This window comes from Microbacterium sp. zg-Y818, from assembly GCF_030246905.1.
Lineage (GTDB): Bacteria > Actinomycetota > Actinomycetes > Actinomycetales > Microbacteriaceae > Microbacterium.
Genome location: NZ_CP126741.1, coordinates 3,008,248 through 3,119,666, shown reverse-complemented (window position 1 = coordinate 3,119,666; position 111,419 = coordinate 3,008,248). Strand labels below are relative to the sequence as shown.

Genomic DNA, 111,419 nt, shown 5'->3' with positions numbered 1-111,419 from the left:
TGGGCCGCGACATCCTGTCGGGTCTGATCGGGGGTGCGCGCATCACCCTCATCATCGGGTTCGTGGTGCTCATCTTCGGCGTCGTGCTGGGCGTCGGGATCGGCGTGATCAGCGGGTACGTCGGGGGTCGGTTCGACGCGTTCATGATGCGGATCACCGATATCTGGCTGGCGTTCCCATTCCTGATCCTGGCGATCGCCCTGGTCGCAGCCCTCGGCGGAGGGCTCGACAAGCTGATCATCGCGCTGGTGCTGGTGGCCTGGGTGGTTTTCGCCCGCCCCATCCGCGGCGAAGCGATGTCGCTGCGCGAACGGGAGTACATCCTCTCGGCGCGGGCCCTCGGCGTCTCGCCCACCAAGATCATCGTCAAGCACCTGCTGCCGAACCTGCTGCCGTCGATCCTGGTCCTTTCCTCGCTGGAGCTGGGCGCGATCATCCTCATGGAGGCGTCGCTGTCGTTCCTCGGACTGGGTGTGACCGGCGGTGAGGCGACGTGGGGCGGCATGCTGTCCGACGGCCGCGCCTACATCGGCTCGTCCTGGTGGCTGGCGACCATCCCCGGCATCGCGATCTTCGCGCTGGTGATGTCCGTCAACGTCATCGGCGAGTGGTTCCGCGACGTGTTCGACCCGCGCAACAGCTCGCGTGCACAGGTCTCGCAGGAGATCGCCCTGCCGTGAGGCGTGCGCGCCCCGGCGTCGACGAATTTCGAAGTTCTTTCATCAAAGGAGTGGGAATGACCGATCTGTCAGCATCCGACGTACGACCGATGTACGTGGGTGGCGAATGGACCCATGGGCGCGGCGGAAACCCGCCGATGGCGACGTTTGACCCGACGACCGGGCGCGAGATCGCGCGAGTGACCGCGGCAACGGCAGGCGACGTCGACGACGCCGTCCGCGCCGCGCAGCGAGGGGCCGCCCAGTGGCGGGCGCTGTCCTGGACGGCGCGGGCCGGCGTGCTCCGCGAGATGGCGAAGCGGATTCGCGACGACGTGGAGCGGCTCTGCCTGATCGACGTCGAGAACGCCGGCATCCCGATCTCCGCCGCACGTCGGGACGTCCTGCGTGCGGCCGACGAGATCGAGTACTTCGCGGGCATCGCCGGCGAGGTGAAGGGCATCACGATCCCCGCTCCGGCCGGGGGTCTGGCCTACACCCTGCGGGAGCCGTATGGCGTGGTCGGGCGGATCATCCCCTTCAACCACCCCTTCAACTTCGCGGCGGCCAAGGTCGCCGCACCCCTGGCCGCCGGCAACGCCGTGATCCTCAAGGCGCCCGACCAGGCACCGCTCGGGCCGCTCGCCCTGGCGGAGCTCGTGGGCGATCTGTTCCCCGCCGGCGTGCTCAACGTGCTCACCGGAACCGGCATCGAGGTCGGCCACGCCATCTCGTCGCACCCGAAGATCCCTCGCATCGGGTTCATCGGCAGCGTCCCCGCCGGCCAGGCGGTCATGCGCGCGGGTGCCGAGCACATCAAGCACGTGACGCTGGAGCTCGGCGGCAAGAATCCCATGATCATCTGCGAGGACATGGACCCGAAGCTCGCCGCCCGCGAAGCGATCAACGGCATGAACATGCGCAAGACCATGGGGCAGTCGTGCCAGTCGAACTCGCGCGTGTTCGTGCACGAGAGCATCGCCGAGGAGTTCGTCGCGGAGCTCGAGCAGATCGTCCGCGGCATCGAGATCGGCGACCCGCGGGAGGAGGGGACCGAGATGGGCCCCGTCGCCTTCGAGGCCCACTTCGACCGGGTGCTCACGCACATCGAGCAGGCCAAGGAGGATGGCGCGCGCCTGATCTTCGGCGGCGGCCGCCCGGAGGGTCGGGACGAGGGCTACTTCATCGCGCCGACCGTCTTCGACGGTGTCACGCCGGAGATGCGCCTGTTCCACAACGAGGTCTTCGGCCCGGTCATGGCGGTGTGCCGCTGGAGCGACGAGGACGAGATGATCGAGCAGATCAACGCCACGGAATTCGGCCTCACCGCGCGCATCTGGACGAACGACCTGGGGCGGGCGAACCGCATCGTGTCGAAGGTGGATGCCGGCTTCGTCTGGATCAACGAGTCGGGACGCAAGGACCGCGGCATCCCCGTCGGCGGTTTCAAGCTCAGCGGCCTGGGCAAGGAGTCGTGCCTCGAGGAGATCATCAGCTACACCCGCGAGAAGTCGGTCACGACGACGTTCGCGGCCCACGCATGACCGGCGGGCGGGGCGTTGACGGGATGCGTCTGAGGAGGAACCGATGAAGGGTCTGGTGTTCACCGGCGGCGAAGCGGTGGAGGTCCGGGACTTCCCGGATCCCCAGGCTGGTGCCGGCGAGGCCGTCGTCCGAGTGCGGGCGTCCGGCGTCTGCGGCAGCGATCTGCCGCGGTACCGGGACGAAGCCGGCAGCAAGGGGATCATCCCCGGCCACGAACCGGCCGGCGAGGTCGTCGAGCTCGGACCCGGGGTCCCCCCGGGGCTGCGCGTGGGTGACCGGGTGATGGTCCACCACTACGCGGGGTGCGGATTCTGCGAGGTCTGCGCGATGGGATTCGAGCAGGCATGCCCGAACGACCGGGTGACGTACGGCACCGGCGCCCACGGCGGACACGCCGAGTTCATCTCGGTGCCCGCGAGGACGCTCGTGCACCTTCCCGAGGAGCTCTCCTTCGAGGCGGGCGCGGCGATCGCCTGCGGCACCGGCACGGCGTGGAACGGCCTGAAGAAGATGGACATCTCGGGGAGGGACACCGTCGCCGTCTTCGGCCAGGGGCCGGTCGGCGTCAGCGGCGTCGTCAGCGCGAAGGCGATGGGCGCGCGCGTGATCGCGGTCGACATCTCTGACGAGCGGCTCGACTTCGCCCGCGAACTCGGTGCCGACGTGACGATCAACCCGTTGCAGACCGACGTCGTCGCCGCGGTCGCGGAGGTCACCGGCGGTAGGGGCGCAACGGCATCCCTCGAGACATCGGGAGCGGAGGTCGCGCGCCAGCAGGCGCTCGAGGTGCTCTCCTACTTCGGGAAGTGCAGCTACATCGGCAACGGTGCGCCGAGCCGCATCGACATCCGCGGTGAGGTGATCCGCAAGGTGCTCACGATCTACGGCTCGTGGACCTTCACGAAGGCGGAGCAGATCGACATCGCGCGGTTCATGGTCGACAACCGCGTGGACCTCGACGCGCTCATCAGCACGCGCTATCCCCTGAGCGAGGGCGAGCGGGCCTACCGCGAGTTCGCGGGCGGAGCCATCGGCAAGCCGATGATCGTGTTCGACGCGTGAGCCCCCTCGCGTTCCCCCTGCTCTGACGCCCGCCCCGAGAAAGGCACATTCATGGTCATCACGTCGGTCAACCCGGCAACGGAAGAGGCCATCGCCACCTTCGAGCTGCACACGGCCGACCAGGTCGATCAGAAGCTCACTGCGGCGGTCAGCGCGCAGCGCGTGTGGCGTCGCACTCCGGTCGAGGAGCGCACCGCACTTCTCACCCGCATCGCCGAGGTGCTGCGAGAGGGCGCGGAAGAGTACGCGCAGATCATCACGCGTGAGATGGGCAAGCCCATCACCGAAGCCCGCGCCGAGATCGAGAAGTGCGCCGTCACGCTGGACTACTACGCCGAGCAGGCTCCGGCGTTCCTCGCCGATGAGCCCATCGCGTCCAACGCGAGCGAAAGCGGGGTGGTGTTCGATCCGCTCGGTGTCGTGCTCGCGATCATGCCGTGGAACTACCCGTTCTGGCAGTTCTTCCGCTTCGCCGCCCCTGCCCTGGCGGCCGGTAACGCTCCGTTCCTCAAGCACGCCAACAACGTGCCCGAGTCGGCGCTCGCCGTCGAGGAGATCGTGCGCAAGGCCGGCGCGCCCGAAGGGCTCTGCACCACGGTGCTGATCGAGTCGCACCGCGTCGCCGGACTCATCGAGGACGACCGCATCGCCGCGGTGACGCTCACCGGCTCCACGCAGGTGGGCAGGATCGTCGCATCCCAGGCGGGCAAGGCCCTCAAGAAGCAGGTGCTCGAGCTGGGTGGATCCGACCCCTTCATCGTGCTCGCCGGGGCAGACATCGCGCAGGCCGCCAGGGTGGCCGTCAAGGCGCGTTTCACGAACGTGGGGCAGAGCTGCGTCAACGCGAAGCGGTTCATCGTGGAGGAGTCGGTGGCCGACGAGTTCGTCGCCGCCTTCGTGAAGCATGCATCCGCGCTGAAGGTCGGCGATCCGAGTGAGGGCGACACCCACATCGGCCCCCTGGCGCGCGGCGACCTGCGTGATGAGCTCCATGACCAGGTGCTCCGCACTCTCGAGCACGGACGCGCCGTTCTCAAGCTCGGCGGCGCGCCCCTGGAAGGCCCGGGCTACTTCTATCCGCCGACGATCATCGACCACGTCGAGCCGGGGGACACTGCGTTCGAGGAGGAGACGTTCGGTCCCGTCGCCGCCATCATCCGCGCGCGCGACGTCGAGCACGCCGTCGAGCTGGCGAACGACACGGAGTTCGGTCTCGGAGCCGCGTTGTGGACGCAGGACCTGGACCTCGCGCGCACCCTGACGCGTCGCATCGACGCGGGTGCCGTGTTCGTGAACGGCATGGTCGTCTCGGACGCCCGTCTGCCCTTCGGCGGCATCAAGGCGTCGGGGTACGGCCGTGAGCTCGGCGACTACGGTCTGCGCGAGTTCGTCAACATCAAGACGGTGTGGATCGGGCCCGCGTCGGATGCCGCTCCGGTTGCCGCAGAGAAGATCGGCGAGTGAGTCTGTGACCGCTCCCTCCGTCGCGACGTGCCCGACCCCGTCCCTGACCAGCGATCTCGCCCGCTCGTGGCTTCTCGTCTCGGCGCGTGACGTCGAGCGGTTCACCCCCGCGGCCGAGGGCGATGCGGACGAAGTGATCCTCGATATCGAGGATGCCGTTGACCCCTCCTTCAAGGATGCCGCTCGGCGCGACGTCGTGGCCTGGCTGTCGGCCAACAGCGCCTGGGTGCGCATCAACTGTCGCGAGAGCCCGCACTGGGACGACGACGTCGCGGAGTTGCGTGGCTCCCCGGGGCTCCGCGGCGTCGTCCTCGCGAAGGTCGAATCGGCGGCCGCCGCCACGGAGACCTTCGTGGCGCTCGGGAGGACGGTTCCCGTCGTCGCGCTCATCGAGTCCGCGCTGGGGATCGAAGAGGCGGTCGCCATCGCGCGTGCGGAGGGCGTCATGCGTCTGGCGTTCGGCAGCGGCGACTATCGGCGCGACACCGGCGCGAGCGCGGATGATCTGGCGATGGCATACCCTCGGTCGCGGCTTGTCGTGGCATCCCGCATCGGAGGGCTCCCCGGTCCCATCGACGGTCCCACCGTCACTCCCGGGCTTTCGCTGCTGCGGGAGCAGTCGGCGGTCGGGGTGTCCCACGGCATGACGGGCAAGCTCTGCCTCTTCCCTGAGCAGGCGAGTGTCGTGAACGAATCGTTCAGCCCGTCCCGGTCCGACGTGGCCTGGGCGCGGGGGTTCCTCGCCGACTTCGACGAGCGGGGTGGTGTCGTCCGCGATGGCAGCGATCTGCCCCGACTCGGCAGGGCCAGACGGATCGAAGAACTCGCCCTCGCGTTCAACCTCAGCGTCGACTGACGCCGGCTGGGGAATCGCGCGCGGTTCCGCTGCTTCCCCGGAATCACGACGACGAAGTCGCGACGGGCAAGCCAGTATGGGGGGATGGACCTCAGCGCCGAGAACATATCGCCGACCCGGCACCCCGGCGGCCCCGGGACGCGTGCGGAGGAATGCTCCAGTGCTGCCTGACCCGCGCGATCGCCGCGTCACCGGCCGCGTCCGTCTGATCGACGCGTCGGGACGCCCTCTCGCCGGTGCCACCGCCGCGGTCGAGCAGACCGCCCACGCGTTCGGGTTCGGCAACATCGGATTCGACTTCGTGGAATGGATCGGCGGGGCACCCGAGTCACCCAACGGACGGGAGATCGAGTTCTTCGGCGGCGCCCTGCAGCCGGACCCCGAGCGCCTGGCGGCCGACTTTCTGGAGCTCTTCAACACCGTGACGCTGCCGTTCTACTGGCGCGGGTATGAGCCCCAGCGCGGCCGCACCGACGGTGCGCGCCTGCGGCGGACCGCGGAGTGGTTCGGTGAGCGTGGCGTCACGGTCAAGGGGCATCCGCTGGTGTGGCACACCCTCACCCCGCCGTGGCTGCTGGCCCTCGACGACGATGAGGCCGAGGCGGCTCTCCGCTCACGCATCCGCGACATCGTGACCGGATTCGCCGGCGTCATCAACCTGTGGGATGCCATCAACGAGGCGGTCATCCTCCCGGTCTTCACCGCCGAGGCCAATGCCGTGACACGACTTGCGCAGCGCAAGGGCCGGCTGGGCATGATCGCGCTGGCGTTCGAAGAGGCGCGCGCGGCCAATCCCGCCGCGCGGCTCGTCCTCAATGACTTCGACCTGTCGGAGAGCTACGAGCGGCTCATCGCGGAGTGCCTGGACGCCGGCATCGAGATCGACGCCCTCGGACTGCAGACCCACATGCACCAGGGGTACCGCGGCGAGGAGCAGGTGTGGGAGGTCATGGAGCGGTTCGCCCGGTTCGGGCTGCCGCTGCAGCTGACCGAGACGACGCTTCTCTCCGGCGACCTCATGCCGCCCCACATCGAGGACCTCAACGATTACGTCGTCGACGAGTGGCCCTCGACGCCGGAGGGCGAGGCGCGGCAAGCTGACGAGATCGTGCGCCACTACCGCACGGTCTTCGCCCATCCCGCCGTCGAGTCGCTCACGTACTGGGGCATCACCGACCACGGCTCGTGGCTCGGCGCCCCGGTGGGGCTGCTGCGCGCGGACGGTTCGCGAAAGCCCGCGTTCGATGCCTTGCGCGGGCTGATCCGCGGCGAGTGGTGGCTGGCCGCGACGCCGGTCACCGCCGACGCCGACGGTGTCGTCGAGGTGATGGGGTATCCCGGAACCTACCGCGTGGACGTCGGGCAGGATGCCGTCGAGGTCGCCCTGACGGAGGATGCCGGCACGGTCGATGTCGTTGCTGAACGAGCACGTCGTCGAGGTACAACGACCGGAAGGTAGTGGTGACGCGGGGATGGCCCCTCGTCAACCTGCCCGGTCAGTCCGCGTACTCCTCGTCGATGATCTGGTTCGCGTCCCCCGGCACGCACGCCGACGTGCCCCCAATGGCGTACTTGCCGGGCCCGTTGAGAAGCTCGCCCCCTGAAGGGAGCCTCCGGTGGCGAAGACAACGGGGTCGTGTTCGGTGTTCACCCGGACGGACATGCCGAGCGTCTCCCAGTGCGCGGCCACCTTCTCGGCATCCGCCAGAGAGTCCACGTCACCAGGCAGCGCGGAGTACCCATAGCTCCACTTCACCCCGTTACCACCATCGCAACTCTGCACCCCGGGGTCTCCGTCGTCGTCCCACCCGTCGGTGCCGAGCACATCCGCGGTGTCGTGGATGATGCTCGTCAGCGCCTCGCGCGCCTCGTCTGGTGTCACGTCGGCGTCCTGGGTTGCGCATCCGGTGAGTGCGACCACGACCGCGGCTAGGGTCACGGCAACTGGGGTCGGGCGATGACGGTCAGTACGCACCGCGCATCCGTTCAATCAGTGCCCGCGGAACGGGGTCGGTCCGGCGGCGAGCGATCCGGCCGTGAGGGTCAGTCCGTTTCCACGGTCGCGGCCATGGCCATGTTCGCGACCTCTGCTGCCCTGTCGGGGCTGAGGAGTGTGCCGCTGGCGACGACCCAGTGTCCGCTGTGGAACGCGTGTGCGTAGCCCATCCCGATTCCGTAGGTGACATCTCGGGAGTACACCATCGCCTTCGTGCCGTCGCTGCTGACGTAACCGTCATCCCGGTCGAGGTAGGCGTCGGAGGCTGCGAGGGCGTCGGTCAGGGGCGCCTGCACTTCCGGTGCGGTGGCCATCACGTGCACGGAGAACGTGCCGTCGCTTTGGTAGATGCCCCATCGGCACCCGGTCAGGAAAAGGGAGGCGTCGTACGCTTCCTGCGCGGCGGGGCCGATGATCCAGTACGGTTCCACCTCGCCTTCGGTGTCCGGGCCGTCGATTTCGGCGTGGAGGTTGGTGGCCCATGCCGGGTCGAGGAGGTCCTCGCATTCGGGGGCGGCGGCGGACTCCGGCCACGCCGGGGCGCTGGGGGCCGGTTCCGGCGCCGGGGTGGGTGCCGGCTCCTGGGGCTGTTCGGCGGCGGGAGGCGGCGGTGTCGCCGGATCCTCCTCGGGGGCCGCAGCTGCGCACCCAGTGAGGGTGAGGGCGGCCAGGGCGACGGTCGCGGTGAGGCTACGGCGGTTCACATGGCCAGCGTATAGGCGGGGGTGGGACATGCCTGCTCCTTCGGGTGGCCCGGTCGTGGAGCGCTCCCTCTCTTCCGTGCGCGGTGTGGCTGACCTTCATCACTCGAAGTCGATGACGCTGGGGTCCCACATCACGATGGGGACCGTGGCGCGGCCGTTGCGGGCAGCGTTCATGAGGCTTCCCGGCTGATTCCGCCGACGATCTCCGTCGCGGCCGCAAGTCGGATCGTCGGTCCTGTTGCCTCGAGGCTCCGGCGGATACCGCTGGATAGTCCGGACTGGGTCTGGAAGTGACAGTGAGGCGCGCCGCCGCGGGACGGCAGGTGGCACCAGTCCGCGCGGGGGCCGCGCATGTGGGTGGTGAAGCGGTAAATGCCGCACCGGGGAGTGCCCGAAGATAGGAGCAATCATGAAAACGACGCTGAAGTCCACGACCCTGGCAGTCCTGGCCGCCACCCTCATCTTGCTTGCCGGCTGCGCCCCCGAAGCGACCGCCGAGGCAGCCCCCGCCGCGAATGCCGAGGTCGTCGAGGTGACCGAACCCGCGCTCCCGACGGTGGAGGAGATCGCAGCGCTGGACAACGGCGCGCCCCTCACCGAAGAGCAGGCCGCCACCCTCAAGGCCGACCGCAAGGCCGGCATGAAGGCGTACGAGCTGCCGACCGGTGAGCTGGTGCTGGTGAAGAAGTCCGAGCCGCTGCCCGAGCCCGTCCAGCAGGCCGAGAACAACAAGCTGGCCGCCATCGAGGTTCCGACTGGCTCGTCTTGGGAGGACCAATCGAACACCCTCGACAAGCTGGTGTCGGCCGGTTCCTCTGCCAGCATGTCCACCGGCAAGCCCACATGCGTCATCATGCAGGTGCACTACGCAGTCCGTGGCGCTGGTGGTGGAGTCGCGCTGCAGTGGGCCGCCGACGGTTGCCCGAACAACGACGCAGCCGGCGAGCTGATGCCAGTGAGCACCGACAAGGCCTGGGTGATCTCCGTGGCCCAGGAGCGGATCAACCGTGTGGAGAACCCTGCGGAGTGGGCGCTCATCGTCGAGCCGTGACACCTCACGCCCGCACCCGTAGGCGCACCGTCAGCCCAGCGCTCTCGCGCCCACGAAACCAGGAGCAATCATGAACATCAAGCTGAAGACCACAACCCTGGCCGCGATGACCGCTGCCGTCATCCTGCTGGCCGGCTGCGCCCCCGAGGCGACCGCCGAGGCTGCGCCCGAGGCGACCCCCGATGTCGTCGAGGTGACCGAACCCGCGCTCCCGACGGTGGAGGAGATCGCAGCGCTGGACAACGGCGCCCCCCTTACGGAGGAGCACCGTGCGGCGCTGAAGGCTGAGCGCGCACCCGGGATGAAGGCGTACGAGCTCCCGACCGGTGAGCTGGTGCTGGTGAAGAAGTCCGAGCCGCTGCCCGAGCCCGTCCAGCAGGCCGAGAGCAACAAGCTCGCCGCCATCGAGGTGCCGCAGACGGACGCCCTTTCCGCCCAGGGTGAGACCATCGACAAGCTGGTCTCGGCTTCGTCTTCGGCCAGCATGTCCACGGGTAAGCCCGCGTGCACCGTCATGCAGGTCTACTACGACAACTGGGCCGGCGCCAGCACACTCCAGTGGGTCGCGGCGGGGTGCCCGAACAATGACGCCGCACGGGAGTCGCTGCCTGCGGGCACCGACAAGGCGTGGGTCGTCGCCCAGGCTCAGGAGCGGATCAACCGCACGACGAACGCCGCGGACTGGGCTCTGATTATCGAGCCGTGACACCGAGCGAAGGTCACGATGTGGTGGGCCCCCAGGGGCTCGAACCCTGAACCCGCGGATTAAAAGTCTCGCTGCTCTGCCATTGAGCTAGAGGCCCGAACGTCGGACGAAGCTGAGCTTCGACCTTCGAGCAGATGACGGGGTTCGAACCCGCGGCCTTCACCTTGGCAAGGTGACGCGCTACCAGCTGCGCTACATCTGCGTACGCCGTTACGGTCGGCGTGACCGTCGTGCCGCCACGAGGAATCGAACCTCGGCATCCCGATTACGAAACGGGCGGTCTGCCACTGACCTATGGCGGCGTGGCTGGGCAACTATGCCAAGGGCTGGTAGGCAGAGCGCAGTCGAGAGCATCGCCGCAAAAGCATTGAACCTACGGAAACCATCGGTCCGAACTAGGTCTGGAAAGTCCGGGATAGCTCTGGAAGTGACATTGGAGGGGCTGACGGGAATCGAACCCGCGCTATCTGCTTGGGAAGCAGAAGTTCTGCCATTGAACTACAGCCCCGTGCATCGCCGAGGCGACGCGGGGTCAGCTTAGCAAAGGCAACTGCGTGCTCGCGCCGATAGGCTGGGCGCGTGCTGCTGAGCGACCGCGATATCCGACTCGAGATCGACGAAGGCCGTATCGGCCTCGACCCCTGGATGCCGGAGATGGTGCAGCCTTCCAGCGTCGACGTGCGGCTGGACCGCTACTTCCGCCTGTTCGACAACCACAAGTACCCGTTCATCGACCCGGCCGAGGATCAGCCCGAGCTGACGCGCCTCATCGAGGTTGATCCGAACGAGCCTTTCATCCTGCATCCGGGCGAATTCGCCCTCGGCGCCACCTTCGAGCAGGTGACCCTGCCCGATGACGTCGCCGCCCGCCTCGAGGGGAAGTCCTCCCTGGGCCGCCTCGGCCTTCTGACCCACTCCACCGCGGGGTTCATCGACCCAGGGTTCACCGGTCACGTGACCCTGGAGCTGTCCAACGTCGCGACCCTCCCGATCAAGCTGTGGCCGGGCATGAAGATCGGCCAGCTCTGCTTCTTCCGGCTGTCTTCGGCGGCGGAGAACCCCTACGGTTCGGGACCCTACGGCAACCGGTACCAGGGCCAGCGGGGCCCGACGGCGTCGCGATCGTCCCTCAACTTCCACCGCACCGACGTCGGCGCACGCGACCTCGGGTCGATCGGGGCCTGACGGCCCCGGGCGCGCCCGCCACGCGCTCCTTGCCACATCAGGCGCCGGCCCCGCAACCGCGCAGGTGCGAACGATCAGCGCCCGGCCGGCCGTCGCGCTGCTGATGCAGTCGTCCCCGTCAGCGCTGAGCTGCCTCACCCTGCGCGAGGCGGCGCCTTCACCGGCAGCAGCAGCACGAAGCCGAGCAGCAGCACGACGGCGATCCCGAGGATGCCGAAGGCCGTCATGCCGGTGAGGGTGATCAGGGTCGCCCACAGCAGCGACGTCATCCAACCCGCAGCGCGGCCCGTGGTGGCGTACAGGCCGAAGATCTCACCCTCGCGTCCGGCGGGGGTCAGGCGAGCGAGGAACGACCGGGATGCCGACTGCGCCGGGCCGACGCAGGCGCACAGTGCCAGCCCTCCGATCCAGAAGACGATCGTTCCGGCATCCACCAGCGCGAAGACCGCCGCCGCCATGAGCACCATCGCGCCCAACGACCAGAGGATGACCGTCTTGGGTCCGAAGAGGTCGTCGAAGCGCCCGACGATGAGGGTCGAGACGCCGGCGACGACGTTTGCCGCGATGCCGAAGATCACGAGGTCGAGGAACTCGAAACCGAAGACGCTGCCTGCGATGATGGCGCCGAACGTGAAGACCCCGCTGAGACCGTCGCGGAAGACCGCGCTGGACAGCAGGAACCAGAAGGTCGGCCGCGACTGCGGCGAGCGGTACAGGCCCATGACGTCGCGCACGAGCAGGCCGTAACCGCGCAGCAGGCCGACGCGTCGCTCGGGTCGTCCGGCCGACGGCTCGGGCACGCTCAGGAAGATCGGGATCGAGAAGGCGAGGGTCCACAGGGCGCAGCCCACCGCGATGATGCGGAAGGGCAGTCCACCGTCCTCGCTCAGGCCGAACCAGTCCGACATGTAGAAGACGACGACGAGGATCAGGGCCACGATGCCGCCGAGGTAGCCGAAGCCCCAGCCGAGACCCGAGATGCGCCCGATGGTTCGCGGCGTCGCGATGCCGATGAGCATGGCGTTGTAGTTGACGCCGGCGATCTCGCTGAACACGGTGCCGGCGGAGATGAGCGCCACGCCCAGCCAGAACAGCGCGGGGGCCGGCTCCACGAACCACAGCAGCGCCATGCTCATGACGAGACCGCCGGTGCCGATTCCGAGCCACAGCTTCTGGCGTCCGGCCGCATCGGCCTGCTGGCCCAGCACCGGGGCGAGCGCCAGGATCAGCAGCCCCGCGATCGTGGTGCCCCAGCCGAGCCCCGCGGCCAGGCCCGCCTCGGCGACCTCTTTCACCCGGTCGTCGTCGGGGAGCGCGGCGATGTCGGCGGGCAGGAACGCGTCGGTCGTGAGGTACAGCGCTGTGAAGATGAAGGTGAGGATCACCGTGTTGAACGGCTGCGCCGCCCAGTCCCACAGCGCCCACGCCAGCAGGGTCTTGCGGGGGGCGGGGGTGTCGCGTCGCAGGCCCAGGCCCATCACGGGCAGTGCGTCGGTGTCGGCGGTGACGGGCACGTCGGGAGTCGCGCCGGGGGATGAACTCATGCGCGCAGATTATCGCGACTGCGTACCCGCCTGACGCGAGGGCGCGCGGCGGAACTCCGTCGCGGTCAGTGTTCGGATGCCGCCTCGGCGCGCTCCCTGCGTCGCTCGAGGCCCGCGAGGATGCTGGTGCGGAGGGCGTAGAGGAACAGCCCGCCCGCGGCGACGGAGATCACGATGTCGCGGTTGGCCCCGTTGATGAGGTTGTTGACCCATCCCAGCAGCGGCACGCTGTACCAGAGGGTGCCGCGGATCTGCACCTCTCGCACCGGCTCGGGATCGGGCGTGTTGTTGTTGTCGCCCTGGGTGACGAAGGTGAGTTCGCCATCGGTGTAGGTCTTGGAGATCACCCGGTGAGTGACCACAGCTGCCTCGCCGGAGCGGATCTGGTAGGTGATGACGTCGCCGACGGCGATCTCGTCGGTCGGCGTCGCGCGGGTGACGATGAGGGTGCCGGGCGGCAGCCCGGGCTCCATCGACTGGGTCAGCACGGTCATGGCGGTGCCACCGACGAGGGCCGGCAGCATGATGACGGCAACGGCGAGAGCGGCGGTGATGGTGAGCAGCGACGCGCTGAGGGCGACGGCCAGGTAATGCAGCAAGCTGTGCTCGTGGTGACCTGCGGCGCGGAGGGCGCGACGCGAGGTGAGCCCGGGGAGCGGGATGGAGTGTGTGATTGCGGTCATGAGCATTCCGTTGCAGAGATGATGCCGAGGGGGCCGGAGGTGCGCGTCACCGAGACGGCTGCGGTCAGGGGGGCGGTCGTGCCGTATGCGGCCTCTTTGGCGCGGATGGCGAACGAGTAGACGCCGTTGGCGTCGAGGTCCTTGCCTTCGACCAGGACCGACGCGGTACCGGCCGAGCTCTTGACCGTCGCGACCGTGGTGCCGGATGCGGTGTCGACGACCTCGTAGGTGACGTCGGCGCGAGCGGGGCGGTTGGCGGGCGCGGCCCACGAGAGCCGGACGAAGTCGAAGACGACCTTGACGTTGGTGCAGGTCACCGCGCCGGCCGCGGCCAGCTGGTAGACGCTCTGCGTGACCGCCGTGGTCGTGGCGGTGGCGGTCCAGCTCGTCCCGACCGCGCCGATCACCCGGAACGCGGCCGTGATGCTCTGCCCCTGCAGCGCGGCGTTGGTGCTGCCGTCGATGCGGGTCGCGACGCACACGACGACCTGAGCGCCCGGCGCGAGCGTGCGCGCGGTGGCGGGCAGCGCCGGCGCCGGGTCTGCCAGCGTGGTCTTGATGGCGCTGGCGGGAACGGTGGTCGAGCAGGTTCCCGTCCACAGGTTCAGGGCGGTCTTCTGGGCGAGCGCGCTGCTGCCGGTGACGTCGCTGGCGAGGGTGTAGGACAGCGGGGTGCCGCCCGTGTTGGCGATGGTGAGCTGGCCGGAAACGGCGCCCGACGAAGAGCCGGTGTACTGGTAGCTCGTGGCGAGGCTGCCGGTCTGGGCGATCGTCGTGGCGGGTGCGGCCGAGGCGGCGGTGGCCGTCAGCGCGGCGTCGGCGCTCCAGCCGGCCACGGCTGCACCGGAGCCGCCGAGCACCGCGAGGGTCACGAGGGCGGTGATCGGGCCGAGAAGGCGGCGGCGGGTCACGGGTGCACCTGCGTTCCGCGGATCGTGAGGCTGAGGGCGGATGCCGCGATGCCGGCCGCGCTGGCCGGGGCGGTCAGCGGCAGGCCCAGGCCCACGCAGAGGGTGGTGCTCGCCCCGGGGGCGAGAGTGACCTGCAGGTCGGATGCGACGCCCGAACCGACCGATATGGTCGCCTTCGGGGTGACCCGCCCTGCCGTGCAGTCCGCTGCCGAGGCGGTCGTGCCGACCGTGACCACCAGTGCGGCGGTGAGGCCGTTCGAGGTGGCGGCCGCCACGTTGCCGAGGGCGAGGGCGAGCGGGGTGGTGCCGATGTTGCGTACGACGCTGGAGCTGTAGGCGGTGCGGCCGGGGTACATGCCGGTGGCGGAGAGTTTCAGGTCTGCGGCGGAGAGTTCTGCCGACCCTGCCTGCAGGGTGGCGGCTGCTGCTGCCGGGGCCGCGGCGGTCCAGGCGGCGTAGGTGCCGCCCCCGGCCGTTACGCCGAGCACGATCGCGCCTGCGGTTCCGAGTGTCGCCAGCAGCATCTTCGCCGGCGCACAGCGGCGGCGCCGCTGGGCCAGGCGAAGTGAGCGGCGGGTCATCTCGGCTCCTCGGGGTCGGTGGTGGATTACGCGGACAGCGGGTCCGCCCCCGTGATGGGGGGGCGGACCCGATGGATCACGCGGCGGCGGTGTGCTGCGTGAGGGTGACGCTCAGGTCGTTGAGGTTCACGGCACCGGTCTTGGCGTCGTTGTTGGAGCCCTCGGTGCCGTAGGGGAAGGTGATCGTGACGGTGACGGTGACGTCCTGTTCGATCCCTGCAGCACCCGGGGCGACGGTGAAGCCGTCGGCGCTCTGGGTGATGCCAGCGCCTTCCGCGGTGAGCACCGCGTTGGCCTCGAGGTAGCCGACCAGCGCCTGGTCGACCGCGTTGGCGGGATTGGCGGGCGTGATGGACGCCTCGCTCAGCGCGAGCGTGGCGCTCAGGCTGTCACCCTCGGCGACGATCGACATCGTCTTGGTGAAGGTGAGCACATCGCCCGGAACCACCCGGTAGGCGGCGATGTTGATGTCGTCGCCGTTGGCCGCCCAGGTGCCTTCGGTGCCGGGGTCGGTGACGACGAGGTTTCCCGCCGTGATCTCGGCACCCGCGATATCGGCCGACGCGTTCCACGAGGCGAAAGTGCCGCCGCCGCCCAGGAGCAGGAGGACACCGGCTGCGGTGGCGATGGAGGCCTTGGTGATCTTGTTCATGATGTGTTCCTTCTCGCGGCTTGTGGCCGCTCTTTTCCTGCGGATGGGATGGATTCGGGGCCCAGGTTCCGAAGCGAGTGATCCGGTCGGGGCACTGCCCAGTTTTCGCCGCGGACCGCAAGAAGGGCCCCGGTTCGATGCCGCGCTCCCGCAAGATCCCAGCAGCGTCGCCTGAGCGCGACCGGCGGCGACGCCGAACCACAAGACATCCACAAGAAATGGTCCAAAACGCCCCGCCCGCCCCAGATTCGTGCGCCTACGTGGCATCCGTCGTCCGCGCGCTAGCAGCCAAACTTGACACCTCACGGCTCAAGTTCAATTGACATCGATCGGGGCGCCGCGTACCCTTGAGTCATCGCGGCTCAAGGTTGGGGCCGCCCCAGACTTTTCAGTTCCACACGAAGGAGAAACACATGGCACGTGCAGTCGGAATCGACCTCGGCACGACCAACTCGGTCGTCAGCGTCCTCGAGGGCGGCGAGCCCAAGGTCATCGCGAACGCGGAGGGCTTCCGCACGACCCCGTCGGTCGTGGCCTTCACCAAAGACGGTGAGGTGCTCGTCGGTGAGACCGCCAAGCGCCAGGCCGTCACCAACGTCGACCGCACCATCACCTCGGTCAAGCGCCACATGGGCACCGACTGGAAGACGCAGTCGATCGACGGCAAGGCCTACACGCCCCAGGAGATCTCCGCGCGCATTCTGCAGAAGCTCAAGCGCGACGCCGAGCAGTACCTGGGCGACGCGGTGACGGATGCCGTCATCACGGTTCCGGCGTACTTCAACGACGCCGAGCGTCAGGCCACCAAGGAGGCCGGCGAGATCGCGGGCCTCAACGTCCTGCGCATCATCAACGAGCCCACCGCCGCCGCGCTGGCGTACGGCCTCGACCGTGGCAAGGAGGACGAGCTCATCCTCGTCTTCGACCTCGGTGGCGGCACCTTCGACGTCTCGCTGCTCGAAGTGGGCAAGGACGACGACTTCTCGACCATCCAGGTGCGCTCCACCGCCGGCGACAACCGCCTCGGTGGTGACGACTGGGACCAGCGCCTCGTCGAGTACCTGATGAAGCAGTTCAAGGACACCACCGGTGTCGACGTCTCGGGCGACAAGATCGCTCTGCAGCGTCTGAAGGAAGCAGCCGAGCAGGCCAAGAAGGAGCTCTCCAGCTCCACCTCGACCTCGATCAACCTGCCCTACCTGTCGCTGACGGAGTCGGGTCCGGTGTCGCTGTCCGAGACGATCACCCGCGCGAAGTTCGAGGACCTCACCAAGGACCTGCTCGACCGCACCAAGAAGCCGTTCGAGGATGTCATCCGCGAAGCCGGCATCAAGGTGAGCGACATCGACCACGTCGTGCTCGTGGGTGGCTCCACCCGCATGCCCGCCGTTTCGGAGCTCGTCAAGCAGGAGGCCGGCAAGGAGGCCAACAAGGGCGTCAACCCTGACGAGGTCGTCGCCGTCGGCGCTGCCCTGCAGGCCGGTGTCCTCAAGGGTGAGCGCAAGGACGTGCTGCTCATCGACGTGACCCCCCTGAGCCTCGGCATCGAGACCAAGGGCGGCATCATGACCAAGCTCATCGAGCGCAACACGGCCATTCCGACCAAGCGCAGCGAGACCTTCACCACGGCAGACGACAACCAGCCGTCGGTCGCGATCCAGGTCTTCCAGGGCGAGCGCGAGTTCACCCGCGACAACAAGCCGCTGGGCACCTTCGAGCTCACTGGCATCGCCCCCGCACCGCGTGGCATCCCGCAGGTCGAGGTCACCTTCGACATCGACGCCAACGGCATCGTGCACGTGTCCGCCAAGGACAAGGGCACCGGCAAGGAGCAGTCGATGACCATCACGGGCGGCTCGTCGCTGGCCAAGGAGGACATCGACCGCATGGTGCGCGAGGCCGAGGAGCACGCCGCCGAGGACAAGAAGCGCCGCGAGTCCGCCGAGACCCGCAACCAGGCCGAGACCCTCGCGTACTCCGTCGACAAGCTCATCAAGGACAACGACGACAAGCTGCCCGCCGAGGTCAAGTCCGACGTGCAGGCCGACGTCGACGCGCTGAAGACGGCTCTCGCCGGTGACGACGACGACGCGGTCAAGACGGCGTTCGACAAGCTCAGCCAGTCGCAGGGCAAGCTGGGCGAGGCGATCTACGCCTCGAGCCAGGCTCAGGGTCAGAACCCCGACCCGGCGGCGACCGACCCGGGCAACGGCGAGGTGCCGAACCCCGAGGAGGACGTCATCGATGCCGAGGTCGTGGACGACGAGGACGAGAAGAAGTAGAGAATCAAGACATGACGGACAAGGACTTCGAAGAGCCCATCGACGAGGTCCCCGGTGACGAGGGGTCGGAGGCGCGAGCCTCCGACCCCGACTCGCACGGGGCAGAGGCTGCGGCATCCGCGGCCGACGGCGAGGGCGAAGCGGAACTGACCATCGATGACATCCTCGCCGCGGTGCAGTCGGACGAGGCTGCCGGGGCCGATGCGGATGCGGCTTCGGCGAAGGGTGACGAGCCTGACCTGCTCGTGGACCTCAAGCGGGTGCAGGCGGAGTACGCCAACTACCGCCGCCGCACCGAGTCGCAGCGCGAACTCGAGATCGAGCGCGCGCGCGGTTCGGTTGCACGCAGCCTGCTGCCCGTGCTCGACGACCTCGACCGGGCTGAGAAGCACGGTGATCTGGTCGAGGGCGCGCCGCTGTCCGCCATCGCCGACAAGCTGCGCGGCATCGTGGCGAAGCTGGGAGTGGAGCGCTACGGCGCCGCCGGCGAGGCGTTCGACCCGCAGCAGCACGAGGCGATCTTCCAGGCCCCGACCCCCGGCACCGAAACCCCGACGATCCTCGAGGTCGTCGAGGTGGGGTACCGGCTGGGAACCACCGAGCTGCGCCCGGCGAAGGTCGTCGTCGCCGTTTCGGCCGAGTAAGGCGGCACCTCGATGGCGAGTCAAGACTGGTTCGACAAGGACTTCTACTCCGTCCTCGGGGTGAGTAAGGACGTCACCGACGCCGAACTGAAGAAGACGTACCGCAAGCTGGCGCGCAAGTACCACCCGGATTCCAACCAGGGCGATGCTGCGGCCGAGGCGAAGTTCAAGGAGATCAGCGAGGCGTACGCCGTGCTGAGCGACTCAGAGCAGCGGGCCGAATACGACCAGATCCGCGCTATGGGCTCTGGCGCCCGTTTCACAGCGGGCGGCCAGGGTGCCGGCGGGTTCGAGGACGTCTTCAGCATGTTCGGTCAGGGCCGCGGCGGCGGTGCGCGCTTCCAGTCCGCCGACGACTTCGACGACATCTTCTCGATGTTCAACCAGCAGCCGGGCGGTCGCTTCGGGTCCGGGCGGTTCGGTCAGACCTCGGGCGGATTCCGCGGTTTCGGCGGGCCGACCAAGGGCGGCGACGTCACCGCACGCACGACGATCGACTTCCTCACCGCCACCAAGGGCGAGACCATCACGCTGCAGGGCGAAGACGGCAAGCCGTTCAAGGTGAAGATCCCCGCGGGGGTCAAGGACGGGCAGAAGATCCGGCTGCGCGGACGCGGGCGCCCGTCGCCCGACGGCGGCGAGAACGGCGACATCGTCGTGTCGGTGACCGTGCGGCCTCACCCGGTGTTCACGCGCGACGGGCTCAACCTGCGGGTGACGGTGCCGGTGACCTTCACCGAGGCCGTACTCGGGGCGACCATCGAGGTGCCGACGCTCGGGGGAGACCCGGTGAAGCTCCGCGTGGCGCCCGGCACCCCCTCCGGACGCGTGCTGCGCGTCAAGGGACGTGGCGTCGCGACGACCAAGGGAACCGGCGACCTGCTGGCCGAGGTGCAGATCGCGGTGCCGTCGCACCTCGAGGGAGAAGCGCGGGAAGCGCTCGAGCGATTCCACGAGCTCGAGCCGAAGGACAACCCCCGGGCGGACCTCATGCAGAAGGCGCGCGGCTAGGTCTGCCGTGTGTGCTGTCGTGAGTGTAGGAGATGTGGGCGGCGCAGGACGGATGCGTGGCATCCACTCCTCCCCTCGCGCCATCTCCTACGCTGGCGGCAGGAGGGGGTGAGGGCATGAACGACGAGATCGACGAGGACATGCCCATCTTCGCCATTGCGGTCGCGGCGGAGCTGTCTGGCATGCACCCGCAGACCCTGCGTCAGTACGACCGCATCGGCCTCGTGGTGCCTGCGCGCACCCAGGGCGGGTCGCGCCGCTACTCGACGCGCGATGTCGAGCAGCTGCGGGAGGTCGCCCGCCTGTCGGCCGAGGGCATGAGCCTGCCCGCCATCTCACGCATCGTCGAGCTTGAGAACCAGGTGCGCGAGCTGCGGCGCCAGGTGCGCGACCTCGAGCACCGTGTGCGCGCCGAGATCGAGAACCGTCCCGGCGCGCGCGTCTTCGCCGCCGGCCCCAGCGGGGGCGTCATCACGCTGCGCCACGGCAAGAGGGTGCGGCGCGCCACCGACCTCGTGCTGTGGCGGCCGCGGCATCCGGACTCGGACTGACGCGGCCGCGCGCGGCTCGTTGCCGGGCCGTCGCGTCCGCAACTCCTCGAAGAACCGCCCCGCACGGGTTGTGCGGGGCGGTTCTGCCGTCTGCTCGACGGATCTCGAGGAGTTGCGGCGCGCGCGTCGCGCCGCCGACCTACGCGACGGTCGCCGCGGTGGCGTCCCCGATTTCGCCGACCAGCACCTCGAGGACGTCCTCGAGGTACAGCAGGCCCACCGTGCGGCCGTCGGCATCCAGGCTGCGCGCCACGTGCGCGCCGCGCCGGCGGAGCGTTGCCATGGCGTCCTCGAGCTCGGTCGCCCGGTGCACCGTCGCGAGGCGACGCAGCCGCTTCTCCGGGATGGGGCTGCGGAACTGGTCCGCAGCGTCGAGGTCCATCACGTCCTTCATGTGCACGTAGGCCACCGGCTCGCCGTCGGCGCCCGCGATGACGTACCGCGAGAAGCCGTGTTCGGCGACGGCGCGCTGCACGTCGGCCGGCGTCGCACCGGCCGGCAGCAGCACCAGCTCGCCCAGGGGGACGTCTACGTCGGCCACGGTCTTCTCGGTGAACTCGAACGCACCGGCGAGGGTGCCCGAGGCATCCACGAGGGTGCCTTCGCGGCGCGACTGCTCCACGATGTTGGCGACCTCGTCGAGCGTGTAGGTGCTCGTGGCCTCGTTCTTCGGCTGCACGCGGAACAGGCGCAGGATGCCGTTGGCGACGGCGTTCAGCGTCCAGATGACCGGCTTGAACACCTTCGCCACGGCGACCAGCGCGGGGGCGAGGATGAGCGCAGCGCGGTCGGGCACCGAGAACGCGATGTTCTTCGGCACCATCTCACCGAACACGACGTGCAGGAACGTCACGAGCGCCAAGGCGATGGCGAACGCCACCACGCTGATGAGCTCGGGCGTGAGGCCGGTGAGTCCCAGCGGGATCTCCAGCAGGTGGTGGATCGCCGGCTCCGACACGTTCAGGATCAGCAGCGAGCAGACGGTGATGCCCAGCTGGCTCGTCGCCAGCATGAGCGTCGCGTGCTCCATGGCCCACAGTGTGGTCTTCGCCGCCTTGCTGCCCCGCTCCGCCCGGGGCTCGATCTGCGAGCGGCGGGCGGAGATGACGGCGAACTCGGCGCCGACGAAGAAGGCGTTTGCGATCAGCAGGACGAACAGCCAGACGATGCCCCAGACGTCCTCACTCATGGCGGGCTCCCTTCAGGACGCTCTCGCGGGCTCTGTCGTGGTCGGTCATGAGGCTGAGATCGGTTTCCGGGTCGTCGGGCATGTAGCGCAGGCGCACGATGCGGTGTCCGTCGATGCGTTCGACGCGCAGCGTGCCGGCGGCGATGCGCACCTCGTCGCCCAGTTCGGGCAGGCGCTCGAGGACGTCGGTGACGTAGCCGCCGGCCGTCTCGTAGTCGCCCTCTTCGGGGATCTCGACGCCGGTGCGGTCGAGCACCTCGTCGGGGCGCCAGCTGGCGTCGAACGTGACCGAGCGCCCGGAACGCAGGATGCCGGTGCGGGTGCGGTCGTGCTCGTCCTCGAGTTCGCCGACGATCTCTTCGACGAGGTCCTCGAGGGTGACGATGCCGGCGGTGCCGCCGTATTCGTCACCGACGACGGCGATCTGCAGGCCCTCGGTGCGCAGCACCGTGAGCAGGTGGTCGGCTCCCATGCCCTCGGGCACGGTGCGCACGTCGCTCATGAGGGCGTCAGCCCGGGTCTGTGCGCGGTCCTCCAGCGGAACGGCGAACGCGTGCTTGACGTGCACGACGCCGACGACGCGGTCGGGGGTGCCGTCGATGACCGGGAATCGGGAGAACCCGGTGCTCCGGGACTGGGCGATGACGGTGTCTGCCGTGTCGGAGATGTCGACGGTGGCCATCCGCACGCGAGGGGTCATCACCTCGGAGGCGTCGTGCGAAGCGAAGCGAAGCGTGCGCCGCAGCAGCTGCGCGTCGGAGCTGTCCAGCAGCCCGGCCATCGCGGAGTGCCGGATGAGGTAGGACAGCTCGTCGGCGCTGCGGGCGCCCGAGAGCTCCTCCTTGGGCTCGATGCCGACCGAGCGGATGACGGCGTTGGCGGTGTTGTTGAACAGCAGGATGAGCGGCTTGAACACTGCGGTGAACGCGCGCTGGAAGGGGGTGACGAGCTTGGCGGTTGCCAGCGGCACGGCCAGGGCGAAGTTCTTCGGCACGAGCTCGCCGATGATCATCGAGAAGAGCGTCGCGATCAAAATGCCGGTGACGGCGCCGATCGGGCCGATCGCCCCCTCGGGAAGGCCGAGGTCGAGCAGCGGCCCGCGCAGCAGGCTGCTGATCGCCGGCTCGAAGGTGTAGCCCGTCAGCAGCGTCGTCAGCGTGATGCCGAGCTGTGCGCTGGAGAGGTGGGTCGACGTGATCCTCAGTGCGGAGATGGTGCCGTCCAGGCCCCGCTCGCCGCGGGCGCGTCGCGCCTCGAGCTCGTGACGGTCCAGGTTCACCAGCGCGAACTCGCTGGCGACGAACAGGCCGGTTCCCACGGTGAGGACCAAGCCGATGCCGAGCATGATCCACTCGTTCACTCTTTACACCCCCTGACCGTTGAACGTGCCGCGTTGGCGGCTAGGCAGTCAAAGGGCGCGGGACTATGAGAGGGAGGGTCATCCATGATGGATCAAGGCTAGACAGCCGCCCGCCCCGCAAGCTGAGAAACCGCCCCCGAGTGAGTATTCGCGCTCGCGAGTGAGTATTCGTGACGGCCCGGCGTCGACCGGTTAGCGGGACATACCGCGCAGTCGGTATGCTGTCGAGCACGCACTGCCGCGCGCGAACGAACGAGGAGGTTCGGATGCAGATCACCGGAGCTGTGCTCGAGGTCTCGGGGGCGACCGCGCCGTTCGCGGCATCCCGTCCCTTCACCGTCGGCCCCCTCGAGCTCGATCAGCCGGGCCCCGGCGAGTTGCTCGTGCGCATCGAAGCCGCCGGGGTGTGCCACTCCGACCTCAGCGTCGTCGATGGCAACCGCCTGCGCCCCACACCGATGCTGCTCGGCCACGAGGCCGCGGGCATCGTTGAGCAGGTGGGTCCGGGGGTGGGCGACCTTCGCCCCGGCGTCCGCGTGGTCATGACATTCCTGCCCCGCTGCGGCGCGTGTGCGGGGTGCGCGACCGACGGCCGCCTGCCGTGCGAGCCGGGAACCGCGGCCAACACCGCCGGCACCCTCGTCGGCGGTGGCACGCGACTGCGTCGCCGGAGCGAGGACGGGTCGGATGCCGGCGCGCCCGTGTTCCACCACCTCGGCGTAAGCGGTTTCGCCACCCACGCCGTCGTCAGCCGCACCTCCGTCGTGCCGGTGCCCCCCGACGTGCCGGCCGAGATCGCCGCGCTCCTCGGCTGCGCCGTGCTCACGGGCGGCGGCGCCGTGCTGAACGCCGCGCGTCCGGCATCCGGTTCTGCGATCGCGATCGTGGGCCTCGGCGGGGTCGGCATGGCCGCGCTGCTGGTCGCCGTCGCGCTCGGGCTCGAGGTGGTCGGCGTCGACGCCGTGCCGGCCAAGCTCGACCTCGCGCGAGAGTTCGGCGCCACGGAGGCGCTCTCGCCGGCGGATGCCGTGGCGCGCGGCATCCGCACCCCGACCGCGATCGAGGCAGCCGGGTCGGCCCGCGCGTTCGAGACGGCGCTGGCGCTGACGGCGCCGGGTGGGACGACGGTGACCGTGGGGCTCCCCGGGCCCGATGCGCGGGCCGAGGTGTCGCCGCTGCAGCTGACCGCCGAGGCGCGCACCGTGATCGGCAGCTACCTCGGGTCCGCCGTGCCCGCTCGCGACATCCCGCGCTACGTCGAGATGTGGCGCGCGGGACGGCTGCCGCTGGAGCGTCTGGTGACCTCCCGCATCCGGCTCGACGACATCGACGCCGCGATGGACCGTCTCGCCGCCGGCGGCGAGCTGCGCCAGCTCATCGTCTTCTGACTCCAATCCCGACGAAAGGAACCCGTATGACCTCCTCTTCTCCCTCCCGCACCGCGATCGTCACCGGAGGCGCGCGCGGCATCGGCGCCGCGACCGCCCGCCGCCTCGCCGCCGATGGTCACGCCGTCGCCGTGCTCGATCTCGACGCGGCCTCGTGCGCCGACACCGTCGCCGCGATCGAAGCCGACGGGGGTCGCGCGCTCGCCGTCGGGGCGAACGTCGCGGATGCCGAGGCCGTGGCATCCGCCGTCGACACGGTCGTCGCCGAGCTCGGGGCGCCGACGATTCTCGTGAACAACGCGGGGATCATCCGCGACAACATGCTGTTCAAGATGAGCGAGGACGACTGGGATGCCGTCATCACCGTGCACCTGCGCGGCGCCTTCGTCATGACGAAGGCCGTGCAGGCGCACATGGTCGAGGCCGGGTGGGGGCGCATCGTGAACCTGTCGTCGACGTCGGCGCTGGGTAACCGTGGACAGGCGAACTACGCCGCGGCGAAGGCCGGGATGCAGGGGTTCACCAAGACGCTGGCGATCGAACTGGGGCGGTACGGGGTGACGGCGAACGCCGTGGCGCCGGGGTTCATCCAGACCGACATGACCCGAGCGACCGCCGAGCGGATGGGGGTCTCGTTCGAGGACTTCGTTGCGGCGATGGCGAAGGAGATCCCGGTGGGGCGCGGCGGGACACCCGAGGACGTCGCGACGGCGGTGGCGTTCTTCGCCGGCGAGGATGCCGGATTCATCTCGGGCCAGGTGCTGTACGTGGCGGGCGGGCCGCGCGCATGATCGCGGCGGAGTCGCCGGTGGCGCTGGCCGGGCTCGTGGGGGCGACGGCCACGGGGGAGTGGTTCGAGATCACGCAGGAGCGGATCGCGGCGTTCGCCGAGGCGACGGAGGATCGACAGTGGATTCACCTGGATGCCGAGCGTGCGGCATCCGGGCCCTTCGGGGGGACGATCGCGCACGGGTACCTGACGCTGTCGCTGCTGCCGCGGCTGACCGAGGGGCTGCTGCAGGTGGGCGGGGTCGCGATGGCGGTGAACTACGGCCTCGACAAGGTGCGGTTCCTGCAGCCAGTGCTCGCGGGGTCGCGCGTGCGGGCGGTGACCGAGCTCGCGTCGGCGGACGAGACGCCGCAGGGGGTGCGGGTGGGGATGCGCACGACCGTCGAGATCGACGGGGGACGCAAGCCCGCGCTGATCGCCGAGACGCTGGCGCTGCTGGTCCCCGAGCCCGCCGGAGTGCCCGCTCGCGAGTGAGTATTCAGGCTCCCGAGTGAGTATTCGCGCCGCCGAGTGAGTACTCGTCGCGAATACTCACTCGGCGCGACGAATACTCACTCGGCAGCGAGCGCTCAGTCGCGGGACAGCACCAGGGCCATGCCCTGGCCGCCGCCGACGCACATCGTCTCGAGGCCGTACCGCCCGCCCGTCGCGGCGAGCCCGTTGATCAGCGTCGACGTGATCCGGGCGCCGGTCATCCCGAACGGGTGTCCCACCGCGATCGCGCCGCCGTGCACGTTCAGTCGGCCGTCGTCGATGCCGAGCTCCCGCGCCGACGGGATCACCTGCGCCGCGAACGCCTCGTTGATCTCCACGAGGTCCATGTCGTCGATTCCGAGCCCGGCGCGCGCCAGCGCCTGCCGCGACGCCTCGACGGGACCCAGCCCCATCACTTCCGGTGACAGCCCGCTCACGCCGGTCGACACGATCCGCGCCAGCGGCTGCAGCCCGAGTTCGTCCACCACCCGGCCGGACACGATCACGACGGCCGCCGCCCCGTCGTTGAGCGGGCAGCAGTTGCCCGCCGTCACCGTGCCGTCCGGCCGGAACACCGGGTCGAGCCCGGCGAGCCCGGCCTCGGTGACCCCGGCCCGCGGGCCGTCGTCCGCAGTCACCACGCTGCCGTCCGCGAGCGTCACCGGCGTGATGTCGCGCTCCCAGAAGCCCGAGGCGATCGCCGCCTCGGCACGCTGCTGCGACCGTGCGGCATACGCGTCCTGCTGCTCGCGGGTCACCCCGTGCAGCTGCGCGACGTTCTCGGCGGTCTGGCCCATCGCGATGTAGGCGTCCGGCAGCGCGCCGTCCGCACGCGGGTCGACCCAGGCCGATGCCCCCGCCTCGCCGCGCGCGGCCGTGCGCGCCGCGGCATCCGCGAAGGCGGGGTTCACCGCCTCCGGCAGGTCGGCGAATCCGTGCGCATACTGCGACACCGACTCGACGCCCGCCGACACGAACACGTCGCCCTCGCCGGCGCGGATCGCGTGGAACGCCATCCGGGTCGTCTGCAGCGACGACGAGCAGTACCTGTTCACGGTCGTCCCCGGCACGCCGTCGAGCCCGAGCAGCACCGCGACGATCCGCGCGATGTTCATGCCCTGGCGTCCCGCGGGCTGCCCCGTGCCGATCATCAGGTCGTCGATGCGCGCCGGGTCCAGCCCGGGGACGCCATCCAGCGCCGCCTGCACCATCTGCGCGACGAGGTCGTCGGGGCGCACGTCGGCGAGCGACCCCTTGCGCGCGCGGCCGATGGGCGAGCGTGCCGTGGCGACGATGTATGCCTCGTTCATGAGGTGAACGCCTGGATGCCGGTGATCTCGCGCCCCACGATGAGCGTGTTCATGTCGTGTGTCCCTTCGAAGGTGTAGATCGCCTCGGCGTCGCAGAAGGCCCGCGCCGCGCCGTAGTCCAGCGTGATGCCGTTGCCGCCCATCACCTCTCGGCAGAGGGCGACGGTCTCGCGCATGCGGGCGGTGACGAAGGCCTTCGCCATCGCCGCCTGGGCGTCGGTCTGCGTACCCTCGTCCTGCAGCTGCGACACCCGGGTGCACATCGCCAGGCACGCGGTGATGTTCGACAGCGCCGTGGCGAGCTTGTGCTGCACCAACTGGAACGACGCGATCGGCTTGCCGAACTGCTCCCGGGTAGCGGTGTAGCGCACGGCCGCCTCGTAGGCGCCGATGCCGTTGCCGAGCCCCTGCCAGGCGACCTCGGCGCGCGTCAGCCGCAGCACGATCGCGACCTCGGTGAACGACTCGATCCGCTGCAGTCGCAGGGAATCGGGAACGACGACGCCCGTCAGCGTGATGTCGGCGTTCTCAACGGCCCGCAGCGACTGCTTGCGCTCGATCTTGGTCGCCGAGTACCCGGGCGTGGAGGTGGGGACGATGAACCCCTTCATCTCCCCGTCGTCGGTGTCACGCGCCCAGACGACGGTGATGTCGGAGAATCCGGCGCTGCCGATCCAGCGCTTGGCGCCGTCGATCACCCACTCGTCGGTGCCGTCGGCCGCCGTCCGCCGGGTGGCGGTCGTGCGCAGTCCCCGCGCCGTGTCGGATCCCGACAGCGGCTCGGTCAGCGCGAACGCCCCGACGAGCTCCCCTCGGGCCATGGGCGGCAGCCACTGCGCCCGCTGCTCGTCGGATCCGCCGACCCAGATCGCGTTCATCGCCAGGCCGCTGTGCACGCCGAGGAACGTGGCCGTCGAGGCATCCACCCGGGAGATCTCCAGGGCGACCCAGCCCCGGTAGAGGGCGCTGTTGTCGTACTGGGCGACCTCGGGGATGCCGGCTCCGAGCATGCCCAGCTCGGCGAACCGGGGGAAGAGGTGACGAGGGCTCTCCGCGCGTTCCCAGAACTCGTCCGCCCGCGGGGCGACCTCGTCACGCAGGAACGCCCGGATGCGGCCGAGCTGCGCGCGCTCGGCGTCGGTGAGCGCGCTCTGCAGGTCGTAGAAGTCGGCGTCGAGGCGCGCGGCAGGCGGCGCGTGCGTCTCGTCGGCGGGTGGGGTGAGGGTGAGCGGCATCGCTTCTCCGATCGTCGGTGATCCGGTGTGACGCCCATCATGCAACATTTCTCAGGATGTTGCATCCATCCGGCGCGGCGGTAGAGTTCCGGCATGTCCACGCCTGCGCCGGTCGCGCCGCCCATCGCGACCGTGGGGGTGGATGCCGCCCCCTCCTGGCTCTCGGCGCGGCTGGCATCCCACTCCGACGCGCGGCGGGCTTTCGACCTCGCCCGCGAGCAGTTCATCGCCGGGCACCGCATCGACATGGGCGCGCTCGCCGCGGCACTGGGGGTGGATCGCACGTCGCTCTTCCGCTGGGTGGGCAACCGCGACGCCCTGCTGAGCGAGGTGCTGTGGTCGCTCGCCGTCCCGACGCTGGTGCAGGCCGACCACGCGACGGCGGACCGCGTCGGCGCCGACCGCCTCGCCGAGCTGCTCACCCACTTCGTCGCCGACCTGAACCGCGCGCCCTATTTCCGCGAGTTCCTGCGGCGTGAGCCCGCCCGCGCGCTGCGCCTGCTCACGACGGTCGAGAGCGAGATCCAGCGTCGGTACGTCGCGACGACGGAGTGGCTGATCCGCGCCGAGCTGGGAGCGGAGCCGCTCGGCGGGGCCATCGACGTGCACAGCCTCGCGTACCTGCTCGTGCGCGTGTCCGAATCGTTCACCTACGCCGACCTGATCGCCGGCGACGAGCCGAGCGCGTCGCGCGCCCGCGCGGCGTTCCGCGTGCTGCTGCGCGCGGACTGACCCCTGGAGGACCGATGCCGCACTACGGCGTGCGCCGACCGTTCATGACCCGCTGGCGCGACAACGACCAGTACGGGCATCTGAACAACGTCGTCTACTACGAGGCGATGGATACCGCGGTCAACGCCTGGATGATCGCCGAGGGAGGCCTCGACCCGGCATCCTCTCCCGCGATCGCCCTCGTCGTTTCGTCGTCGTGCGACTACCGTGCCTCGGCGTCGTTCCCCGAGCCCCTCGAGGTGGGGATCGGCGTGGATCGGCTGGGGGCCACGAGCATCACGTGGGCGCTCGGGATCCTGCGCCCCGGTGAGGACGAGCCCATCGCCGTCGGGCGTTTCGTTCACGTGTTCGTGGATGCCGCGAGTCGCCGGCCCGTTCCCGTGCCGGATGCCGTGCGCGCTGCGGTGGCGGCGCAGCTGCTCGGCTGAGGTTCCGGCGGGACGCCGGTTCGAGCGCTGCGGGCTGTGGCGCCCGATACGCGCCCCGAGCCGGTGGATGGCGGGGTTCGGTGCCCGGTACGCGCCCCGAACCGGTGGATTGCGGGGTTGGGTGCCCGGTACGCGCCCCGAACCGGTGGATGGCGGGGTTCGGCGCCCGATACGCGCCCCGAACCGGTGGATGGCGGGGTTCGGCGCCCGATACGCGCCCCGAACCGGTGGATGGCGGGGTTCGGTGCCCGATACGCGCCCCGAATCGGTGGGTTGGGGGTTCGGTGCCCGATTCGCGCCCCGAATCGGTGGGTTGGGGGTTCGGTGCCCGATTCGCGCCCCGAATCGGTGGGTTGGGGGTTCGGTGCCCGATTCGCGCCCCGAACCGGTGGATTGCGGGGTTCGGCGCCCCGACCCGGTGGATCGGGGGGTGTGGTGCCCGATACGCGCCCCGAACCGGGGTCTGACGGGGTTGGGTGCCCGATACGCGCCCCGAATCGGTGGATTGCGGGGTTGGGCGCCCGCTTCGCGCCCCGAACCGGCCGGGTTGGACACAAACCGACCAGGCGGTATGCTGAACGGGCGACGCGACGCGGCGCGGAGAGGGGTCGACGATGACCGACGTGCCGGGGCTCGACGTGCAGGCGCTCACCGAATGGTTCGCCGGTGCGCACCCCGACCTCGCAGACGGTGACCTCACCGCCACCGTCATCGCCGGCGGCCGCAGCAACCTCACCTACGCGATCGACGGCGCGCGCCGCCCGCTCGTGCTGCGGCGCCCGCCGCTGGGCCACGTGCTCGCCAGTGCCCACGACATGCGGCGCGAGCACCGGGTCATCTCGGCGCTGGCATCCACACCGGTGCCCGTGCCGGTCGCCGTGGACGTCGTCGACGACACCGGCGGGGCGATCACCGGCACCACCTTCTTCGTCATGGAGCGGGCACCCGGGCGGGTGCTGTCCACACCCGGGCACAACGCCGGGTACGACCCCGCGGGGCTGGCGCGCCTGAGCACCGACCTCGTGCGGACCCTCGCGGATCTGCACGGCGTGGATCCGGCATCCGTGGGGCTGGCGGACTTCGGCCGCGCCGACGGATACCTCTCGCGCCAGATGTCGACGTGGAAGCGCCAGCTCGACGCCTCGCGCTCCCGCGAGACCCCCACCCTCGACGCGCTGCAGGAGCGCCTGGGCGAGGGGATGCCGCAGAGCCGGCGCTCCGGCATCGTGCACGGCGACTACCGCCTCGACAACGCGCTCGTCGACGGCGCGCAGCCGCGCCTGTCAGCCGTGCTCGACTGGGAGATGGCGACCCTCGGCGACCCGCTCGTGGATCTCGGCATCTTCGCGCTGTACTGGGACATCGCCGCCCTTCCCGCCGCGTTCGGGGGCGCGATCCCGAGCGCCGTCGATCCAGCCGCCGGCTACCCCCGCTTCGACGAGCTCGCCGAAGTGTACGCCCGGCAAGCCGGAACGGATTTGCCCGACCTCGGCTGGTACCGCGCCTTCGCGGCGTACAAGCTCGCGGTGATCCTCGAGGGGATCCATTACCGCTTCGTCGCCGGCGACACCGTCGGCGACGGATTCGACGGGATGGGCGCGCTGGTGGAACCCCTCGCCCGCCAAGGACTGGAGGCGCTCTGATGGACTTCGCCCACGATGACACCACCCGGCAGCTCGCCGAACGGGCGCGCGCCTTCGTCGACGAGCACGTGGTGCCCGCCGAGCCGGTGCTGCAGGAGCAGCTGGATGCCACGCCCGACCAGTGGGGCTTCCGGCCGATCGTGACGGAGTTGCGGGAGCGCGCCCGCGCGGCGGGGCTGTGGAACCTGTTCCTGCCGGGCGAGCACGGGGCGGGGCTGACGAACCTGCAGTACGCGCCGATCGCAGAGATCACCGGGTGGAGCCCGCGGCTCGCACCGGTCGCGTTCAACTGCGCCGCCCCCGACACCGGCAACATGGAGGTGCTGCACGACTTCGGCACCCCCGCCCAGCAGGAGCGGTGGCTCGAGCCGCTGCTCGATGCCCGCATCCGCTCGGCGTTCTGCATGACCGAGCCCGACGTGGCCTCGAGCGACGCGACGAACATCGGCACGCGCATCCGTCGCGACGGGGACTCCTGCGTCGTATCGGGCCGCAAGTGGTGGTCGACGGGGGCGATGAACCCGGATGCCGCGATCTTCATCGTGATGGGCAAGACCGATCCCGACGCCGAGCGGCATCGTCAGCAGTCGATGATCCTCGTGCCCCGCGACGCCCCCGGCGTGCGCGTGGAACGGGCGCTGACCGTGTTCGGCTACGACGATCGCGACCACGGGGGGCACGCCGAGGTCGTCTTCGACGACGTGCGGGTGCCGGCCGAGAACCTGCTCGCGGGGGAGGGCGACGGGTTCGCGATCGCACAGGCGCGGCTGGGGCCCGGTCGCATCCACCACTGCATGCGGGCGCTGGGCATGGGCGAGCGGGCGCTGGCGCTGATGACCGACCGGGCGAACGAGCGCGTCGCGTTCGGGCGCACCCTGGGGGAGCAGGGGGTGATCCGCGAGTGGGTCGCCGAGGCGCGGATCGAGCTGGAGGCGCTGCGGCTGCTGGTGCTGAAGACCGCGTGGCTCATGGACACCGTCGGCAACCGCAAGGCGATGACCGAGATCCAGGCGATCAAGATCGCGGTGCCCCGTGCGGTGCAGCGCATCCTCGACCGGGCGATCCAGGTGTTCGGCGCGGCCGGTGTGTCGCAGGACACCCCGCTGGCCGAGCTGTTCGCGGGCATCCGGACGCTCCGGATCGCCGACGGCCCCGACGAAGTGCACCTCAACAGCCTCGGCCGCGCGCAGCTGCGCTCGCGAGTGAGTATTCGCATCGCCGAGTGAGTATTCGACAGAAGTTCCGTTCAACGACGAAAGGACCATCGTGACCCACCGACCCGACCCCGCCATCGACGACCCCGGCTACGCGACGCTGTCGGTCGCGAGCATCCTCGCCGAATCCGCGCAGCGCCACGCCGACCGCCCGGCGCTGCTCTTCGCCGGCGCCATGACGACATATGCGCAGCTGTGGAACGAGGTGCGCGCGTACGCGGGCGCCCTGCGTGACCGCGGCATCCGCCCCGGAGACCGCGTCGCCATGATCGTGCCGAACGTGCCCGATTTCGCCCGCGTCTATTACGCCGCGCTGTCGCTCGGCGCCGTCGTGGTGCCCGTGCACCTGCTGTTCAAGGCCGAGGAGATCGCGTACGTGCTGCGGGATGCCGAGGCGGACCTCTTCGTCGTCGCGGCCCCGCTGCTGGGCGAGGCGCTGCCGGCTGCGGCGGCCACCGGCATCCCCGTCGTCACGGTGCTGCTGCCCGCCGGGACGCCGTCACCGGCCGGCGACCTGCCCCGCCTCGAGGACGAGGCCGCCGCCGCGGAGCCGATCGTCCGTCACACCTCGACGCGCCCGTCGGACCCGGCGACGATCCTCTACACCAGTGGCACGACAGGCACCCCGAAGGGCGCCGTCGGCTCGCACCTGGCCCTCGTCGAACAGGTGCACTGCACCCTCATCGACTCGTTCAACCTGCACTCCGGCGACATCGTCTTCGGCGGACTGCCGCTGTTCCACACGTTCGGCCAGACGGCCGTGATGAACATGGCGTTCCGGGTCGGGGCGTCGATCATCCTGCTGCCGAGGTTCGACGCCGACGACGCGCTCGCCCTCATGGTCGCCCACGGGGCCACCGTGTTCACGGCGGTGCCGACGATGTACGTCGGGATACTGGAGGCCGCTCGTCGCAGCGAGGCACGGCCGCCGCTTCGGTACGCGGTCTCGGGCGGCGCCGCGCTTCCCGTCGCCGTGCTCGAGGCGTTCCGCGGTGTCTTCGGCGCCGATGTGCACGAGGGCTACGGGCTGACAGAGACGGCGCCGATCGTGTCGTCGAACTCGCTGGTGGAGCCGATCAGGCCCGGCACCGTGGGGCGTCCCCTCTGGGGGGTCGACGTGGCGATCGCCGATGCCGAGCAGGAGGAGCAGATCGCGCTGCTCACCGACCCCGACGCGCTGGGCGAGGTGGTGGTGCGCGGGCACAACCTGTTCAAGGGCTATCTCGGGCGGCCCGAGGCGACCGCGGCGACGATCGTCGACGGGTGGTTCCGCACCGGCGACCTCGGCCGGTTCGTCGACGGGGTGCTGACGATCGTGGACCGCAAGAAGGACATGATCGTGCGCAGCGGCTACAACGTGTACCCGACCGAGGTGGAGGCCGTGATCGCGCGGCATCCCGCCGTCGCGGTCGCAGCCGTTTTCGGCGTGCCCGACGACTTGCGCGGGCAGGAGGTGCACGTGGCGGTGGTGCCGCACGACGGACACAGCGTGGATGCCGACGAGCTGATCGCCTTCACACGAGAGCGCATCGCGGCGTACAAGTACCCCCGGACCGTGCACGTGCTGGCGGATCTGCCGCTGGGCGGCAGCGGCAAGGTGCTGAAGCGGGAGCTGGTCGCGCGGTTCTCGCCGGCGCCGACCGTCGCTGCCGCCGCCGTGATCCCCGACTCCGGGGTGGGCCCCATCGCCTGACCTGAAACCTGCTGGACGAACGCCGCGCCGGGGGATCCCCCGGCGCGGCGTTGCGCGTGCCCGCCGCGCCAGACGCACAACACCCCCTGGCGGAGCCCTCGGGCCCGTCAGGGGGTGTTGTGGGATGACGCGCTCGGCGTCAGGCGCCGGGGACTCCTGCGCCTGACAGCGGCACCGGCTGCGGGTCCACTGCCGTCACACTGCCGTCGCGAACCTCGTAGGTCGCGTCGATGTAGTCCTGCACGCCCTGGTCCACCGTCGTGATGCCGACGCCCAGATACGCGGCGTGGCTGTCGGGACCGAACGCCAGCGGCAGGATGCCGTTGCCCACGAGGTCGCCTGACCGCACCGCCTCGATGAGGGCCTCACGCGTCGGGTTCTCGCCCGCCGCGGCCAGCGCCTCGGCGAAGACGTACCCCACGCTCATGCCGAAGATCGTGTTGCCGTCGAAGGGGGCGTCGCCGTTGTACTCCGTGTTGATCTCGCGGAAGAGCTCGACCCACTCGTCGTCGGCCATCGGCAGGTAGTTGGTGCCGGTGAAGCCCTGCAGCAGCTTCGGCGCCATGTCCTCGCCGAGGTAGCCCACGAGGGTGGGGTAGTCGGCGCCCGACGAGGAGCCGAACCACTGCGGGAACCAGCCCAGCTGCGCCGCGGTTCCGACCGCGAGCGCGGTGAAGCCGTTGATGGTCGCCAGCGTCACGATGTCGCATCCGGCGGCCTGCAGCGCGCCGATCTGCGCGGTGACGTCCTGGTTCGACACCGAGTACCGCTGCACCTCGGTGAGGCCGTCCGCGCCGAGGGCCATCTCCAGCCCTTCGAGGAATTCGTCGCCGAAGTCGTCGTCCTGACCGAGCATGCACACCGCCGCGTCGGGGAACTCGTCGGCGGCGTACTGGCCGAGCGCCGCGCCCTCGACGACGTAGTCGGCGTTGAAGCCGAAGGTGTTCGGGTAGGTCTCGGGCTGGTTCCAGGCGGTCGAGCCGGATGCCACGAACAGGTCGGGCACCGAGTTCTGGTCGAGGAAGTCCAGCACCGACTGGTGGGTCGCCGTGCCGAGGCCGTTGAGGATCGCGAAGACCTCGTCCTGCTGCACGAGCTCCCGCACGACCGTCTGCGAGTTGGCCGGGTTGTACCCGTCGTCCTTCACGATGTACTCGATCGTGCGCCCGTTCACCCCGCCCTGGTCGTTGAGGTAGTCGAAGTACGCGTTCGTGGCGGCGGAGATCGACGAGTAGCCGGCGGCGGCCGGGCCGGTCAGCGGCGTGTGGGTGCCGACGGTGACGGTCGTGTCGGTCACACCGGTGCTGTCGCCTGCGGCCTCGTCGTCACCGCCCGCTGCCGGTGCCGAGGGGGTGCTGCAGGCCGCGAGGCTGACAGCAAGGACGGATGCCGCGATCAGACCGCCCGTGCGACGGGCGGCAGAGCGCAGCGTCGAGCTCTGTTGGGACATGGGATCACCTTTCAATCGGGATGGTGCGGGAAGGGTCGGAGGATTCCGGAGCGTCGGATGCCGCGGCGGCAGAAGGCAGCGGCGAGTCAGGCCCCGCAGTCGACGCGGACCCCGCTGGTGCGGGGACGGACCCGGCACGCCGACGCCGCAACGTGCCCGCCAGACCCGCCACGCCGTCGGGGCGCAGGATCATGACGACGATCAGCAGCGCACCGAAGACGAGGAGCGACAGGTTGCCCGACAGGCGCTGCTCGAGCTCGCGGGGCAGGTCGAGGGCGCCGGCGCCAGCGCCGAGGGCCCAGGGCAGCACCACGATCACGACCGAGCCGATGGCGGCGCCGCCGATGCTCCCGAGTCCGCCGAGGACGGCAGCCACGACCAGCAGCAGCGAGAACGCCAGCGTGTAACCGCCGGGGCCGACGGACTGCGTGATGAAGCAGAGCACCGCACCGCCCGCGCCGGCCGCGGCGGCGCTGAGGGTGAACGCGGTCACCTTGACGCGCCGGGCGGGAACGCCGTTCAGCCGCGCGGCGGTCTCGTCGTCGCGGACGGCCCGCATCCGCAGGCCCAGGGCGCCCCGCCGCACGAGGGCGAGTGCGGTGACGACGACGGATGCCACGATGATCGCAACCCACGCCTGCCACTGCTCCAGCGCGATCAGCCGCTCCAGCGCCGTCGGCACCGGGTTGTAAGCCGTCTGCAGTCCCTGGTCGCCGCGGAAGACACCCGACCACACGCTGGTGATGGCGGGAACGGCGACGACCAATGCCAGTGTCAGACCGGCGAGGTAGGGGCCGTGCAGCCGCGCGGCGGCGAGGCCCAGCAGCAGGCCGAGCAGGCACGCGATCGCGACCCCGGCCACGAGGGAGACGACGAAGCGCAGCACGCCGTCGACGCCGGCATCCGTCAGGGCGTTCGACGTGAGGGCGTAGCCGTAGCCGCCCGCGGCCATCAGCGCGGCGTGGCCGAGCGACAGCTGCCCACTCAGCCCGATGAGCAGGCTGAGCCCGGCGACGGCGCAGAAGTACGCCGCAGCAGTGCCGAGCTGGAAGTTGCGGAACGGGTCGAGCAGGAATGTTCCACCCAGCGCGAGCACGGTGAGAAGGGCGGCGATCGTCAGCACGCGGGGCATGCCGGTCAGGCCGGGGAACAGGCGCGGACGCAGGCGGCGGTTCATGCGGTGCGCGCCTGTCGCATCGAGAAGACGCCGCCCGGTTTGACCAGCAGCACCGCCACCAGCAGCACCAGCACGCCGATCGGCGCCACGGTCGACCCGAGATACCCGGTGACGAGGCTCATGACCACCCCTACGGTCAGGCCGCCGAGCAGTGCGCCGACGGGGGAGTCCAGTCCGCCGACGACCGCGACGGTGAATGCGTAGACGAAGAGGACGTCGGTGGAATGGGGGTTGAGCCCCAGCTCGGTGGGGATCAGCAGCAGCGCCGCGAGCGCTGCCACCGCGGCCGACAGCATCCAGCCGATCGTCACCATGCGATCCACGCGCACCCCGAGCAGGCGCGACACCTCGGGCGCGAAGGCCGATGCGCGCAGCTGCAGTCCGAGAGAGGTGCGGGTGAACAGCAGCGCGAGGATCCCCATGACCGACAGGGCCACGACCAGCACGAACAGGTCGTAGGGGGAGAGCAGCGGCACCCCGCCGACGAAGATGGGCGTCTCATCGAACGGCGCCGCCATCGGCCGGTACTGCGGTCCGAAGAAGATGCCCAGCAGCGACTGCAGCACCATCACCAGCCCGATGGCGATGATGATGCCGGCCAGGGGAGAGCGGTGCGGCGCGTGGCGCATGAGGCCCCGCTCGACGACGAAGCCCATCGCGGCGCCGCCGAGCACGCCGGCGGCGAGGCCCGCCGCGTACGAGCCGGTCAGGGCGGTGACGGCGAACGCCAGGTACGTCGCCACCAGCGCCATGGCGCCCTGGGCGAAGTTGATGATGCGCGCGGCGCGCCAGATGAGCACGAGCGATAGGGCGAACAGGGCGAAGATCGCGCCGCGGGCGAGGCCGGTGGCGAGCAGGAAGGCGAGTCGGTCCATCAGAATCCCAGGTAGGCGTGGCGCAGGGCGGTGTCGTCGGCGAGGGCGGATGCTGCGGCATCCGCCACGATGCGTCCGAGGTCGAGCACGACCCCGCGGTCGGCGATCGACAGGGCGCTGGTGATGTTCTGCTCCGCCAGCAGCACGGTCATGTCATCCCGTGCGGCGGCGTCGCGGAGGGTCGCCATCAGCTGGGCGACCACGAGCGGAGCCAGTCCCAGCGACGGCTCGTCGAGCGTGAGCACGCGGGGGCGCGACACCAGTGCGCGCCCGAGCGCGAGCATCTGGCGCTCGCCGCCGGAGAGCTGGTGGCCGTCCGCGGAGCGGCGGCGGGCGAGCGGCTCGAACAGATCGTAGATCTCGGCGATCGCCGTCTCGCGGGCGCGGCCGCGGTGTCGCCACAGCGCACCCAGGCGCAGGTTCTCGTCGACCGTCAGCTCCGCCACGACGCTGCGTCCCTCGGGAACCTGGGCGATGCCGCGGCGGGCGCGGTCCTCGGGGCTGAGCCGGGCGAGGTCGTCGCCGTCGAGGCGGATGCCGCCGCGCAGCGGCCGCACGAACCCCGCGAGGGCGCGCAGCAGCGTGGTCTTGCCGGCGCCGTTGGCGCCCAGGAGCGCGACGATCTCTCCGGGCTCGAGCGCGAACGACACGTCGTGCAGCACCGGCTCGCCGCCGTAGCCGACGGTGAGCTCGTGAAAAGACAGCGCGCCGTTCATGCCGTCGCCTTCAGCCCGAGGTACGCCTCTTCGACGGCGGGGTCGCTGCGCACCTCGTCGGGGGTGCCGCGGGCGATCACCCGCCCGAAGTCCAGCACGACGACGCGGTCGGCGACCGACATGACGAAGTCGACGTGGTGCTCGACCAGCAGCACCGCGCAGCCGGCGTCGGCGGTGGCGCGTACGGTGCCCGCCAGGGCCGCGATGTCGTCGTGGCCGAGGCCGCCGGCCGGTTCGTCCAGCAGCAGCAGGCGGGGGTCGGTGACGAGGGCGCGCGCGAGCGCCACGCGCTTGCGCACCGGGTAGGGCAGTGCGGCGACGGGAACGTCTGCCACATCGAGCAGATCGTGGGTGGCGAGTTCGGCGGTCACGCGGGCGGCGGCATTCTTGCGGGTGCCGCGACCGCTCAGGGGGACCGTGACGTTCTCGCGCACGGTGGCCCCGTCGAAGAGGCCCAGGCCCTGCAGCGTGCGCGCGACGCCCCGGCCGGTGAGCGCTGACGTGCGCGCCGGGATGGCCTGGCCGTCGAGCACGATGGTGCCGCGGCTGCGGACGAGCGCGCACACCGCGTTGAAGACCGTTGTCTTGCCGGCGCCGTTCGGTCCGATGAGGGCGACGACCTGTGCCGGCGCGACGTCGAACGACACGTCCTGCAGCGCGGTGAGGCCGCCGAAGGTCACGGTCAGGTCGGTGACGGCGAGCCGCGGAGCGGGTGGGGCAAGGGAGGACATCGGCACCTCTTCGTGTCGGGTGGCCCCACTGTACCTCATAAACCGACCAGCCGGTATGTTGCATTCGAAAGCAGGCGGCTGCGGTGACCAGGGTGCTATTTGTGGGGGATTCCGGTGATCATGCCGCCGTCGACGACGAACTCGGCGCCGCTGGTGAAGCGCGACGCGTCGGAGGCGAGGAACACGATCGTGCCGACGACATCGTCGGGGGTGCCCGGCCTGCCCAGGGGGATGTCGATGCGCGCGGGGTCGATGCGCGTCGTCATGTCGGTGAGGATCAGCCCCGGGTGCACGGAGTTCACGCGGATGCCGCGCGGGCCGAGCTCGACGGCGAGGGATTTCGTCAGCCCCCGCACGCCGAACTTCGCGGCGGTGTATCCGTGCAGGCCGGGGCTTCCTCGCAGCCCCTCCACCGACGAGATGTTCACGATCGAGCCGCCGCCGCCGGCGGCCATCGCCGGCACCGCCGCGCGGCAGCCGAAGAAGGTGCCGGTGAGGTTCACCGCGATCACGGCATGCCACTTCGCCGTGGAGTAGTGCTCGATGGGTGCCGCGTTGGCGATGCCGGCGTTGTTGACGAGCACGTCGAGCGCGCCGAAGCGCGCCATGGACACCGCCACGGCGGCATCCCATTCCTCTTCCTCGGTGACGTCGAGGTGCACGAACGTGGCGCGCGGACCGAGCTCTTCGACGAGGGCCGTGCCTTCGTCGTCGAGCAGGTCGGCGACGACGACCGCTGCGCCCGCCGCGTGGAGGGCGCGCACGTACGCGGCGCCGAGCCCGCGGGCCCCGCCCGTCACGAGGGCCGTGCGGCCGGTGAGGTCGAAGGGCGAGGTCATCTGCCGACCTCGATCACGACCCGCCCGGTGGTCTGCCCGCCCGCGAGCTTCTGGATCGCCTCGGGCGCCCGCTCGAACGGCACCACCTCGTCGACGAGTGGTGCGATCGCCCCGGATGCCGCGAGGCGGGTGAGCGCTTCGTGCGCCTCCGCCACGAGGTCGGGGCGGCGCTGGGAGTAGAGCGCCCAGTACAGGCCGAGCACCGCGAAGTTCTTCACCAGTGCGACGTTCGTGCGCAGCGTCGGGACCTCGCCGCTGGCGAAGCCGATCACCACGATGCGGCCCTCGAAGGCGACGCATCGGGTGGACGCCTCGAACGCCGAGCCGCCCACCGGGTCGAAGACGACGTCGGCGCCGTGCCCACCCGTGATCTCCTTGACCCGTGCCGGGATGTCGTCGACGCCGCGCACCAGCACCTCTTGCGCGCCCAGGTCGCGCGCGACGGCGGCCTTGGCCTGGCTGCCGACGACGGCGATGACGTGCGCGCCGGCGGCGACGCCGAGCTGCACGGTGGCAGCGCCCACTCCGCCGGCGGCGGCGTGCACGAGCAGCCACTCGCCCTGCCGCAGGGCGGCCCGGCGGTGGAGGGCGAACCACGCCGTCTGGTACGCGATCATGAGCCCCGAGGCGGCGATGTCGTCGAGGGCGTCGGGAGTGGGCTGCAGATCGCGCGCCGGCAGCACGGCGAGCTCGCTCAGCACGCCGATCTTGCCGCCGACGACCCGGTCGCCGACGGCGAACCCCTCGACACCCGGCCCCAGTGCCTGCACGGTGCCGGCGAACTCGATGCCGGGGATGAAGGGGAGGTCGGGCTTCACCTGGTACTCCCCGCGCGAAAGCAGCACATCGGGGAAGTTGGCCGCGACGGCGGCCACACGCACGAGCACCTCACCGGCATCCGGAGTCGGATCCTGCACCTCGACGAGTTCGAGGACGTCCTCGGGTTCTCCGTTGCGGGTGACGTGCCAAGCGCGCATGGGCTACTCCTTCGTGGTCCTGATGCTGGTGAGGAAGAGATCGGTCAGCTGCTCGGCCACCTGCGTCGCGGACTCCGGGCCGCCGGGGGAGTACCACTGCGAGAGGTAGTGGACGTCGCTGAAGAAGTGGGCGATGAGCACCGGCACCGGGATGTCGGTGCGGAAGAGGCCTTCGGCCCGGCCTCGCTCCAGGAGCTTCGCGACCTCGTCGTGGTAGGCGCGCCGGCGGCGCGTGACCTCCTGCTGGCGGGGTGCGGAGAGCATGTGGGAGCTGCGGAAGAACACCGTGCCCTCGGGCAGGAACTGGATGGAGGTCTCGATGACGTCGACGCCCACCGCGCGCAGCACCTCGTCGACGGCGCCTCCTCGGGCGACGATCTCGTCGAGCCGCGCCTTCTGCAGGGTCAGCAGCCGGTCGTAGATGCCGAAGAGCAGATCGTCCTTCGACTCGAAGTAGTGGTACATCGCGCCCTTGGTGACACCGGCGGCCTCGACGATCTGCTGCACGCTGGTGTTGGCGTAGCCCTGCACGGCGAAGAGGTCGACGGCGGCCCGCGTGACGGCGTCGGCGACATTGGTCTGCTTCATGCGTTCATCCTCTCTCAACCGATGGGGCGCACCGACGCGCCCCCGTCGATGAGCAGGGTCTGGCCGGTGACCCAGGCCGCGTCCCCCGAGAGGAGGAAGGCGACCGGGCCGGCGATGTCGGCGGGCTCGCCGAGCCGCCGCAGCGGGTAGGCGGCGGAGGCCTCGTCTTCGCGGCCCTCGTACAGGGCTCGGGCGAAGCGCGTCTTGACCACGGCGGGGGCGACGGCGTTGACCCGCAGGCCGGGGGCGAGCTCGTCGGCCAGCTGCATCGTCAGGTTGATCAGTGCCGCCTTTGAGATGCCGTAGAACGCGATGCCGGGGCTCGCGGCCACCCCCGCGACCGACGCGACGTTGACAACCGAGCGGGAAAGCCCGGCGGCCACGGCGTCGCGGGTCCATTCCAGGGCGCCGATCACGTTGACCTCGAGGATCTTGCGCGCGGCGGCGGGGTCGATGTCGAGCACCGGTCCGTAGGCGGGGTTGATGCCGGTGTTGTTGACGAGGTGGTCCAGCCGCCCGTGGGTGTCGGCCACGTGCGCGAAGACCTCGGCGCGGTGAGCGGGATCGTCGGCGTGGCCCGTGACGGACGTGGCCTTCGGGCCGAGCGTCGCGACCGCTTCGGCGAGGGTGTCGGGGTGGCGGCCGGTGATGATCACCGATCCGCCTTCGGCGACCAGGCGCTCGGCGATCGCGAACCCGATGCCGCGGCTCGCCCCCGTGATCAGGGAGACGGTGCCCTCGAACCTCTGCATTGCGCCTCCTTGCGCGACGGGTCTCACCGGAGCATACCGCCCGGTCGGTTTGACCCTATCAGCACTCGCGGGTGAGTATTCACGCCCCCGAGTGAGTACTCACGCGTCGACCGCCCATCGTCGTGCCCTAATCGGCGAGCGAGATGGTGTCGACGAGCTGCTCGATCTCGGGGAGCACCGCGGCGATCATCGCCGGCTCGCTGTGGCTGACGGTCACGACCACGTCGGCCTTGGCGGAGCGGAACACCCAGAACACCATCGCCAGCAGCTCGTCCTGCGGCGGCCCGAGGCTCTCGGCGGTCGCACGGGGCACGCGCAGCACGCGCTCGACGCGTGCGCCGGGGCCGAGACCCGCCGCGACGATGTCGACCACGAGTGGCTCGCGCGCGTCGGAGTCGGTGCCGTCCGATCCGGTGAGGTCGTGCAGCGTCGCCGACGGGTCCGGCGGCAGGTCGAACACGTCCACCGACACCAGCAGCGTGCGCGGGTCGACCAGCCAGGCGAACCGGTGCGCGCCGGCCTGGTTGTTGGCGCGCAGGCCACGCAGGTAGTCTCCGAGCCACCCGGTCTCGTCGTCGGTCCAGCCGGCGCGGCCGAAGGCGCCCGTGATCGTGTCGACCCAGGCGTCCTCATCGGGGTAGACATGCCACGGGAAGGCGGTCGGCACGTACAGCCAGCGCTCCCGGTCCCAGTCGATGACCAGCGTCATGCCGGTGCCTCCGCGGTCGCAGGTCGGTCGTCGTCCCAGCGCACGGTGGCAACGAGGGCGTCGCACAGCCCGGTGAGCGCCTCGACGATGGGCTGCAGCTCGGGATCGTCGTCGCCGACGATCGAGAACGATGCCACGAGCAGCAGCCCGGTGGCATCCGGCACCCGCCAGACGTACTCCACGCGCCGCAGCGCCTGCGCGGGTCGCTCGGTCTGCACCCGCCATGCGTCGCCCGCAGCGGTTTCGACGACCTCACCCGCCGGCTCGGCGGCGTCGTCGTCGCGCCCGATGGCGATGGCGATGGAGGTCGACACCGCCGCCTGCCACGCCGTGCCCAGGGGCAGCAGGATGTCGATGACGTCGAGCTCGCGCGCCTGGCGCGCGCCGTCGACGATGGCATCGGCGAGGCGCCCGATGTAGGGTCCGGCGCTGTCCCGCGGGAGGTGCGCGTACTGGTCGGTGATGAGCCGGCGCAGTTCGTCGTCGGAGCGGTCGCGCACCGGCAGCAGCAGCCAGCCGGGAGGCAGCACGACGCGGTACGAGACTCCTGCGGCGGCGGTCACTGCGGCACCTCCGCCAGTGGCGGGCGGCGCGCGTCCATCGGCGCGGGTCGCACGCGGTTGCCCGCGGCGTCGAGGTACTGCCGCCAGGATCGGGGCAGCGCACCCAGGGCACCGAGCACCATCCGCGCCAGCACGAGGGCCGCAAGGCTCGCCAGTGCCGGGAAGACGGCGAGGGATGCCGCGTCGGCGATGCCGGGGGCATTGTGGAAGCCCAGCACGCGCGGCGCCGTCGCGAGGATCGCCAGCAGCGCGAAGCCCAGCTGCATGCCGCGACCGAAGATCCCGGGGCGGGACAGCGGTACGGGGAAGGTGACGAGGATCCAGGCCGCCAGGCAGAACACCGGCCCCCACGTGAGCCACAGCTGCGGGTCGAAGGCGGGGAACGCCCCGTCGGGGGCGAAGCCGTTGTGCGCGGGCTGCTCGCCGGTGGTCGCCCCGACGATGAGCGCGGCCACCGTGAGCACCACGAAGGGCACCAGGTCGCACACGATCACAGCCCCGGCTGTCAGCAGCGCCAGCGGCTTGGACATCCGCTCGAGGCGGTCGCGTCGCTCCGGTGTCATCTCAGCGCACGCCCGGCTGCCAGTTTGTCGGAACCGCGCCGGTGAGGGACTCCTTCGCCGACGTCCAGCCTGATGCGACGTCGTCGAGGTAGGGCACCGATTCGATGGCCGAAGCCGGCAGGTTCTCGAGGGTGGTGAGCCCGAGGCTGGTGATGTCCAGGCCCGAACCGAGCATCTCCGCCCCGCGGAAGACCCGCTCGGCCCCGTGCCCCATCCCCTCGACGAACGAGGCGCGCAGTCCATTCGCGCCCAGCTGCGCCTGCGGCATGATGGCGCGGAACTGCTCGACCTGGCGTCCCGAGAGCTCCAGCCACTCGCGGGTGAACTTCTGCGGGATCGTGGCCTGCGGCATCCGGGTCATCAGCTGCTGACCCGCCGGCAGCAGCCGCTGGAACTCGTCGCCGACGGCGGCTATGGCGCTGCGGCGCGTCGAGATCGGATGCACGATGCGCTGGAACAGCGACGTGGCCTGGCGGTTGTGCGTGAGGCCGCGCAGCACCTGCGTGCCGCGCAGAGCGAACCCGACGCCCTTGGCCGCGACGGCACCGATGCCGAAGGTGAGCACGCCGAGCATGTCCAGCCCGAACGACAGCCATGAGCCCTCGCCGGCGAAGGCGAGACCGAAGCTGAGCAGGGCGGTCGCCGCCGCCAGGCCCAGCGCGATGGGGGCGAGCACCGGGAAGAAGATGCTCAGGATGCCGACGATCGCGGTGATCGCCCCGAGGATGTTCTTCACCGCCGAGAGCCATCCGGCGTTGGCGCTGACCCAGTCCTTCACCGCCCCCGAGACCTTGTCCCAGAGGGAATCGTTGACCCGGTCGCCCTTGACGGCCTCGGCGATCGCCTCCGCGGCTTGGTTGCCCGCCTCGCGGACGTTGTCCACCGCTGCCGCGTGAAGGATGCCGGCACTGCGCAGGTCGGCACGAGCCATCATCAGGTGCTGCGACACGCCCGAGGCGAACTGGGCGGCGTCGGTGCGTTCGACGGGGTCCACCGTGGACCTGATGGCGTCGTTGGCCTCGGCGAGCCGGTACTCGAGGCGTCGCTCGGCGAGCTGGGCCTCATCGCGGGCCTCCATGGCCTGCAGCGCCTGCCGCTGCGCCATGGCCAGTACCTCCGCGTACGCCAGCAGCTGGGAGCCGGCCACCTCGTACCGGCCGTGCAGGTTGCGCAGACGTTCCCGTGTGTCGCCCACCGACTCGGCGAGCGCCTCGAGTGCGTCGCTCTGCTGCGAGCCGGCCTGCGTGATGACCTGTTCGAGCTGCGCGGTGGCGTCGGTGATCGCGTCGGCCATGCGCTGGTACTTCTCGGCCTTGCGGCGCACCCGGTCGGGGTTGCCGGGGATCGGGGCGATCAAACCGGCGGGGGTGGCTTCGGGCATGTCAGCCTTCTCCTTCCACGGCGTTGCCGAGCTCGTCGTCGACGTCGCGGAACGCGTCGGCGACCGTCTTCGCCTTCTGCCGAAGCACGTCGACGTCATCCATCAGCTCGGCGCGGCGCCGGTCCCAGCCGTCCCCGAACTCCTGCACGACACCGGCCAGCCTGTCGTGCCCGAGCGCGTCGGCGAGGGCGTCGGAGTCGCTGTCGACCCGGTCGAGAATGCGATGGATCCGCCCCAGATTCCTCGCGAGATCGGTGACGGTCTCGGTGTCGATGCGGAGCGTGCTGGCCATAGCCAAAGCATAGGAGGCACGGTGCGCGGCTGCCGATGGGGAGGACTCCCCACCTTCGCCGCGGGCGAGCCGACCGGGGCGGGTCAGCTGGGGTCGAGGCGCAGCACGTCGGGCGACGAGCCGAGGGTGACGTCTCCCACCACCCGCAGACTGCGCGCCAGATGATCGACGTCGCCGACGACCGTCCCCACGCGCGTGCGGTCGCTGCAGACGGCGGTGAGCGTGACGAAGTGCGTGCCGGTGTCCCATGTGTAGCTGAGGAAGGGCGGCGTCTTGTCGCCGCTCGGCAGCGTCATCGCGAGCTTCTCGCCGACGCCCAGGTAGGGGTTGCGGAACGACTCGGTGTCGTCGTACTCCATCGGCATCATGGCGCGCGAAGCCCGCAGCTGCGGCGTGGCCTGCTGCAGCTGCGCCATGGCGACGAGCAGTTCGGGGTCGTCCTTCCACACCCACACCAGCACCCGGCCGTCGGCCTTGCGCATGAGCAGTGGTGCCGCCTGGCTCACCGCCCAGGCCGCGATGCCGCTGGCCGGGCGCGCCGAGGCGCCGAGGGCCGCGTTCGCCTGCTCCATCAGCATGCGGATCGCGGCCTTGCGGTGACGGCGGCCCCTGAAGCCCAGCGATCCCGTCACGGCGACCCAGCGGGCGGGATCGGCGTCGGCCTGCAATCGGGACATGCACCCAGGGTAGGGGGATATGCCACCTGCCGGCGCTGTGCGTCGGCAGGGTGTGGCGCGCTTTCCGGTCCCCTGGGCCGCTCGGGTAGAGTGGGGCCGCGCCGCCATACCCCGCGGCACGACGCAGAGATAGGCAGCCACCCTCCGTGACTTCCCCCGCGACACCCGGACCCGAGCCCGAAGAAGCACCCGCCGGCATCCGGCGTCCCCTGAAGATCGTCATCGGCTGCGACACGTTCGCGCCCGACGTCAACGGGGCCGCACGCTTCGCCGAGCGCCTCGCCGCCGGTCTGACGACCCGCGGCCATGAGGTGCACGTCGTGGCGCCCGGCCGCAAGTACAAGCGCGTACCGCCCGCGACCGAGGTGATCGAGGGCGTGCCCCTCACCGTGCACCGGCTGCCGTCGCTGCGCTGGCCTCCGCACGACTGGCTGCGCTTCGTCTGGCCGTTCCGGTCGAAGCACTACGCCCGCAAGGTGCTGGATCAGGTGCGCCCCGACGTCGTGCACATCCAATCGCACATCGTCATCGGGCGGGGCCTGGCGCGCATCGCCACGCAGCGCGGCATCCCCGTCGTCGCCACGAACCATGTGATGGCCGAGAACATCCTCGACTTCACGACCCTGCCGCCGTTCCTGGACAAGATCATGCTGAAGGCCGCGTGGGACGACGCCGCGCGCACTTTCGCCCTGGCGCGGGCGGTCACGACGCCCACCCGCCGCGCGGCGGACTTCCTCGAGTCCACGATCGACATCGCCGGGGTCATCCCGATCAGTTGCGGACTGGATGCCGCGAACTACACGCCCGCTCTCGAGCCGCGCAGCGTCAACCGCATCCTGTTCGTCGGTCGCCTGACCTCCGAGAAGCACATCGACACGCTGCTCAACGCCGTCGCCCGGCTCGACCCGGCGCTGGAGGCGACGGTCGACATCGTCGGCGGGGGCGACCAGCGCAAGGCGCTCGAAGCGATGGCCGCCCAGCTCGGGCTGTCCGACCGCGTGATCTTCCACGGGCACGTGGACGAAGACGAGCTGCGGTCGCTGTACACCCGTGCCAGCGTGTTCGCGATGCCGTCGATCGCCGAGCTGCAGTCCATCGCGACCATGGAGGCGATGGCCTCGGGGCTCCCCGTCGTCGCCGCCGACGCCCTTGCGCTGCCGCACCTCGTGCAGGACGGCGTCAACGGCTGGCTGTTCCGCCCGCAGGACCCCGACGACCTCGCCGCCAAGCTGACCCGCGTGCTCTCGGCATCGCCCGAGGAGTTCCTCGCCATGCAGCGCGCGTCGCTCAAGGGCGTCGAGATCCACGACATCGCCCGCACCCTCGACACGTTCGAGGCCCTGTACCGGGGCGAGCCGGTCAAGCCGTGAGCAGGCCGGAGGTCGCTGAGCGCGGCATCCGCCTGTTCTTCGACGCCCGCTACATCCGCACCGACTTCCACGACGGCATCAGCCGGTACTCCGCCGAGTTGGCCGCGGCCGTGCACGAGGCCGCCCCGGGTCGAGGGGTCGAGGTCACCTATCTCATCCACGACGAGGCCCAGCGGGCGCTGCTTCCCGAGCGAGCGCAGACCCTCGCGATGACCGCGCCGACGTCGTGGCGGGAGCCGTTCGCCGCGCGGCTGCTCAACCGCTTCGCGCCCGACGTGGTGTTCTCGCCGATGCAGACGCTCGGTGCGCGGGGGCGTCGGTACCGACTCATCCTGACCCTGCACGACACCATCTACTACCGCCATCGCACGCCTCCCCGCGATCTGCCCGCACCGATCCGGCTCGGCTGGAGGCTGTTCCACCTCAGTTACGTCCCCCAGCGGCTCACGCTGGACGCCGCCGACGTCGTGGCCACGGTCAGTGAGACCAGCCGAGGGCAGTTCGCCGCGGTGCGCCTCACGAAGCGGCCCGTCGTGGTGATCCCCAACGCGCCGCAGCGGCTGGCCGACCTGCTGCCCGGCGGCAGGGACGACGTGCAGGCGGACGGGCCGGTGCGCAACCTCGTCTACATGGGCTCGTTCATGCCCTACAAGAACGTCGAGACGCTGGTGCGGGCGATGCCGCTGCTGCCGGGTCGCACGCTGCATCTGCTCTCGCGCATCGCTCCGGCGCGGCGCGCCGAGTTGCAGGCGCTCGCCGGCGACGGCGCCGTCGTCTTCCACAACGGCGTGACGGATGCCGCGTACGCGGCGGCCCTCGCCGACCACGCGGTGCTCGCCTCGACGAGTCTCGACGAGGGCTACGGTCTGCCCCTGGCGGAGGCCCTCGCGCTCGGTGTTCCGGCGGTGGTGACAGACATGGAGATCTTCCACGAGGTCGCCGGCGACGGTGCCGTCTACGTCGACCCGCACGACGAGAAAGCGGTCGCGGCGGCCGTGACGTCGCTGGACGACGACGCCGTGCGCGCCGGTGTCATCGCGGCGGGCACCGCGCACATCGCGCGGTTCTCGTGGGAGCGCTCGGCGGGCGCGCTGCTGGACACCGTCACCACGCTCGCGCGCGGCTGAAGGTCGGGCGTCCTCGCGGCTCAGGGCAGGCGGGTGGGGTCTGTCGGCACGCGGCGGTAGCCGTCGCGCCGCAACTCGACGGCCGTGGCGGTCAGCGCCACGACGCCGAGAGCGGCGATGAGCAGGATGGCGATCATGGCAGTGACGCTACGTTCGTGGCAGAACTGCCACTAGTGGCAGGCCGGTCGTCGCGCGTAGCATTCCTGCCATGAACACCGTGGCGTGCGTCGTGCAACCGGGATTCGCCCCGTTCGAGTTCGGCGTCGCGTGCGAGGCCTTCGGGCTGGATCGCACCGACGACGGCATCCCGAGGTTCGACTTCCGCATCGTGACGCCGGAGCCGGGCGCGATCCCGTCGAAGATGGGCTTCTCGATCAACGTCGACGCCGACCTGGCTTTCGCCGACGAGGCGGACCTCGTCGTGATCTCGCCGGTGCCGCGGGAGTGGTGGCATCGCAGCGACCCGCGCGTGCTCGACGTCGTGCGCCGGGCGGTCGCGCGCGGCGCGTGGGTGCTCAGCGTCTGCAGCGGCTCGTTCGTGCTGGCGGCGGCGGGCGTGCTCGACGGTCGGCGCGCGACGACCCACTGGATGTACACCGACGAGATGGCGCGCACGTACCCGAAGATCCGGGTCGACCCCGACGTGCTGTACGTGCAGGATGGGCGGATCATCACGAGCGCCGGAACGGCGGCGGGGCTGGATGCCTGTCTGCATCTGCTCCGCCAGGAGCTCGGCGCCGAGATGACCAACACGATCGCGCGGCGCATGGTGGTACCTCCGCAGCGGGACGGCGGTCAGGCGCAGTTCATCTCCCGGCCGCTGCCGGTGGCCGCCGGCGACTCGCTGGCCCCGGTGAGCGACTGGATGGTGGCGAACCTGCGCGAGGACCTCACCGTCGAGCAGCTCGCCGCCCGCGCGCACATGTCACCGCGCACGTTCGCCCGCCGATTCAAGGCCGACTTCGGCGCGACCCCCGCCGCGTGGCTGGGCCGGCAGCGCCTGATCCACGCGCAGCGCCTGCTGGAGAAGACCGACTTCGGCTTGGACCGCATCGCCGACGAGTCGGGGTTCGGGTCGGCCGCAGTGCTGCGGCAGAACTTCGCGCGCACCCTCGGGATGACGCCGACGGCGTATCGCCGGCGGTTCAGCTGTGCGCGCTCCGAGGCCGAGCCCGCCGCCTGAGCCGGGCGTCCGCAGCGGCTGCCGTTGCCGTTGCCCTTTGCGGCTGCCGTTGCCGGGGCAAGGGGATCTGCCCGGATGCGGCGATTCTCGGCATCCGGGCCCTCGTTCCGGCAGATCCCCGCATTTCGGGCGGCCGAGGGGATGCCGGTTCGCCCGCCTCCCCTCGACCTATCGACCCCCGGATGATAAACTTGAGTCAGAACGGCTCAAGTTTGAGCCCCATGACTTTCAGGAGAACCATGAACGCACAACCCATGCCCGGTCAGGAGGAGCAGCAGAGCCCCCTCGAACAGTTCGGCATCAACCTCACCGACCGCGCCCGCCAGGGCAAGCTCGACCCGGTCATCGGCCGTGACAGCGAGATCCGCCGCATCAGCCAGGTGCTCACCCGCCGCACCAAGAACAACCCCGTGCTCATCGGCGAGCCCGGCGTCGGCAAGACCGCCGTCGTGGAGGGGCTCGCCCAGCGCATCGTCGCCGGTGACGTCGCCGACTCGCTCAAGGGCAAGGAGCTCGTCGCCCTCGACATCTCCGCGCTCGTGGCCGGTGCGATGTACCGCGGCCAGTTCGAGGAGCGCCTCAAGAGCGTGCTCAAGGAGATCACCGAGTCCGAGGGTCGCATCATCACCTTCATCGACGAGCTGCACGTGCTGATGGGCGCGGGCGGCGGGGAGGGCTCGGTCGCGGCATCCAACATGCTCAAGCCCATGCTCGCCCGCGGCGAGCTGCGCATGATCGGCGCGACGACGCTCAACGAGTACCGGGAGTTCATCGAGAAGGATGCCGCGCTCGAGCGCCGCTTCCAGCAGGTCTACGTGGGCGAGCCGAGCGTCGAGGACACCATCGCGATCCTCCGTGGCCTCAAGGAGCGCTATGAGGCTCACCACAAGGTGGCCATCGCCGACGCGGCGCTGGTGGCGGCGGCATCGCTGTCGAACCGCTACATCCCCTCGCGTCAGCTGCCCGACAAGGCCATCGACCTCATCGACGAGGCCGCGTCGCGCCTGCGCATGGAGATCGACTCCGCCCCGCTCGAGATCGACGAGCTCCGCCGCCACGTCGACCGGCTGGGGCTCGAGGAGCTGGCGCTGAAGAAGGAGAAGGATGCCGCGTCGAAGGAGCGCCTCGCGGCCCTGCGCGAGAACCTCGCGGCCGAGCGCGAGAAGCTCGCCGAGCTGCAGGCGCGGTGGGAGCGCGAGCGTGCCTCCCTCAACCGCGTCGGCGACCTCAAGACCAGGCTGGACGCTGCCCGCGTCGAGGCCGAGCGTGCACAGCGCGAGGGCAACCTCGAGCGCGCGTCGCGGCTGCTGTACGCCGAGATCCCCGCTCTCGAGCGCCAGGTGATGGAGGCCGAGCGGGCCGAGGGCGCCGAGGGCGAGCGCATGGTGGGCGACCAGGTGACCGACGAGGACATCGCCGCCGTCATCTCGGCGTGGACCGGCATTCCCCTCGGCCGCCTGCTGCAGGGCGAGACCGAGAAGCTGCTGCACCTCGAGCAGGAGCTGGGCAAGCGCATCATCGGCCAGCGGGATGCCGTCAAGGCGGTGTCCGACGCCGTGCGGCGTTCGCGCGCCGGCATCAGCGACCCCAACCGGCCGACCGGATCGTTCCTCTTCCTCGGTCCCACCGGCGTCGGCAAGACGGAGCTTGCCAAGGCGCTGGCGGAGTTCCTCTTCGACGACGAGCACGCCATGGTGCGCATCGACATGTCGGAGTACGGCGAGAAGCACTCCGTCTCGCGGCTGGTCGGCGCCCCTCCCGGATACATCGGCTACGAGCAGGGCGGGCAGCTCACCGAAGCGGTGCGTCGGCGCCCGTACTCGGTGGTGCTGCTGGACGAGGTGGAGAAGGCCCACCCCGAGGTCTTCGACGTGCTGCTGCAGGTGATGGACGACGGCCGTCTGACAGACGGCCAGGGACGCACGGTCGACTTCAAGAACGTGATCCTCATCCTCACGTCGAACCTCGGCTCGCCGATCCTCATCGACCCGACGCTGTCGTTCGCAGAGAAGAAGGAGCAGGTGCTCGGGCTCGTGCGCCAGGCGTTCCGGCCCGAGTTCGTCAACCGTCTCGATGACGTCGTGGTGTTCCAGGCGCTGACCGAGGACGACCTGTCGCAGATCGTCGAGTTGTCTGTCGATGCGCTGCAGCGCCGCCTGAAGGACCGCCGACTGACGCTCGCCGTCACTCCCGACGCGCGGGCATGGCTCGCCGAGCGGGGCTACGACCCGCTCTTCGGTGCGCGGCCGCTGCGCCGCCTCATCCAGTCCGAGATCCAGGACCGCCTGGCGATGGCGATCCTCGGCGGCGGGGTGCACGACGGCGACCTGGTGCGCGTGGACGTCGCCGCGGACGGTTCGTCGCTCGTGCTCACCAGCGCGGGGCCGGCCGACACGCCCGCCGCGGACGACGACGTGCTCGAGGCCGAGCTGCTCGACGACTGACACGACCCGGATGCCGCGCCTCCCGGCCAGGGCGGGCGCGGCATCCGCTCGTCGTCGTGAGAGCATCGACGGGTGATCACGCTTCGGGCGCTGTGGGGCGCCTCGCACCCCGGCCCCTCCGTCGTGGTCACGGTGCTCGCGGTGGCCCTCGGCGTCGCCGCAGGACTGGAGCCGTGGCGCATCGTCGTGCTGGGCCTCGCGGTGCTGTGCGGACAGCTGTCGGTGGGTATCTCGAACGATGCGATCGACCGCGACCGTGACCGCGAGGTGGGGCGCACCGACAAGCCGCTCGTGCGGGGCGACGTCTCAGCCCGCACCGCCTGGACCGCCGCGATCGTGGCGCTCGTGGTGGCGCTGGTGCTCTCGGCGTTGCTCGGCGTCGGCATGCTCGCCGCCCATGCCATCGCGCTCGCGTCGGCCTGGTCGTACAACGCCGGCCTCAAGGCGACGCCGGTGTCGATCGTCCCCTTCGTGGTGAGTTTCGGCGTCTTCCCGTCGCTCGCGACCCTCTCCGCCCAGCCGCCCGCGCTCGCCGCCTGGTGGGCATGGGTTGCCGGAGGCGCGCTCGGCGCTGCCGTGCACCTGACCAACGTGCTGCCCGACCTCGACGATGACCGGCGCACCGGTGTGCGCGGGCTCGCCCACCGCATGGGCGCGCGCCCGGCTGCGGCGCTCGCGGGCCTCGCGGTGCTCGCCGGTGCCGCTGCGGTGCTGTGGGGGGCGGCGGATGCCGGCGCGCTCGGCCCGCCGGCGTGGATCCTCTTCGGCGCGGTGGCCGTGCTCGCCCTCGCGACGGTCGCGCGCGTGGTCGTGCGTCCGCCCGACCGCACGGTGTTCCGCCTGGTGATGGCCGCCGCCCTGCTCCTCGCGGTGCAGCTGGTCGGTTCGCCCACCTCCCTCGTCCCCTGAGCCGCCGAGTGAGTATTCGCGCCGCCGAGTGAGTATTCGCCTGTCGAGTGAGTATTCGCGCTGTCGAGTGAGTATTCGCGGGGCCGGGTGTCCGGGCCGCGTCAGCCGGCGGCGTCGAACCCCATGGCGTACGCGCGGGCGAACAGCGTTCCTCCCGCCGCGAGGGCGACGCGCATCGCCCGCGACCGGACGGCGTGCACCGCCGGCCCGACAGGTCGCCCGAGCCCCGTGTTCGCGGACGCCAGCAGCGCCGCGCGCCGCGCCGAACGCACCCGGTCGCGCTCCCACGCGGCGAGCTCGGATTCCGGTGCCGCACCCTCGCGCACCCAGCGCGCGAGCAGCGGCGCGAGGCCTGCGGCATCCAAGAGGCCGAGGTTCATGCCCTGCCCGCCGATGGGGCTCACCTCGTGAGCGGTGTCGCCGATCGCGAACAGCCGACCGCGGCGCAGTCGGGGCGCCACCACGCGCCGGACGCGGAACGATGCGGCCGCCGTGATCGCCGCGGCCCCCTCGTGCTCGCCGCGGGCGGTCAGCGCCGCACGCAGCCGCGCGAGGCGGGCGTCGTCGTCATGGTCGTCCACGCTGCTGCCGCCAGCGCCCCCGATGTCCCATGCGACGAACCGGCGACGGCCGTCGGGCAGCGGAAACGACTCGAGCACCCCGCGTTCATCGAGATGCACGACCGCCACGGCGGTGTCGTCGCGCGGGGGAACGGCGGCATCCGACATGAGATAGCGGTCCGGGTACTCCCCGCCGCGCGGCATGCCCGGTCGGAACACCAGTCCCCGGGCGCCCGCTCCGCCGGCGACGACCACGAGCGGCGCCGTCGTCTCGAGCGTGCTGTCGTCGTGCGTCGCCCGCACACGCAGACGTCCACCCTCGACCTGGATGCCGCTGACCGCCATGCCGCGCACCGGCGCCGGAGCGCCGACCGCCAGGGCCGCCTCGGTCTCGGGCTGGGGGAGCGTCGCGACGTACGGATGCCGCTGCGCCAGCCGGTCGAATCGCACGACACCGAGCAGGGTCCCCCCGCTCCGGGCTTCGCCGCGATCCACCTTCATCGCCCGCTGGAGGATGCGGTCGGTCGCACCACCGGCTTCGAGGGCGGTGAGCACCGGGGCGTGCAGACCGATCGCCCGCGTTCCGCCGCCCGTCGCCGTGCGCCGATCCCACAGCGCCGCCTCGACCCCGTGCCGGGCGAGCTCGGCGGCGAGGAACGTGCCGACCGGGCCCGCCCCGACGATGATCACGTCAGGCATGACCGGACCCGCGGGCGAGCAGGCGGAACGGGGCCGGGCTGTCGACGTGCCAGAGGTGCGCGGCCGCCGGGTCGTGAGCTGCGCCGCCCACGGCCGCGCCCACACCGCCCGCGGCACCGCCCCCGGCGTCCCCCGTCACCGAGAGCGCGAGCTGCAGCTCATCGGCCCGGTAGCTGCGGCGGATCGACCGCAGCCCGTCGGTGTGGAGGAACGTGCCCGGGGCGAACGGGGCGATCCCCACGGCGTAGAGACCGTACGCCAGGCGTCCGCGGGCGATGTCGGCGTGCAGGACCGGCCCGGTCGAGAGCGCCAGCGAGTCCGCCGCGAACCCGGACAGCTCCTCCGGGGTCAAGTGGTGCAGCACGTGGTTGGAGACGACCGCGTCGAACCGCTCGCCCTCGGCGCGCAACGCCGTCGAGTCGGTGCTGCGGAACCGCACGTCGTCGCGCTCCCTCGTGCGGGCCACAGCGTGCGCGCGGAGGTCGGGGTCGACCCCCAGCCACTGCACCTGCAGGCCGTCGCGCCGGGCGAGCCCCGCCAGCCGCCCGACGAGGTCGCCGCCGCCGCAGCCGAGATCCAGCACGCGTGCGGGGCGACCGAGCCCTGTCAGGTGCGGGCGCAGGTGCGTGCGGTAGATGCCTCCCCAGCCCGAGATGAGCCGGTTGACGGTGCCGAAACGGCGGAGCGTGGCATCCAATCGCCGCGGATCGCAGTGCGGGTCGTCCATGAGTTCCCGCAGTGCCGTGTCGCGCTCGCGCAGGGTCACGGGGTTTCCGGGGCGTCCGGGGCTTCTGCCGTGCGGCGCGTGACGAGCGCCGACTCGACCGTGAGCCCGGGGCCGAAGGCGAGGGTCGCGATGCGTCGGGCATCGGGGGTGGTGCCGGTGCCGGTGCCGTTGAGGAACTCGCGCAGGATGAACAGGATCGTGGCGCTGGACATGTTGCCGTAGTCGCGCAGGATGCGCCGCGACACCTCCAGGGTGGATGCCGGCAGCTCCAGGCCCGACTCGACGCGGTCCAGCACGCTGCGGCCCCCGGGATGCACGGCCCAGGCGTCCACGTCGTCGTCGCCGAGGAACCGGGCGACGGCGCCGCGGATCTCGCGGCCGATGATGCGGGGGACCTCCGCGGACAGGACCATCTCGAAGCCCTCGTCGCCGACGGTCCAGGCCATGTCGTGTTCGCCGTCGTCGGTCACCGCGGTGGCGAACCTCTCGAGCTCCAGCCACTGCGCGCCCCGCAGCGACGGATCCGCGCTGACGATCGCGGCGGCGGCTCCGTCGGCGAACACCGACGACGACACGATCTGCTGGGGGTCCTCCGAGACGCGGAAGTGGAGCGTGCACAGCTCGGCGCACACGACCAGCACGACGGCGTCGGGGTCGCCGGCGCAGATGCGGGCCGCCGTGCGCAGCCCGGGAAGGGCAGCCGCGCAGCCGACGAAACCGAGGTGGTACCGCTCGACCGTCACCGGCAGGCCGAGGTCTCGCACCAGGCGGTAATCCGGCCCGGGGGCGAACATGCCGGTGCACGAGACGGTCACGACGTGGGTGACCTGGTCGGGGGCGATGCCGGCGCCGCGGATCGCGGCATCCGCCGCTGCGGCGAACAGGGGCGGCGCCTGCCTTATGTACTCGGCGTTGCGTGCCCCGGTGGACGGGGACAGGATGCGCCCGGATTCGTCGATCACCGGGATGCCGGAGGGCGTCTCGGGGACTTCGCCCGAGAACTCGGCCAGCACCGTGTGGCGGCTTTCGATGCCGGAGGCGTCGAAGGCGGCGCCGATGAGACGCTGCGTGAGCCGGCTGGCGCCGGGCTGGGCGATGAACAGGTCGCGCACGTCTTGCTGCGCCAGCCGTGTCGGCGGGACCGCGGTTCCGATCGACAAGACGCTGGTGGCCATGGTTCACGATAACCAGCCGCGCGCCCGGTATGCGCGCACTGGTGCGCCCGCGGCTCGCCGTCTACAGTGTGCGTCCGGCTACCGAGTGAGTATTCCTGGTGCCGAGTGAGAGGGGCCTCCGCGACGCTCGCGTGGCGTGCGCGCGGTTCGAGACTTCGTGGACGTTGTCGGCGCCCGGGGCGGGTGCAGGCGAAGCGGCGAGCGTAGGAAGGGCTGGGCCGGGGCTCCTCCCTTCGCGTCATCTCCTACGCTCACGACGATCGGAAGCCGCGGAGACAAGCCGCGATGGCTGGATTCGGCGGAGCGCGGATGCCACGAGGGGCCGAGGCGCGCGCCCCGGCCCCTCGTGCTCCGCGCTCAGGCGTCGGCGGCGAGCAGGTCCGTCAGCGGCAGCCGCACGCGCGGAGCGTTCTCGCGCTCGCGCAGCGCCTCGGGGGCCGACGCGATGTCGCCGAGCGCGCCGACGGCCATGACGGTCACGGGGGAGAGTTCCGGGGCGAGCTCGAATGCGGTCGCGAGTGCGTCGCGGTCGAATCCGCCCATCTGGTGGGTGTGCAGGCCGGCGGCGTGCGCCTGCACCGTGAAGTGCGCGGCCGCCTGGCCGGTGTCGTAGGCGGCCCAGGCGAGGGGCGTCCCCTCGTGGCTCGTGACCGCGGCGAAGACGACCAGTGCGGATGCCGCACCGGCCCATGCCTGGTTGAAGCCCATCAGCGTGTCGAGGATCGCAGCGTGCTCGGGGGTGCCCCGTCGCGCGACGATGAAACGCCAGGGCTGGGAGTTGTTGGCCGACGGCGCCCAGCGTGCGGCTTCGAGGGCACTGGCGAGGGCGGCTTCGTCGATGGATGCCTCGGCGTCGAAGACGCGCGTGCTGCGGCGGGCGGAGAGGACGTCGAGGATGGGGGCGTCGGTGGTGCGGTCGAGCGTGTGGGTCATGTGATGGTTCCAGAGGTAGGGGGACTTCGGGGACGCCGTCGGCCCTCTCCCTCCAACGATAATCGCCCGTGGAACCCGTCCCGACGGGCTCACGGCGGCCGACGCCGCGAGTACTCACTCGACGCCGCGAGTACTCACTCGACATCGCGAATACTCACTCGACCCCGCGAATACTCACTCGGCGGGCGCCGGGAGGGCGCTACGGTGACGGGCATGACCATCGCGACCGCAGACCTCTACGACCAGCGCGGCGACGAGCTCGACTCCGTCGCCCTCCAATTCCACGACTTCGGCGGCCACACCGCCTTCGACGGCCCGGTGCGCACCATCCGCTGCCACCGCGACAACGCCCTCGTGAAGCAGACGCTCGCGACTCCCGGCGACGGCGCCGTGCTCGTGATCGACGGAGCGGGTTCCCTCGAGTCGGCCCTCGTGGGCGACCGCATCGCGGCATCCGCTGTCGAGAACGGCTGGGCCGGCCTCATCGTGCACGGCGCAGTGCGCGACCGCGAGGCGCTCGCCGCACTCCCCATCGGCATCAAGGCCCTCGGATCGAACCCGCGCACCAGCGCCAAGGTCGGTGTCGGTGAGATCGACGTGCACGTGACGATCGCCGGCATCGTCTTCGCCACCGGAAAGCACGTCTGGGCCGACCCCGACGGAGTGCTCGTCGAGCGCTGACGCCCTCGACATCCCACCCGATCGGGCGCATGCTGTCGGCATCACCGACAGGGGGACCCATGCTCGCCGACGCGCCTACCTTCAGCAGCTTCTCGGTCGACGACGTCGACGCGGCGTTGACCTTCTACCGCGACACGCTCGGTCTCGACGCGGAGATCACCGACATGGGGATCGTGCAGCTGAACCTCGCCGGAGGTGCGCGCGCCATCGCCTACCCGAAGCAGGCCCACCGGCCGGCGGACTTCACGGTGCTGAATTTCGTCGTCGACGACGTGGATGCCGCGGTCGATGACCTCCGCGCCCGCGGGGTGGAGACGAAGATCTACACCGATCCCGACCTCGGCACCGACGAGCGGGGCATCTCCCGGGGCAACGGCGGCCCGCCGATCGCCTGGTTCCGCGATTCCGCCGGCAACGTGCTGAGCGTGCTCGAGGACGCCTGACACGACGGATGCCGCGACCCGGCCGGTCGGCCGAGATCGCGGCATCCACTCGATCAAGGAGCGTGAGGGCCGAGGGCGTCAGCCCTTCAGCGCCTCCTTGAGGTGCACGCGGGCGCCCATCCGCAGGATCGAGTTCTCGTAGATCTTCGCGCCCACCCAGATCGCGCCGACGCAGGTGGCGAGCAGGATCACCAGCGACAGGAGGGGCTCCCACCACTGCGCATCGCCGAAGAAGATGCGCACCGGCATGCCGACCGGGGCTGAGAACGGCACGTACGACATGATCGTCATGACGGTGGGGTTGTCGTTGAAGAAGATCGCCAGGAAGTACGGCACCATGACGAGCAGGGTCAGCGGCGTGGTGGTCGAGCCGATGTCCTCCTGGCGGGAGACCATCGCGGCAGCGGCGGCGAACAGCGATGCCAGCAGGACGAAGCCGAAGAGGAAGAACACCGCGAACCACACCAGCGGTGCGCCGAGCCCTGACAGCAGCTCCGCCTGACCGGTGACGGTGAGACCCACCACGGCGACGGCGGCCAGGCCGATGATCTGCCCCATCGCGAGCACCGTGTTGCCGATCACCTTGCCCGCCAGCAGCGCCCGAGTGGGGACGGCCGAGATCAGCAGTTCCACGACGCGTGTCGCCTTCTCCTCCACCACACTCTGCGAGATGGTCGAGCCGAAGGTGGTCGCGGCCATGAGGAACACCGCGCCGAAGAGGAGCGAGATGATGTAGCGCATCAGGCCGTCGGCGTCGTCGGACTCCGTCTGCAGCAGCTCCACCGGCGGCGACACGCTCAGGGCCGACATCAGCGTGGACGGCACGGCGTCGTCACCGACGACCGTGAAGTCGAATCCGCCCTCGCCGCCCGGGATGAGGGCCGCATCGACCTCGCCGTCGCGCACGAGCTCGCGGGCCTCTTCGGCCGAACCCACCTCGGTGATGTCGAGCATGCCGTCCAGCGGAGCGACGATCTGCGCGGTCTGGCCGGTCACGGCCACGGGAGTCCGCATGTCCTGCTGAGCGGTGAACCCGCCCCACAGCACGCCGGCGAGGGCGATGACGAACAGGATGCCGGTGGAGATGACGAACGCCTTGCTGCGCAGCTTCGAGCCGATCTCGCGCTCGGCGACGAGCCAGGTGCTCTGGGCGAAGGAGGGGGCGGTGTTCACTGGATGACCTCCTTGAAGATCTGGGCGAGGGACGGATGCCTGGGGGCGAAGCTCGCGACGTCGCCGGCGGCGACAGCGCGGCGCAGCACCGTCTGTACGGTGTCGTCGGAATCGGCGTCGAAGAGGGCGTAACCGCCGTCGAACTCCAGCACCGTGATGCCGGGCTCGTCGCGCAGCCATCCCGCGTCGCCGGCGGAGACCAGCTCGAACCGGCGGGTGGAGTGCGCGGCGCGCAGGTCGTCGCGAGAGCCCGCGGCGCGGATCGTGCCGCCGGCGATGATCACGAGGTCGTCGCACAGCCGCTCGACCACGTCGAGCTGGTGCGAGGAGAACAGCACCGCGGCGCCCTGGGCGGCGCGGGCCTGCAGCACGCCGGCGACGACGTCGACCGCGAGGGGGTCCAGGCCCGAGAACGGCTCGTCGAGGATCAGCACCTGCGGGTCGTGTACGAGGGCGGCGGCGATCTGCGCGCGCTGCTGGTTGCCGAGCGACAGCGTCTGGACGTTGTCGCTCAGGCGCTCGCCGAGGCCCAGCTCTTCGAGCAGGGCGGTCGCGCGGGTCGTGGCATCCGCCTTCGAGAACCCGTGCAGACGGGCGAGGTAGACGATGTGCTCGAGCACCTTCATCTTCGGGTACAGGCCGCGTTCCTCGGGCATGTAGCCGAAGCGGCGGCGGTCGGCCGCAGTGACGGGGGTGCCGTCGAGGGTGACGGTGCCGGCATCTTTCGCCAGCACGCCCAGGATGATGCGCATGGTCGTGGTCTTGCCGGCGCCGTTGCCGCCGACGAAGCCGGTCAGGCGCCCGGGGGTGACGGTGAACCCGACGTCGTCGAGCACGCGGCGGCCGCCGTAGCTCTTGGTGATCCCGGTCAGTTCGAGCATGAAGCTCCTCCTCAGTCGATACCTCGACGCTACGCCGCGGTCCGATCGGCCGCCTCCTCCCCTGGGTGGGTTCCGCGCCGAGCACGCGGGCGGCGGCCTCCCCCCTGCGGGGGAGGAAGTGGCCCGACCCGTGGGGAATGTATGCATCGGAATAGACCCGGTGTGGCCCCTGTTGGCCTGGGTCAGGGTCGCGGACATCCGGCGGCCACCGAGAACACTGAGGAGACATCTCTCATGACCGAGCGCACCATCGGCTACATCGTCGGCAGCATCTCGTCCACGTCGATCAACCGCCGCCTGGCCACGGCCCTGGAGCGACTGGCGCCGGAGGGGGCCACGCTCGTGGAGATCCCTATCGCCGACCTGCCGTTTTACTCCGTCGACATCGAGAACGACATGCCGCAGGCGGCGCGCGAGTTCAAGGACGCCATCGATCGCGTCGACGGCGTGATCATCGTGACCCCCGAGTACAGCCGTTCGATCCCCGGCGTGCTGAAGAACGCGCTGGACTGGGCGGCCCGTCCGTATGGGCAGGGCTCGTTCGACGGCAAGCCCACCGCCGTCATCGGCACCTCGGGCGGCGGCATCGCCACCGCCGCCGCGCAGCAGCACCTGAAAGCGATCCTCAGCCACTTCAACGCGCCCACGCTCGGTCAGCCGGAGGGCTACGTCCAGTCCGTGCCCGGCCTCTTCACCGACAGCGGTGAGGTCACCAGCGACGAAACGGCGGCTTTCCTCACCGCGTACCTGCAGGCGTTCATGGCCCTCATCGAGCGCTACGCGCCGGTGCCCGCGGGGGTCTGACACCGCTCTCGAAGCCCCGGTCCCGCCTCGGATGCGGGCCGGGGCTTCGGCGTGCGCGGGCGGGCGCTGCGGGCGCCGCGGCTCAGACGAGCCCGTGCGTGTGCGCGTAGACCACCGCCGCGACGCGGTCGCGGGCGCCGAGCTTCTGCAGCACGTTCGAGACGTGGGTCTTCACCGTCGCCTCGCCGATGTACAGCTGCTGCGCGATCTCGGCGTTGCTCTGCGCGCGCGCCAGCAGCCGCAGCACTTCGGCCTCGCGCTCGGTGAGGTCGACGTGCACGCCGGATGCCGCAGGTGCGGCGGCCGGCTGCGCGATCGCCTGATCGGTGCCATCGGCGTGGACGGCCGCCGGTGCCGCGCCCCCCGCGGTGAAGCGCTCGATCACGCGCCGTGTCACTTCGGGCGCCAGCAGCGCGTCACCGGCGGCGGCGACGCGCACCGCAGTCACGAGCTCCTCGGGCCCGGCGTTCTTCAGCAGGAACCCGCTGGCTCCCGCCGCGAGCGCCTGGAACAGGTAGTCGTCGCGGTCGAAGGTGGTCACGATCACGACGGCCGCCGAGACCGCGGGGTCGGCCACGATGCGCCGCGTGGCCTCGATCCCGTCCATGTCGGGCATCTGCACGTCCATGCAGATGACGTCCGGCAGAAGGGCGGATGCCGCGGCCACCGCCTCGACCCCGGTCGCCGCCTCGCCGACGACGTCGATGCCTGCGGCATCCAGGATCATCCGGAAGCCCGCGCGCATCACGGCGTGGTCGTCGACGAGCAGCACGCGGGACGCCGCGCCGCTCACGCGGGCACCGCCGCTCGAAGCGGGATCCGTGCCCGCACGATGAAGCCGCCGCGCGGGCGGGGCCCGGCTTCGAGCGTGCCGCCCGAGGCCGCGGCCCGCTCCCGCATGCCCACGAGTCCCAGCCCTGGGCGGTCGGCGCGCACGCGCCCGGTGTTGGTGATCTCGAGCTCGACGGCATCCGCGTCGTAGCGCAGCCGCACGTCGGCAGTCGCGCCCGGGCCGGCATGGCGCCGGGCGTTCGTGAGGGCCTCCTGCGCGATGCGGTAGAGATTCACCTGCACGAGTTCCGACGGGTCGGCGGGCTCGCCGACGACGGTGAAGGTGGTGGGCAGGCCATTGTCGTTGGCGTGCGCGACGAGGTCGGCGAGCGCCGACAACCGCACGGTCGAGTCGGCCGGTGCGGCGGCGGCATCCGGGGTGCGGAGCGTCTCGAGCAGCTGGCGCAGTTCCTCCAGCGCCGAACGGGCGGATGCCTCGACGCCGCCGAGCGCGGTGCGCGCGGCCGCGGGGTCGCGTTCGAGCACCATCCGCGCGGCGCCGGCCTGCACGCCCATCGCCGACACGTGGTGGGCGACGACGTCGTGCAGCTCGCGGGCGATGCGCACCCGGTCGAGGGCGACGGCCTGGGCGGCGGTGAGCTCTCGCTCGCGCTCGAGTTCGGCGGTGCGCTCCTCGAGGGCCGTCCACGCCAGCGCCGTCGCGTACGCGCGGTCGCCCAGGTAGTAGGCGCCGCCGAAATAGAAGACGTTGATCACGAACTGGATCACCATGTACGCCGCCATCGGCGAGAAGGCGCCGGCGGTCGACGGGCCGTCGCCGGGGGGATCGGTGGCCGTCTGGAACATCGTGACCAGCAGCCAGACGAACATGGCGACCACGACGACCACCCGCACGAGAGTGGCCCGACGGCGGTCGTCGACCCAGGCGCCGACGGTGTACATCGCCACGAACAGGGCGACCTGGCCGACGTAGAGGTCGGGTATGTGGAAGGTCGCCCCGGCGAAGAAGGCGATCGCGACGACGATCAGCACGATCTCGGGGTGGCGGCGGCGCAGCGCCAGCGGCAGCGTCACAGCCGCCGAGTACGCCAGCGCCCAGCCGAGCCCCGGGGTCTCGTCGCCGAAGAACCCCGCGACCTGTCCGAGCCACGAGCTGATCACGGCACCGACGAGCAGGCCGACGGCGAGCCACACGTCGGTGCGCAGGTCGGCTGGTGTCGGCGGATGCCGGCGGGTCGGGGCGGCGGGCAGGGTCGCGCTCATCCTTCCAACGTACGGGGGACGCGGCGGCGCGGCATCCCCCGTGCGACGGAATCGTCGCCGAGTGAGTATTCGCGCCCCGAGTGAGTATTCGCGCTGCCGAGTGAGTATTCGCGCCCGCGACGCGAGCTCTTGACAAGGGCACTTGCTTTTAGCAAGCTACCGGCATCCGCCCCTCGCGGCGGCCTGCAAGGGAGCACGCCATGACCGACATCTTCGTCAATCTGCCCACGGCCGACCTCGACCGCTGCAAGGCCTTCTACACCGCGCTGGGAGCGACGATCAATCCGCTGTTCACGGACGAGAACGCCGCGTGCGTCGCCTGGGGGGATGGCGTCTACTTCATGATGCTGACCCGGGAGTTCTTCGCGACCTTCACCGACAAGCCGGTCGCCGATCCGGCCGCTACGGCGCAGGTGATGGTGGCGCTCGCCCGGGCCTCGAACGAGGACGTGGATGCCGTGTTGGCTACGGGCCTGGCGGCCGGAGGCACCGAGCCCCGCGAGCCGGAGGACCTCGGGTTCATGTACTCGCGGGACCTGGAGGACCCCGACGGCAACGTGCTGAGCTTCTTCTACATGGACCCCGTCGCCACGGAGCAGGGCCCGGGCGCGTTCGCCGATCAGGCGCAGTCGTAGGTGGCCGCCCGAAGCTACGGCCAGTACTGCGGTGTCACCACCGCCGTCGAGCTGATCGGCGAGCGGTGGGCGCTGCTGATCGTCCGCGACCTGCTGGTGGGTCCGCGCCGGTACAACGACCTCAAGGCCGGTCTGCCGCGCATTCCGACGAACATCCTCGCGAGACGTTTGAAGGAGCTGCAGGATGCCGGGGTGGTGCGCCGGGTTCCGCTGTCGCACCGGGGGCTCGTGTACGAACTCACCCCGTACGGCCGCGAGCTCGAGCCCATCGTGCTGGCGCTCGGGCGCTGGGGCTTCGTCGCGATGGGCGAGCCGGAACCCGACGACGTCGTCACGGCCGACTCCCTGACCATGGCGCTGCGGACCGCGTTCCGTCCGGATGCCGCCGCAGCCCTGCCCGCGACCGGATACGACCTGCACGTCGGAGATGTGGGCCTGCGTGCGCGGGTCGACGGCATCGCGCTCGCGGTGCGGCGGCTGGACGCCGGGGTGGCGGGGGGCGCCGACGGCGCGGGTTCTGCTGCGGAGCAGCGTGCCGATGCCGGGGGGCATGAGGCGGATGCCGTGATCGTCGCGGGTCCGGGGATCCGGGGCATCATCTCCGGGGAGCTCGCTCCCGCCGATGCGCTCGCGCGGGGCATCGTGCGCGTGTCGCGCGGCGACGCGGCGCTGCTGGGCCGCTTCGCGACGACCTTCCACATCGCCCCCGCAGCTGCGGCGGCCTGACCGAGAGGAGTCCCGATGGCGGGCCTCATCCACATCGATCTGTTCAGCAGTCTCGACGGCGTCGCGCAGTCACCCGGAAGCCGCGCGGAGGACCCGGACGGCGGTTTCGCCTACGGGGGCTGGCAGGCGCCGGTCGACGACAGCGCGGTAGGGCAACGCGTGATGGCCGGCATCCGTCGGATGGACGCCCTGCTTCTCGGCCGGCGCACCTACGACATCTTCGCCGCGTACTGGCCGCAGTACGAGGGCCCCGCGGCCGAGATCGCCGAGCGTTTCACCGCGATCCCGAAGTATGTCGCGTCGCGGGGGACACCCCCGCTGCCCTGGGTGAACTCCCACCGGCTCGGGGCGGATCTGGCGGCCGAGATCGCCGCGCTGCGCGAGCGGCACGCGGAGGTACACGTCGTCGGCAGCATCGAGTTCGCCCGCGGTCTGGTGCAAGCGGGGCTCTTCGACGTGCTGAACCTGTGGGTGTACCCGCTGGTGCTCGGACCGGGCAAGCGGCTGTTCCCGCCGGACGGGCCGGCGTTCGGACTCACGCTGCTGGAGCCCCCGATCGCGGGTCCCGCCGGCGCTCTGCTGCTGCGTTACGGCCCCGGCCCGGCGGTGACCACCGCCGACATGGGCTGATTCGCGCTGCCGAGTGAGTATTCGCGTCAGCCGAAGATCATCGGCCGATCGTCGTCCTCGTCGGGCGACGTGAGGTCGAGGTCCACGACGACGGGGACGTGGTCGCTCGGGATCTCGCCCTTGCGCTCGTCGCGGTGGATCGATGCGCCCGTGACCCGGTCGGCGAAGGCGTGCGAGCCGAGGATGAAGTCGATGCGCATGCCCTGGTTGCGGGGGAAGCGCAGCTGCTTGTAGTCCCAGTAGGTGAACCCGGTCGGCACCAGCGGGCGGACGACGTCGACCATCCCGGCATCTTCGATGGCCCGGAACGCCGCGCGCTCCGGCGCGGAGACGTGGGTCGAGATCCCCTCGACGACGGCGGGGTCGCCGTTGTCGGCATCCGTCGGGGCGATGTTGAAGTCGCCGACCATGGCGAGTGCGAGGTCGGGGTTCTCCGTGAGGCTCTCGCGGGCGTGCTGGGCGAGGGCGCCGAGCCAGTCGAGCTTGTAGACGTAGTGCGGGTCGTCGAGGGAGCGGCCGTTGGGCACGTAGAGGCTCCAGACGCGGATGCCGCCGATCGTGGCGCCGAGGGCGCGTGCTTCGAGCGGCGCGTCGGGGCCCTCGTGGCCCTTGGCGAAGCCGGGCATGCCGGGAAACGACGTGGCGACGTCATCGATCGGCTCGCGGCTGGCGATGGCGACCCCGTTCCACTGGTTCAGGCCGTGGGCGACGACGTGGTAGCCGGCATCCTCGAAGGCCTCATAGGGGAACTGCTCGGGCTTGCACTTGATCTCCTGCATGGCGAGCACATCGATGCCCTCGCGGACCGCGAAGTCGACGGTGCGCACGACGCGCGCGCGGATGGAGTTGACGTTCCAAGTGGCAAGCCGCATACCTCCCAGCCTACTTTCGCCGCCGAGCGAGTATTCGCGCCGCCGAGTGAGTATTCGGCCCGCATGCACAGGAGGCGTGGCAGGGTGATCACATGCGCATCGCCGTCACCGGAGCATCCGGAAAACTGGGTCGTACCGTCGTCCGCGTCCTCCGGGATGCCGGCCACACCGTGATCGGCCTCGACATGGTCGGGGAACGCGGGCCGGGCTTCGTGCGGGTCGACCTCACGGACTTCGGCCAGGTGATCGACGCCATCGCCGGCGTGAATGATCAGCACGACGGTGTGGACGCGCTCGTCCACCTCGCGGCGATCCCGGCGCCCGGCATCGTCAGCGACGTCGCGACCTTCCACAACAACATCGCGGCGACCTTCAATGTGTTCTGGGCAGCGGTGCGCCTGGGCATCGAGAAGATCGTCTACGCCTCGAGCGAGACGGTGCAGGGGCTGCCGTTCGACGTGCCGCCGCCGTACATCCCGGTCGACGAGGACTATCCCGCCCGGCCGGAGTCGGTGTACTCGCTCGTCAAGCACCTCGAGGAGCAGCTGGCGATCGAGCTCGTGCGCTGGCATCCGACGCTGTCGATCACTGCGCTGCGCTTCTCCAACGTCATGGACCCGGAGGACTACGCGGCGTTCCCGTCGTTCGACGCGGATGCCACGCTGCGCAAGTGGAACCTCTGGTCCTACATCGACGCGCGCGACGGCGCCCAGGCGGTGCTCCGCGCGCTCGAGGTGGCGCCCGCCGGGTTCGACCGCTTCCTCATCGCGGCGGCGGACACCGTCATGTCGCGGCCGGCCGCGGAACTCGTCGCCGAGGTCTTTCCGGACGTGCCGGTGCGCGGGGAGCTTCCGCCGCACGCGAGCCTGTTCTCGACGGAGAAGGCGCGTCGGCTGCTGGGCTACGAGCCGCAGCACTCCTGGCGCGACGAGGCGTAGGGGCGGGCCGAATACTCACTCGGCAGCGCGGATAATCACTCGGCAGCGCGGAGGATGTCCTCGACACGCTCCTTCGCGTCGCCGAACAGCATCTGGGTGTTCTCGCGATAGAACAGCGGGTTCTGCACGCCGGCGTACCCGGCGGCCATCGATCGCTTGAACACGATCACGTTCTCGGCCTCCCACACCCGCAGCACCGGCATCCCGGCGATCGGCGAGGTCGGATCCTCCGCCGCGGCCGGGTTCACGGTGTCGTTCGCACCGATCACCAGCACCACCGACGTCGAGGCGAAGTCGTCGTTGATCTCGTCCATCTCCAGCACGATGTCGTACGGCACCTTCGCCTCGGCCAGCAGCACGTTCATGTGCCCGGGCAGGCGCCCGGCGACCGGGTGGATGCCGAACCGCACGTCCACACCCCGCTCGCGGAGCCGACGGGCGAGGTCGGCCACCGGATACTGCGCCTGCGCGACGGCCATGCCGTACCCCGGGGTGATCACGACCGACGACGCCTCGCGCAGCATGTCCGCCACGGTCGCGGCATCCACCTCGCGATACTCGCCGTGGTCGACGTCACCCGCGGGCGGCGCCTCGATGCCGAATCCGCCGGCGATCACCGACAGGAACGACCGGTTCATCGCCTTGCACATGATGTACGACAGGTACGCACCCGACGACCCGACGAGGGCACCGGTGACGATCAGCAGGTCGTTGTTCAGCAGGAACCCCGCCGCCGCGGCCGCCCAGCCCGAGTAGCTGTTGAGCATCGACACGACGACGGGCATGTCGCCCCCGCCGATGGATGCCACGAGGTGCCACCCCAGCGCGAGCGCCAGCACCGTGACGGCCACGAGCAGCCAGAGCGACGGCGTGACGACGTACCAGACGGTCAGCGCGACGAAGGCGACCAGCGCCCCCACGTTGAGCGCGTTCTTGCCCGGCAGCATGAGCGGCCGCGACGACATGCGCGCCGACAGTTTCAGGAACGCCACGATCGAGCCGGTGAAGGTCACGCCGCCGATGAAGACGCCGATGAACACCTCGGCGTGGTGGATGTCGCGCAGCGCCCCCGACAGCCCGGGGTCGTGCAGCGCGCCGTTCCAGCCCACCAGCACTGCGGCCAGACCCACGAAGCTGTGCAACAGCGCGATGAGCTCGGGCATGCCGGTCATCTCGACCACGCGCGCCCGCCACAGGCCCACCGCCGCGCCGATCAGCACGGCCGCGGCCAGGAGCACCAGCCCGAGCGTCGCCTGCGGGTCGCCCCACGCGTTCTGCACCGACACCCAGGCCGTGGCTGCGAGCGCGATGGCCATGCCGGCGATGCCGTACCCGACGCCCGACCGGGCCGTTTCGTGGGTGCTGAGCCCGCGCAGGCTCAGCACGAACAGCAGCGCCGCGACGATGTAGGCGGCGGTGGCCACGGAGGCGGCGGTCATCGGTCGCCCTTCGAGAACATGGCGAGCATGCGCCGGGTGACGGCGAACCCGCCGAAGATGTTGACCGATGCCAGCAGCACCGCGACCGCGGCCAGGATCTGCACCGGCGGGTCGGGGGTGGTCACCTGCAGCATCGCGCCGACGATGATGATGCCCGAGATCGCGTTGGTCACGCTCATCAGCGGGGTGTGCAGCGCGTGGTGCACCTTGCCGATCACGTAGAACCCGACGATGACCGAGAGCACCAGCACGGTCAGGTGCTGCGGCAGCGGTGCCGGGGCGATCGCCGACACCGCGAAGAGGGCGGCGATGCCGAGGGCGATCAGCCCGGAGCGGCCCGCGGGCGAGAGGGTGCGCTTCGGCTTCGCGGGCCCGGCGTCGGGCGGCGGGACGGATGCCGCGGCAGGCGCCGCCGACACCTGCACCGGCGGCGGTGGCCAGGTCGACTGCCCGTCCCGCACGACGGTGATCGAGCGCTGCACGACGTCGTCGAAGTCGAGGACCAGTCGCCCATCCTTGCCGGGGGTCAGCAGCTTCACCAGGTTCACGAGGTTCGTGCCGTAGAGCTGCGACGCCTGGGTGGGCAGGCGGGATGCCAGGTCGGAGTAGCCCAGGATGACCACGCCGTTGTCGGTGACGACGCGCTCACCGTCGACGGATCCCTCGACGTTGCCGCCCTGGGCGGCGGCCATGTCGACGATGACGCTGCCGGGCTTCATGCTCGCGACGTCCGCGGCGGTGAGCAGGCGCGGCGCCGCCCGCCCCGGGATCAGCGCGGTCGTGATGACGATGTCGACCTCGCGAGCCTGCGCCGAGTACAGCGCCGCGGCGGCACGGTCGTAGGCCTCGCTCGTCGCCTTCGCGTAGCCGTCGGACGAGTCCATCGTCTCGTCCACGACCACCGGCAGGTACTCGCCGCCGATGGAGCGCACCTGATCGGCGACCTCGGGCCGCGGGTCGGTCGCGCGCACGACCGCGCCCAGAGACGATGCCGCGCCGATGGCCGCCAGCCCGGCGACCCCGGCCCCGGCGATCAGCACCGTGGCCGGGGGCACCTTGCCTGCCGCCGTCACCTGGCCGGTGAAGAAGCGGCCGAACTCGTGCGCCGCCTCGACGACGGCGCGATAGCCCGAGATGTTGGCCATGGAGCTGAGCACGTCCATCGACTGCGCGCGGGAGATGCGCGGCACGGCGTCGAGGGCGAGCGCGGTGATGCCGCGCGTCTGCAGTGACTCGCGCACGTCGGGGCGCAGCGCCGCGGCGAGAAGCCCGATGAGGGTCGCCCCGTCGGCCAGCAGAGCCACTTCATCGGGTGTCGGGGGGTTGACCTTGAGCACGATCTCGGCCGCCCACGCCTCGTCGCGGTCGACGATCTGGGCGCCGGCCTCACGGTAGGCGGCATCCGGAAACGACGACGCGGCACCCGCTCCCGTCTCGACGACCAGTTCGTACCCGAGCGCGATCAGCTTCGCCACCGTCCCGGGAGTGGCCGCCACCCGCGTTTCGGCATCCCGTTCGGTGACGATCCCCATGCGCGTCATTGCGGCTCCTGTGGTCGAGGCGGATCTCGAGAGCGCCGCCGTGTCGGGACTGTCGATCCCGACTATATGGCCCGTCACGCGGGCCGGCCGGGCGGCCCGACGTGCAAAACCGGTCCCTTCGGCGGGAACGGATGCCTCCTGCGGCATCCGTAGACTCAAAGCCATGACCGTCGCCTCCACGCCCGCTCTCGAAGCCGACCGCCAGGCGCTCATCGCGCTGATCAAGGACGAGGCCGTCTTCCACGGCGACTTCACGCTGTCGTCGGGCAAGAAGGCCACCTACTACGTCGACATGCGCAAGCTCACGCTCGACCACCGCGCCGCTCCCGCGATCGGACGCATCATGCTCGACCTCGTGCGCGACGTCGACGGGATCGTCGCCGTGGGCGGACTGACCCTCGGCGCCGACCCGATCGCCAACGCGATCATGCACGAGTCGGTGCACGCCGGCACCCCGCTCGACGCCTTCGTCGTGCGCAAGGAGCCGAAGGACCACGGCCGCGGCCGCCAGGTCGAGGGCGCCGACGTCGTCGGCAAGCGCGTCGTCGTGGTCGAGGACACCTCCACGACGGGGCAGTCCGCGCTCAAGGCCGTCGAGGCCCTCCGCCGCGAGGGTGCGGAACCCGTCGCCGTCGCCGTGATCGTCGACCGCAAGACCGGCGCGCAGGATGCCGTGGAGGCAGCGGGCCTGCAGTGGCTCGCCGCGATCGACCTCGACGACCTGGGTCTGCAGCCGCAGTAGCCGCGGCCCGCGCGTCGCGGCCCGCCGACGCTCACCTGTCTCGTATTACCGCTTCGACGGCCGCGAAGCGACAGAACGCGACAGGGGAACCCGGATGCCGCGGGCTACCCCTGGAACACCGGCAGCTGCGAGGCCAGGGCGAGCAGCAGCCCGAGGAACGTCAGCAGGACGAGCGAGCGGCGGTTGGTCGTCGCTCCGGCGGCGGATGCCTGGCGCGACGACCGCACGAAGAGCACGAGCGCCACCAGCAGCACGACGAGCCCCGACAACGCCAGCGCGACGGCCATGTCAGTCCTCCCGGCCTCGGCCGCGGACGTACTGCACGATGACGACCACGAGCGTCGTCGCGGTCATCGCCGCCGCCGACACCAGCAGCAGGGTCTGTTCGAACTCGTTCAGGGGCGTCTTCCTTCCGCTGCGTCGGCCACGATCTTCGCGATGCGCGCCGCCTTCGTCTCGGTGCGCTTGGCCATCGCCACCGCAGTCAGTCCCATCTTGCGCGCCGACGGCGGGAAGGCATCCCAGTTCGCCCGGGCCACCGGCACCGCGTCGAGCGCAGCGGTCAGCTCCGGCGGCTCGGTGCCCGATTCCGCACCGTCGAGCATCTCCCACGCCCCGCTCGCCTTCGCCGCGGCGATGACCCGACGCCCGGGTTCGGCCATCTCGCCCGACGCCTCGAGCTCGGCCACGCGCGCCTTGTTGGTCGCCGCCCAGCCGCTGCCGGGCCGCCGGGGCGCGTACCACTGCCCGATCGTCTCGGCGTCATAGGGCTTCACCGTGCCGTCGATCCAGCCGAAGCACAGCGCCTGACGCACGGCGTCGCCGTAGCCCACGAGCTCGAGCACGACCCCCGCCCGCGGACGCAGCAGCCACACCCCCCGCGACGACGCGTGGTGGCGTTCCAGCCAGGCGCGCCAGGTGGCGGCATCCGCCGCCCGCAGCACCTCGGCCTCGTCGAACGCCCCCATCACAGCACCTCGGGCAGCTCGGTCTCGATCGGACCGGGGGCGAGGAGGTCGGCGACGGAATCGAGGATCTCATCGGGGCGGAACGGGTAGCGCTCGATCTCGCTGCGGTCGCTGATGCCGGTGAGCACGAGCACCGAGTGCAGGCCCGCCTCGATCGCGGCGACGACGTCGGTGTCCATGCGGTCGCCGATCATGCCGGTGGACTCGGAGTGCGCGCCGATGCGGTTGAGCGCCGAGCGGAACATCATCGGGTTCGGCTTGCCGACCACGTAGGGCTCCCGCCCGGTGGCCTTGGTGATGAGCGCCGCGAACGCGCCGGTGGCGGGAACTACACCGTACGGCGTCGGGCCCGTCGCGTCGGGGTTCGTGACGATGAACCGGGCGCCGTTGTTGATGAACCGGATCGCCCGGGTGATCGCCTCGAACGAGTACTGACGGGTCTCGCCGACCACGACGTAGTCCGGCTGCGTCTCGGTCATGATGTAGCCGGCCTCATGCAGGGCCGTGGTGAGCCCCGCCTCGCCGATGACGTAGGCGGTGCCGCCGGGCAGCTGCGAGCGGAGGAACTCCGCCGTCGCCAGCGCCGAGGTCCAGATGCTCTCCTCGGGCACGTCCAGCCCCGAGGCCCGCAGCCGGGCGCTCAGGTCGCGCGGCGTGAAGATGGGGTTGTTCGTCAGCACGAGAAACGGGATGCCGGTGTCGCGCCACTGCGCCAGCAGTTCGGCGGCTCCCGGAATCGGACGGCTCTCGTGCACGAGAACGCCGTCCATGTCGGTCAGCCAGCAGTCGATGTCGGCGCGGGTCCGCATGGGGTCAGCCTAACCACGCGGGTGGCTCTAATGTCGGAAGGGTGCCGCGACGCGATGACTGGGACCCCGAGCACCTCCCCGACCTGGAGGGCCGCCGCTACCTGATCACCGGCTCCAACAAAGGGCTGGGGTTCTTCGCCGCGCTGCAGTTGGCCGGCGCCGGCGCGCACGTGGTCATGACCGGCCGCAATCCCAACCGGCTCGCGGCCGCCCGCGCGGCGGTGCTGCGTCAGGTCACGGATGCCACGCCCGCCACCGTCGAGACGCTGCTGCTGGACACGAGCAACCTCGGCTCGGTGCGCGCCGCCGCGGCGACAGCCCGCGGCCGCCGCGGACTCGACGGCCTGCTGCTGAACGCCGGCATCGTGCACCCGCCGAAGACCCGCGAACTCACCGCCGACGGTCACGAAGTGGTGCTCGCCACCAACGTCCTCGGTCATTTCGCCCTGGCCGGAGAGCTGTTGCCGTCGCTGGCCGCGGCCGGCGGGCGCATGGTGTGGGTGGGGAGCATGGCGACATCGCTGTGGTCGTACGACCCCGAGGACCCGGAACTCGAGTCCGGCTACACCGGCTGGCGGGCCTACGTGCAGTCGAAGGTCATGACCGCCGCCATCGGTTTCGAGGCCGCCCGGCGGCTGGCCGACGCGGGCGTCGCGGTGGAGAGCCTCGTCGCCCACCCCGGGTACTCCACCAGCGGCCGCACCCGTGGCATCCAGGGGGTCAATGAGCCCAGCCGCGCGAAGCGGTTCACCGCCAACCTTCAGGCCGCGGTCGCGCAGTCCAAGGAGCGCGGCGCCTGGCCGCTCGTGCGGGCGCTGCTCGACCCCGCCGCGGAGAACGGATCGTTCTGGGGCCCCGGCCTGGTCGCCCGCGGTGCACCCCGCAAGGCGATCTCGTCGAAGATCACAAGGGACCCGGAGCGGGCGGCGCGCCTGTGGGAGTTCTGCGAGGGGGCCACCAGCGTGGCGTGGCCGTTCGAGCAGGCCGCGGGCACCCGGCGGCGCGTGCGCGGCTGACGCGGGTCAGGCGGTGACCCAGATCGCGTCCGCCGCACCGGCAGGCAGGGTGATCGCGGGGGAGCCGTCGACCGAGACGGTGCCGTCACCGACCACGGCGATCGTGTGCCCCACGTCGAGGCCGGCCTCTTCGCACGCCCGCAGCAGCGCCGGGTCGCGGTCGCTCACGCGCAGCACGCGGCCGCGGTGTCCGGGCGCGGCCCGCGCCAGCAGTACGAAAGGTTCGCGGTGCACCGTGCCGTCGGCATCCGGAATGGCGTCGCCGTGCGGATCGAAGCGGGGGTGGCCGAGGCGGGCGGCGATGCCTTCGAGAAGCCGGTCGCTGATGGTGTGCTCGAGCACCTCGGCCTCGTCGTGGACCTCGTCCCAGGCGTAGCCGAACTCGCGCACGAGCCACGTCTCGACCAGGCGATGCCGACGGATGACGCCCGCCGCGCGGCGCACCCCCTCGTCAGTGAGCTGCACGGGGCCGTACGGGCGGTGGGTGACGAGCCCCTGGGAGGCGAGCTTCTGCACCATCTCGGTGACACTCGAGGGAGCCAGCCCCAGCTCGGATGCCAGCCGCGACGGGGTCACCGGATCGGTCTGCCACTCGGTGTGGTGGTAGATCGTCTTGAGGTAGTCGTCGACGACGGGACGTGAAGCGGGCACGGATCCAGGCTACCGGGGGCCGGTCATGACCCCGTGAGGACGAGCCACAGCAGCAGAGCGTTCAGCGCGATGAGGAACACCGACGACGCCACGCCCGCGACGGTCGTCCACGGCCGGTTGCGGTAGGCGCCCAGCACGTCGCGGCGGGCGGTCAGCGCCACCAGCGGCACGAGGGCGAACGGGATGCCGAAGGAGAGGACGACCTGGCTCAGGATGAGGGCGAGCGTCGGGTCGACGCCGAGGGCGAGGACGACCAGCGCCGGAATGAGGGTCACCAGGCGCCGGAGGAGCAGGGGGATGCGCACCCGCAGCAGGCCGTGCATGATCTCGGCTCCGGCGTAGGCGCCGACGGCGGTGCTCGCCAGGCCGCTGGCCAGCAGGCCGACGGCGAACAGGGTGGCCACGACCGGCCCGATGCCGTCACGCAGCGCTGCGTACGCGCCCTCGAGGCTGTCCGTCCCCGGCGCGCCCGACAGGGCGGCGGCCGCCAGCAGCAGGATGCAGAGGTTCACGGTGCCCGCGACGGCCATGGCGATGGTGACGTCCCACCGGGTGGCGCGCAGCAGCCGCGGGATCGAGATGCCGCGGCGGGCTTCGAGGGTCTCGGCCGCGCCCTCGGTGGCAGGGGCGAACCGGTCGCGGCTGAGGGCGGAGTGGGCGTAGATCGCGTGCGGCATGATCGTCGCACCGAGGATCGACGCGGCCAGCAGCACGGAATCGGTTCCCTCGAAACGTGGCAGCAGCCCGCCGACGATCCCGGCGGGATCGGGCGGGGCGACGAAGACCCCGAAGACGAAGCCGACGGCGATGATCAGCACCAGTCCGGCGATGACGAACTCGAAGGTGCGGGCGCCGCGACGGGCCTGCAGCAGCAGCAGCGCCAGTGAGACGACGCCAGTGATCGCCCCGCCCCACACCAGCGGAATGCCGAACAGCAGGTGGAGCGCGACTGCCCCCCCGATGACCTCGGCGATGTCGGTGGCCATCGCGACGAGCTCGGCCTGCACCCAGTAGGCGCGCCGGCCCCAGCGGGTGCGTATGCGCCGGCCAAGCACTTCGGGCAGGCTCTCGCCGGTGACGACGCCGAGCTTGGCCGAGAGGTACTGGATGAGCCACGCCATGCCGTTGCCCACGACCACGACCCAGACCAGCAGATAGCCGTAGCGGGCTCCCGCCGTCATGTTGCTTGCGACGTTGCCCGGGTCGAGGTACGCGACACCCGCGACGATCGCCGGGCCCATCAGCCAGGCGAGGGGGCGGGAGGCGGCCGGCCGCCGAGGGGGCGTCGGCGGCGCGTCGAGCGCGGCAGATTTCGGCATGCCGAAAAGTTAGCAGAGGTTTCGGCGCGCCGAAAAGAGGTCGGCGCGGTCGAATTCCCGCGGAGCGCGGACGGGCGAGGGGCGCCGTGCCTGCACGGCGCGGTGAGGCGGAATTCCGACCGCGCCGCGGTGGCTAGCCTGGTTCGATGACCGATCTCGCCGACGCCGACGCCGCACCCGAGGCCGAGCCGACGCTGCCCTACGGCGTGGGGCCGTGGCCGGGGGGACCCGAGGCGTGGCCGGACGACCCCCGCTACGACCCCGAGCTGCTGGCGCACGGTGACCGCCGCAACGTCGTCGACCAGTACCGCTACTGGACGATGGCGGCGATCGTCGCCGATCTCGACGCCAAGCGGCATCCGTTCCACGTCGCCATCGAGAACTGGCAGCACGACATGAACATCGGCTCGATCGTGCGCAGCGCCAACGCGTTCGCCGCCGCCGAGGTGCACATCGTGGGAAAGCGCCGCTGGAACCGCCGCGGGGCCATGGTCACCGACCGGTACCAGCACGTGCGCCACCATGAGGACGTCGCGGCCTTCGCCGCGTGGGCGGCCGATGCGGGCCTTCCGATCGTGGCGGTCGACAACGTGCCGGGATCGGTGCCCGTCGACCGCGCCGACCTCCCCGAGCGGTGCGTGCTCCTTTTCGGTCAGGAGGGTCCGGGGCTGTCGCCCGAGGCGCTCGCCGCGGCCGCCTCGACCGTCGAGATCGCACAGTACGGTTCGACCCGCTCCATCAACGCCAGCGCCGCGGCCGCGGTCGTGATGTACGAGTGGTGCCGCCGCTGGGCGTGACGGTCAGGCCCCCGCGGTGATCCACTGCGGCCGGCGCACGCGCCACGTGAGGGTCGCGAGCCGGGCGAGCATGTAGACGCCGAAGAAGGTCGCCGCGAGCCACGCCAATCCGGCGGCGCCGACGGGGTGCAGCACGGCCACGAGCGCCAGCGCCGGAACGAAGGGCACGAGGTTCAGGCCGCCCGCGATCGCGAGGTAGCGCACGTCTCCCGCCCCCATCAGCACCCCGTCGAGCACGAAGACGACACCGCAGATCGGCTGCGCCACGGCGAGCACCAGCAGGGCCGGCTGCACGAGCGCCGCCACCTCGGAGTCGCCGGTGAAGACGAGCCCGATGAACCCCGAGCCCGCCGCGACGAGTGCGCCGACGAGCACGCCGAAGCAGGCGCCCCACGCGAGCGTGCGCTGCAGCACCCGCCGCACGCCGCGCTCGTCGCCGGCGCCGAGGTTCTTGCCGATCAGCGCCTGCGCGGCGATGGCGAGGGCGTCGAGGGCGAACGCCGCAGTGGAGAAGATGGTGAACGCGATCTGCCAGCCGGCGAGCTCTTCGGTCCCCAGCATCGTCGCCACCGCGACGGTGGCCAGCAGCGCCGCCCGCAGCGACACGGTGCGCAGGAACAGCCACCCACCCGACCGGGCGGACCCGCGCACGCCCTCGAGGTGAGGGAGGGCGGATGCCGCATGGCGGCGGGCCAGCCGCCGCACCACCAGCGCGTACGCGCCGACCATGCCCCACTGGGCGACGACCGTGCCGGCGGCCGAGCCGGCGATGCCCCACCCGAACCCGTAGATGAACAGCCAGTTCAGCAGCGCGTTCGCCGCGAAGCCCAATCCCGCGATCCACAGCGGCGTGACGGTGTTCTGCATGCCCCGCAGCAGTCCGGTGGCGGCGAAGACGATGAGCATGGCGGGCAGGCCCCACATCGAGATGCCGAGGTAGATCTCCGCCTGCTCGGCGACCTCGGCGGAAGCGCCGAACAGTCCGACGATGGTCGGGGTCGCCAGCGACCCGACGAGGGCGAGCACCGCGCCCAGCCCGAGGGCCAGCCAGAGGCCGTCGATCCCCGCGCGGACGGCCGAGGCCATTTCGCCCGCACCGAACCGGCGGGCGACGGCCGGCGTGGTGGCGTATGCGAGGAACACCATGAGCCCGACGATGGTCTGCAGCACGGCGCCAGCGATGCCCAGGCCCGCCAGCGGCACCACGCCGAGGTGGCCGACGAGCGCGGCATCCACGATCAGGAACATCGGCTCGGCGATGAGCGCCCCCAGCGCCGGCACGGCCAGGCGCAGGATGTCGCGGTTGAGCGGGTCGCGCGTGGTCACCAGACGAGCCTAGGGCCGGGTGGGCACCGGCCCCCGCCTCGGCCGACGTCGGGCGGGGCGCATATCCTGGGAGGATGACCGATGCCCTCCGTTCCGGTCTCGCGCTCGACGAACTGAGCCCCGAGATCCGCCCCCAGGACGACCTCTTCCGCCATGTGAACGGCGCGTGGCTGGAGCGCACGGCGATCCCCGACGACAAGGCGCGCTGGGGCTCGTTCCACCTCATCGCCGAGCAGGCCGAGAAGGACGTCCGCGCGATCATCGAAGAGGCGCAGCAGGCGGAGCCCGGCACCGAGACCCGCAAGATCGGCGACCTGTACACGAGCTTCATGGACACCGAGCGCATCGCCGCCCTCGGTGCCGAGCCGCTGCGCCCGCTGCTGCAGCAGGTCGACGCCATCTCGTCGATCCCGGAGCTGCTCGCGACTGTCGGGCGCCTCGAGCGTGACGGCGTGGGCGGATTCCTCGGACTCTACGTCGAGCCCGATCCGGGCAACCCGGTGCGGTACGTGCCGTTCGTGCTGCAGAGCGGGCTGTCGCTCCCCGATGAGAGCTACTACCGGCTTGAGAACTTCGCCGAGACCCGCACCGCGCACCGCGCGCACATCCACCGGGTGCTGGAGCTTGCAGGCGTGGCGGATGCCGCCGATCAGGCCGATCGCATCGTGGCGCTCGAGACCGAGCTCGCCTCGCACCACTGGGACAAGGTGCGCAGCCGCGACGCCGTCGCCACCTACAACCTCATGAGCTGGGCCGACGTGCAGGCGCTCGTCGGCGTGGACCTGGATCCGTGGCTCGAGGCGCTCGCGCCCGGTCGCAGCGAGGCGTTCGCCGAGGTGAACGTCAGCCAGCCGTCGTACCTCGAGGGCCTCGGTGCCCTGCTGAGCGAGGACCGCCTGGAGGACTGGAAGGCGTGGCTGCGGCTGCAGGTCGTCCACAGCGCGGCGCCCTTCCTCTCGGACGAGTTCGTCGAGGAGAACTTCTCGTTCTACGGCACGCAACTCACCGGCGTGCCGGTGAACCGCGAGCGCTGGAAGCGCGGCGTTGGCCTGGTCGAGGCCGCCCTGGGCGAAGCGGTCGGCAAGGTGTACGTCGAGCGTCACTTCCCGCCGCAGGCGAAGGTGGCCATGGACGAGCTGGTCGCCAACCTCGTCGAGGCCTACCGTCAGTCGATCTCGGGTCTGGAGTGGATGAGCCCCGAGACGCGCGAGCGCGCCCTGGCCAAGCTCGACGCCTTCACCCCGAAGATCGGCTTCCCGGTGAAGTGGAAGGACTACGACACCCTCGAGATCGACGCGACCGACCTGCTCGGCAACGTGCGCCGCGCGCGCGTGTGGGAGCACGACCGCCAGATCTCGCGTGTGGGCCAGCCGATCGACCGCGACGAGTGGTTCATGACGCCGCAGACGGTGAACGCCTACTACAACCCGCTGATGAACGAGATCGTGTTCCCGGCGGCGATCCTGCAGTACCCCTTCTTCGACGCCGAGCGCGATGCCGCAGCCAACTACGGCGGCATCGGCGCGGTGATCGGTCACGAGATCGGGCACGGCTTCGACGACCAGGGCAGTCGTTTCGACGGCGACGGGTCGCTGCGCGATTGGTGGACCGACGCCGACCGCGCCGCGTTCGAGGAGCGCACGAAGAACCTTATCGCGCAATACGACGCGCTGGTGCCCCAGGGGCTGTCGCCCGAGCACCACGTCAACGGTGCGCTCACGATCGGCGAGAACATCGGCGACCTGGGCGGGCTCAGCATCGCCCTGAAGGCGTACGAGCTGTCGCTGGGGGGCGCTGAGTCACCCGAGATCGACGGGTACAGCGGCATCCAGCGCCTGCTGCTGAGCTGGGCGCAGATCTGGCAGCAGAAGGGGAGGGATGCCGAGACGATTCGTCTGCTGACGGTCGACCCGCACTCGCCCAACGAGTTCCGCTGCAACCAGATCGTGCGCAACATCGACGCGTTCTACGACGCCTTCGACGTCACCGAGGGCGACCGGCTGTGGCTGCCACCGCAGGAGCGCGTGAGCATCTGGTGACCGTCCCCGCGCTCACGCCGCCGCGCCAGGCGGCGTGAGCGCACCACCTCTCTTCTGAAAGGATCCCCGCGTGGGTACCCCCGACCCGCAGCGCGGCAGCGAGAAGCAGCCGTCCCTGCGGGGTGCGCACCGCCGGCCCCGTCGGCCCGCCGCCGCCCGCAGATCGTTCCCCGCAACCTGGCGGGCCCTGGACGAGCTCGCCGCGTCGGGAGCGCGGGTGTCGGTGCGCGTGGCCGATCTCGACAGCGACGAGGTGCTGCTCTCGGGCGACGACCACCGCACCCTGCCGATCGCCGGCCTGGGGGTCGTGCCGCTGCTGGTCGAGACCGCCGCCGCGTTCGAGGACGGCCGGCTCGACCCGCTCGAGATCGTCGACCGTCAGCAGCTCCCGCCGGTGGCGGTGGCGGGGGTGTGGCAGCATCTGAAGGCTCCGGCGCTGCCGCTGGCCGACCTCGCCGTGCTCGCCGCGGCCACCGGCGACGCGCTCGCCGCGAACGCGCTGCTCGAGCGGGTCGGGCTGCCCGCGGTGCGGGCGCGGCTGGAGTCTCTGGGAATGGAGCACACCGCGCTCATGGACGGATTCCGCAACGAGCGCGGCCCCGACGACGCGCCTCAGGTGGCGCTCGGCACGGCGCGGGAGCTGGCAGGTCTCTTCGCGTCGCTCGTCAACGCGCAGGCCGTCTCGCCCGGGGTGAGCGCGCAGGTGTCGGAGTGGCTGAGCCTCAACGTGGATCTGACGCTCGTGGCATCCGCCACCGGACTTGACCCCTTCGCGCACGAGGACGACGCCCACGGGCTGCTGTTCGTCAACAAGACCGGTCGGGGCGACGGGATCCGGTCGGAGGCTGGCGTGCTCGCCGGTCCTCGCGCCGGCGTGGCGTACGCACTGCTCGTCGCGTTCGACGACCTGTCGATCGCGCACCGGCTGCGCGCGCACGAGGCCTTCCGCACGCTGGGCGTCGAACTGATGGAGTACGTGTACTGAGTCGCCGCCGCCGAGGTTCCCCCGGGCCGGGTGGCGCGGCAGGATGTCGGCATGGAGCATCCCCTGATGTTCGATCCCGACGATCCCCTGCTGGAGCGCCTGCGGGCGGTGTGCCTCGCCTACCCGGCTGCGCAGGAGCGGATCAGCCACGGCCGCCCGAACTTCTTCACGGTGCGGACGTTCTGCTACTTCGGCGGGGGTGAGCGCCGCGGCGCGGGAGACCATGTGCGTCACGACGCGGCGATCCTGGTGCGGCCCGATCCCGATGACGCGCCCGCCCTGCGCCAGGATCCCCGTTTCTTCGTGCCTGCGTACCTGGGTGCCTCGGGGTGGCTCGGGATCGACCTCGCCGATGCCGGCTGGGACGAGGTCAGCGAGCTCATCGACGCCTCGTTCCGGGTGACCGCGCCCGCCCGCCTGGTTCGGCAGCTGGATTAGCGGGTTGGCTGCGGCCAGTGAGACACCACGTTCTGGCCGAGACGCACCGCGACGCGTGGTGTTTCGACCGGAAGGTGGTGTCTCGGGGTCGCCGGCGCACGCGCACCGCCGCATGCGCCAGAATGCGGGGATGCCGCTCTTCGATCACCTCGGCGTCTCCGTCGACGACCTCGCCCGCGCCACCGCCGAGTTCGACCCCGTGCTGACGGCGCTGGGGCTGGCCCGTGAGGACGGTGACCACGGGGTGGCGTGGTACGCCGAGGGCGAGACCGAGTTCATCCTGCTTCCCGCGCGCGAGGAGGGGACCGGGCCGCACCGGCACGGCCGCGTCGGGTGGCAGCACCTCGCGTTCGCGGTCGACTCGCGCGCCGATGTCGACCGGATGCACCAGGTGGCGGTGGATGCCGGCTGGTCGGTGGTGCGCGAGCCGAAGACGTACCCGCGCTTCAACGACCGGTACTACGCGTCGTTCGTGGAGAACGCCGACGGCATCCGCATCGAGTTCATGCACAACCCGCCGCAGCAGACGCCCCAGCCCTGACCGGCACGCGCGCCGGCGCGCGCCGGCGTCGCGCGGCCGCGGTCAGAAGACGATCGTGTGGTTGCCGTGGCGGATCACGCGGTCCTGCGCGTGCCACAGCACCGCGCGCGAGAGCACCTGGCGCTCGACGTCCGCGCCGCGGCGGGCGAGCTCGGCGGTCGTGTCGGCGTGGGTGACGCGGATCGTGTCCTGCTCGATGATCGGACCCTCGTCGAGGTCGGTCGTGACGTAGTGGCTCGTCGCGCCGATGAGCTTGACGCCGCGCTCCTTGGCCTTCTTGTAGGGCTCCGCGCCGATGAAGGCGGGCAGGAACGAGTGGTGGATGTTGATCACCGGCACCCCGAGGGCTTCGAGGAAGTCGGCCGACAGGATCTGCATGTACCGCGCCAGCACGACGAAGTCGACATTGCCCTTGAGCAGCTCGAGGATCTTCGCCTCCGACTCCGACTTGTCGGGGCCGGGGGTGGACGGCACGTGGAAGAACGGCACGCCGAAGGAGCGCACGTCCTCGGCGGAGGTCGCGTGGTTGGACACGACCATCGGGATGGTGACGGGCAGGTCGCCGCGGCGATGGCGCCAGAGCAGGTCGAGCAGGCAGTGGTCCTGCTTCGACGACAGGATCGCCATGCGCTTGGGCACCGACTGGTCGGTCAGCGACCATTGCAGGTCGAAGTCCGCGAGCGTCCGGGCGACCTCGTCCTCGACAACCGGTCGGTCCGCGCCGAAGCCGGGGCGGTGGAAGACGACGCGCTGGAAGTACGCGCCGCCTTCGAGGTTGTCGGAGTACTGATCGAACGCGACGATGTTGCCCCCGATGCGCGTGATCATCGCCGACACGGCGGCCACGATGCCCGGCTGGTCCTTGCCGTGCACGATGAGGCATGCGTGGGCGGGCGGCAGGTTCGGGTCGTGCGCGGTCATCCCTCGATTCTGCCGTGTCGGGACGGATGCGACGTGCAGCGGCATCCGTTCATGTGTCGGTGCCGGCGTCCTGCGCCGGGTCTCCGGACGCGCTCGCCTGTCGCAAAGTGTCGCCTGGGAGCGCCCGCAGCGACATTCTGCGACAGGTGAGCGGTGCGGGGGCGGGGTGGGGGATGCCGCGCGCACCGGCATCCGCGCGCTCCTCGTGCTCGCCTGTCGCAAAGTGTCGGCTGGGAGCGCCCGCAGCGACATTCTGCGACAGGTGAGCGGTGCGGGGGCGGGGTGGGGGATGCCGCGCGCACCGGCATCCGCGCGCTCCTCCTGCTCGCCTGTCGCAAAGTGTCGCCTGGGAGCGCCCGCAGCGACATTCTGCGACAGGTGAGCGGCCCGGATCAGGCGCTCGCCGAGGCGCGACGGGCGCCCTCGCCCAGCGTCGCGAGCTTGGCCCACGCGATGTCGGGGTGGATGCGCCCGCCCAGACCGCAGTCGGTCGAGGCGATGACGCGGTCGGCGCCCACGATGTCGGCGAACCGGCCGATGCGCTGGGCGACGAGGTCCGGATGCCGGTCAGCGTCCGGGACCGGCCGGGGGAGCGGTCGTGCCCCGCACGACGAGGCGCGTGGGCAGCGTCACGTGCAGCTCGTCGCGGGTCTCACCTGCCAGCAGGGCGGCGACGAACTCGGCCGCGACCGCCCCGAGGCGGCGCATGGGCTGGGCGACGGTGGTGAGCGCCGGGTGCACACGGGAAGCCTCGGGCACGTCGTCGAAGCCGATCACGGAGAGATCCTGCGGAACGCGCAGGCCCAGCTCGCCGGCCACCTCGATCACCGCGAGCGCCGAGAGGTCGTTGGCGGCGAACACCGCAGTGGGGCGCTCCCGCTGCTGCAGCAGCGCGAGGGCCTGCTCGCGCACGATCTCGGGCTGGTAGAGCCCGACGCGTACGAGTGAGGGGTCGGCGGGGATGCCGGCTTCGCGCAGCCCGGCCCGGTAGCCGGCGTCGCGCGCTTCGGAGGAGCGCAGGTCGGGTCGCCCTGCGATGAAGCCGATGCGGCGGTGGCCGAGCTGCACGAGGTACTGCATCGCGTGCAGCGCCCCGCCGTAGCTGTCCGACTCCACAGTCGGCAGGTCGGCGCGGCCGCTGTGGGGGTCGACGGCCACGATCGGCACCTCGCTGGTGACGCCGATGACCGTGGGGGTGACCATGATCGCGGCGTCGATGAGCGTTCCGCTCAGGCGGCTGAGGGAACGCCGCTCCCAGCCGGCGCTGCCGCCCTGACGCGAGCCGCTGTAGGCGAGCAGGTCGTAACGCGAGTCGCGCAGCGCCGCACCGACGCCCTTGAGCACCTCGGCGCTGAACGGCTCGAAGTCGGCCACCAGCACGCCGATCACCCCGGTTCGGTGCGAGCGCATGCTGCTGGCCACGAGAGACGACTCGTAGCCGAGTCGCTCCACCACATCGAGAACGCGCGCGACGGTGTGTTCGGCGACGCCGTACCTGCCGTTGACGGCTTTGGACACGGTCGACACCGAGACGCCGGCTGCAGCGGCGACGTCGTGGATCGTTGCTCGACGGGACATTGCCCCGATCCTACGCATGGAAAAGGATTTCGAAAACGTTTGACAGGGTTTCGAGGTCGCGTGAGACTTGTCACGAACCCGGGTCATGATGATGCGGGTGCGCCCACTCAAAGAGGAGAATCACATGATTGCGAAGAGGACGCTCGCAGCCGCAGCAGCTGTCACAGCCGGTGTGCTCGCCCTGGCCGGCTGTTCTGGCAGCGGGGGAGGTGCCGGCGAAGACGGCGACGTCGAGATGACGCTCTGGCACAACTCCACCACCGGCCCCGGCAAGGAGTTCTGGGACCAGACGGCCGCCGCATTCTCGGAGGAGAACCCCGGCGTCACCATCAAGGTGCAGGTCGTGCAGAACGAAGAGCTCGACGGCAAGCTGCAGACCGCGCTGAACTCCGGCGACGCGCCGGACCTGTTCCTGCAGCGCGGTGGCGGCAAGCTCGCCGCCATGGTCGCTGCGGGCCAGATCAAGGACATCACCGACGCGATCTCCGACACCGCCGCCGAGGAGATCCCCGACACGACGCTCGACAACCTGCGTGTCGACGACAAGCTCTACGGCATGCCCGTCGCCGTGCTTCCGGGCGGCATGTTCTACAGCCAGCAGGTGTTCGATGCTGCAGGCATCACCGAGGCCCCCACCACGATCGACGAGATGAGCGCCGCCGTCGAAGCCCTCAAGGCCAGTGGCGTCGAGCCCATCGCGCTCGGTGGCAAGAACGCCTGGCCGGCCGCGCACTGGTACTACTTCTTCGCCCTGCGCGCCTGCAGCCCTGACACGATGGCCACCGCGGCCGAGGAGATGGACTTCAGCGACCCGTGCTGGCTCGAAGCCGCCGAGAACCTCGACGCCTTCGCGCAGACCGAGCCCTTCAACCAGGGCTTCCTCACGACCGAGGCCCAGCAGGGCGCCGGTTCGTCGGCCGGCCTCATCGCGAACCGCCTCGCGGGCATGGAGCTCATGGGCGCCTGGAACCCCGGCGTGATCGCCGGACTCACCCCGGACGAGAAGCCGCTGCCCGACCTGTCCTGGTTCCCCTTCCCCGAGGTGCCCGGCGGTGAAGGTGAGCCCGGCGCGATCCTCGGCGGCATCGACGGCTACTCCTGCTACGTCGACGCTCCTGACGCGTGCGTGGACTTCCTGAACTACCTGGCCACCGCCGAGGTGCAGGAGGCGTACTACGACGCCTTCGACGCCCCGCCGGTGAACACCGTGGCCCAGGAGGCCGTCACCGAGCCGTACCTGATCCAGATCATCGAGGCCTACAACGAGGCCCCGTTCGTCTCCCAGTGGCTCGACACCATCTACGGCCTCAACGTGGGCAACGCGCTGAACGTCGCGGTCGTGGACATGCTGGCCGGCAACAGCGGCCCGGAGCAGCTCGTCGACGCGGTCAACGCGGCCGCAGCGAAGGGCTAGGAATTCGCACATGTCTGTTCGCGGGAACTCGTTGACGGATCGCAACACATCCGCCGAGCTCGCGCAGCCGAGCGGGGGCGACACGAAGGTGTCGTCCCCGCCCGTGCGGCCGCGGCGCAAGGGGATCGGCTGGGCCGGACGTCTGGAGATCGCGATCCTGGTGGGGCCGGCGCTGCTGGTCTTCTTCGGGTTCGTGATCTTCCCCGTCATCGCCGCCGCCTATTACGGTTTCTTCCGGTGGCAGGGCTACGGCCCGCCCACCGACTTCGTGGGGTTCAACAACTACCTGCTGATCCTGCAGGACCCCGCGTTCCACGCGGCCCTCAGCCACAACGCGTTCATCGTGGTGATGTCGCTCGTGCTGCAGGGGCCCGCGGCGCTGCTGGTCGCGCTTCTGCTGAACCGCCGCATGCGCGGTCAGTCGATCATCCGCGTGCTGATCTTCGTGCCCTACGTCATCGCCGAGGTCGTCGTCGGAGTCGGCTGGAGCCTCATGCTGCAGCAGCGCGGCGCTGTCAACGGCTTCCTCGAGAACGTCGGTCTCGGCGGGCTCGAGCAGGACTGGCTCGCCAACCCCGACATCGCCATCTGGACCCTGATGGCGATCATCACCTGGAAGTACTTCGGCTTCGCCGTCATCCTCTTCCTCGCCGGGCTCCAGGGCATCCCCGAGGAGCTGTCCGAGGCGGCCGCCATCGACGGCGCCTCGTTCTGGCAGACGCAGTGGCGCATCACCGTGCCGCTGCTGGGGCCGACCCTGCGCATCTGGGCGTTCCTGTCGATCATCGGCTCGCTGCAGCTGTTCGACCTCGTCTACATCATCTGGGGCCAGTACGTCGCCTCGACCGCGGGCACGTCCACGATGGCGACCTACATGGTCTCCGAGGGCCGCAACTCCGGGAACTACGGCTACGGCAGCGCCGTTGCTGTCGTCCTGTTCCTCATCTCACTGGTCGTCGCACTGATCTACCAGCGCTTCGTCCTGCGCCGCGACACCGCAGGCGCCCTCACGGGAGGTAAGCGATGACCGCCACAGCCCTCATCACCACGACCCCGCCCGACGAGCCGCTGCTCAAGCCGGGCCGCAAGCCCAAGGAGAAGCTGCCCTGGGGCAGCCCGGTGGTGTACTTCATCGCCCTGGTGGTCATCGCCGTCATCCTCGTGCCGGTCGCGTACATCATCCTCGGCGGGTTCCGCACGAACGCGCAGATCACCGCCGATCCGTCGGGGCTGCCCAACCCCTGGAACTTCGGGAACTACCTCGACGTGCTCACCGGGTCGATGTTCTGGCGGCAGGTGCTCAACTCCGCCATCGCCGCCCTGTCGACCACGGCGGGCGCGGTCATCCTCGGACTCATGGCCAGCTACGTGCTCGCGCGCTACCGCTTCCGCGGGCGGGGCGCGCTGTACGCGATGTTCGCCGCTGGACTGATGTTCCCCATCACTGTGGCCATCACGCCGCTGTACATCGTGGTGCGCGACCTCGGTCTCATGAACTCGCTGCCGGGCATCATCCTCCCGCAGATCGCGTTCGCCCTGCCGACGACGATCATCATCCTGGTGCCGTTCCTCAAGGCCATTCCGGACGAGATCGAAGAGGCCGCCTTCATCGACGGCGCCAGCCGCATCGGGTTCTTCTGGCGCATGGTGATTCCGCTGGCGCTTCCCGGCGTCATCACGACCGGCATCCTGGCGTTCATCGGCAGCTGGAACAGCTACCTGCTGCCGCTGTTCATCCTCAACAACGAGGCGACCTACACGCTGCCCCTGGGTGTGCAGGCCTTCTCCTCGCAGTACTCCGTCGACACGGCGCGGGTGCTCGCCTTCACCTCGCTGTCGATGATCCCCGCCCTGGTCTTCTTCAGCCTGTTCGAGCGCCGCATCGTCGGCGGTCTGACCGGCGCCGTTAAGGGCTGACGTTCCCGAATTTAGGAGTACCCCCGTGGACACCCCCGTTTCGGCGCGCGTGCGCGCCCTGCTCGAGAGCATGACCCTCGACGAGAAGCTGGCCCAGCTCGTCGGTTACTGGGTCGACCAGGGTGAGGAGGTCGTGGCGCCCATGGCGGGCGAGATGGCGACGAGCACCCGCTACGACGAAGCCGCCAAGCACGGGCTGGGTCACCTCACCCGCGTCTACGGCACCCGTCCGGTCGATCCGGTCGAACGTGCGCAGTGGCTGTGGGCCGAGCAGCGTCGCCTCCAGCAGGAGACCCGGCTGGGCATTCCCGCGATCGTCCACGAAGAGAGCCTCACCGGGCTCGCTGCCTGGAAGGCGGCCACCTTCCCGACGCCGCTCGCGTGGGGTGCGGCGTTCAACCCCGAGGCGGTCGAGCGGATGGGCCGCCTCATCGGCGAGTCGATGCGCGAGCTCGGCATCCATCAGACCCTCGCACCGGTGCTCGACGTCATCCGCGATCCGCGCTGGGGGCGGGTCGACGAGTGCATCGCCGAGGATCCGTTCGTCGTCGGCACGATCGGCACCGCGTACATCCGCGGCATGCAGGATGCCGGCGTGCACGCGACGCTCAAGCACTTCGTGGGGTACTCGGCCTCGCAGGCCGGGCGCAACCACGCTCCCGTGCACGTCGGTGAGCGGGAGCTGCGCGATGTCTTCCTGCCGCCCTTCGAGATGGCGGTGCGCGAAGCCGGGGTGCGCTCGGTGATGAACTCCTACGCCGAGATCGACGGGATGCCGGTGGCGGCCGACCCGCGCCTGCTCACCGACCTGCTGCGCGGCGAGTGGGGCTTCGACGGCGTCGTGGTCTCGGACTACTTCGCCGTGGCGTTCCTTCACACCATGCACGCGATCGCCGCCGATCGCGGCGAAGCCGCGGCACTCGCGCTCGAGGCGGGCATCGATGTCGAGCTGCCCACCGGCGACGCGTATCTCGAGCCACTGGCCGAGCGCGTGCGCGCCGGCCTGTTCCCCGAGGCGCTGGTCGATCGCTCGGTGCTGCGTGTGCTCGCGCAGAAGGAGGAGCTGGGGCTTCTCGATGAGACGTTCGAGGCCCCGCCGACGACGATCGACCTCGACTCGCCCGCGCACCGCGAGGTGGCGCTGGAACTCGCCGAGCAGTCGGTGGTGCTGCTGGCCAACGACGGCGTGCTGCCGCTCGTGGCCCCACGTCGCATCGCGGTGATCGGCCCGAATGCCGACGATTCGCGGGCACTGTTCGGCTGCTACTCCTTCGTCAACCACGTGCTGGCCCACCACCCCGGCACCCCTGCGGGCTTCGAAGCCCCGACCGTGCGCGAGATGCTGGCAGAGGAGTTCGCGGGGGCCGAGATCTGCTTCGCCGTCGGCAGCGACGTCGAAGGCGACGACCGGTCGGGCTTCGCGGATGCTGTGGCCTCGGCATCCGGCGCCGATGTCGCGGTCGTCGTGGTCGGCGACCGCGCGGGGCTCTTCGGTCGGGGCACCGTGGGCGAGGGCAACGACGTCGAGAGCCTCGATCTGCCGGGCGTGCAGCGCGAGCTGGTGGAAGCAGTGGTCGCGACCGGCACCCCGGTGGTGATGGTGCTGCTCACGGGGCGGCCGTACGTGCTCGACTGGGCGCTGGACGGTTCGGTCTCGGCCGTCGTGCAGGCGTTCTTCCCCGGTGAGGAGGGCGCGCGGGCGCTCGCCGGCATCGTGTCGGGACGGGTTGCACCCTCGGGCCGGCTGCCGATCTCGTTGCCGCGCGGCGGCGGCGCGCAGCCCTACACCTACCTGCACCCCATCCTCGGGGGACCCAACGACATCACGAGCGCCGACAGCACGCCGCTGCGGCCCTTCGGCTTCGGGCTCACGTACACGACGTTCGTCCATGAGGATCTGTCGGTCGACGACGAGGTCCCCACCGATGGGGACATCGTCGCGAGCGTGCGCGTGCGCAACAGCGGCGATCGCGCCGGTGTCGACGTGGTGCAGCTGTACGGGCGCGACGTGTACGCTAGCGTCACCCGTCCGGTGGCCCAGCTGCTGGCCTACCGGCGCGTCGCGCTGCAGCCCGGGGAAGAAGCGCTGGTCACGTTCCGCGTGCCCGCGGCGCAGCTCGCGTTCACCGGCCGTGCCATGCGTCGCATCGTCGAGCCGGGCGAGGTCCGGCTGTGGGTCGGACGTGACTGCGAGACGCAGGAGGCGACGGCGACCACGCATCTCACCGGCCCCGTGCACGAAGTCGCCGTGCAGCAGGCCGGCCGCGTGAGTGTCGACGTGCGGGTCGTCGAGCCCCGGAGCGCGGTCGTAGAGTCGGTGTGATGACGACGACGACCGACCGGCCCCTGCGGGTCGCGCTCATCGGAACGGGCTTCATGGGGCGCATGCACGCGCACGCGTGGCGCACCGCCCACCGCTTCTTCGACCTGCCCGCCAGGCCTGAGCTGACCCTGCTGGTCGGGCGTGACCCCGAGCGCACGGCGGCCGCGGCCGACACGTTCGGTTTCGCGGAGTCCGCGGGCGATTGGCGTCAGGCCATCGAGCGCGCCGACATCGACGTGGTGGACATCTGCACCCCCGGCGACACCCACGCCGAGATCGCGCTGGCGGCGCTGGCAGCCGGCAAGCACGTGCTGTGCGAGAAGCCGCTGGCCAACGACGTGGCCGAGGCCGACCTCATGGTCGCGGCCGCCGAGCGCGCCGGTGCCGAGGGCGTCGTCAGCATGTGCGGGTTCAGCTACCGCCGTACCCCCGCGCTGGCGCTCGCGCGCCGGCTGGTCGAGGACGGCCGCATCGGGCAGGTGCGCCACGTGCGTGCTCAGTACCTGCAGGACTGGCTGAGCGACCCCGACGCCCCCTTCACCTGGCGGCTCGACAAGGACCGCGCCGGCTCCGGCACCCTCGGAGACATCGGCGCCCACAGCATCGACACCGCGCAGTGGCTGACCGGCGACGCCATCGCCGGGGTCAGCGCGATCATGCGCACCTTCGTTCCGACGCGTCCCGTGCTTGACGAACAGGTAGGGCTCGGCGGGCGCGCCCAGGCCGACGCAGCCCGGCAGACCGTCACCGTCGACGACGCCGCGGCGTTCACGGCCCGGTTCGCCGGTGGGGCGATGGGGGTCTTCGAAGCGACGCGCCTGGCGACGGGGCATCGCAACTCCAACCGCATCGAGATCAACGGCGACCGCGGCTCGATCGCATTCGACTTCCGGGCGATGAACGAGCTCGAGTTCTACGACGCGTCCGACCCCGCCGGCGAGCAGGGGTTCCGCCGCATCCAGGCCAACGAGCCCGAGCATCCCTACGCCGACGCGTGGTGGCCGGCCGGCCACGGGCTCGGATACGAGCACCTGTTCACGCACCAGATCGTCGACCTCGTGCGTGCGATCGCCGGGGGTACTCCGGTCTCTCCCAGCTTCGCGGACGCCGCCCGCGTGCAGCGGGTGCTCGCCGCGGTCGAGCGCAGCGCCGCGCAGGACAGTCTGTATGTCACCGTCGAAGGAGAGAATCCGTGACCGCACGCACCGCACTCGTCGTTCGGGGAGGCTGGGAAGGTCACCACCCCGTCGAGGCGACCGACTTCTTCCTCCCCTTCCTCGAGCAGAGCGGCTTCGACGTGCGCGTCGAGGACTCCAACGAGATCTACGCCGATGACGAGGTGATGGCATCCACCGACCTCATCCTGCAGTCGGTGACGATGTCGGAGATCTCCCGCGAGGCGTTCAACGGGCTCAAGGCGGCGGTCGAGCGCGGCACGGGACTCGCCGGCTGGCACGGCGGCATCGCGGATTCGTACCGCAACAGCTCCGACTACCTGCAGCTCATCGGCGGCCAGTTCGCCACCCACCCCTCGAAGCACCCCGACCAGTGCTCGGGCGACCAGTCCGACAACTACCTGCCCTACACCGTCGAGCTCACCGATCTGGGGCGGGAGCACGAGATCATGGCGGGGCTCGACGACTTCTCGCTGCACACCGAGCAGTACTGGGTGCTGCACGACGACCTGATCGACGTGCTGGCGACCACCACGCACCCGGTGCAGCCGTACCACCCCTGGCATCGTCCCATCACGTCCCCCGCAGTGTGGACGCGCCTGTGGGGCAAGGGGCGCATCTTCGTGGCCACCCCCGGGCACAGCCTGGACGTGCTGCAGGACGACAACGTCCGCACCATCATCGAGAGGGGCATGCTGTGGGCCAGCCGCACGGCATAGGGATAATCGGCCTGGGAGTCATCTCCCGGCAGTACCTCGAGACGCTTGCCGGGCTTGAGGGCGTCCGCATCGTGGCAACGGCGGACCTGGACCAGGGCCGTGCCGCAGCGGTGGCCGCCGAGATCCCCGGATGCCGCGCGCTCACCGTCGATGAACTTCTCGCCGACCCGGCCGTCGACACCGTCATCAACCTCACGATCCCCGCCGCCCACGCGGACATCGCTCTCGCCGCCCTCGCCCACGGCAAGGACGTCTACGGCGAGAAGCCGCTCGCGGCGACTCTCACCCAGGCCAAGGCGATGATGGATGCCGCCGGCGACCACTGGGTCGGCGGTGCCCCCGACACCGTGCTCGGCACCGGCATCCAGACCGCCCGCGCCGCCGTCGAGGCCGGCGACATCGGCCGCCCCGTCTCGGCGGTGGCGACCTGGGTCTCGGGCGGCCACGAGTCGTGGCATCCGCACCCCGACTTCTACTACCGCGACGGCGGGGGACCGCTGTTCGATATGGGGCCGTACTACCTCACGTCGCTCGTTCACCTGCTGGGCCCGGTGGTGCGGGTCAGCGGCGCATCGTCACGCACCCGCGACACGCGACGGATCGGCTCCGGCCCCCGCACGGGCGAGATCATCCCCGTCGAGATCGACACCCACGTCACCGGTGTGCTCGAGCACTCCAGCGGCGCGCTGTCGACGGTGACCTTCAGCTTCGACGCCGTGGGAACGACGGCGGCGCCGATCGAGGTGCACGGCGAGGAGGGGTCGCTGAGCGTCCCCGACCCGAACACCTTCGCCGGCGAGGTGCGCCTGCGCCGCCGCGGCGAGTCGGAATGGACCACGCTGCCCGATGCCGGTGGCTACGTCGGGGCCGGCCGCGGCATCGGCGTCATCGATCAGGTGCGCGACGGCGAGGGGCGTGCGAGCGGTGAACTGGCCCTTCACGTGCTCGAGATCATGACCGCGCTCACCGACTCCGCCCACACCGGCCAGCACGTGACGCTGAGCACGACGGCGCGGCTGCCGTCCGTCGTGCCGCTCACCCCGCAGGAGGAATGGCGCCGCTGACCCGCGGCGGGTGCCGCCCCGCGCGGTGAGCGCTGCTCCGGTGTCGCGAATGGTCGGTGCCGCGCCCGGGCATTGTGCGGAAGTGACACCGGAGCGGCTCAGGCGTCGGTCGGCGGGCGCGGGCGCTGCTCAAGTGTCGCGAATCGCGGGTGCCGCCCCGGGGGATGGTGTGGAAGCGACACCGGAGTGGCTCGTCGGGTGATGTGCGGCGGTCAGGTGCTGACGTGCTGGAACGGTGGTTCGCCGCCCCGGAGATCTTCACCCGACTCCCGGATGGCGTGCCGCATGGCTCGCTCCGCGGCGGCGGGGTCGCCGGCGATGACTGCCTCGAGCACGGCGCGATGGTCGGGGACAGGGTCGAGCCAGGTGCCCGAAGGATGGTGCTGGATGCGGTTGCGCGCGTCCAGCGCGTGGATCACCACGACGTCAAACCGCATCATCAGCTCGTTGTGGGTCGCCTTCAGCAAGCTCAAGTGGAACGACTTATCGGCCGCATCGAGGAGCCCGACGTCGGAGCCCGCCCGCTCGAACTGAGCGAAAGCCGCCTCGAGCGCTGCGATGTCCTCGAGGTCGCGATGGGCTGCCGCCAGACGCGCTGACGTCGGCTCGATCATCTCGCGCAACTCGGAGAGCTCGGACAGTAGGCGGTCGTCGTCGCGACGCACCTCGCGACGCCACATGATGACGTCGCTGTCGAGGAGCTTCCATGCGCTTCGCTCTCGCACTGTCGTGCCGCGCCGGGGTCGGGATTCGACCATGCCCTTCTCCCGGATCACGCGGAGGGCCTCCCGCATGGCCGTCTGGCTCGCCCCGAACTGCGGCGCGAGCGCCTCCACCTCCACCCGGGTTCCGGGCGGCCAGTCCCCGCGCACGATGCGCAGCCCCAGCTGTTCTACGAGGGCATTGTGCAGGTCGGCCATCCTGGAACTTTATCCTTCGCAGCCATCCACACCAATATTGCGTATATGCCCAATGTTAGTAATAATACGTGGAACCGAGGCGCCGCTGATTCGCCTCAGATCGATCGTTTACGAAGGAGTAAGCCGATGCACGCAACCCCTCGCCCTCGCCGCGCCCTCTTCCTGGCGGGTGCAGCCACCACCGCGCTCATCCTGACCGGGTGCTCCGGCGGGGCGGAGGAAGCGGAAGGCCCCGTCACCCTCACCTTCGCCGCCTCCACGTTCGGCGATCCCGGGCTGGGGCCTCGTCTTCAGGCGTTCGTCGATGAATTCAATGCGAGCCAGGATGGCGTCATCATCGAGCCGGCATCCGTGCCCTTCCCCACTTTCGGCCAGACCGTCCTCACCCAGATGGGAGGCGGCGAGGGCCCCGATCTGGTGCGCTTCGACATGCCGGAGTTCTCCACCGCTGCGGCCGCGGGCCTTCTCGAGCCGCTGGACGACGTCATCGACGCCGCGGAGCTCGGTCTGCAGCCCGGCCCGGATGAGTACCTCTTCGTCGACGACGCCCGCTACGGCGTGATTCACGACACCTCGAACTACGTGATGTTCTACAACGCGGACCTCGTCCCCGAGCCCCCGACGACGTTCGACGAGTTCCTGGCGACGGCGCAGGCGACCACCCAGGGCGACGTGTACGGTCTCGCTTTCCGCCAGACCCAGGCGGAGGAGAACGGCGTGTGGCAGGACATCTTCAACTACGTCTACGGTTTCGGCGGTCAGTGGTCGGACGGTGAGAACCTCACGCTCGATGACCCGAAGAACATCGAAGGTCTCGAGGCCTTCCAGACCATGTACGACGCCGATGTCATCCCCAAGGGCGCGGATGCGGCTACGTTCCGCCGCATGTTCGCCCAGAACCTCGTGGGCATGGAGCTGAACAACGGCGGCTACGTCGTCGCCACCAAGGGTACGAATCCGGACCTGAACTTCAGTGTCGCTCCCATCCCGTTCCCGGTGCGCGCGCAGGGTGCGATCATGGCTCCCATCGTCGTAAACGCGAACAGCGAGTACAAGGAAGCCGCGTACACCTACATCGAGTGGATGCTGCAGCCCGAGCAGCAGCAGAAGCTACAGGAAGCCCTCGGCGCGGCGAGCATGGCCACCCCCACCGAGCGCAGCGCGGAATCGCTCGAGGAAATGCCGTTCCTGACCGTTTTCGACGAGCTGACGAACACCAGCGCTCCCCAGATCGTGGTCGGGTTCGGCCCGCAGACCCCGGAGATCCGCAGCATCGTCGTGCGCGAGGTCATCGCGGCCCTTCAGGGTCAGCAGACCATGCAGGAGGCCATGGAGCGGGCGCAGGCCGAGGCTGAGGGGATCGTCGGGGCGCCGTGACCGTCGCCGCCACGCGGCGGGGCAGGAGACGCAGTCCGCTGGGCAGTAAGTGGACTCCCTACTTGTTCCTCGCCCCTGCCGCGCTCTACATCATCGTCTTCCAGGTGATCCCGCTGCTCCAGGAGATCTATCTGAGCTTCACCCGGACGACCCTGCTGAACCCCACGCGCAGCGAATGGGTGGGGCTGGCGAACTATGCTCATGTCTTTTCGAGCGCATCGTTCCGCCAGACGCTTCTGACCACGGGTGTCTACGTGGTCGCCTGCGTTGTCGGCGCCGTCGGGGTAGGTCTGCTCGTCGCGCTGCTGCTCAACGGCAAGTTCCCCGGTCGCGGGGTCGCGCGTGCTCTGATCACCGTCCCATGGGCGGCGCCCGGCATCGCCACCGCGTTGATCGCGGTGTGGATGCTGAACCCGCAGTACGGCATCGTCACCCGCATCCTGAGGGCGCTCGGGGTGCCGGTCGGCGCCGGTGGGGTGCTCGATGATCCCGCATGGGCGCTGCCGGCGATCCTGGCCACCACCGTGTGGCAGCTCTTCCCCTTCGTGTGTGTGGTGATCCTCTCCGCGCTGCAATCGGTGCCCGCCGAACTGATCGAGGCCGCGGAGATGGACGGCGCGGGCCGGCTGTGGACATTCCGCGTCGTCACCTGGCAGGTCATCAAGCCGACTGTCGGACTGCTGGCTCTGCTCATGACGATCTGGTCGCTGCGGCGGTTCGAGCTGATCTGGCTGATGACACGAGGAGGACCGCTGGGCTCGACCCGCACCCTCGTGATCGATCTGTACGCAGAGGCGTTCGACGCCCAGCGCCTCGGCACGGCCGCAGCGATCGGGATGGTGGGCGTGCTCATCTCACTGATCGTCATCGCCGGAAGCCGTTTCGTCGGCCGTGCCGCTGAGAGGACCCCGCGATGATCCGACGATTCCGTCTCGGCGTGACCGCGCGCATGCTCATCGTGCTCGTGGCGCTCGGCCTGGCAGTCTTTCCGATCTACTGGATGTTCACGACCGCGCTCACCAGTGACGCCGACCTGTTCGGCAGCCAGCCCCGCCTCGTGCCGGACTTCTCCCAGTTCGGCGTCTTCATCGAAGCGGTGACCGAGGGGCGAACGTTGCGATGGCTTCTCAACAGCACGGTGGTGGCCACGGGCACGACGCTGCTCGCGCTTCTGCTCGGCATCCCGTTGGGATATGCGCTGTCGCGCTTCTCCTTCTGGGGGAAGGCCGGTCTGGCGCTCCTGCTGCTCTTCACGCAGATGCTTCCGGAGGCGCTGCTCGTCGTTCCGCTGTTCTCGCTGTTCCGCCGCTTCGATCTGCTTGATTCGCTGCCCGGGCTGGTGTTGGCGAACACCGCGTTCGTCCTGCCCATCGTCGCGCTCATCCTCAAGGGCGCGATCGACGGCGTGCCGCGGGAATTGGAGGAAGCAGGGAGGGTCGACGGCGCGCGCCCGCTGGGCGTTCTGCTGCGCATCAACCTCCCGCTGATCGCTCCCACGATCGCCGCCGCGGCGGTCATCGCCTTCTTCCACGCGTGGAACGAGTACGTGTTCGCGGTGACGTTCATCTTCAGCCGCGAAATCCAACCCGCCTCGGTGGGGCTGGCAGGGTTCGTCGGCGAGCAGGGCACCGCCCTGCAGACCATCATGGCTGTCGCCTTCCTCTTCACCCTTCCGGCCGTGGTCTTCTACCTGTTCGCACAGAAATACGTCGTCGGTGGCATGACCGCCGGGGCGGTGAAGGGATGATGTTGAGAATCACCGACCTCGAAACCGTTGTGGTGGACTTCTACCGCACGAACTTGGTTTTCGTGCGACTGCACACAGATGAGGGCCTCGTCGGGGTCGCGGAGGCGACCCTGGAAGGGCAGGAGCACGCCATCCGCGGCGCGGTGAAGATCCTCGCGGAAGCTGTGCGAGGCAAGGACCCGTCACGCATCTCGCACCTGATCTACGAGCTGCACCGCGACGGTTACTGGCGTGGCGGACCGGTCACGATGACGGCGCTGAGTGCGCTGGAGACGGCGCTGTGGGATGTGAAGGCCCGCGCGCTCGGCGTTCCGGTATACGAACTGCTCGGCGGCAGGTACCGCGACCGTGTGCGCGCCTATGCCAACGGGTGGTTCTCGGGGGCGGTGACGCCGGCCGACTTCGCCGAAGCCGCCGTCGCCACGGTGGAGCAGGGTTTCCGCGGCCTGAAGTGGGACCCGTTCGAAGCAGCGGACCTCACCGTCAGCGCCCGCGACCTGAGCCGCATGCTCGAGCCGGTCGCCGCCGTTCGCGAGGCCGTCGGCGATGGCGTGGAACTCTTCATCGAGGGTCACGGTCGCTTCGACGTGCCCACTGCCATCCGTGTATCCCGTGCGCTCGAACCCTTCCAGCCAGTGTTCTTCGAGGAGCCGAGCCCTCCGGACGGCATCGACGCGCTGGTGGAGATCCGTACGAAGTCACCGGTTCCCATCGCCGCAGGTGAACGCTGGTTCGGTCGGCATGCCTTCGCGCCCGTCCTGGCGCGCGGAGCGGTCGACTACATCCAGCCCGACGTCACCCATGCGGGAGGGCTCTCAGAGCTGAGCTTCCTCTCTACGCTCGCCTCGGTGCACTACGTGCCCTTCGCGCCTCACAATCCGAGCGGGCCGCTGAGTACCGCTGCAACGCTGCAGCTGGCGGCTGCGCTGCCGAACTTCCGCTACCTCGAGATCATGGCTGTCGACGTCCCGTGGCGAACCGAGATCTCCGATGAACAGCTCCTGCTGACGCCGGAGGGTGACGTGATGATCCCCGACCGGGTCGGACTGGGCATCACCCTAGATCTTGATGCGATCGCCGAGCACCCGTACTCGCCGCATCCGATGCGGTTGTTCAACGACGCGGTGGCGGATATACGACCGGACGACGCCCGGTCGTACTTCCATCGTGCTGACGTCACCGGCCCGGGGGCGGTCCTCGCCCACGAAAGGAGCGCGTGATGCGACTGTGCCGACGCGATGACGGAGCCGTCCTGAGGGAAACGGGAGGGCTCTGGTCCCGCCTCCCGGCGGACTCCATGGCCGAGCTTCTCAGACTGACGCGCGCAGAACTGCAGGCGCTGCTCAGCTCAGACCTTCCGCCCACGGAGCCGGGTCGCTTGATCGCGCCCGTGGACGGGCGGACGGAGATCTGGGCGAGCGGGGTCACCTACCTGCGTTCACGCGCCGCCCGCATGGCGGAGGCGGCGGTGCCCGACGTCTACGACCGCGTATACGAGGCCGACCGCCCCGAGCTCTTCTTCAAGAGCGTCGCCTGGCGGGTGGGTACCGACGGCGATCCGGTCGGCATCCGTGACGACTCGGCCTGGGACGTCCCCGAGCCGGAGCTGGCCGCCGTCGTCAACGCTTACGGAGAGATCGTCGCCTACTCGATCTGCAACGACATGTCCTCTCGGTCGATCGAGGGTGAGAACCCGCTCTACCTGCCACAAGCCAAGGTCTATGCCGGCGCGTGCGCTGTGGGCCTGTTTCTGCGACCGGCGTGGGAGGTGGACCACGGCGACCTGACTATCCAGGTGAGCATCGAACGTGACGGACGGGTGGTGTTCGCCGACCAGACGTCGACCGACCAGCTCGCGCGCCCAGTGGACACGCTGGTGTCCTACCTCTTCCGGGGCGACGTCTTCCCAGACGGTGCGTGGCTCTCGACGGGGACGGGCATCGTCCCGCCGGAAGAGTTCTCGCTGCAGAGCGGGGATGTTGTCGACATCGAGATCAGCGGGCTGGGACGCCTGCGTAATCCGGTGGTGCGTGGTCTCGCCCACTGGGGGGAGGGACGGAGTCTATGAGCGCGGACACCACTGTCGAACAGGTCGGCGCGCACGCCGCTGCTGCGCACGACGTGTTCCCGGCTTACGCCGCTGCGCCTGCAGCGGCACGTGCGGGATTGCTGGAATCGATCGCCGCCGGCATGGAGAGCCGCAGCGAGGCGTTGGTGGAGATCGCTGCCGCAGAGACCCACATGCCTCCACAGCGGTTGGCGGGCGAAGTCGTCCGGACGGCGTATCAGCTGCGCGCATTCGCCCATCTGGTCCGCTCCGGGCGCCATCTCCACGCCGTCGTCGAGCACACCGATCCTGATTACCCCGTCGGCGGTCCGGCTCCCGACCTGCGCTCGATCAACCGTCCCGTCGGCCCGGTCGCCGTGTTCGCCGCAAGCAATTTCCCCTTCGCATTCAGCGTGGCGGGCGGCGACACCGCCTCCGCCTTGGCCGTCGGGTGCCCGACCATCGTCAAGGCGCATCCGGGCCACCCGCGCCTGTCCGAGGCGACGGCCGAGATCGTGCACGAGGCGGTCCGATCGGACGGCTTCGCCCCCGCTGTCTTCAGCATGGTGCACGGAGAACAGGCGGGGATCCGGCTGCTTCAGCATCCGGCGATCCGCGCAGCGGCGTTCACCGGTTCGACCGTCGGGGGGAGGGCACTGTTCGACGTGGCCGCGCGGCGGCCGGATCCCATCCCCTTCTTCGGAGAGCAGGGGAGCCTGAACCCGGTGTTCGTGACGGTCGAGGCTGCACGCGCGCACGTCGAAGATCTCGCCACCGCCTTCGTGGCCTCGTACACGCTGGGCAACGGCCAGCTCTGCACGAAACCGGGTCTGGTGTTCGTGCCGCAAGGGTCCGGTTTCGCGGAGCGCGCGGCCGCTGCTGTCGACGGGGTGGGGCCTGCCCGCCTGCTCAATGAGCGCATCCGCTCCGGCTACGAGGCGGTCGGTGAGACGTTCACCGAAGTTGCCGGAATCGACGTCCTCCGCACCGGCAGCGCCGATCTCGACGAGGTTCGCCCGGCCCTGTTCCGCGCGTCGATGCAGACATTCCTCGCGCACAGCGAGGCATTGGCCGAGGAACGATTCGGCCCCAGTGCGCTCGTGGTCGAGTACGACGATCCGTCGGATCTCCTCCGTGCAGCACGTGCCGTGGGCGGCACGCTGACGGCCACCGTGCAGGCGTCGTCGTCGATGGACGGGGGAATCCGCGAGCTTGTGGACGAGCTGGCCCTGCACGCCGGGCGCCTGGTCTACGACGGCTGGCCCACCGGGGTGATCGTGTCTCCCGCGATGGTGCACGGCGGCCCTTACCCCGCGACGACCTCACCCGGTTTCACCTCGGTGGGTGCTCGCGCCGTCGAACGGTTCTTGCGCCCCATCGCCTACCAGGGGTTCCCCGACGACATGTTGCCGGACGCCCTCTCCGAACACCGGGCGGGTGACGTCCCGAGAGAAGTCGACCTGGGTCGGCTCCTGCGCTGACCGGAGCAGCTCCGCGCTGGTAGCAAGCGGACCCGCGCGGGTGCGAGCGCTCCTCGAGTGTCGCGAATGGCGGGTGATGTGCGCGGGGACAGTACGGAAGTGACACCGGAGCGGCTCCCCGGGGGTGGCTCCTCCCCGGGGGCGGCTCCCCGGGGCGGCTCCGTGGAGCGGTTCGCCGGAGCGGCTCCGTGGGTGACACGTGGCGGGCGCACGGGCCGAGCGCGTCTCACCCCGGCGGCGCAGTGCCTCCGCTGACGTGAGCGGGGTGGCCCGGCGGGCCCACCGAACCTCTGATGCGCGCCGGCATGCGCAGCCGCTCGACCGGATTCTCTTCGGGGAGGGCCTCATCCAGCAGCAGCTCGATGGCGCGCTGGCCGAGTTCATGGTGGGGGATGGCGAAGGTGGTCAGCCCCGGGTGCAGCCAGCCGGCGAGCTGGTGATCGTCGAACGACACGATCGACATGTCCGACGGCACGGTCATGCCTGCCTCCTGCAACGCCTGGTAGGCACCGAAGGCGAGCCGGTCGTTGAAGGTGATGAGCGCCTCGTGCCGCACGCCCGTCGCCAGCAGCCGGGCGGTCGCCTTCCAGCCGTCCTGTGGCAGCCACACCTGGCACAGGTGCCCGCTGGCCGGCGCCAGTCCGGCATCCGCCAGGGCATCGAGGATGCCGGCGAGACGCTCGCGCCCGGCGACGGTCTGCGCAGGAACGTCGGCCTGCTCCGGCCCGGCGCCGATCAGGTGCACGCGCTCGTGGCCGGCGCGCAGCAGCAGCTCCACTGCGTCGCGTCCCGCCGTGTACTCGTCGGGGATCACCGCGCGCACCGTTCGTGCGCGTTCGGGCAGCGCGTTGAGCAGCACCGCTGACTGACCCTTCAGATTCGACGGCAGCGGCCGCTCCCTCGTGAACATCGACGCGATCACGAAGCCGTCGACCTGCCGGTCGAGCATGGCTTCGATGATGCGCTCCTCTTCATCGAGGTCGCCTTCGGATTCCCCGATGAAGAGCATGTACCCGTTGCGGTGCGCATGGCCGAGGGCGCCCTTGATCATGTCGCCGGCGAGCTGCGAGGTGGCGATGGTGTCGGAGATGAAACCGATCGTGCGGCTGGAGCCGCGTCGCAACTCCGACGAGACGACGTTGGGGCGGTAGCCGAGTTCGGATGCCACCAGGCGCACCCGCTCCTGCGACGCCGCGGAGATGCGCAGCTCGTCGCCGCGATCTGACAGGACGAGGGATGCCGTGGTGCGCGAGACTCCGGCTGCGCGGGCCACGTCGGCCAGCCTGACTCTTCCTCGACCCACAGCCTCTCCGTTCCGCGACGATCCTATCCGCGCACCCGCCCGCCCCCCGGCCGCTCGGGCCGTTGACAAAGGTCGGGCACGCAGAGCATCATGACATTGCTAACGCGATTTAGCACGTTTTCCCGACGTTTCGCGCCCTGACTGCACCATCCACGATGAAGGGAGACACCGGTGTCTCGATCACAGGATCTTCGAATGCGTCCCCTGGCAGTGGCGGGGGTTCTGCTCGCCTCGGCTTTCGCCGTCACGGCGTGTGCGCCGCCCGGGGGGACCGCGGCCCCCGAGCAGTCCGAGAGGCCCGACTTCGCCGACGGGGCGCCCACCTGCGGCGACGAGGACGTCGAGCTCAGCATGTACGCCGAGACGGGCTTCCCCTTGCCGAGCGTGCTCGCGGAGGAGTTCACCGAGCAGTACCCCAACGTGACCTTCGACATCCGCGAAGACCAGTTCGCCGTCCTCACCCAGAACGCGCCCCGCGTGCTGCAGGACTCGCCGCCGGACCTCATGCGCCTGCCGCAGATGTCGGAGCTCGCGTCGGGCGGCCTGCTGATGGACCTGGACCCCTACGCCGAGGCGTTCGGCTGGACCGACTGGCCCGAGTCGCAGCTCGAGCAGCTGCGGGTGGACGACGAGGGGCGCCGCGGCGACGGTCCGCTCTACGGCATGGGGTTGAACTTCTCGATGACGGGGGTGTTCTACAACACCGCGCTCGCCGAGCAGATCGGCATGACCCAGGCTCCGCGCACCCTCGAGGAGTTCGACGGCTACCTGCAGGCAGCCAAGGATGCCGGCATCACCCCCATCGCCCAGTTCAACGGGGGTGCCACGGGCGGACTGCTCTTCCCGCTGCAGGGGTTGATGGCGTCGTACGGTGAGACCGCGCCGATCAACGACTGGATCTATCAGAAGGCGGACGCGACGATCGACACCGACGCGAACCTCGCCGCCGCAGAGCATCTGCAGCGCTGGGTGGAAGCGGGTTACTTCGCCCCCGACGTCAACTCGATGGACTACTCGCAGATGATGAGCCGCTTCATCGGCGGCGAGAGCCTGTTCATCTTCAGCGGCGACTGGGAATCGGGCAACCTCGACACTCAGATGCCCGGGGGAGCGGGGTTCTTCCTGATGCCACCGCTCGAAGAGGGCGGCGCGCAGGGGGCGATGTCGGCGCCGCTGACATATGGCATCTCGGCGTTCGCCGAGAACCCGGACTGCGCCGCGTTCTTCTTCGACTGGGTCGCGACCGACGAACAGGCACGTACCATCACCGTCGAGGTCGGCGGCTCGCACCCGATGGGACCGGCGAACGCGTTCATGCCCGAGGTGGCCGAGGGCTCCGTCACGGAGGCCACGCTGAAGGCAGGCACCGCGATCAATGAGCAGAACGGCGCGATGGACTTCATCGCCAACGCCACAGGCGGCATCTACGCCCAGAGTTGGACGCCGAACGTCCAGCGGCTTGTCGCCGGTGAAGTGGAGGCCGCCGAGCTGCTGAGCGCTGTGCAGGCGGACTACGAGAACGAACTCGCCGACTGACGGATGTCCACCTCTGAGCAGGCTGCAGCGCCGCCGCGCCCCGACGGCGCTGCAGCCGGTCGCGGGCCGTCGGCCGCCCGGCGAAGGACCTTGCGCAGGCGGCGCTGGTCATGGTCGGTTGCCGCCTATGTGCTGGTTCTGCCGGCCGCGGTGTTCTACATCGCCTTCGTGCTGGTTCCGATCGTGCGGTCGGTGCAGTATTCGATGTACCGGTGGGACGGCATAAGGCCGGCGACGTGGGCGGGGTTCGCGAACTACGTCGAGGTGTTCAACAACGCCACCCTGGTCGGGTCGATCCTCAACGCCTTCGAACTGATCCTGTATTTCAGCATCGTGCCGGTGGTCATCGGTCTGTTCGCCGCGAACCTCATCCGTGCCATCGCCACGAGCAGGCTCGCGACCGTCGCGCGCACGGTCCTCTTTCTCCCACAGGTCATCCCCTTGGTGGCGGCGGGCATCATGTGGACCTGGCAGCTGTCCACCGACGGCATGGTCAACCAGCTGATGAAGCTGGTGGGACTGGGCGGGCTCACGCGGGCGTGGCTCGGAGACACCCAGACCGCCTTGCCGGCGGTGGGCGTGATCGGTGCCTGGGTGCAGCTGGGGCTGTGCCTGCTGCTGCTGCTGGCGGGCATGACGAAGATCGACCCGGCCCTGTACGAGGCCGCGCGGATCGATGGGGCGGGGCCGGTGCGGGAGTTCTTCTCCATCACCTTGCCGAGCTTGCGACAGGAGATCGCGGTGGCGCTGACCGTCACGGTGATCTCGGCGCTGGCCAGCTTCGACATCATCTACATCTCGACCCAAGGAGGGCCGGCCAACAGCACGCTCGTGCCCGGCCTGCAGATCTATTACCTGGCGTTCTTCGAGCGTGAGATCGGCACCGCGTCAGCGCTGGCGATCGTGCTGATGGTGCTGGTGCTGCTCGTGGTGCTGCCGATGCAGCGGATCCTGAGAGGACGCGACGGATGATCGTCTCCGCACGCGAGACCTGGCTCGGGCGGGCGCTGCTGATCCTTCTGATGGTCATCACGATCCTCCCGTTCGTGAGCCTGTTCATCACCGCACTGCACGAACCGGGAACGTATCCGGGCGGTCTGGTGTGGCCGGCCCAGCCGCACTGGGACAACTTCGTGCTGGCTTTCCAATCCGCGCGGATGCTGGAGCTGCTGTGGTCCAGCGTTCTCATCGAACTCGGCGTGGTGCCCGTTGCGCTGCTGATCGCGACGCTGGCGGGCTTCGCCCTGGGCCATCTCAAGCCGTTCGCCGGACGGATCGTGTTCATCGCGTTCATTCTGGGTTTGACGCTGCCGTTCGAGGGCATCATCGTGCCGCTGTACTACCAGATGAGGGATCTCGGGCTGCTCAACACCCGATGGGCGATCATCCTCCCGCTGATCGGCTTGTTCATGCCGTTCGCGGTGACCTGGATGCGCGCGCACTTCGTCAACATGCCCGAGGACGTCTCCGAAGCGGCACGCATCGACGGCGCGACGACCTGGCAGCTGTTCTGGCGCATCCATGTGCCGCTGTCCGTCCCCGCGCTCTCTTCGCTCGCGATCCTGCTGTTCCTGTGGACCTGGAACCAGTTCCTGCTCGCCGTCGTGCTCGTGGACGACCCGACCAAGCGCACGATGGCCGGTGCGCTGGGCGCTTTCCAAGGGCAGTGGGGCACCGACGTCCCGCTGCTGTGCGCCGGATCGCTGCTGATCCTCACTCCGACGCTGCTGGTGTTCCTCGTCTTCCAGCGCCAGTTCGTCGCCGCGCTGCTGCAGGGCTCGGTGAAGGGATGAGGGAAGGCCCGGGGGCGCCCCCGGCGTTCGATCCGGACGTGGCGCACGCGCTGCGCACCACCGACGACGTGGTCACCTCGCTGCGCCCCGAGGGCATAGCCGAGCTGCGCGAGCGGGCGGTGCCACCGAGCGAGTACGAGATCACGCTCGGCGGGAGCCTGGCGCTGACCCGCCACCTCGTCCCGGCGGGGGACGCCCCCGGCATCGCGCTCCTGCTCCTGCGTCCTCGCAGGCGCGGCGCGCGCCTGCCGGTGCTCTATCACGTGCACGGCGGCGGGCTCGTGGTCGGCTCCGCGGCCGACGATCTGCCTGCCCTGGCCGGGACGGCTCAGGACCTCGGGCTCGCCGTGGCATCCATCGAGTATCGCCTTGCGCCGGAGTTCCCCTACCCCGTGCCTGTGGAGGACGTCTACCGAGGGCTGGTCTGGTTGATGGAGCACGCCGATGCGCTGAGCCTCGACCCCAACCGTGTCATCGTCGGTGGCATCAGCGCCGGTGGCGGGCTGGCGGCGGCCACGGCGCTGCTCGCCCGGGATCGCGGCGGACCATCGCTGCTGGGACAGCTGCTGGTGTGCCCGATGCTCGATGACCGCAACGACTCGGGCTCGGCAGACCAGATGGCGGGCGTCGGCGCGTGGGACCGCGTGGCCAACGAGACGGCGTGGAACGCCTACCTCGGTGCCGACCGCGACGACGTGGCGATCTACGCCTCGCCCGCCCGAGCGAGCGATCTGTCGAATCTCCCGCCCATGTTCCTCGATGTCGGATCGGCTGAGACCTTCCGTGACGAGGTGGTCGCCTATGCGGCTCGGTCCTGGGCCTGCGGAGGCGACGCGGAGCTGCATGTCTGGCCGGGCGGCGCACACGGATTCGATGCGCTGGCCCCCGATGCCGAGATCAGTCGCCGCGCCCGCGCCGCTCGGGCGGAGTGGCTCCGTCGACTGCTCGACCGCAGCGGTGCCGCGGCACTGCGCTGACCCGCGGCGTCAGAGTTCGCCCGCGAGCGCCCGGCGATCCAGCTCCTCTTGATCCTGCACATACGGAGTGCCGTGGGTGTGGAAGGTCGGGATCGTCTTCATCCCCCACGCCTGTCCCTTGGCGCGCTCGGCCTGGGACCACTCGACGGTCGGCCAGTCCGGGTCCAGCAGCAGGCGGGCGCCGGCGTTGGCCAGCTCGATCCGGTTGCCACCCGGCTCCCAGACGTAGAGGAAGAACGTCTGGTTGATCGCGTGCTTGTACGGCCCGTACTCGATGTACACCCCGTTTTCGAGAAAGATGTCGGCGGCTTTCAGGATGTCCTCGCGGGTGTCCGGTGCGAGGGCGAAGTGGTGGAACCGGCCCCGCTGCTTCGTCCAGTCGTCGGAGTAGACCACGTCGTAGGACTTCTGGTTGAACCGGAACCATCGGGCGCCGTAGCCACCGGCATCCAGTCGCACCCGCTCGGACTCGCGCGCGCACATGACGTCGCTCCAGAACTCACCCGCCGCCGTCACATCGGCGGCGAGGTAGTTGATGTGGTCCATCCTCCGGGTGTTCACCCCACGGCCGGGAAAGGCCGACGCCTGATTCTTCAGCGCTGGGCGGTCCTCGTCGTCAGGGACGTACAGCTCGGTGTCGTAGTGCAGGGCCATGAGGTGCCCGTCCGGGTCCTCGAACTCGTAGGAGCGCCCCACTCCCACCTCGGGATCGCGCCAGCCGTGACCCAACCCGCTGCGTTCGATCGCCGCAACCCGCCGCTCCAGGGCTTCGGGTCCCGAGGCCCGGTAGAGCGTGCGGCCGACGCCGTTGGTGTCCGAGGCGGTGAGCTTGAGGGTGTAGAGCTGGTACTCGTCCCAGCAGCGCAGGTAGGCCGAGTCGCCGATGCGGGCGACCTCGCGCATCGCGAGGAGGTCGCGGAAGAAATGCAGGCTCTCCTCGAACTTGGGGGTGAACAGCTCCACGCCACCCAGGTGGGCGATGTCGAAGTTCTCACTGGTGGCCATGGGGCGTCCTCTCTGACGGTCCTAGGGGCGCGGACGGGGGTACACCGTGCCGTCGAAGATCTTGCGTGCGGTGCGGATCGATCTCGACGACGCCTGCCAGCGTCCCTGCTCATCCTGGGCCACGGTCACCTCGGCGCGGAAGGTGCCCGAGGGGTGCTCGATGTCGGTGCCGACGGCATCCGCCTCGAGGCGGGCGAGGTCGGAGCCGACGGCGCCGGGGATGCGGATGCCGGCAGCGACGGATGCCGCCATGAGCACGCCGATCGACGTGTGCACGCGGGTCGGGATGAACGCGCGCGTCGAGACGGCGCCGCCGGCTGCGGGGGCGGAGAGCAGGATGAGCTTGGGGACGGTCTGCGCCGCGACATCGCCGAGTCCCATGAGCCTTCCCGCCTCGAGTCGGATGCGCTCCAGCTGCGCACGCAGGTCGGCGCGCTGCTCGAGGTCCACCGGGTCCTCGTCACCGGCCACGGCGAATTCGTCTGCCTGCAGCAGCACCACCGGCATCCCGTTGTCGATGAGGGTGACGCGGTGCCCGTCGATCTCCTCGCTCACCTGCCCGGTCGGCAGCAGCGGCCCGCCGCCGCCGGCGAGGTCGATGAGCACCGGGCTCGCCGTGCCGGGGACGCCGTCGATGGCGGTATCGCCGTCGTAGGTCGGGGCGCCGTCCCGGGCCTTGAAGGTGACCGTCGCGACGCCGCCGGTGTTGAGCAGGCGGATGCGCACGGTGCACTCCTCGCCTGGCGCGGAGAGAAGCCCGCGCTCGAGCGCGAAGGGGCCGACACCGGCGAGCAGGTTGCCGCAGGTCTGCAGATCGGCGACGACCGGTTCGTCGATACCGACCTGCAGAAACAGGTAGTCGATGTCGACGTCGGCCAGAGGCGAGGCCGAGACGACGGCCACCTTCGACGTCAGCGGGTGCGCGCCGCCCAGGCCGTCGATCTGAGCCCGGTCGGGACTGCCCATGATCCGCAGCAGCAGGTCGTCGCGCACATCATCGTCGGCGGGCAGGTCATCCGCGAGGAAGAACGCGCCCTTCGAGGTGCCGCCGCGCATGAGCATGCAGCGGATGCCGTCTCTCAGCGGGTCAGCGCCCGGCACCGTCATGCTCCGTCTGCGTCACGTACCGCACCCCGGCCTGATCCAGCACGGAACGGAGGCGGTTGATGTCCATCGAGATCTCACCGTCGCGGTAGCGCGCGCGGTTCGCCTTCTCCCGATCTGCGCGCTCGCGGGCCGCCGTGAGCGTGGCTGCCGCGCGATCCCGAGGCACGATCGTGACGCCGTCGTCGTCGGCCACGACGATGTCGCCGGGGTGCACGTGGGCGGACCCGAGCATGACCGGAACGTTCACCGACCCGGCTGCCTGCTTGACGGTCCCTTCCGCGCTCACGTGTGCGGTCCACACCGCGAAGCCCATGCGCCGGAGCTCCTCGGTGTCGCGCACGCCGCCTGAGGTGACGTAGGCCCGCACGCCGCGGACCTGCATCTGCGTGGCCATGAGCTCGCCGATGACCCCGTGGGCGGGGCCGTCCGTCGGGACCACCACGATGACGTCGCCTTCCCGGGCCTGTTCGATCGCGGCGTGCACCATCAGGTTGTCCCCTGGGGGCAGACGGACGGTGATCGCGGTTCCCGAGATGGCGGCGCCCTGCTGGATGGGGCGGATCTGCGACCCCGCGTAGCCGGTGCGCCCCAGCGCTTCGTGAGCGGTGGCAGAGCCGAACTCGGCGAAGGCGGCGGCCGTCGCGGCATCCGCCCGCTCGATGTCGGTCACCACGACGTGCGTCACTCCAGCACTCCGGTCACCTGCGGGAGATAGCGCATGTACGCCTCGCCCATCGTCTCGTGGGCAAGGCCCAGGTTCGGTCCGGCGTTGCGCTTGAGCTGCACGCCCCGCCGCACCGCGAGGTCGGTGTAGTACGACCACATGTGCTGCTGCGCCGGGAGGGCCTGCATCGCCGCGCGCTTTGCGGGAAAGGCGGTGGTGATGTCCAGCAGCACATTGGGCGAGAAGCCGCACTGCTCGGGCTGGTGCGGCTCGAAGAAGAACACCGGCGGGGCGCCGATGATCTCGTCCTTCGTCGGCATCGTGCCGTCAGAGCCCGCCACGCCGATCGCCTGTGCGAGCACCCGAGCCTGCAGGGCCATGCGCGCGGCGGCCGGATGGTCGCCGTTGTACGGATCGGCGAGCGTGTGGGTGAGCACCACCGTCGGCTGTACGCGGCGGTAGACGTCCACCAGCACGGCGACGGCCTCGGGGGACTCCCGCAACGGATAGTCGCCCAGATCCAGAAACTCGATCTCGGCGCCCAGGGCGGCCGCGGCCGCCGTCGCCTCGGTGCGGCGCAGGTCCTTGATCTCGTCGAGGGACTTGCCCAGCAGCCACTGGCTCGCCGATTCGCCCCGCTCGCCATAGCTCAGGCAGACCACGCTCACCCGCTCGCCGCGGGCGGCGGCGGCCGCGATGGCCCCGCCGGCACGCCAGACGAAGTCGCCGGCGTGTGCGCTGATCACGAGCATCGAGGCGGTGCTGCCGGGCATGTCCACTCCTGTCGGGCGATTCGATCAGCGAACCACACGGCGCGTGACGTGGTCAAGATTTTGTTTACAATCATGGCGACCAGAACCACTATGGACAGAGGGAAATGGTCTCCGTACGATCACGGCTAGACCGATCAGACGACGAAGTCGAGAGGGAAACCCCAATGGCACGCACCCTGCAGGATCTGCTGGACGAGAAGGGGAACATCGTCCAGATGCTTCGCGACTCGCAGCTCGGTACCTACATCTACCCCGTCGTTCCGGCGGAATTCACGAACTGGCGACGCGAGCAGAAGGCGTGGCGCGACACCGCGGTGCTGTTCGACCAGACCCATCACATGGTCAACTTCTTCCTGTCGGGACCGGGTGCGCTGCAACTGCTCAGCGACACGGGCATCAACTCGTTCGCGAACTTCCCCGTGAACACCGCGAAGCAGTTCGTGCCGGTCTCTGCGGCGGGCGGGGTCATCGGCGACGGCATCCTGTTCCACCTGGCGCAGGATGAGTATGTCTACGTGGGTCGGGCGCCGGTGGCGAACTGGCTGCAGTTCCACGCCGAGACCGGCGGCTACGACGTGGAGTTCCGCTACGACGACCGCTCGCCCTCGCGCCCGTATGGGGCGGCGGTGAAGCGCGACTACTACCGCTTCCAGATTCAAGGGCCCAACGCCTGGGACATCATCGAGCGGCTCAACGGCGGGCCCCTCGAGAAGGTCAAGTTCTTCCACATGGGGCACCTCACGATCGCGGGCGAGCGGGTGCGGACGCTGCGGCACGGCATGGCGGGGGCGCCGGGCCTGGAGATCTGGGGGCCGTACGAGCACACCGAGAAGATCCGCGACGCCGTGCTCGAGGCCGGCCGGGAGTTCGGCATCGAGCCCTGCGGCTCGCGCGCGTACTCGTCGAACACGCTCGAATCCGGCTGGATCCCCTCGCCGCTGCCGGCGATCTACACCGGTGAGGCCGAGCGCGCCTACCGCGAGTGGCTGCCCGCGAACAGCTACGAGGCGATCAACGCGCTCGCCGGCTCGTTCGTCTCGGACGACATCGAGGACTATTACCTCACGCCGTGGGAACTGGGCTACGGGTCGTTCGTGAAGTTCGACCACGACTTCATCGGGCGGGACGCGCTGGAGAAGGTCGACCCCGAGGTGCAGCGCAAGAAGGTGACGCTGGCGTGGAACGACGAAGACCTCGCCCGCATCCTCGCGAGTGTCATCGACCGAGACGGCGTGGGCTACCAGTTCTTCGATCTGCCCAATGCCAACTACGGCTCGTCGAACTACGACGCCGTGATCGATGCCGACGGTGACACCGTCGGGCTGTCCCTCTTCACCGGCGTGACGGCGAACGAGCGGCGAGGGCTGTCGCTGGCCACGGTCGACCGCGGCGTGCCGATCGGCGCAGAGGTGCGGGTGGTCTGGGGGGAGCCCGACGGCGGCTCGCGCAAGGCCACCGTGGAGCCGCACGAGCAGATCGCGGTCCGCGCCGTCGTCAGCCCGGTGCCCTACGCCCAGACCGCACGCCAGGAGTACCACGGCGGCTGGCGCACCGCGGGGGCGCTCTAGCCGCGGCGGTCACGCGGCCGTGCAGCGGCGCGGCAGCCGGTGCGAAACGGAAGGGCTCGCATGAAGGCGCACTACAGCGACGTGTGGCAGGCGGTGGCCCGCGCGCTGCCCGACCGCGCCGCGATCGTGACGCCGACCGAGACCATGACGTACGGGCGGCTGCGTTCCGAGGCGGGCGCCTTCGCGGGCTATCTGCGGGAGCTGGGCGTGCAGCCGGGCGATGCGGTCGCGCTGCTGCTCTACAACCGTCCCGAATACGTCGTGGCGCTGTTCGCGTGCCTCGCGACGGGGATCGCGCCGGTGCCCCTGAACTATCGGTACCGCGCGCCCGAGGTGCGGGCGCTGTTGGAGGATTCCCGGGCCCGAGTGCTGGTGTACCCGACGTCTCTGGAGGAGGTGGTCCGCGAGGCCGTCGCCGGCTTGCCCGACGCGCCGCACATCGTGGCGATCGACGACGGGCCGGCGCCCGAGGCGGCCGCGTGGGCGCAGATCGTTGCGCGGGGCGGTGAGCTGCCGGCGAGGGCGCCGGAGGGGGGCGAGCTGCGCCTGTACACCGGGGGCACGACCGGACGGCCGAAGGCGGTTGTATGGGGCGGCGAGG

At 70.4% G+C, this 111,419-nt stretch carries 110 protein-coding genes, 4 tRNA genes and 1 pseudogene (2 of these 115 only partly in view); 59 read left to right on the top strand and 56 right to left on the bottom strand.

Annotation, left to right across the window (positions count from 1 at the left end; genetic code table 11):
* From QNO21_RS14785 to QNO21_RS14760, 6 genes are all read left to right on the top strand, one after another.
* Nucleotides 1-680 carry the 3' portion of an ABC transporter permease gene (locus QNO21_RS14785; protein WP_257515134.1) on the top strand. 259 nt of this gene lie to the left of the window's left edge, so only the last 680 of its 939 coding nucleotides appear in the window; its start codon lies off the left edge, out of view; it ends in the stop codon at nt 678-680.
* 56 nt (nt 681-736) lie between these two features.
* Complete coding sequence (locus QNO21_RS14780) at nt 737-2,203, top strand: aldehyde dehydrogenase family protein (protein ID WP_257515133.1); 1,467 nt, start codon at nt 737-739, stop codon at nt 2,201-2,203.
* A gap of 43 nt (nt 2,204-2,246) precedes the next feature.
* Nucleotides 2,247-3,266, top strand: coding sequence for a zinc-dependent alcohol dehydrogenase family protein (locus QNO21_RS14775; protein ID WP_257518566.1), 1,020 nt, complete (start codon nt 2,247-2,249; stop codon nt 3,264-3,266).
* Between the two features lie 51 nt (nt 3,267-3,317).
* Nucleotides 3,318-4,730, top strand: coding sequence for an NAD-dependent succinate-semialdehyde dehydrogenase (locus QNO21_RS14770; protein WP_257515131.1), 1,413 nt, complete (start codon nt 3,318-3,320; stop codon nt 4,728-4,730).
* Nucleotides 4,693-5,586, top strand: a complete 894-nt coding sequence (locus QNO21_RS14765; RefSeq protein WP_306813313.1) for an HpcH/HpaI aldolase/citrate lyase family protein — start codon at nt 4,693-4,695, stop codon at nt 5,584-5,586. Before QNO21_RS14770 ends, QNO21_RS14765 begins: the two co-directional genes overlap by 38 nt.
* Nucleotides 5,587-5,746: 160 nt before the next feature.
* The gene (locus QNO21_RS14760; protein ID WP_257518565.1) at nt 5,747-7,045 is read left to right on the top strand and encodes an endo-1,4-beta-xylanase; all 1,299 of its coding nucleotides are present in this window, start codon (nt 5,747-5,749) and stop codon (nt 7,043-7,045) included.
* Nucleotides 7,046-7,069: 24 nt separating this feature from the next.
* On the opposite strand, the gene QNO21_RS14755 is transcribed toward QNO21_RS14760, so the two are convergent.
* Together QNO21_RS14755 and QNO21_RS14750 are read right to left on the bottom strand one after the other, a co-directional pair.
* Nucleotides 7,070-7,507, bottom strand: a complete 438-nt coding sequence (locus QNO21_RS14755; protein ID WP_257515128.1) for a hypothetical protein — start codon at nt 7,505-7,507, stop codon at nt 7,070-7,072.
* Nucleotides 7,508-7,629: 122 nt separating this feature from the next.
* Nucleotides 7,630-8,286 (bottom strand): hypothetical protein, encoded by a 657-nt coding sequence (locus QNO21_RS14750; protein WP_257515127.1) that lies wholly within the window; start codon nt 8,284-8,286, stop codon nt 7,630-7,632.
* 409 nt (nt 8,287-8,695) lie between these two features.
* Between QNO21_RS14750 and QNO21_RS14745 the strand changes: the two genes are divergently transcribed.
* Together QNO21_RS14745 and QNO21_RS14740 are read left to right on the top strand one after the other, a co-directional pair.
* Nucleotides 8,696-9,337 carry a hypothetical protein gene (locus tag QNO21_RS14745; protein ID WP_257518563.1) on the top strand — a complete coding sequence of 214 codons (642 nt, stop codon included), beginning with the start codon at nt 8,696-8,698 and terminating at the stop codon, nt 9,335-9,337.
* 70 nt (nt 9,338-9,407) lie between these two features.
* Nucleotides 9,408-10,043: a hypothetical protein gene (locus tag QNO21_RS14740; protein ID WP_257518562.1), complete on the top strand. Its 636-nt coding sequence runs from the start codon at nt 9,408-9,410 to the stop codon at nt 10,041-10,043.
* Nucleotides 10,044-10,064: 21 nt separating this feature from the next.
* Here the strand turns inward: QNO21_RS14740 and QNO21_RS14735 are convergent.
* From QNO21_RS14735 to QNO21_RS14720, 4 genes are all read right to left on the bottom strand, one after another.
* A tRNA-Lys gene (locus QNO21_RS14735) sits at nt 10,065-10,140 on the bottom strand.
* Between the two features lie 32 nt (nt 10,141-10,172).
* A tRNA-Gly gene (locus tag QNO21_RS14730) sits at nt 10,173-10,245 on the bottom strand.
* Nucleotides 10,246-10,274: 29 nt separating this feature from the next.
* A tRNA-Thr gene (locus tag QNO21_RS14725) sits at nt 10,275-10,345 on the bottom strand.
* Nucleotides 10,346-10,477: 132 nt separating this feature from the next.
* A tRNA-Gly gene (locus QNO21_RS14720) sits at nt 10,478-10,551 on the bottom strand.
* Nucleotides 10,552-10,622: 71 nt separating this feature from the next.
* On the opposite strand from QNO21_RS14720, the gene dcd reads away from it, so the two are divergent.
* The gene (dcd, locus tag QNO21_RS14715; RefSeq protein ID WP_257515124.1) at nt 10,623-11,228 is read left to right on the top strand and encodes a dCTP deaminase; all 606 of its coding nucleotides are present in this window, start codon (nt 10,623-10,625) and stop codon (nt 11,226-11,228) included.
* A 134-nt stretch (nt 11,229-11,362) separates the two neighbouring features.
* On the opposite strand, the gene QNO21_RS14710 is transcribed toward dcd, so the two are convergent.
* The 5 genes from QNO21_RS14710 to QNO21_RS14690 form a co-directional block, all read right to left on the bottom strand.
* On the bottom strand, nt 11,363-12,772 hold the full coding sequence (locus QNO21_RS14710) for an MFS transporter (protein ID WP_257518561.1): 1,410 nt from the start codon (nt 12,770-12,772) through the stop codon (nt 11,363-11,365).
* 65 nt (nt 12,773-12,837) lie between these two features.
* Nucleotides 12,838-13,455: a signal peptidase I gene (locus QNO21_RS14705; RefSeq protein ID WP_257518560.1), complete on the bottom strand. Its 618-nt coding sequence runs from the start codon at nt 13,453-13,455 to the stop codon at nt 12,838-12,840.
* A complete protein-coding gene (locus tag QNO21_RS14700; protein WP_257518559.1) occupies nt 13,452-14,366 on the bottom strand; it encodes a hypothetical protein in 915 nt (304 codons plus the stop codon). Before QNO21_RS14700 ends, QNO21_RS14705 begins: the two co-directional genes overlap by 4 nt.
* Nucleotides 14,363-14,947, bottom strand: coding sequence for a hypothetical protein (locus QNO21_RS14695; protein WP_257518558.1), 585 nt, complete (start codon nt 14,945-14,947; stop codon nt 14,363-14,365). The genes QNO21_RS14700 and QNO21_RS14695 overlap by 4 nt, the downstream gene beginning before the upstream one ends.
* A gap of 76 nt (nt 14,948-15,023) precedes the next feature.
* A complete protein-coding gene (locus tag QNO21_RS14690) occupies nt 15,024-15,599 on the bottom strand; it encodes an alternate-type signal peptide domain-containing protein (protein ID WP_257518556.1) in 576 nt (191 codons plus the stop codon).
* Nucleotides 15,600-16,012: 413 nt separating this feature from the next.
* On the opposite strand from QNO21_RS14690, the gene dnaK reads away from it, so the two are divergent.
* The 4 genes from dnaK to QNO21_RS14670 all read left to right on the top strand — a co-directional run bounded on the left by dnaK (nt 16,013) and on the right by QNO21_RS14670 (nt 20,087).
* Nucleotides 16,013-17,881: a molecular chaperone DnaK gene (gene dnaK / locus QNO21_RS14685; RefSeq protein WP_257514644.1), complete on the top strand. Its 1,869-nt coding sequence runs from the start codon at nt 16,013-16,015 to the stop codon at nt 17,879-17,881.
* An 11-nt stretch (nt 17,882-17,892) separates the two neighbouring features.
* Complete coding sequence (locus QNO21_RS14680) at nt 17,893-18,525, top strand: nucleotide exchange factor GrpE (protein WP_257518555.1); 633 nt, start codon at nt 17,893-17,895, stop codon at nt 18,523-18,525.
* A gap of 12 nt (nt 18,526-18,537) precedes the next feature.
* Nucleotides 18,538-19,536, top strand: a complete 999-nt coding sequence (locus QNO21_RS14675) for a DnaJ C-terminal domain-containing protein (RefSeq protein WP_257518554.1) — start codon at nt 18,538-18,540, stop codon at nt 19,534-19,536.
* Nucleotides 19,537-19,652: 116 nt separating this feature from the next.
* Nucleotides 19,653-20,087, top strand: coding sequence for a heat shock protein transcriptional repressor HspR (locus tag QNO21_RS14670; RefSeq protein ID WP_257518552.1), 435 nt, complete (start codon nt 19,653-19,655; stop codon nt 20,085-20,087).
* A 139-nt stretch (nt 20,088-20,226) separates the two neighbouring features.
* Here the strand turns inward: QNO21_RS14670 and QNO21_RS14665 are convergent, their stop codons facing one another.
* Nucleotides 20,227-21,276, bottom strand: coding sequence for a hemolysin family protein (locus tag QNO21_RS14665; RefSeq protein ID WP_257518551.1), 1,050 nt, complete (start codon nt 21,274-21,276; stop codon nt 20,227-20,229).
* Nucleotides 21,269-22,636: a hemolysin family protein gene (locus QNO21_RS14660; RefSeq protein WP_257518550.1), complete on the bottom strand. Its 1,368-nt coding sequence runs from the start codon at nt 22,634-22,636 to the stop codon at nt 21,269-21,271. The genes QNO21_RS14665 and QNO21_RS14660 overlap by 8 nt, the downstream gene beginning before the upstream one ends.
* 266 nt (nt 22,637-22,902) lie before the next feature.
* Between QNO21_RS14660 and QNO21_RS14655 the strand changes: the two genes are divergently transcribed.
* Genes QNO21_RS14655 through QNO21_RS14645 form a run of 3 tightly spaced genes read left to right on the top strand, consistent with a single transcriptional unit; the run spans nt 22,903 to nt 25,288 of the window.
* Entirely contained in the window at nt 22,903-24,024 is a 1,122-nt protein-coding gene (locus tag QNO21_RS14655; RefSeq protein ID WP_257518549.1) for an alcohol dehydrogenase catalytic domain-containing protein, read from the top strand.
* Nucleotides 24,025-24,050: 26 nt separating this feature from the next.
* On the top strand, nt 24,051-24,815 hold the full coding sequence (fabG, locus tag QNO21_RS14650) for a 3-oxoacyl-ACP reductase FabG (protein ID WP_257518548.1): 765 nt from the start codon (nt 24,051-24,053) through the stop codon (nt 24,813-24,815).
* A complete protein-coding gene (locus QNO21_RS14645) occupies nt 24,812-25,288 on the top strand; it encodes a MaoC family dehydratase (protein WP_257514653.1) in 477 nt (158 codons plus the stop codon). The genes fabG and QNO21_RS14645 overlap by 4 nt, the downstream gene beginning before the upstream one ends.
* A 95-nt stretch (nt 25,289-25,383) precedes the next feature.
* On the opposite strand, the gene QNO21_RS14640 is transcribed toward QNO21_RS14645, so the two are convergent.
* Complete coding sequence (locus tag QNO21_RS14640; protein ID WP_257518547.1) at nt 25,384-26,598, bottom strand: acetyl-CoA C-acetyltransferase; 1,215 nt, start codon at nt 26,596-26,598, stop codon at nt 25,384-25,386.
* Nucleotides 26,595-27,833: an acyl-CoA dehydrogenase family protein gene (locus tag QNO21_RS14635; RefSeq protein ID WP_257518546.1), complete on the bottom strand. Its 1,239-nt coding sequence runs from the start codon at nt 27,831-27,833 to the stop codon at nt 26,595-26,597. The genes QNO21_RS14640 and QNO21_RS14635 overlap by 4 nt, the downstream gene beginning before the upstream one ends.
* Nucleotides 27,834-27,926: 93 nt before the next feature.
* Between QNO21_RS14635 and QNO21_RS14630 the strand changes: the two genes are divergently transcribed.
* From QNO21_RS14630 to QNO21_RS14610, 5 genes are all read left to right on the top strand, one after another.
* Entirely contained in the window at nt 27,927-28,565 is a 639-nt protein-coding gene (locus tag QNO21_RS14630; RefSeq protein WP_257518545.1) for a QsdR family transcriptional regulator, read from the top strand.
* Between the two features lie 14 nt (nt 28,566-28,579).
* Nucleotides 28,580-28,993, top strand: coding sequence for an acyl-CoA thioesterase (locus tag QNO21_RS14625; RefSeq protein ID WP_257514658.1), 414 nt, complete (start codon nt 28,580-28,582; stop codon nt 28,991-28,993).
* Between the two features lie 614 nt (nt 28,994-29,607).
* The gene (locus tag QNO21_RS14620; RefSeq protein WP_257518544.1) at nt 29,608-30,636 is read left to right on the top strand and encodes a phosphotransferase family protein; all 1,029 of its coding nucleotides are present in this window, start codon (nt 29,608-29,610) and stop codon (nt 30,634-30,636) included.
* On the top strand, nt 30,636-31,862 hold the full coding sequence (locus tag QNO21_RS14615) for an acyl-CoA dehydrogenase family protein (RefSeq protein WP_257518543.1): 1,227 nt from the start codon (nt 30,636-30,638) through the stop codon (nt 31,860-31,862). Before QNO21_RS14620 ends, QNO21_RS14615 begins: the two co-directional genes overlap by 1 nt.
* 40 nt (nt 31,863-31,902) lie before the next feature.
* Nucleotides 31,903-33,543 (top strand): long-chain-fatty-acid--CoA ligase, encoded by a 1,641-nt coding sequence (locus tag QNO21_RS14610; RefSeq protein ID WP_257518542.1) that lies wholly within the window; start codon nt 31,903-31,905, stop codon nt 33,541-33,543.
* 139 nt (nt 33,544-33,682) lie between these two features.
* On the opposite strand, the gene QNO21_RS14605 is transcribed toward QNO21_RS14610, so the two are convergent.
* The 15 genes from QNO21_RS14605 to QNO21_RS14535 form a co-directional block, all read right to left on the bottom strand.
* A complete protein-coding gene (locus QNO21_RS14605) occupies nt 33,683-34,993 on the bottom strand; it encodes an ABC transporter substrate-binding protein (RefSeq protein ID WP_257518540.1) in 1,311 nt (436 codons plus the stop codon).
* 4 nt (nt 34,994-34,997) lie between these two features.
* The gene (locus QNO21_RS14600) at nt 34,998-36,170 is read right to left on the bottom strand and encodes a branched-chain amino acid ABC transporter permease (protein WP_257518538.1); all 1,173 of its coding nucleotides are present in this window, start codon (nt 36,168-36,170) and stop codon (nt 34,998-35,000) included.
* Nucleotides 36,167-37,045 carry a branched-chain amino acid ABC transporter permease gene (locus QNO21_RS14595; RefSeq protein WP_257518537.1) on the bottom strand — a complete coding sequence of 293 codons (879 nt, stop codon included), beginning with the start codon at nt 37,043-37,045 and terminating at the stop codon, nt 36,167-36,169. Before QNO21_RS14595 ends, QNO21_RS14600 begins: the two co-directional genes overlap by 4 nt.
* Nucleotides 37,045-37,761: an ABC transporter ATP-binding protein gene (locus QNO21_RS14590; protein WP_257516739.1), complete on the bottom strand. Its 717-nt coding sequence runs from the start codon at nt 37,759-37,761 to the stop codon at nt 37,045-37,047. The genes QNO21_RS14595 and QNO21_RS14590 overlap by 1 nt, the downstream gene beginning before the upstream one ends.
* Nucleotides 37,758-38,492 (bottom strand): ABC transporter ATP-binding protein, encoded by a 735-nt coding sequence (locus tag QNO21_RS14585; RefSeq protein WP_257518536.1) that lies wholly within the window; start codon nt 38,490-38,492, stop codon nt 37,758-37,760. Before QNO21_RS14585 ends, QNO21_RS14590 begins: the two co-directional genes overlap by 4 nt.
* A 95-nt stretch (nt 38,493-38,587) precedes the next feature.
* A complete protein-coding gene (locus tag QNO21_RS14580) occupies nt 38,588-39,331 on the bottom strand; it encodes a glucose 1-dehydrogenase (protein ID WP_257518535.1) in 744 nt (247 codons plus the stop codon).
* Nucleotides 39,328-40,308: an NADPH:quinone oxidoreductase family protein gene (locus QNO21_RS14575; protein ID WP_257516742.1), complete on the bottom strand. Its 981-nt coding sequence runs from the start codon at nt 40,306-40,308 to the stop codon at nt 39,328-39,330. Before QNO21_RS14575 ends, QNO21_RS14580 begins: the two co-directional genes overlap by 4 nt.
* Before the next feature lie 3 nt (nt 40,309-40,311).
* Nucleotides 40,312-40,896, bottom strand: coding sequence for a TetR/AcrR family transcriptional regulator (locus QNO21_RS14570; protein WP_257518534.1), 585 nt, complete (start codon nt 40,894-40,896; stop codon nt 40,312-40,314).
* Between the two features lie 14 nt (nt 40,897-40,910).
* Complete coding sequence (locus tag QNO21_RS14565) at nt 40,911-41,648, bottom strand: SDR family oxidoreductase (protein ID WP_257518533.1); 738 nt, start codon at nt 41,646-41,648, stop codon at nt 40,911-40,913.
* Between the two features lie 127 nt (nt 41,649-41,775).
* Nucleotides 41,776-42,357, bottom strand: coding sequence for a hypothetical protein (locus QNO21_RS14560; protein WP_257518532.1), 582 nt, complete (start codon nt 42,355-42,357; stop codon nt 41,776-41,778).
* Nucleotides 42,354-42,920, bottom strand: coding sequence for a hypothetical protein (locus tag QNO21_RS14555; protein WP_257518531.1), 567 nt, complete (start codon nt 42,918-42,920; stop codon nt 42,354-42,356). The genes QNO21_RS14560 and QNO21_RS14555 overlap by 4 nt, the downstream gene beginning before the upstream one ends.
* A complete protein-coding gene (locus tag QNO21_RS14550) occupies nt 42,917-43,450 on the bottom strand; it encodes a hypothetical protein (protein ID WP_257518530.1) in 534 nt (177 codons plus the stop codon). Before QNO21_RS14550 ends, QNO21_RS14555 begins: the two co-directional genes overlap by 4 nt.
* 34 nt (nt 43,451-43,484) lie before the next feature.
* Entirely contained in the window at nt 43,485-44,864 is a 1,380-nt protein-coding gene (locus tag QNO21_RS14545) for a hypothetical protein (RefSeq protein ID WP_257518529.1), read from the bottom strand.
* Nucleotide 44,865: 1 nt separating this feature from the next.
* Nucleotides 44,866-45,156: a hypothetical protein gene (locus tag QNO21_RS14540; RefSeq protein WP_257518528.1), complete on the bottom strand. Its 291-nt coding sequence runs from the start codon at nt 45,154-45,156 to the stop codon at nt 44,866-44,868.
* 83 nt (nt 45,157-45,239) lie between these two features.
* Entirely contained in the window at nt 45,240-45,833 is a 594-nt protein-coding gene (locus QNO21_RS14535) for a hypothetical protein (protein WP_257518527.1), read from the bottom strand.
* A gap of 146 nt (nt 45,834-45,979) precedes the next feature.
* Between QNO21_RS14535 and QNO21_RS14530 the strand changes: the two genes are divergently transcribed.
* The 5 genes from QNO21_RS14530 (at nt 45,980) to QNO21_RS14510 (ending at nt 52,866) form a co-directional block, all read left to right on the top strand.
* Nucleotides 45,980-47,203, top strand: coding sequence for a glycosyltransferase (locus tag QNO21_RS14530; RefSeq protein WP_257518526.1), 1,224 nt, complete (start codon nt 45,980-45,982; stop codon nt 47,201-47,203).
* A 26-nt stretch (nt 47,204-47,229) separates the two neighbouring features.
* Nucleotides 47,230-48,330, top strand: a complete 1,101-nt coding sequence (locus tag QNO21_RS14525) for a glycosyltransferase family 4 protein (RefSeq protein WP_257518651.1) — start codon at nt 47,230-47,232, stop codon at nt 48,328-48,330.
* Nucleotides 48,331-48,538: 208 nt separating this feature from the next.
* A complete protein-coding gene (locus tag QNO21_RS14520; protein ID WP_257518525.1) occupies nt 48,539-49,513 on the top strand; it encodes a GlxA family transcriptional regulator in 975 nt (324 codons plus the stop codon).
* Between the two features lie 239 nt (nt 49,514-49,752).
* The gene (locus QNO21_RS14515; protein WP_257516562.1) at nt 49,753-51,957 is read left to right on the top strand and encodes an ATP-dependent Clp protease ATP-binding subunit; all 2,205 of its coding nucleotides are present in this window, start codon (nt 49,753-49,755) and stop codon (nt 51,955-51,957) included.
* Nucleotides 51,958-52,029: 72 nt separating this feature from the next.
* Complete coding sequence (locus tag QNO21_RS14510; RefSeq protein WP_257518524.1) at nt 52,030-52,866, top strand: UbiA family prenyltransferase; 837 nt, start codon at nt 52,030-52,032, stop codon at nt 52,864-52,866.
* Between the two features lie 101 nt (nt 52,867-52,967).
* On the opposite strand, the gene QNO21_RS14505 is transcribed toward QNO21_RS14510, so the two are convergent.
* From QNO21_RS14505 to QNO21_RS14490, 4 genes are all read right to left on the bottom strand, one after another.
* Nucleotides 52,968-54,125, bottom strand: coding sequence for an FAD-dependent oxidoreductase (locus QNO21_RS14505; RefSeq protein WP_257518523.1), 1,158 nt, complete (start codon nt 54,123-54,125; stop codon nt 52,968-52,970).
* Nucleotides 54,118-54,891, bottom strand: a complete 774-nt coding sequence (locus QNO21_RS14500) for a methyltransferase domain-containing protein (protein ID WP_257514222.1) — start codon at nt 54,889-54,891, stop codon at nt 54,118-54,120. The genes QNO21_RS14505 and QNO21_RS14500 overlap by 8 nt, the downstream gene beginning before the upstream one ends.
* A complete protein-coding gene (locus tag QNO21_RS14495; protein WP_257518522.1) occupies nt 54,888-56,027 on the bottom strand; it encodes a type III polyketide synthase in 1,140 nt (379 codons plus the stop codon). The genes QNO21_RS14500 and QNO21_RS14495 overlap by 4 nt, the downstream gene beginning before the upstream one ends.
* Before the next feature lie 357 nt (nt 56,028-56,384).
* Nucleotides 56,385-56,960, bottom strand: a complete 576-nt coding sequence (locus QNO21_RS14490) for a nitroreductase family protein (protein WP_257514224.1) — start codon at nt 56,958-56,960, stop codon at nt 56,385-56,387.
* 213 nt (nt 56,961-57,173) lie between these two features.
* Between QNO21_RS14490 and rraA the strand changes: the two genes are divergently transcribed.
* Together rraA and QNO21_RS14480 are read left to right on the top strand one after the other, a co-directional pair.
* On the top strand, nt 57,174-57,641 hold the full coding sequence (gene rraA, locus QNO21_RS14485; RefSeq protein ID WP_257514225.1) for a ribonuclease E activity regulator RraA: 468 nt from the start codon (nt 57,174-57,176) through the stop codon (nt 57,639-57,641).
* Nucleotides 57,642-57,700: 59 nt separating this feature from the next.
* Nucleotides 57,701-58,084: a VOC family protein gene (locus tag QNO21_RS14480; protein WP_374113630.1), complete on the top strand. Its 384-nt coding sequence runs from the start codon at nt 57,701-57,703 to the stop codon at nt 58,082-58,084.
* Between the two features lie 78 nt (nt 58,085-58,162).
* Here the strand turns inward: QNO21_RS14480 and QNO21_RS14475 are convergent, their stop codons facing one another.
* The gene (locus tag QNO21_RS14475) at nt 58,163-59,257 is read right to left on the bottom strand and encodes an ABC transporter permease (RefSeq protein ID WP_257514227.1); all 1,095 of its coding nucleotides are present in this window, start codon (nt 59,255-59,257) and stop codon (nt 58,163-58,165) included.
* Nucleotides 59,254-60,138, bottom strand: a complete 885-nt coding sequence (locus QNO21_RS14470; RefSeq protein ID WP_257514228.1) for an ABC transporter ATP-binding protein — start codon at nt 60,136-60,138, stop codon at nt 59,254-59,256. The genes QNO21_RS14475 and QNO21_RS14470 overlap by 4 nt, the downstream gene beginning before the upstream one ends.
* 234 nt (nt 60,139-60,372) lie before the next feature.
* Between QNO21_RS14470 and QNO21_RS14465 the strand changes: the two genes are divergently transcribed.
* Nucleotides 60,373-60,942, top strand: coding sequence for an NADPH-dependent FMN reductase (locus QNO21_RS14465; RefSeq protein WP_257514229.1), 570 nt, complete (start codon nt 60,373-60,375; stop codon nt 60,940-60,942).
* Nucleotides 60,943-61,024: 82 nt separating this feature from the next.
* Here the strand turns inward: QNO21_RS14465 and QNO21_RS14460 are convergent, their stop codons facing one another.
* Complete coding sequence (locus QNO21_RS14460) at nt 61,025-61,687, bottom strand: response regulator (protein ID WP_374211402.1); 663 nt, start codon at nt 61,685-61,687, stop codon at nt 61,025-61,027.
* 44 nt (nt 61,688-61,731) lie between these two features.
* Nucleotides 61,732-62,997, bottom strand: coding sequence for a sensor histidine kinase (locus QNO21_RS14455; RefSeq protein WP_257518520.1), 1,266 nt, complete (start codon nt 62,995-62,997; stop codon nt 61,732-61,734).
* Between the two features lie 200 nt (nt 62,998-63,197).
* On the opposite strand from QNO21_RS14455, the gene QNO21_RS14450 reads away from it, so the two are divergent.
* From QNO21_RS14450 to QNO21_RS14440, 3 genes are read left to right on the top strand one after another with little or no spacing between them, the layout of a single operon-like run.
* Nucleotides 63,198-63,632 carry a VOC family protein gene (locus tag QNO21_RS14450; RefSeq protein ID WP_257513994.1) on the top strand — a complete coding sequence of 145 codons (435 nt, stop codon included), beginning with the start codon at nt 63,198-63,200 and terminating at the stop codon, nt 63,630-63,632.
* On the top strand, nt 63,633-64,358 hold the full coding sequence (locus QNO21_RS14445) for a winged helix-turn-helix transcriptional regulator (RefSeq protein ID WP_257514232.1): 726 nt from the start codon (nt 63,633-63,635) through the stop codon (nt 64,356-64,358). It begins immediately after the preceding gene.
* A gap of 15 nt (nt 64,359-64,373) precedes the next feature.
* Entirely contained in the window at nt 64,374-64,988 is a 615-nt protein-coding gene (locus tag QNO21_RS14440) for a dihydrofolate reductase family protein (protein ID WP_257514233.1), read from the top strand.
* Nucleotides 64,989-65,014: 26 nt separating this feature from the next.
* On the opposite strand, the gene QNO21_RS14435 is transcribed toward QNO21_RS14440, so the two are convergent.
* Nucleotides 65,015-65,860: an exodeoxyribonuclease III gene (locus QNO21_RS14435; protein WP_257518519.1), complete on the bottom strand. Its 846-nt coding sequence runs from the start codon at nt 65,858-65,860 to the stop codon at nt 65,015-65,017.
* Nucleotides 65,861-65,952: 92 nt separating this feature from the next.
* Between QNO21_RS14435 and QNO21_RS14430 the strand changes: the two genes are divergently transcribed.
* Nucleotides 65,953-66,798 carry an NAD-dependent epimerase/dehydratase family protein gene (locus QNO21_RS14430; RefSeq protein ID WP_257514235.1) on the top strand — a complete coding sequence of 282 codons (846 nt, stop codon included), beginning with the start codon at nt 65,953-65,955 and terminating at the stop codon, nt 66,796-66,798.
* A 35-nt stretch (nt 66,799-66,833) separates the two neighbouring features.
* On the opposite strand, the gene pntB is transcribed toward QNO21_RS14430, so the two are convergent.
* Together pntB and QNO21_RS14420 are read right to left on the bottom strand one after the other, a co-directional pair.
* Nucleotides 66,834-68,237, bottom strand: coding sequence for a Re/Si-specific NAD(P)(+) transhydrogenase subunit beta (gene pntB / locus QNO21_RS14425; protein WP_257518518.1), 1,404 nt, complete (start codon nt 68,235-68,237; stop codon nt 66,834-66,836).
* Complete coding sequence (locus tag QNO21_RS14420) at nt 68,234-69,778, bottom strand: Re/Si-specific NAD(P)(+) transhydrogenase subunit alpha (RefSeq protein ID WP_257518517.1); 1,545 nt, start codon at nt 69,776-69,778, stop codon at nt 68,234-68,236. The genes pntB and QNO21_RS14420 overlap by 4 nt, the downstream gene beginning before the upstream one ends.
* Nucleotides 69,779-69,941: 163 nt before the next feature.
* Between QNO21_RS14420 and pyrE the strand changes: the two genes are divergently transcribed.
* On the top strand, nt 69,942-70,520 hold the full coding sequence (pyrE, locus tag QNO21_RS14415) for an orotate phosphoribosyltransferase (RefSeq protein WP_257514238.1): 579 nt from the start codon (nt 69,942-69,944) through the stop codon (nt 70,518-70,520).
* A gap of 104 nt (nt 70,521-70,624) precedes the next feature.
* On the opposite strand, the gene QNO21_RS14410 is transcribed toward pyrE, so the two are convergent.
* The 3 genes from QNO21_RS14410 to QNO21_RS14400 all read right to left on the bottom strand — a co-directional run bounded on the left by QNO21_RS14410 (nt 70,625) and on the right by QNO21_RS14400 (nt 72,297).
* Nucleotides 70,625-70,807 (bottom strand): hypothetical protein, encoded by a 183-nt coding sequence (locus QNO21_RS14410; protein WP_257514239.1) that lies wholly within the window; start codon nt 70,805-70,807, stop codon nt 70,625-70,627.
* A 108-nt stretch (nt 70,808-70,915) separates the two neighbouring features.
* Nucleotides 70,916-71,488 carry a YdeI/OmpD-associated family protein gene (locus QNO21_RS14405; RefSeq protein ID WP_257514240.1) on the bottom strand — a complete coding sequence of 191 codons (573 nt, stop codon included), beginning with the start codon at nt 71,486-71,488 and terminating at the stop codon, nt 70,916-70,918.
* Complete coding sequence (locus QNO21_RS14400) at nt 71,488-72,297, bottom strand: HAD-IIA family hydrolase (RefSeq protein ID WP_257514241.1); 810 nt, start codon at nt 72,295-72,297, stop codon at nt 71,488-71,490. Before QNO21_RS14400 ends, QNO21_RS14405 begins: the two co-directional genes overlap by 1 nt.
* 41 nt (nt 72,298-72,338) lie before the next feature.
* Between QNO21_RS14400 and QNO21_RS14395 the strand changes: the two genes are divergently transcribed.
* Nucleotides 72,339-73,313: an SDR family NAD(P)-dependent oxidoreductase gene (locus tag QNO21_RS14395; protein WP_257518516.1), complete on the top strand. Its 975-nt coding sequence runs from the start codon at nt 72,339-72,341 to the stop codon at nt 73,311-73,313.
* Between the two features lie 6 nt (nt 73,314-73,319).
* Here QNO21_RS14395 and QNO21_RS14390 read toward each other — a convergent pair whose 3' ends face one another.
* Both QNO21_RS14390 and QNO21_RS14385 read right to left on the bottom strand, forming a co-directional pair.
* Nucleotides 73,320-73,964 carry a metal-dependent transcriptional regulator gene (locus QNO21_RS14390; RefSeq protein WP_257518515.1) on the bottom strand — a complete coding sequence of 215 codons (645 nt, stop codon included), beginning with the start codon at nt 73,962-73,964 and terminating at the stop codon, nt 73,320-73,322.
* A gap of 23 nt (nt 73,965-73,987) precedes the next feature.
* Nucleotides 73,988-75,283, bottom strand: coding sequence for an Nramp family divalent metal transporter (locus tag QNO21_RS14385; RefSeq protein ID WP_257518513.1), 1,296 nt, complete (start codon nt 75,281-75,283; stop codon nt 73,988-73,990).
* A 146-nt stretch (nt 75,284-75,429) separates the two neighbouring features.
* Here QNO21_RS14385 and QNO21_RS14380 point away from each other — a divergent pair, with 146 nt between their 5' ends.
* Nucleotides 75,430-76,080, top strand: coding sequence for a TrmH family RNA methyltransferase (locus tag QNO21_RS14380; protein WP_257518511.1), 651 nt, complete (start codon nt 75,430-75,432; stop codon nt 76,078-76,080).
* A gap of 3 nt (nt 76,081-76,083) precedes the next feature.
* On the opposite strand, the gene QNO21_RS14375 is transcribed toward QNO21_RS14380, so the two are convergent.
* Nucleotides 76,084-77,406 (bottom strand): MATE family efflux transporter, encoded by a 1,323-nt coding sequence (locus tag QNO21_RS14375; RefSeq protein ID WP_257518510.1) that lies wholly within the window; start codon nt 77,404-77,406, stop codon nt 76,084-76,086.
* A 74-nt stretch (nt 77,407-77,480) separates the two neighbouring features.
* Here QNO21_RS14375 and QNO21_RS14370 point away from each other — a divergent pair, with 74 nt between their 5' ends.
* The 4 genes from QNO21_RS14370 (at nt 77,481) to QNO21_RS14355 (ending at nt 81,409) form a co-directional block, all read left to right on the top strand.
* Nucleotides 77,481-79,445, top strand: coding sequence for a M13 family metallopeptidase (locus QNO21_RS14370; protein WP_257518509.1), 1,965 nt, complete (start codon nt 77,481-77,483; stop codon nt 79,443-79,445).
* Between the two features lie 70 nt (nt 79,446-79,515).
* Nucleotides 79,516-80,430 (top strand): serine hydrolase, encoded by a 915-nt coding sequence (locus QNO21_RS14365; protein ID WP_257518507.1) that lies wholly within the window; start codon nt 79,516-79,518, stop codon nt 80,428-80,430.
* Nucleotides 80,431-80,481: 51 nt separating this feature from the next.
* On the top strand, nt 80,482-80,868 hold the full coding sequence (locus tag QNO21_RS14360) for an MmcQ/YjbR family DNA-binding protein (RefSeq protein WP_257518506.1): 387 nt from the start codon (nt 80,482-80,484) through the stop codon (nt 80,866-80,868).
* A gap of 130 nt (nt 80,869-80,998) precedes the next feature.
* Nucleotides 80,999-81,409: a VOC family protein gene (locus QNO21_RS14355; RefSeq protein WP_257517248.1), complete on the top strand. Its 411-nt coding sequence runs from the start codon at nt 80,999-81,001 to the stop codon at nt 81,407-81,409.
* Between the two features lie 42 nt (nt 81,410-81,451).
* On the opposite strand, the gene purU is transcribed toward QNO21_RS14355, so the two are convergent.
* The 3 genes and pseudogenes from purU to QNO21_RS14340 all read right to left on the bottom strand — a co-directional run bounded on the left by purU (nt 81,452) and on the right by QNO21_RS14340 (nt 83,908).
* On the bottom strand, nt 81,452-82,330 hold the full coding sequence (gene purU / locus QNO21_RS14350) for a formyltetrahydrofolate deformylase (protein WP_257518505.1): 879 nt from the start codon (nt 82,328-82,330) through the stop codon (nt 81,452-81,454).
* 392 nt (nt 82,331-82,722) lie between these two features.
* Nucleotides 82,723-82,893: pseudogene (locus QNO21_RS14345) on the bottom strand (cobalamin-independent methionine synthase II family protein); the annotation flags it as partial.
* A gap of 4 nt (nt 82,894-82,897) precedes the next feature.
* The gene (locus QNO21_RS14340) at nt 82,898-83,908 is read right to left on the bottom strand and encodes a LacI family DNA-binding transcriptional regulator (protein WP_257518503.1); all 1,011 of its coding nucleotides are present in this window, start codon (nt 83,906-83,908) and stop codon (nt 82,898-82,900) included.
* Between the two features lie 124 nt (nt 83,909-84,032).
* Between QNO21_RS14340 and QNO21_RS14335 the strand changes: the two genes are divergently transcribed.
* The 7 genes from QNO21_RS14335 (at nt 84,033) to QNO21_RS14305 (ending at nt 92,520) form a co-directional block, all read left to right on the top strand.
* Nucleotides 84,033-85,322: an ABC transporter substrate-binding protein gene (locus QNO21_RS14335; RefSeq protein WP_257518501.1), complete on the top strand. Its 1,290-nt coding sequence runs from the start codon at nt 84,033-84,035 to the stop codon at nt 85,320-85,322.
* A gap of 10 nt (nt 85,323-85,332) precedes the next feature.
* The gene (locus tag QNO21_RS14330) at nt 85,333-86,349 is read left to right on the top strand and encodes a carbohydrate ABC transporter permease (RefSeq protein ID WP_257518500.1); all 1,017 of its coding nucleotides are present in this window, start codon (nt 85,333-85,335) and stop codon (nt 86,347-86,349) included.
* Nucleotides 86,346-87,239, top strand: coding sequence for a carbohydrate ABC transporter permease (locus QNO21_RS14325; protein ID WP_257518499.1), 894 nt, complete (start codon nt 86,346-86,348; stop codon nt 87,237-87,239). The genes QNO21_RS14330 and QNO21_RS14325 overlap by 4 nt, the downstream gene beginning before the upstream one ends.
* 70 nt (nt 87,240-87,309) lie before the next feature.
* The gene (locus QNO21_RS14320) at nt 87,310-89,562 is read left to right on the top strand and encodes a beta-xylosidase/alpha-l-arabinosidase (protein WP_257518650.1); all 2,253 of its coding nucleotides are present in this window, start codon (nt 87,310-87,312) and stop codon (nt 89,560-89,562) included.
* On the top strand, nt 89,562-90,758 hold the full coding sequence (locus QNO21_RS14315) for a Gfo/Idh/MocA family protein (RefSeq protein ID WP_257518498.1): 1,197 nt from the start codon (nt 89,562-89,564) through the stop codon (nt 90,756-90,758). The genes QNO21_RS14320 and QNO21_RS14315 overlap by 1 nt, the downstream gene beginning before the upstream one ends.
* Complete coding sequence (locus QNO21_RS14310) at nt 90,755-91,456, top strand: ThuA domain-containing protein (protein ID WP_257518497.1); 702 nt, start codon at nt 90,755-90,757, stop codon at nt 91,454-91,456. Before QNO21_RS14315 ends, QNO21_RS14310 begins: the two co-directional genes overlap by 4 nt.
* A complete protein-coding gene (locus QNO21_RS14305) occupies nt 91,435-92,520 on the top strand; it encodes a Gfo/Idh/MocA family protein (protein ID WP_257518496.1) in 1,086 nt (361 codons plus the stop codon). The genes QNO21_RS14310 and QNO21_RS14305 overlap by 22 nt, the downstream gene beginning before the upstream one ends.
* Nucleotides 92,521-92,732: 212 nt before the next feature.
* Here QNO21_RS14305 and QNO21_RS14300 read toward each other — a convergent pair whose 3' ends face one another.
* Entirely contained in the window at nt 92,733-93,440 is a 708-nt protein-coding gene (locus QNO21_RS14300; RefSeq protein ID WP_257514972.1) for a FadR/GntR family transcriptional regulator, read from the bottom strand.
* A 126-nt stretch (nt 93,441-93,566) separates the two neighbouring features.
* On the opposite strand from QNO21_RS14300, the gene QNO21_RS14295 reads away from it, so the two are divergent.
* The 6 genes from QNO21_RS14295 to QNO21_RS14270 all read left to right on the top strand — a co-directional run bounded on the left by QNO21_RS14295 (nt 93,567) and on the right by QNO21_RS14270 (nt 100,092).
* A complete protein-coding gene (locus QNO21_RS14295) occupies nt 93,567-94,817 on the top strand; it encodes an ABC transporter substrate-binding protein (RefSeq protein ID WP_257518495.1) in 1,251 nt (416 codons plus the stop codon).
* A gap of 62 nt (nt 94,818-94,879) precedes the next feature.
* Nucleotides 94,880-95,734: a carbohydrate ABC transporter permease gene (locus QNO21_RS14290; RefSeq protein WP_257514969.1), complete on the top strand. Its 855-nt coding sequence runs from the start codon at nt 94,880-94,882 to the stop codon at nt 95,732-95,734.
* On the top strand, nt 95,731-96,564 hold the full coding sequence (locus QNO21_RS14285; protein ID WP_257514968.1) for a carbohydrate ABC transporter permease: 834 nt from the start codon (nt 95,731-95,733) through the stop codon (nt 96,562-96,564). Before QNO21_RS14290 ends, QNO21_RS14285 begins: the two co-directional genes overlap by 4 nt.
* Nucleotides 96,561-97,784 (top strand): mandelate racemase/muconate lactonizing enzyme family protein, encoded by a 1,224-nt coding sequence (locus QNO21_RS14280; protein WP_257518494.1) that lies wholly within the window; start codon nt 96,561-96,563, stop codon nt 97,782-97,784. The genes QNO21_RS14285 and QNO21_RS14280 overlap by 4 nt, the downstream gene beginning before the upstream one ends.
* A gap of 77 nt (nt 97,785-97,861) precedes the next feature.
* Entirely contained in the window at nt 97,862-98,632 is a 771-nt protein-coding gene (locus QNO21_RS14275; protein ID WP_257518492.1) for a fumarylacetoacetate hydrolase family protein, read from the top strand.
* The gene (locus QNO21_RS14270) at nt 98,629-100,092 is read left to right on the top strand and encodes an aldehyde dehydrogenase (NADP(+)) (protein ID WP_257518489.1); all 1,464 of its coding nucleotides are present in this window, start codon (nt 98,629-98,631) and stop codon (nt 100,090-100,092) included. Before QNO21_RS14275 ends, QNO21_RS14270 begins: the two co-directional genes overlap by 4 nt.
* 226 nt (nt 100,093-100,318) lie before the next feature.
* On the opposite strand, the gene QNO21_RS14265 is transcribed toward QNO21_RS14270, so the two are convergent.
* Nucleotides 100,319-101,365 (bottom strand): LacI family DNA-binding transcriptional regulator, encoded by a 1,047-nt coding sequence (locus tag QNO21_RS14265; RefSeq protein ID WP_257518488.1) that lies wholly within the window; start codon nt 101,363-101,365, stop codon nt 100,319-100,321.
* A 225-nt stretch (nt 101,366-101,590) separates the two neighbouring features.
* Here QNO21_RS14265 and QNO21_RS14260 point away from each other — a divergent pair, with 225 nt between their 5' ends.
* From QNO21_RS14260 to QNO21_RS14245, 4 genes are read left to right on the top strand one after another with little or no spacing between them, the layout of a single operon-like run.
* On the top strand, nt 101,591-102,931 hold the full coding sequence (locus QNO21_RS14260; RefSeq protein WP_257514962.1) for an ABC transporter substrate-binding protein: 1,341 nt from the start codon (nt 101,591-101,593) through the stop codon (nt 102,929-102,931).
* Nucleotides 102,932-102,934: 3 nt separating this feature from the next.
* Nucleotides 102,935-103,903: a carbohydrate ABC transporter permease gene (locus tag QNO21_RS14255; protein WP_257514960.1), complete on the top strand. Its 969-nt coding sequence runs from the start codon at nt 102,935-102,937 to the stop codon at nt 103,901-103,903.
* Complete coding sequence (locus QNO21_RS14250) at nt 103,900-104,724, top strand: carbohydrate ABC transporter permease (RefSeq protein WP_257514959.1); 825 nt, start codon at nt 103,900-103,902, stop codon at nt 104,722-104,724. The genes QNO21_RS14255 and QNO21_RS14250 overlap by 4 nt, the downstream gene beginning before the upstream one ends.
* A gap of 38 nt (nt 104,725-104,762) precedes the next feature.
* Nucleotides 104,763-105,701, top strand: a complete 939-nt coding sequence (locus tag QNO21_RS14245) for an alpha/beta hydrolase (protein ID WP_257518487.1) — start codon at nt 104,763-104,765, stop codon at nt 105,699-105,701.
* 9 nt (nt 105,702-105,710) lie between these two features.
* Here QNO21_RS14245 and QNO21_RS14240 read toward each other — a convergent pair whose 3' ends face one another.
* Genes QNO21_RS14240 through QNO21_RS14225 form a run of 4 tightly spaced genes read right to left on the bottom strand, consistent with a single transcriptional unit; the run spans nt 105,711 to nt 109,250 of the window.
* Nucleotides 105,711-106,706, bottom strand: coding sequence for a VOC family protein (locus tag QNO21_RS14240; RefSeq protein ID WP_257513587.1), 996 nt, complete (start codon nt 106,704-106,706; stop codon nt 105,711-105,713).
* A 21-nt stretch (nt 106,707-106,727) separates the two neighbouring features.
* Entirely contained in the window at nt 106,728-107,807 is a 1,080-nt protein-coding gene (locus QNO21_RS14235) for a PrpF domain-containing protein (protein ID WP_257513588.1), read from the bottom strand.
* Nucleotides 107,794-108,498 (bottom strand): 4-carboxy-4-hydroxy-2-oxoadipate aldolase/oxaloacetate decarboxylase, encoded by a 705-nt coding sequence (locus QNO21_RS14230; RefSeq protein WP_257513589.1) that lies wholly within the window; start codon nt 108,496-108,498, stop codon nt 107,794-107,796. The genes QNO21_RS14235 and QNO21_RS14230 overlap by 14 nt, the downstream gene beginning before the upstream one ends.
* Nucleotides 108,495-109,250: a PIG-L deacetylase family protein gene (locus QNO21_RS14225; RefSeq protein WP_257513590.1), complete on the bottom strand. Its 756-nt coding sequence runs from the start codon at nt 109,248-109,250 to the stop codon at nt 108,495-108,497. Before QNO21_RS14225 ends, QNO21_RS14230 begins: the two co-directional genes overlap by 4 nt.
* Before the next feature lie 164 nt (nt 109,251-109,414).
* On the opposite strand from QNO21_RS14225, the gene ligM reads away from it, so the two are divergent.
* Both ligM and QNO21_RS14215 read left to right on the top strand, forming a co-directional pair.
* The gene (gene ligM, locus QNO21_RS14220; protein WP_257513591.1) at nt 109,415-110,818 is read left to right on the top strand and encodes a vanillate/3-O-methylgallate O-demethylase; all 1,404 of its coding nucleotides are present in this window, start codon (nt 109,415-109,417) and stop codon (nt 110,816-110,818) included.
* Nucleotides 110,819-110,878: 60 nt separating this feature from the next.
* Nucleotides 110,879-111,419 carry the start of an AMP-binding protein gene (locus QNO21_RS14215; protein ID WP_257518486.1) on the top strand. Its footprint extends 1,097 nt past the window's final position, so the window shows 541 of its 1,638 coding nt (coding positions 1-541); the start codon lies at nt 110,879-110,881; its stop codon lies off the right edge, out of view.

Bases quoted from the DNA above. Each gene is read 5' to 3' on its own strand.
- QNO21_RS14585 (WP_257518536.1), bottom strand. From the start codon at position 38,492: ATGTCCTCCCTTGCCCCACCCGCTCCGCGGCTCGCCGTCACCGACCTG.
- QNO21_RS14225 (WP_257513590.1), bottom strand. From the start codon at position 109,250: ATGCCCGGCAGCACCGCCTCGATGCTCGTGATCAGCGCACACGCCGGC.
- QNO21_RS14355 (WP_257517248.1), top strand. From the start codon at position 80,999: ATGCCGCTCTTCGATCACCTCGGCGTCTCCGTCGACGACCTCGCCCGC.
- QNO21_RS14455 (WP_257518520.1), bottom strand. From the start codon at position 62,997: ATGAGCGCGACCCTGCCCGCCGCCCCGACCCGCCGGCATCCGCCGACA.
- QNO21_RS14335 (WP_257518501.1), top strand. From the start codon at position 84,033: ATGATTGCGAAGAGGACGCTCGCAGCCGCAGCAGCTGTCACAGCCGGT.
- QNO21_RS14360 (WP_257518506.1), top strand. From the start codon at position 80,482: ATGGAGCATCCCCTGATGTTCGATCCCGACGATCCCCTGCTGGAGCGC.
- QNO21_RS14575 (WP_257516742.1), bottom strand. From the start codon at position 40,308: ATGCGCGCTTGGCACGTCACCCGCAACGGAGAACCCGAGGACGTCCTC.
- QNO21_RS14520 (WP_257518525.1), top strand. From the start codon at position 48,539: ATGAACACCGTGGCGTGCGTCGTGCAACCGGGATTCGCCCCGTTCGAG.
- QNO21_RS14325 (WP_257518499.1), top strand. From the start codon at position 86,346: ATGACCGCCACAGCCCTCATCACCACGACCCCGCCCGACGAGCCGCTG.
- QNO21_RS14775 (WP_257518566.1), top strand. From the start codon at position 2,247: ATGAAGGGTCTGGTGTTCACCGGCGGCGAAGCGGTGGAGGTCCGGGAC.
- QNO21_RS14340 (WP_257518503.1), bottom strand. From the start codon at position 83,908: ATGTCCCGTCGAGCAACGATCCACGACGTCGCCGCTGCAGCCGGCGTC.
- QNO21_RS14490 (WP_257514224.1), bottom strand. From the start codon at position 56,960: ATGACCCACACGCTCGACCGCACCACCGACGCCCCCATCCTCGACGTC.
- QNO21_RS14505 (WP_257518523.1), bottom strand. From the start codon at position 54,125: ATGCCTGACGTGATCATCGTCGGGGCGGGCCCGGTCGGCACGTTCCTC.
- QNO21_RS14440 (WP_257514233.1), top strand. From the start codon at position 64,374: ATGGCGGGCCTCATCCACATCGATCTGTTCAGCAGTCTCGACGGCGTC.
- QNO21_RS14435 (WP_257518519.1), bottom strand. From the start codon at position 65,860: ATGCGGCTTGCCACTTGGAACGTCAACTCCATCCGCGCGCGCGTCGTG.
- QNO21_RS14240 (WP_257513587.1), bottom strand. From the start codon at position 106,706: ATGGCCACCAGTGAGAACTTCGACATCGCCCACCTGGGTGGCGTGGAG.
- QNO21_RS14550 (WP_257518530.1), bottom strand. From the start codon at position 43,450: ATGTCCAAGCCGCTGGCGCTGCTGACAGCCGGGGCTGTGATCGTGTGC.
- QNO21_RS14640 (WP_257518547.1), bottom strand. From the start codon at position 26,598: ATGAACGAGGCATACATCGTCGCCACGGCACGCTCGCCCATCGGCCGC.
- QNO21_RS14635 (WP_257518546.1), bottom strand. From the start codon at position 27,833: ATGCCGCTCACCCTCACCCCACCCGCCGACGAGACGCACGCGCCGCCT.
- ligM (WP_257513591.1), top strand. From the start codon at position 109,415: ATGGCACGCACCCTGCAGGATCTGCTGGACGAGAAGGGGAACATCGTC.
- pntB (WP_257518518.1), bottom strand. From the start codon at position 68,237: ATGACCGCCGCCTCCGTGGCCACCGCCGCCTACATCGTCGCGGCGCTG.
- QNO21_RS14380 (WP_257518511.1), top strand. From the start codon at position 75,430: ATGACCGATCTCGCCGACGCCGACGCCGCACCCGAGGCCGAGCCGACG.
- QNO21_RS14470 (WP_257514228.1), bottom strand. From the start codon at position 60,138: ATGCTCGAACTGACCGGGATCACCAAGAGCTACGGCGGCCGCCGCGTG.
- QNO21_RS14450 (WP_257513994.1), top strand. From the start codon at position 63,198: ATGACCGACATCTTCGTCAATCTGCCCACGGCCGACCTCGACCGCTGC.
- QNO21_RS14270 (WP_257518489.1), top strand. From the start codon at position 98,629: ATGAGCGCGGACACCACTGTCGAACAGGTCGGCGCGCACGCCGCTGCT.
- QNO21_RS14535 (WP_257518527.1), bottom strand. From the start codon at position 45,833: ATGTCCCGATTGCAGGCCGACGCCGATCCCGCCCGCTGGGTCGCCGTG.
- QNO21_RS14770 (WP_257515131.1), top strand. From the start codon at position 3,318: ATGGTCATCACGTCGGTCAACCCGGCAACGGAAGAGGCCATCGCCACC.
- QNO21_RS14605 (WP_257518540.1), bottom strand. From the start codon at position 34,993: ATGTCCCAACAGAGCTCGACGCTGCGCTCTGCCGCCCGTCGCACGGGC.
- QNO21_RS14570 (WP_257518534.1), bottom strand. From the start codon at position 40,896: ATGAAGCAGACCAATGTCGCCGACGCCGTCACGCGGGCCGCCGTCGAC.
- QNO21_RS14565 (WP_257518533.1), bottom strand. From the start codon at position 41,648: ATGCAGAGGTTCGAGGGCACCGTCTCCCTGATCACGGGGGCGAGCCGC.
- fabG (WP_257518548.1), top strand. From the start codon at position 24,051: ATGACCTCCTCTTCTCCCTCCCGCACCGCGATCGTCACCGGAGGCGCG.
- QNO21_RS14545 (WP_257518529.1), bottom strand. From the start codon at position 44,864: ATGCCCGAAGCCACCCCCGCCGGTTTGATCGCCCCGATCCCCGGCAAC.
- QNO21_RS14740 (WP_257518562.1), top strand. From the start codon at position 9,408: ATGAACATCAAGCTGAAGACCACAACCCTGGCCGCGATGACCGCTGCC.
- QNO21_RS14745 (WP_257518563.1), top strand. From the start codon at position 8,696: ATGAAAACGACGCTGAAGTCCACGACCCTGGCAGTCCTGGCCGCCACC.
- QNO21_RS14645 (WP_257514653.1), top strand. From the start codon at position 24,812: ATGATCGCGGCGGAGTCGCCGGTGGCGCTGGCCGGGCTCGTGGGGGCG.
- QNO21_RS14600 (WP_257518538.1), bottom strand. From the start codon at position 36,170: ATGAACCGCCGCCTGCGTCCGCGCCTGTTCCCCGGCCTGACCGGCATG.
- dnaK (WP_257514644.1), top strand. From the start codon at position 16,013: ATGGCACGTGCAGTCGGAATCGACCTCGGCACGACCAACTCGGTCGTC.
- QNO21_RS14295 (WP_257518495.1), top strand. From the start codon at position 93,567: ATGCACGCAACCCCTCGCCCTCGCCGCGCCCTCTTCCTGGCGGGTGCA.
- rraA (WP_257514225.1), top strand. From the start codon at position 57,174: ATGACCATCGCGACCGCAGACCTCTACGACCAGCGCGGCGACGAGCTC.
- QNO21_RS14690 (WP_257518556.1), bottom strand. From the start codon at position 15,599: ATGAACAAGATCACCAAGGCCTCCATCGCCACCGCAGCCGGTGTCCTC.
- QNO21_RS14680 (WP_257518555.1), top strand. From the start codon at position 17,893: ATGACGGACAAGGACTTCGAAGAGCCCATCGACGAGGTCCCCGGTGAC.
- QNO21_RS14405 (WP_257514240.1), bottom strand. From the start codon at position 71,488: ATGGGGGCGTTCGACGAGGCCGAGGTGCTGCGGGCGGCGGATGCCGCC.
- QNO21_RS14315 (WP_257518498.1), top strand. From the start codon at position 89,562: ATGACGACGACGACCGACCGGCCCCTGCGGGTCGCGCTCATCGGAACG.
- QNO21_RS14590 (WP_257516739.1), bottom strand. From the start codon at position 37,761: ATGAACGGCGCGCTGTCTTTTCACGAGCTCACCGTCGGCTACGGCGGC.
- QNO21_RS14780 (WP_257515133.1), top strand. From the start codon at position 737: ATGACCGATCTGTCAGCATCCGACGTACGACCGATGTACGTGGGTGGC.
- QNO21_RS14460 (WP_374211402.1), bottom strand. From the start codon at position 61,687: ATGCGCGCGGGCTTCCGGATGATCCTGGATGCCGCAGGCATCGACGTC.
- QNO21_RS14580 (WP_257518535.1), bottom strand. From the start codon at position 39,331: ATGACCTCGCCCTTCGACCTCACCGGCCGCACGGCCCTCGTGACGGGC.
- QNO21_RS14695 (WP_257518558.1), bottom strand. From the start codon at position 14,947: ATGACCCGCCGCTCACTTCGCCTGGCCCAGCGGCGCCGCCGCTGTGCG.
- QNO21_RS14250 (WP_257514959.1), top strand. From the start codon at position 103,900: ATGATCGTCTCCGCACGCGAGACCTGGCTCGGGCGGGCGCTGCTGATC.
- QNO21_RS14285 (WP_257514968.1), top strand. From the start codon at position 95,731: ATGATCCGACGATTCCGTCTCGGCGTGACCGCGCGCATGCTCATCGTG.
- QNO21_RS14560 (WP_257518532.1), bottom strand. From the start codon at position 42,357: ATGACGCTGGTCATCGACTGGGACCGGGAGCGCTGGCTGTACGTGCCG.
- QNO21_RS14275 (WP_257518492.1), top strand. From the start codon at position 97,862: ATGGCCGAGCTTCTCAGACTGACGCGCGCAGAACTGCAGGCGCTGCTC.
- QNO21_RS14710 (WP_257518561.1), bottom strand. From the start codon at position 12,772: ATGAGTTCATCCCCCGGCGCGACTCCCGACGTGCCCGTCACCGCCGAC.
- QNO21_RS14370 (WP_257518509.1), top strand. From the start codon at position 77,481: ATGACCGATGCCCTCCGTTCCGGTCTCGCGCTCGACGAACTGAGCCCC.
- QNO21_RS14705 (WP_257518560.1), bottom strand. From the start codon at position 13,455: ATGACCGCAATCACACACTCCATCCCGCTCCCCGGGCTCACCTCGCGT.
- QNO21_RS14385 (WP_257518513.1), bottom strand. From the start codon at position 75,283: ATGCCGAAATCTGCCGCGCTCGACGCGCCGCCGACGCCCCCTCGGCGG.
- QNO21_RS14495 (WP_257518522.1), bottom strand. From the start codon at position 56,027: ATGGCCACCAGCGTCTTGTCGATCGGAACCGCGGTCCCGCCGACACGG.
- QNO21_RS14515 (WP_257516562.1), top strand. From the start codon at position 49,753: ATGAACGCACAACCCATGCCCGGTCAGGAGGAGCAGCAGAGCCCCCTC.
- QNO21_RS14675 (WP_257518554.1), top strand. From the start codon at position 18,538: ATGGCGAGTCAAGACTGGTTCGACAAGGACTTCTACTCCGTCCTCGGG.
- QNO21_RS14410 (WP_257514239.1), bottom strand. From the start codon at position 70,807: ATGGCCGTCGCGCTGGCGTTGTCGGGGCTCGTCGTGCTGCTGGTGGCG.
- QNO21_RS14620 (WP_257518544.1), top strand. From the start codon at position 29,608: ATGACCGACGTGCCGGGGCTCGACGTGCAGGCGCTCACCGAATGGTTC.
- QNO21_RS14625 (WP_257514658.1), top strand. From the start codon at position 28,580: ATGCCGCACTACGGCGTGCGCCGACCGTTCATGACCCGCTGGCGCGAC.
- QNO21_RS14465 (WP_257514229.1), top strand. From the start codon at position 60,373: ATGACCGAGCGCACCATCGGCTACATCGTCGGCAGCATCTCGTCCACG.
- QNO21_RS14765 (WP_306813313.1), top strand. From the start codon at position 4,693: ATGCCGCTCCGGTTGCCGCAGAGAAGATCGGCGAGTGAGTCTGTGACC.
- QNO21_RS14430 (WP_257514235.1), top strand. From the start codon at position 65,953: ATGCGCATCGCCGTCACCGGAGCATCCGGAAAACTGGGTCGTACCGTC.
- purU (WP_257518505.1), bottom strand. From the start codon at position 82,330: ATGACCGCGCACGACCCGAACCTGCCGCCCGCCCACGCATGCCTCATC.
- QNO21_RS14320 (WP_257518650.1), top strand. From the start codon at position 87,310: ATGACCCTCGACGAGAAGCTGGCCCAGCTCGTCGGTTACTGGGTCGAC.
- pyrE (WP_257514238.1), top strand. From the start codon at position 69,942: ATGACCGTCGCCTCCACGCCCGCTCTCGAAGCCGACCGCCAGGCGCTC.
- QNO21_RS14330 (WP_257518500.1), top strand. From the start codon at position 85,333: ATGTCTGTTCGCGGGAACTCGTTGACGGATCGCAACACATCCGCCGAG.
- QNO21_RS14480 (WP_374113630.1), top strand. From the start codon at position 57,701: ATGCTCGCCGACGCGCCTACCTTCAGCAGCTTCTCGGTCGACGACGTC.
- QNO21_RS14615 (WP_257518543.1), top strand. From the start codon at position 30,636: ATGGACTTCGCCCACGATGACACCACCCGGCAGCTCGCCGAACGGGCG.
- QNO21_RS14670 (WP_257518552.1), top strand. From the start codon at position 19,653: ATGAACGACGAGATCGACGAGGACATGCCCATCTTCGCCATTGCGGTC.
- QNO21_RS14420 (WP_257518517.1), bottom strand. From the start codon at position 69,778: ATGACGCGCATGGGGATCGTCACCGAACGGGATGCCGAAACGCGGGTG.
- QNO21_RS14400 (WP_257514241.1), bottom strand. From the start codon at position 72,297: ATGCGGACCCGCGCCGACATCGACTGCTGGCTGACCGACATGGACGGC.
- QNO21_RS14300 (WP_257514972.1), bottom strand. From the start codon at position 93,440: ATGGCCGACCTGCACAATGCCCTCGTAGAACAGCTGGGGCTGCGCATC.
- QNO21_RS14255 (WP_257514960.1), top strand. From the start codon at position 102,935: ATGTCCACCTCTGAGCAGGCTGCAGCGCCGCCGCGCCCCGACGGCGCT.
- QNO21_RS14595 (WP_257518537.1), bottom strand. From the start codon at position 37,045: ATGGACCGACTCGCCTTCCTGCTCGCCACCGGCCTCGCCCGCGGCGCG.
- QNO21_RS14280 (WP_257518494.1), top strand. From the start codon at position 96,561: ATGATGTTGAGAATCACCGACCTCGAAACCGTTGTGGTGGACTTCTAC.
- QNO21_RS14540 (WP_257518528.1), bottom strand. From the start codon at position 45,156: ATGGCCAGCACGCTCCGCATCGACACCGAGACCGTCACCGATCTCGCG.
- QNO21_RS14630 (WP_257518545.1), top strand. From the start codon at position 27,927: ATGTCCACGCCTGCGCCGGTCGCGCCGCCCATCGCGACCGTGGGGGTG.
- QNO21_RS14655 (WP_257518549.1), top strand. From the start codon at position 22,903: ATGCAGATCACCGGAGCTGTGCTCGAGGTCTCGGGGGCGACCGCGCCG.
- QNO21_RS14260 (WP_257514962.1), top strand. From the start codon at position 101,591: ATGCGTCCCCTGGCAGTGGCGGGGGTTCTGCTCGCCTCGGCTTTCGCC.
- QNO21_RS14665 (WP_257518551.1), bottom strand. From the start codon at position 21,276: ATGAGTGAGGACGTCTGGGGCATCGTCTGGCTGTTCGTCCTGCTGATC.